Annotated in this window: 92 protein-coding genes and 1 tRNA gene (1 of these 93 running past the window's edge); 38 read left to right on the top strand and 55 right to left on the bottom strand. The window is 56.7% G+C overall.

The window, feature by feature from the left end; translation table 11 throughout:
- The 3 genes from ACGS9J_RS21665 to ACGS9J_RS21655 form a co-directional block, all read left to right on the top strand.
- On the top strand, positions 1-2441 hold a 2441-nt coding region (locus ACGS9J_RS21665), incomplete at its 5' end, for a hypothetical protein (RefSeq protein WP_442232812.1).
- Between the two features lie 12 nt (positions 2442-2453).
- Positions 2454-3200 carry a LamG-like jellyroll fold domain-containing protein gene (locus ACGS9J_RS21660; RefSeq protein WP_442232811.1) on the top strand — a complete coding sequence of 249 codons (747 nt, stop codon included), beginning with the start codon at positions 2454-2456 and terminating at the stop codon, positions 3198-3200.
- Positions 3201-3259: 59 nt separating this feature from the next.
- Positions 3260-3526 carry an ogr/Delta-like zinc finger family protein gene (locus ACGS9J_RS21655; RefSeq protein WP_442232817.1) on the top strand — a complete coding sequence of 89 codons (267 nt, stop codon included), beginning with the start codon at positions 3260-3262 and terminating at the stop codon, positions 3524-3526.
- Between the two features lie 24 nt (positions 3527-3550).
- Here the strand turns inward: ACGS9J_RS21655 and ACGS9J_RS21650 are convergent, their stop codons facing one another.
- From ACGS9J_RS21650 to ACGS9J_RS21605, 10 genes are all read right to left on the bottom strand, one after another.
- Entirely contained in the window at positions 3551-6130 is a 2580-nt protein-coding gene (locus tag ACGS9J_RS21650) for a replication endonuclease (protein ID WP_442232810.1), read from the bottom strand.
- Positions 6123-6476 carry a hypothetical protein gene (locus ACGS9J_RS21645; protein ID WP_442232809.1) on the bottom strand — a complete coding sequence of 118 codons (354 nt, stop codon included), beginning with the start codon at positions 6474-6476 and terminating at the stop codon, positions 6123-6125. The genes ACGS9J_RS21650 and ACGS9J_RS21645 overlap by 8 nt, the downstream gene beginning before the upstream one ends.
- The gene (locus ACGS9J_RS21640) at positions 6469-6792 is read right to left on the bottom strand and encodes a DUF5405 family protein (RefSeq protein WP_442232808.1); all 324 of its coding nucleotides are present in this window, start codon (positions 6790-6792) and stop codon (positions 6469-6471) included. Before ACGS9J_RS21640 ends, ACGS9J_RS21645 begins: the two co-directional genes overlap by 8 nt.
- Positions 6789-7418, bottom strand: a complete 630-nt coding sequence (locus ACGS9J_RS21635; protein WP_442232807.1) for a hypothetical protein — start codon at positions 7416-7418, stop codon at positions 6789-6791. Before ACGS9J_RS21635 ends, ACGS9J_RS21640 begins: the two co-directional genes overlap by 4 nt.
- On the bottom strand, positions 7415-7930 hold the full coding sequence (locus ACGS9J_RS21630; RefSeq protein ID WP_442232806.1) for a hypothetical protein: 516 nt from the start codon (positions 7928-7930) through the stop codon (positions 7415-7417). The genes ACGS9J_RS21635 and ACGS9J_RS21630 overlap by 4 nt, the downstream gene beginning before the upstream one ends.
- 188 nt (positions 7931-8118) lie before the next feature.
- Positions 8119-8475: a hypothetical protein gene (locus ACGS9J_RS21625; protein WP_442232805.1), complete on the bottom strand. Its 357-nt coding sequence runs from the start codon at positions 8473-8475 to the stop codon at positions 8119-8121.
- A 224-nt stretch (positions 8476-8699) separates the two neighbouring features.
- Positions 8700-8918 carry a phage filamentation protein Fil family protein gene (locus tag ACGS9J_RS21620; RefSeq protein WP_115184096.1) on the bottom strand — a complete coding sequence of 73 codons (219 nt, stop codon included), beginning with the start codon at positions 8916-8918 and terminating at the stop codon, positions 8700-8702.
- A 2-nt stretch (positions 8919-8920) separates the two neighbouring features.
- Positions 8921-9172 (bottom strand): hypothetical protein, encoded by a 252-nt coding sequence (locus ACGS9J_RS21615; protein ID WP_442232804.1) that lies wholly within the window; start codon positions 9170-9172, stop codon positions 8921-8923.
- Positions 9144-9554 carry a GPO family capsid scaffolding protein gene (locus ACGS9J_RS21610; RefSeq protein WP_442232803.1) on the bottom strand — a complete coding sequence of 137 codons (411 nt, stop codon included), beginning with the start codon at positions 9552-9554 and terminating at the stop codon, positions 9144-9146. The genes ACGS9J_RS21615 and ACGS9J_RS21610 overlap by 29 nt, the downstream gene beginning before the upstream one ends.
- A 2-nt stretch (positions 9555-9556) precedes the next feature.
- Complete coding sequence (locus ACGS9J_RS21605; protein WP_442232802.1) at positions 9557-9826, bottom strand: Cox family DNA-binding protein; 270 nt, start codon at positions 9824-9826, stop codon at positions 9557-9559.
- A gap of 136 nt (positions 9827-9962) precedes the next feature.
- Between ACGS9J_RS21605 and ACGS9J_RS21600 the strand changes: the two genes are divergently transcribed.
- Positions 9963-10256, top strand: a complete 294-nt coding sequence (locus ACGS9J_RS21600; protein WP_115184099.1) for a helix-turn-helix domain-containing protein — start codon at positions 9963-9965, stop codon at positions 10254-10256.
- A gap of 66 nt (positions 10257-10322) precedes the next feature.
- Positions 10323-11309 carry a phage integrase gene (locus tag ACGS9J_RS21595; protein ID WP_442232801.1) on the top strand — a complete coding sequence of 329 codons (987 nt, stop codon included), beginning with the start codon at positions 10323-10325 and terminating at the stop codon, positions 11307-11309.
- Positions 11310-11599: 290 nt separating this feature from the next.
- On the opposite strand, the gene ACGS9J_RS21590 is transcribed toward ACGS9J_RS21595, so the two are convergent.
- The 3 genes from ACGS9J_RS21590 to ACGS9J_RS21580 all read right to left on the bottom strand — a co-directional run bounded on the left by ACGS9J_RS21590 (position 11600) and on the right by ACGS9J_RS21580 (position 15904).
- Positions 11600-13003, bottom strand: a complete 1404-nt coding sequence (locus ACGS9J_RS21590) for a glycoside hydrolase family 1 protein (protein WP_442232800.1) — start codon at positions 13001-13003, stop codon at positions 11600-11602.
- 14 nt (positions 13004-13017) lie between these two features.
- A complete protein-coding gene (gene bglF / locus ACGS9J_RS21585; protein WP_442232799.1) occupies positions 13018-14883 on the bottom strand; it encodes a PTS beta-glucoside transporter subunit IIABC in 1866 nt (621 codons plus the stop codon).
- 262 nt (positions 14884-15145) lie between these two features.
- On the bottom strand, positions 15146-15904 hold the full coding sequence (locus tag ACGS9J_RS21580; protein WP_442232798.1) for an SDR family NAD(P)-dependent oxidoreductase: 759 nt from the start codon (positions 15902-15904) through the stop codon (positions 15146-15148).
- 114 nt (positions 15905-16018) lie between these two features.
- On the opposite strand from ACGS9J_RS21580, the gene ACGS9J_RS21575 reads away from it, so the two are divergent.
- Both ACGS9J_RS21575 and ACGS9J_RS21570 read left to right on the top strand, forming a co-directional pair.
- Positions 16019-16882, top strand: a complete 864-nt coding sequence (locus ACGS9J_RS21575; RefSeq protein ID WP_442232797.1) for a LysR family transcriptional regulator — start codon at positions 16019-16021, stop codon at positions 16880-16882.
- A 91-nt stretch (positions 16883-16973) separates the two neighbouring features.
- Positions 16974-17723 (top strand): NAD-dependent epimerase/dehydratase family protein, encoded by a 750-nt coding sequence (locus ACGS9J_RS21570; protein ID WP_442232796.1) that lies wholly within the window; start codon positions 16974-16976, stop codon positions 17721-17723.
- Here ACGS9J_RS21570 and ACGS9J_RS21565 read toward each other — a convergent pair.
- Together ACGS9J_RS21565 and ACGS9J_RS21560 are read right to left on the bottom strand one after the other, a co-directional pair.
- The gene (locus tag ACGS9J_RS21565; protein ID WP_442232795.1) at positions 17720-19168 is read right to left on the bottom strand and encodes an alpha/beta hydrolase; all 1449 of its coding nucleotides are present in this window, start codon (positions 19166-19168) and stop codon (positions 17720-17722) included. The genes ACGS9J_RS21570 and ACGS9J_RS21565 overlap by 4 nt on opposite strands.
- Positions 19169-19548: 380 nt before the next feature.
- A complete protein-coding gene (locus ACGS9J_RS21560; RefSeq protein WP_442232794.1) occupies positions 19549-19785 on the bottom strand; it encodes a DUF4282 domain-containing protein in 237 nt (78 codons plus the stop codon).
- Between the two features lie 145 nt (positions 19786-19930).
- Between ACGS9J_RS21560 and ACGS9J_RS21555 the strand changes: the two genes are divergently transcribed.
- Both ACGS9J_RS21555 and ACGS9J_RS21550 read left to right on the top strand, forming a co-directional pair.
- Positions 19931-20518, top strand: coding sequence for a histidine phosphatase family protein (locus ACGS9J_RS21555; RefSeq protein WP_442232793.1), 588 nt, complete (start codon positions 19931-19933; stop codon positions 20516-20518).
- A gap of 386 nt (positions 20519-20904) precedes the next feature.
- Positions 20905-21540, top strand: a complete 636-nt coding sequence (locus ACGS9J_RS21550; RefSeq protein WP_442232792.1) for an acyl-homoserine-lactone synthase — start codon at positions 20905-20907, stop codon at positions 21538-21540.
- Here ACGS9J_RS21550 and ACGS9J_RS21545 read toward each other — a convergent pair.
- From ACGS9J_RS21545 to ACGS9J_RS21535, 3 genes are all read right to left on the bottom strand, one after another.
- Positions 21509-22258 (bottom strand): LuxR family transcriptional regulator, encoded by a 750-nt coding sequence (locus ACGS9J_RS21545; RefSeq protein WP_442232791.1) that lies wholly within the window; start codon positions 22256-22258, stop codon positions 21509-21511. The genes ACGS9J_RS21550 and ACGS9J_RS21545 overlap by 32 nt on opposite strands.
- A 1034-nt stretch (positions 22259-23292) precedes the next feature.
- Positions 23293-23841, bottom strand: a complete 549-nt coding sequence (locus tag ACGS9J_RS21540; protein ID WP_442232790.1) for a GNAT family N-acetyltransferase — start codon at positions 23839-23841, stop codon at positions 23293-23295.
- Between the two features lie 113 nt (positions 23842-23954).
- Complete coding sequence (locus ACGS9J_RS21535; protein ID WP_442232789.1) at positions 23955-24866, bottom strand: EamA family transporter; 912 nt, start codon at positions 24864-24866, stop codon at positions 23955-23957.
- Positions 24867-25128: 262 nt separating this feature from the next.
- On the opposite strand from ACGS9J_RS21535, the gene ACGS9J_RS21530 reads away from it, so the two are divergent.
- Positions 25129-26583, top strand: a complete 1455-nt coding sequence (locus ACGS9J_RS21530) for an aminotransferase-like domain-containing protein (protein ID WP_442232788.1) — start codon at positions 25129-25131, stop codon at positions 26581-26583.
- A gap of 1 nt (position 26584) precedes the next feature.
- On the opposite strand, the gene ACGS9J_RS21525 is transcribed toward ACGS9J_RS21530, so the two are convergent.
- The 3 genes from ACGS9J_RS21525 to ACGS9J_RS21515 all read right to left on the bottom strand — a co-directional run bounded on the left by ACGS9J_RS21525 (position 26585) and on the right by ACGS9J_RS21515 (position 29373).
- Positions 26585-26679: transfer RNA gene (locus tag ACGS9J_RS21525), tRNA-Sec, on the bottom strand.
- A gap of 101 nt (positions 26680-26780) precedes the next feature.
- Positions 26781-28127 (bottom strand): esterase-like activity of phytase family protein, encoded by a 1347-nt coding sequence (locus ACGS9J_RS21520; protein WP_442232787.1) that lies wholly within the window; start codon positions 28125-28127, stop codon positions 26781-26783.
- Positions 28128-28203: 76 nt separating this feature from the next.
- Positions 28204-29373 carry a cyanate transporter gene (locus ACGS9J_RS21515; RefSeq protein WP_442232816.1) on the bottom strand — a complete coding sequence of 390 codons (1170 nt, stop codon included), beginning with the start codon at positions 29371-29373 and terminating at the stop codon, positions 28204-28206.
- A gap of 156 nt (positions 29374-29529) precedes the next feature.
- Here ACGS9J_RS21515 and ACGS9J_RS21510 point away from each other — a divergent pair, with 156 nt between their 5' ends.
- Entirely contained in the window at positions 29530-30384 is an 855-nt protein-coding gene (locus ACGS9J_RS21510; RefSeq protein ID WP_442232786.1) for a LysR family transcriptional regulator, read from the top strand.
- Between the two features lie 49 nt (positions 30385-30433).
- Here the strand turns inward: ACGS9J_RS21510 and xylR are convergent, their stop codons facing one another.
- The 4 genes from xylR to xylF form a co-directional block, all read right to left on the bottom strand.
- Positions 30434-31612, bottom strand: a complete 1179-nt coding sequence (gene xylR, locus ACGS9J_RS21505; RefSeq protein ID WP_442232785.1) for a D-xylose utilization transcriptional activator XylR — start codon at positions 31610-31612, stop codon at positions 30434-30436.
- Positions 31613-31805: 193 nt separating this feature from the next.
- A complete protein-coding gene (gene xylH, locus ACGS9J_RS21500; protein ID WP_442232784.1) occupies positions 31806-32990 on the bottom strand; it encodes a xylose ABC transporter permease XylH in 1185 nt (394 codons plus the stop codon).
- Entirely contained in the window at positions 32968-34509 is a 1542-nt protein-coding gene (locus ACGS9J_RS21495) for a xylose ABC transporter ATP-binding protein (RefSeq protein WP_442232783.1), read from the bottom strand. Before ACGS9J_RS21495 ends, xylH begins: the two co-directional genes overlap by 23 nt.
- Positions 34510-34538: 29 nt before the next feature.
- A complete protein-coding gene (gene xylF / locus ACGS9J_RS21490) occupies positions 34539-35534 on the bottom strand; it encodes a D-xylose ABC transporter substrate-binding protein (protein ID WP_442232782.1) in 996 nt (331 codons plus the stop codon).
- Positions 35535-35900: 366 nt separating this feature from the next.
- Here xylF and xylA point away from each other — a divergent pair, with 366 nt between their 5' ends.
- The 5 genes from xylA to ACGS9J_RS21465 all read left to right on the top strand — a co-directional run bounded on the left by xylA (position 35901) and on the right by ACGS9J_RS21465 (position 41837).
- Positions 35901-37220, top strand: coding sequence for a xylose isomerase (gene xylA, locus ACGS9J_RS21485; RefSeq protein WP_442232781.1), 1320 nt, complete (start codon positions 35901-35903; stop codon positions 37218-37220).
- A gap of 45 nt (positions 37221-37265) precedes the next feature.
- Entirely contained in the window at positions 37266-38717 is a 1452-nt protein-coding gene (gene xylB, locus ACGS9J_RS21480; RefSeq protein WP_442232780.1) for a xylulokinase, read from the top strand.
- A gap of 147 nt (positions 38718-38864) precedes the next feature.
- Positions 38865-40259 carry an amidohydrolase family protein gene (locus ACGS9J_RS21475; protein WP_442232779.1) on the top strand — a complete coding sequence of 465 codons (1395 nt, stop codon included), beginning with the start codon at positions 38865-38867 and terminating at the stop codon, positions 40257-40259.
- Positions 40260-40359: 100 nt separating this feature from the next.
- Positions 40360-40938 carry a cysteine hydrolase family protein gene (locus tag ACGS9J_RS21470; RefSeq protein ID WP_442232778.1) on the top strand — a complete coding sequence of 193 codons (579 nt, stop codon included), beginning with the start codon at positions 40360-40362 and terminating at the stop codon, positions 40936-40938.
- Entirely contained in the window at positions 40914-41837 is a 924-nt protein-coding gene (locus tag ACGS9J_RS21465; protein WP_442232777.1) for a GlxA family transcriptional regulator, read from the top strand. The genes ACGS9J_RS21470 and ACGS9J_RS21465 overlap by 25 nt, the downstream gene beginning before the upstream one ends.
- On the opposite strand, the gene ACGS9J_RS21460 is transcribed toward ACGS9J_RS21465, so the two are convergent.
- A complete protein-coding gene (locus tag ACGS9J_RS21460; protein WP_442232776.1) occupies positions 41832-42824 on the bottom strand; it encodes an acyltransferase in 993 nt (330 codons plus the stop codon). The two genes, ACGS9J_RS21465 and ACGS9J_RS21460, sit on opposite strands and share 6 nt — an antisense overlap.
- Positions 42825-43043: 219 nt before the next feature.
- On the opposite strand from ACGS9J_RS21460, the gene ACGS9J_RS21455 reads away from it, so the two are divergent.
- The gene (locus tag ACGS9J_RS21455) at positions 43044-44291 is read left to right on the top strand and encodes an MFS transporter (protein ID WP_442232775.1); all 1248 of its coding nucleotides are present in this window, start codon (positions 43044-43046) and stop codon (positions 44289-44291) included.
- 23 nt (positions 44292-44314) lie between these two features.
- On the opposite strand, the gene selB is transcribed toward ACGS9J_RS21455, so the two are convergent.
- The 8 genes from selB to fdnG all read right to left on the bottom strand — a co-directional run bounded on the left by selB (position 44315) and on the right by fdnG (position 54567).
- Entirely contained in the window at positions 44315-46156 is a 1842-nt protein-coding gene (gene selB, locus ACGS9J_RS21450; RefSeq protein ID WP_442232774.1) for a selenocysteine-specific translation elongation factor, read from the bottom strand.
- On the bottom strand, positions 46153-47544 hold the full coding sequence (selA, locus tag ACGS9J_RS21445) for an L-seryl-tRNA(Sec) selenium transferase (RefSeq protein WP_442232773.1): 1392 nt from the start codon (positions 47542-47544) through the stop codon (positions 46153-46155). Before selA ends, selB begins: the two co-directional genes overlap by 4 nt.
- A gap of 66 nt (positions 47545-47610) precedes the next feature.
- Complete coding sequence (locus ACGS9J_RS21440) at positions 47611-48216, bottom strand: glutathione S-transferase (protein ID WP_442232772.1); 606 nt, start codon at positions 48214-48216, stop codon at positions 47611-47613.
- A gap of 34 nt (positions 48217-48250) precedes the next feature.
- Positions 48251-48898 (bottom strand): DcrB-related protein, encoded by a 648-nt coding sequence (locus ACGS9J_RS21435; RefSeq protein ID WP_442232771.1) that lies wholly within the window; start codon positions 48896-48898, stop codon positions 48251-48253.
- 148 nt (positions 48899-49046) lie between these two features.
- Positions 49047-49976: a formate dehydrogenase accessory protein FdhE gene (gene fdhE / locus ACGS9J_RS21430; RefSeq protein ID WP_442232770.1), complete on the bottom strand. Its 930-nt coding sequence runs from the start codon at positions 49974-49976 to the stop codon at positions 49047-49049.
- The gene (fdoI, locus tag ACGS9J_RS21425; protein ID WP_442232769.1) at positions 49976-50611 is read right to left on the bottom strand and encodes a formate dehydrogenase cytochrome b556 subunit; all 636 of its coding nucleotides are present in this window, start codon (positions 50609-50611) and stop codon (positions 49976-49978) included. Before fdoI ends, fdhE begins: the two co-directional genes overlap by 1 nt.
- Entirely contained in the window at positions 50608-51507 is a 900-nt protein-coding gene (gene fdxH, locus ACGS9J_RS21420; RefSeq protein ID WP_442232768.1) for a formate dehydrogenase subunit beta, read from the bottom strand. The genes fdoI and fdxH overlap by 4 nt, the downstream gene beginning before the upstream one ends.
- Before the next feature lie 12 nt (positions 51508-51519).
- Positions 51520-54567: a formate dehydrogenase-N subunit alpha gene (fdnG, locus tag ACGS9J_RS21415; RefSeq protein WP_442232767.1), complete on the bottom strand. Its 3048-nt coding sequence runs from the start codon at positions 54565-54567 to the stop codon at positions 51520-51522.
- Positions 54568-54721: 154 nt separating this feature from the next.
- On the opposite strand from fdnG, the gene fdhD reads away from it, so the two are divergent.
- The 5 genes from fdhD (at position 54722) to ACGS9J_RS21390 (ending at position 59998) form a co-directional block, all read left to right on the top strand.
- On the top strand, positions 54722-55540 hold the full coding sequence (gene fdhD, locus ACGS9J_RS21410; protein WP_442232815.1) for a formate dehydrogenase accessory sulfurtransferase FdhD: 819 nt from the start codon (positions 54722-54724) through the stop codon (positions 55538-55540).
- A 126-nt stretch (positions 55541-55666) separates the two neighbouring features.
- Positions 55667-56287, top strand: coding sequence for a superoxide dismutase [Mn] (gene sodA, locus ACGS9J_RS21405; RefSeq protein ID WP_442232766.1), 621 nt, complete (start codon positions 55667-55669; stop codon positions 56285-56287).
- 125 nt (positions 56288-56412) lie between these two features.
- The gene (locus ACGS9J_RS21400) at positions 56413-58341 is read left to right on the top strand and encodes a methyl-accepting chemotaxis protein (protein ID WP_442232765.1); all 1929 of its coding nucleotides are present in this window, start codon (positions 56413-56415) and stop codon (positions 58339-58341) included.
- A 93-nt stretch (positions 58342-58434) separates the two neighbouring features.
- Positions 58435-59106, top strand: a complete 672-nt coding sequence (gene yiiM / locus ACGS9J_RS21395; RefSeq protein ID WP_442232764.1) for a 6-hydroxyaminopurine reductase — start codon at positions 58435-58437, stop codon at positions 59104-59106.
- Between the two features lie 112 nt (positions 59107-59218).
- Complete coding sequence (locus ACGS9J_RS21390) at positions 59219-59998, top strand: class I SAM-dependent methyltransferase (protein ID WP_442232763.1); 780 nt, start codon at positions 59219-59221, stop codon at positions 59996-59998.
- A 31-nt stretch (positions 59999-60029) separates the two neighbouring features.
- On the opposite strand, the gene ACGS9J_RS21385 is transcribed toward ACGS9J_RS21390, so the two are convergent.
- Together ACGS9J_RS21385 and ACGS9J_RS21380 are read right to left on the bottom strand one after the other, a co-directional pair.
- On the bottom strand, positions 60030-60392 hold the full coding sequence (locus ACGS9J_RS21385) for a YibL family ribosome-associated protein (RefSeq protein ID WP_442232762.1): 363 nt from the start codon (positions 60390-60392) through the stop codon (positions 60030-60032).
- A 71-nt stretch (positions 60393-60463) separates the two neighbouring features.
- On the bottom strand, positions 60464-61930 hold the full coding sequence (locus tag ACGS9J_RS21380; RefSeq protein WP_442232761.1) for an aminotransferase-like domain-containing protein: 1467 nt from the start codon (positions 61928-61930) through the stop codon (positions 60464-60466).
- 139 nt (positions 61931-62069) lie between these two features.
- Here ACGS9J_RS21380 and ACGS9J_RS21375 point away from each other — a divergent pair, with 139 nt between their 5' ends.
- Positions 62070-62678, top strand: coding sequence for a LysE family translocator (locus ACGS9J_RS21375; RefSeq protein WP_442232760.1), 609 nt, complete (start codon positions 62070-62072; stop codon positions 62676-62678).
- On the opposite strand, the gene ACGS9J_RS21370 is transcribed toward ACGS9J_RS21375, so the two are convergent.
- From ACGS9J_RS21370 to ACGS9J_RS21355, 4 genes are all read right to left on the bottom strand, one after another.
- Positions 62675-63226, bottom strand: a complete 552-nt coding sequence (locus ACGS9J_RS21370) for an MltR family transcriptional regulator (RefSeq protein WP_262241994.1) — start codon at positions 63224-63226, stop codon at positions 62675-62677. The two genes, ACGS9J_RS21375 and ACGS9J_RS21370, sit on opposite strands and share 4 nt — an antisense overlap.
- Positions 63227-63320: 94 nt before the next feature.
- Positions 63321-64472, bottom strand: coding sequence for a mannitol-1-phosphate 5-dehydrogenase (locus ACGS9J_RS21365; RefSeq protein WP_442232759.1), 1152 nt, complete (start codon positions 64470-64472; stop codon positions 63321-63323).
- A gap of 58 nt (positions 64473-64530) precedes the next feature.
- Positions 64531-66450: a PTS mannitol transporter subunit IICBA gene (locus ACGS9J_RS21360; protein WP_442232758.1), complete on the bottom strand. Its 1920-nt coding sequence runs from the start codon at positions 66448-66450 to the stop codon at positions 64531-64533.
- Positions 66451-66984: 534 nt separating this feature from the next.
- Positions 66985-67704, bottom strand: coding sequence for a DUF3053 domain-containing protein (locus ACGS9J_RS21355; RefSeq protein ID WP_442232757.1), 720 nt, complete (start codon positions 67702-67704; stop codon positions 66985-66987).
- Positions 67705-68037: 333 nt separating this feature from the next.
- On the opposite strand from ACGS9J_RS21355, the gene ACGS9J_RS21350 reads away from it, so the two are divergent.
- On the top strand, positions 68038-68328 hold the full coding sequence (locus ACGS9J_RS21350) for a Fic family protein (protein ID WP_442232756.1): 291 nt from the start codon (positions 68038-68040) through the stop codon (positions 68326-68328).
- 24 nt (positions 68329-68352) lie between these two features.
- Here the strand turns inward: ACGS9J_RS21350 and glyS are convergent, their stop codons facing one another.
- Entirely contained in the window at positions 68353-70422 is a 2070-nt protein-coding gene (gene glyS / locus ACGS9J_RS21345; RefSeq protein ID WP_442232755.1) for a glycine--tRNA ligase subunit beta, read from the bottom strand.
- 9 nt (positions 70423-70431) lie between these two features.
- Positions 70432-71346, bottom strand: coding sequence for a glycine--tRNA ligase subunit alpha (glyQ, locus tag ACGS9J_RS21340; RefSeq protein WP_442232754.1), 915 nt, complete (start codon positions 71344-71346; stop codon positions 70432-70434).
- Positions 71347-71608: 262 nt separating this feature from the next.
- On the opposite strand from glyQ, the gene ACGS9J_RS21335 reads away from it, so the two are divergent.
- The gene (locus ACGS9J_RS21335) at positions 71609-72949 is read left to right on the top strand and encodes an MFS transporter (protein ID WP_442232753.1); all 1341 of its coding nucleotides are present in this window, start codon (positions 71609-71611) and stop codon (positions 72947-72949) included.
- A gap of 19 nt (positions 72950-72968) precedes the next feature.
- Here the strand turns inward: ACGS9J_RS21335 and ACGS9J_RS21330 are convergent, their stop codons facing one another.
- A complete protein-coding gene (locus tag ACGS9J_RS21330) occupies positions 72969-74957 on the bottom strand; it encodes an autotransporter outer membrane beta-barrel domain-containing protein (RefSeq protein ID WP_442232752.1) in 1989 nt (662 codons plus the stop codon).
- 197 nt (positions 74958-75154) lie between these two features.
- Here ACGS9J_RS21330 and ACGS9J_RS21325 point away from each other — a divergent pair, with 197 nt between their 5' ends.
- The 8 genes from ACGS9J_RS21325 to ghrB all read left to right on the top strand — a co-directional run bounded on the left by ACGS9J_RS21325 (position 75155) and on the right by ghrB (position 82584).
- Entirely contained in the window at positions 75155-75721 is a 567-nt protein-coding gene (locus ACGS9J_RS21325) for a DNA-3-methyladenine glycosylase I (protein WP_442232751.1), read from the top strand.
- The gene (locus ACGS9J_RS21320) at positions 75718-76152 is read left to right on the top strand and encodes an N-acetyltransferase (protein WP_442232750.1); all 435 of its coding nucleotides are present in this window, start codon (positions 75718-75720) and stop codon (positions 76150-76152) included. The genes ACGS9J_RS21325 and ACGS9J_RS21320 overlap by 4 nt, the downstream gene beginning before the upstream one ends.
- A 264-nt stretch (positions 76153-76416) precedes the next feature.
- Positions 76417-77079, top strand: a complete 663-nt coding sequence (locus tag ACGS9J_RS21315; RefSeq protein ID WP_442232749.1) for an OmpA family lipoprotein — start codon at positions 76417-76419, stop codon at positions 77077-77079.
- Positions 77080-77217: 138 nt separating this feature from the next.
- Positions 77218-78234 (top strand): LacI family DNA-binding transcriptional regulator, encoded by a 1017-nt coding sequence (locus ACGS9J_RS21310; RefSeq protein ID WP_442232814.1) that lies wholly within the window; start codon positions 77218-77220, stop codon positions 78232-78234.
- 184 nt (positions 78235-78418) lie between these two features.
- Positions 78419-79171, top strand: coding sequence for a sugar phosphate isomerase/epimerase family protein (locus ACGS9J_RS21305; RefSeq protein WP_442232748.1), 753 nt, complete (start codon positions 78419-78421; stop codon positions 79169-79171).
- Between the two features lie 5 nt (positions 79172-79176).
- Complete coding sequence (locus ACGS9J_RS21300; RefSeq protein WP_442232747.1) at positions 79177-80136, top strand: sugar kinase; 960 nt, start codon at positions 79177-79179, stop codon at positions 80134-80136.
- Between the two features lie 97 nt (positions 80137-80233).
- Entirely contained in the window at positions 80234-81502 is a 1269-nt protein-coding gene (locus tag ACGS9J_RS21295; protein ID WP_442232746.1) for an MFS transporter, read from the top strand.
- A 104-nt stretch (positions 81503-81606) separates the two neighbouring features.
- Positions 81607-82584: a glyoxylate/hydroxypyruvate reductase GhrB gene (ghrB, locus tag ACGS9J_RS21290; protein WP_442232745.1), complete on the top strand. Its 978-nt coding sequence runs from the start codon at positions 81607-81609 to the stop codon at positions 82582-82584.
- 45 nt (positions 82585-82629) lie between these two features.
- Here the strand turns inward: ghrB and ACGS9J_RS21285 are convergent, their stop codons facing one another.
- Positions 82630-82917, bottom strand: coding sequence for a type II toxin-antitoxin system RelE/ParE family toxin (locus ACGS9J_RS21285; protein ID WP_442232744.1), 288 nt, complete (start codon positions 82915-82917; stop codon positions 82630-82632).
- A complete protein-coding gene (locus tag ACGS9J_RS21280; RefSeq protein ID WP_442232743.1) occupies positions 82907-83155 on the bottom strand; it encodes a CopG family ribbon-helix-helix protein in 249 nt (82 codons plus the stop codon). The genes ACGS9J_RS21285 and ACGS9J_RS21280 overlap by 11 nt, the downstream gene beginning before the upstream one ends.
- A gap of 188 nt (positions 83156-83343) precedes the next feature.
- Between ACGS9J_RS21280 and ACGS9J_RS21275 the strand changes: the two genes are divergently transcribed.
- Both ACGS9J_RS21275 and ACGS9J_RS21270 read left to right on the top strand, forming a co-directional pair.
- Positions 83344-85410: an alpha-amylase gene (locus tag ACGS9J_RS21275; protein ID WP_442232742.1), complete on the top strand. Its 2067-nt coding sequence runs from the start codon at positions 83344-83346 to the stop codon at positions 85408-85410.
- A gap of 137 nt (positions 85411-85547) precedes the next feature.
- A complete protein-coding gene (locus tag ACGS9J_RS21270) occupies positions 85548-86801 on the top strand; it encodes a valine--pyruvate transaminase (protein WP_442232741.1) in 1254 nt (417 codons plus the stop codon).
- Positions 86802-86837: 36 nt separating this feature from the next.
- On the opposite strand, the gene ACGS9J_RS21265 is transcribed toward ACGS9J_RS21270, so the two are convergent.
- The 3 genes from ACGS9J_RS21265 to ibpA all read right to left on the bottom strand — a co-directional run bounded on the left by ACGS9J_RS21265 (position 86838) and on the right by ibpA (position 89854).
- Positions 86838-88496, bottom strand: a complete 1659-nt coding sequence (locus ACGS9J_RS21265) for a putative transporter (protein ID WP_442232740.1) — start codon at positions 88494-88496, stop codon at positions 86838-86840.
- A 214-nt stretch (positions 88497-88710) separates the two neighbouring features.
- Entirely contained in the window at positions 88711-89139 is a 429-nt protein-coding gene (gene ibpB, locus ACGS9J_RS21260; RefSeq protein WP_269935222.1) for a small heat shock chaperone IbpB, read from the bottom strand.
- A 301-nt stretch (positions 89140-89440) separates the two neighbouring features.
- Complete coding sequence (ibpA, locus tag ACGS9J_RS21255; protein ID WP_044554303.1) at positions 89441-89854, bottom strand: small heat shock chaperone IbpA; 414 nt, start codon at positions 89852-89854, stop codon at positions 89441-89443.
- 305 nt (positions 89855-90159) lie between these two features.
- Between ibpA and ACGS9J_RS21250 the strand changes: the two genes are divergently transcribed.
- The gene (locus tag ACGS9J_RS21250; protein ID WP_442232739.1) at positions 90160-90504 is read left to right on the top strand and encodes a YceK/YidQ family lipoprotein; all 345 of its coding nucleotides are present in this window, start codon (positions 90160-90162) and stop codon (positions 90502-90504) included.
- Between the two features lie 35 nt (positions 90505-90539).
- Here ACGS9J_RS21250 and ACGS9J_RS21245 read toward each other — a convergent pair whose 3' ends face one another.
- From ACGS9J_RS21245 to dgoR, 7 genes are all read right to left on the bottom strand, one after another.
- Positions 90540-91820: a DUF3748 domain-containing protein gene (locus ACGS9J_RS21245; RefSeq protein WP_442232738.1), complete on the bottom strand. Its 1281-nt coding sequence runs from the start codon at positions 91818-91820 to the stop codon at positions 90540-90542.
- 46 nt (positions 91821-91866) lie between these two features.
- Positions 91867-93159, bottom strand: coding sequence for an MFS transporter (locus ACGS9J_RS21240; protein WP_442232737.1), 1293 nt, complete (start codon positions 93157-93159; stop codon positions 91867-91869).
- Between the two features lie 72 nt (positions 93160-93231).
- Positions 93232-94551: an MFS transporter gene (locus ACGS9J_RS21235; RefSeq protein WP_442232736.1), complete on the bottom strand. Its 1320-nt coding sequence runs from the start codon at positions 94549-94551 to the stop codon at positions 93232-93234.
- A 116-nt stretch (positions 94552-94667) separates the two neighbouring features.
- Positions 94668-95816, bottom strand: coding sequence for a galactonate dehydratase (dgoD, locus tag ACGS9J_RS21230; protein WP_442232735.1), 1149 nt, complete (start codon positions 95814-95816; stop codon positions 94668-94670).
- A complete protein-coding gene (locus ACGS9J_RS21225) occupies positions 95813-96430 on the bottom strand; it encodes a 2-dehydro-3-deoxy-6-phosphogalactonate aldolase (protein WP_442232734.1) in 618 nt (205 codons plus the stop codon). The genes dgoD and ACGS9J_RS21225 overlap by 4 nt, the downstream gene beginning before the upstream one ends.
- Positions 96414-97307, bottom strand: coding sequence for a 2-dehydro-3-deoxygalactonokinase (locus tag ACGS9J_RS21220; RefSeq protein WP_442232733.1), 894 nt, complete (start codon positions 97305-97307; stop codon positions 96414-96416). The genes ACGS9J_RS21225 and ACGS9J_RS21220 overlap by 17 nt, the downstream gene beginning before the upstream one ends.
- Entirely contained in the window at positions 97304-98002 is a 699-nt protein-coding gene (gene dgoR / locus ACGS9J_RS21215; protein ID WP_442232732.1) for a D-galactonate utilization transcriptional regulator DgoR, read from the bottom strand. The genes ACGS9J_RS21220 and dgoR overlap by 4 nt, the downstream gene beginning before the upstream one ends.
- Before the next feature lie 276 nt (positions 98003-98278).
- Between dgoR and ACGS9J_RS21210 the strand changes: the two genes are divergently transcribed.
- Together ACGS9J_RS21210 and ACGS9J_RS21205 are read left to right on the top strand one after the other, a co-directional pair.
- Complete coding sequence (locus ACGS9J_RS21210; RefSeq protein ID WP_442232731.1) at positions 98279-99247, top strand: threonine/serine dehydratase; 969 nt, start codon at positions 98279-98281, stop codon at positions 99245-99247.
- Positions 99234-99877, top strand: the 5' portion of a protein-coding gene (locus ACGS9J_RS21205; protein WP_442232730.1) for an ornithine cyclodeaminase family protein. The gene runs 298 nt beyond the window's last position; 644 of the gene's 942 nt are visible here — the first part of the coding sequence; it begins with the start codon at positions 99234-99236; its stop codon lies off the right edge, out of view. Before ACGS9J_RS21210 ends, ACGS9J_RS21205 begins: the two co-directional genes overlap by 14 nt.

Here is a 99877-nt window from a genome sequence, read left to right as displayed (position 1 = left end):
GGCTTAAGTTTGGCGATAGCTATATCGATAACAACGCCCCTCCAGGCTGGGTATGGTTAATTTACACGGCCAACGGTGCCGTGATCGCCGGGGCAAAAGAAGACGGCACGACGGTCGGCCTGGGCGTCGGCAGTGGACAGGCTGGCGCCATTACGCCAGGGGATACAGCAACAGGTTACGACGACATCCGAAATTATACTGGTGATGCCACGGTGCGAGACGTCGTCGGTGCCCAAATTGGCGGGCGATTTGTGTTTTTTCCTGGTGTAACGGATGAAGACGACGGCGGCGGTGTTTTGGTCGGTGCCGATGGTCGGCGCTGGGTTCGCCTGACGGACTCGGTCAGTTATGACATGTTCGGTGCCCCACGCATCCCCGACGCCATTTACCAGCAGTATGTGGCGCTGTCGAAAGAAGGCGAAGAGGCTGCCGCGCAGTCATTGCTGGCCAATATTCTGGCGGCGGATGAAGCGATCGCGCGCTGTCACGCCTTTGCTAACCGGTACGGTTTGCCTGTGGTACAGAATACCGGGGCTTTTTTGTGGGTTGGTTCTGAATGGATAGTCCGCACGTCGGGAAACCTGTCAGGTTGTACCATTGTCACATGCAACCGCAGTGGCACGGACGAAACCCGTTGGGGCAAAGTCGATGGGGTGGATGATGGTTCTCCAGAGCCGGTCTACATGTACCGCATCCAGGGCAAAAGCCGTATCGACTTTACTGCCGACGAGCTGGCTGATCTCAATGCCAATTACGCGCGGTACATCAAAAAAGGCAGTACATACCTGCCGATTCCGAAACTGTATGAGTATCGCGGCGGGCTGTTCGGCTACATTTCTTCCGCCGTAGAACTGTACCGAGACGGCAACAAGGTGAACCCGCGCACCCAGGTGAAGTATCGCGATTTTTCGCGTATCGGCCGCAATGGCGCACTGTCTGACCAGCTCGTTAAGAGCACGCCTGCCGGTACTATTTCAGAAGCCTGGATACAGCCGAAAGAAGACGCATGGCTGGCCTTCACGCCGCCGACGTTCTTCGAAGCGGGCAATGGGCGCAAATTCGTCAATATTGAAATTGAACGCTCAATGGTTGCCGTCAATGATCTAGTACTGAATAACTGGGCAACGGGCAATGTCGAATCTCGCGTCATGGTGGGGTCATACGGTGTGACCGATATTCGGCTGACCAATGCCACGGCGGAATGTATGCCTAACAAAGATGGCGGAGCTTACGCTATTTGTTTTCGTAACAGCATTGAAGCGCACATTACGGGTTATTACGGCCTTTACGGCTGGGGCTTTCAAGGGCACCACGGCGTCAAGCGCCTGTTTATCGATCGCTCCGTGATGAACCGCTTTGATTTCCATTCATTCGGCTACGACGTGAATATCAGCCGCACCCTGTTTAAAGGCAAACAGATTTTCCTGCAAGGCGGTGGCAAGTACACCTTTGAGGACAACATATTCGTTGTTACACAGCATTCAATTGAACAAGCAGGCGGCACGCTTGAGTATCGGCAGGGCTACATGATCGCCATGCGCGAAGACTATGCCGGAGACTGTGAGTCTAATCTTACCGTGCGTGACCAGGTGATCCGCTTCGATAGCAATATCGATAAAGCCTGGGCCAGTAACGTGTTGTCGTTTGACGTGGTGCTGATGAACTCCGGCGACGCAGTGAACTATGGCATTACGACGAAAACGCCGCACACGATTGTTGGCGAAAATATCGTGTTCGACCTGGAAGGCTCACCGGAATCGCTGCCCGATAACTTCGCGTTCACGTTCTGCCGCGCGTACCGTTCTCGGTACAGCCCACACAACCGCACCTATTTACCGTCGTTAGTCAGTGTTCGGGGAATGACTGCGGCAAACGTGGCGGAAAATAAAAACGCCTGCATGGCAGTATTTCGCATTGGTGCTGACATGGCGAGCAACCCCTACGCCAGTCGCCAGAAATTGCGACCTGATGGCACCAACGCGCGGATCATCGGCGAGAACGTGATCAGCGTCATCAACAACCCGGTTATTGCTGCGAACGCCTGCCCGATGGTGTACCTGCCAGGAAACACCACTGACTGGGACAAAACCGTCGATGGCACGACGTACCGGGAAAGCCCTTACGCGTGGGTGCCTAAGGTCACGCTGATTAACTGCGACCCGGTGATCATCAACGCCGCCGGGGCACGGGCAACATTCGATATTCATGGCGGCCTGTTGGCCCGTTTCACTGCTGGAGACACGGGGAACCGCTGCCGTGTTACAGGTGCCGACGTTCAGCTCTACCCCGATGCGGCTGGTGCATTGTACTTTGATGCTAATAACGTTCGGACGGCAAATTGTGACTGGTTAGACCCGGCAGGGGGCGCAACGTATACCGGCACGCTCATTGGTATCGGCAACGAGAACCATGGCACTCCAGAACATTCCCCAAATATTTAAAAGGATAAAATCATGACAGCCGCAGGCGTCCGCTTATTTGCTAATAAAATCATCAAGTATTCAGACTGGAATCGACAATATATCCCGATCATGTCGAAATTGCAGACTATGTCCCCACTGCCCACACTTGCCAGCTTCGACTTGTTGAACCCGCTGGATAACAGCGGCAACGGTTTCGAGGTGAAACCTGGCGGCGGTCAGATCCAATATTGGGGGCTGCATTATGACAAGGGGGTGAAACCGTCACCGACCACTTTGGTTAAGCCCGGTCAGGGGGCGGTCTCATTCTTGACGGCGTTCAGACTGTCGTCGCTTTCACGTTATATCAACATCCTGAATTGCCGTAACACGACTGAAAACAACGGCCACGGTTTCAGCTTTTACTACAGCGGTGAATTGCTGATGTCCTATGTTTATCCATCGGGTTCCTTGGGCACGATTTCCCTGGGTAATATTGCCCAGCCGGAGATCGACAAATGGTATGTAGCGGCAGGGGTGTTTAATCCGGCTGATGGAAGTGCCAGCGTTAGAGTAAGTGAGCTGGGGCTGCGTTATGGGGTGCTTGGCGATAATGTTGCACAAGGGCAAACTCTCGACACACCATTACATCTTGGGGGTGATCCCAACGGTAGCACTACATCTTCGATGCTGGGTGACGTTGCTTTTGCTGCTGTCTACGACGGCGCATTTACGATAGAACAACGTGACACAATGCCCGACGTTGGCCTAGAAGTTCTCGCAGATCGCGGCTTGTTGTAATTAGCTGATACCCCCCGAATCGGTTAAACTGTATGAACACAGTGGTTTCGGGGGAAGCTATGCGGGTAATGAAGGTTTACTGTCCGGAGTGTGGCGAAAATGCCATTATTCGGAAGACATGCAGGAAAGATAAAAAACTGTCTGATTTGTATTGTGCGTGCTCAGATGTTGAGTGCGGCCATACGTTCGTGCTGAATGTCACGTTCTCGCACACAATAAGCCCAAGCGCAAAAACAGGCAGCAGTCTGGTTAAGTCGTTGCTCAATTTGTTAAAGCCTGATGAACGGCAGATGGCTCTAGACCTGCTCCAGGGCCAAACGATTTAACAGGAACCCGCGAAAGCGGGTTTTTTATTGGCTGTTGCTCTTGCGAAGGGCTTGTCCGAAGCGGGCGATCAGTTCACCAGGTGAATTTTTTCCGCTGTCATGAACCCGATACAGTACACCTTCCATACCTGCCCGGTACCGTTCGCCGTCAATATTGACGGTTTGCCCCATGACCAGGCGCCGTAATGCTACCCGACTGATGTCGATCCCCAGGGTGAAGGCGTAATCATCCAGTTTTCCAATCAGTTCGCCCTGCTGTGATGATAATGCACGCTCTCCAGGCGTCGGCGGTTTGGCAAGTTGCCGTTCCTGTGCCGCCTTCGGTTCTTCCTCTCGCATTCTTTTTAGTAATGCCCGCCGCTCTTTATAGCTCAGTTGCTCAAAATGGATGCGTTCCGGCTTTTGGTGCGTGGCAATTTCGCCCCCTTCGCTGTTTGAATTTTGCTCTAGGGGACAGTTATTGCCACGAGTCCAAGGGGCGGCGGGGCCGCCCTGACGGTCAACGTCAAACCCAAAGCGATCGCCGCCGTTGGCGTCGGTCGCCGAATTCGGGGCGTTGTTGTCGGTCTTGCGTACCATTTTCCAGTCGCCGGTATGGGTACAGATGCGGGAGGTATCGCCCAGCCGTGGCGACCAGACGCCATAAATTTGCGTGCCGTGGTCGCCGTAATCGTTCGGCGTGTCTGATGAGGTGTAAGCGGTGCGGACAACGTGGTGCTTGCGCGGTATTAACACGCCGCCCTGTTTGCTGATGTAGGTAGCAAAACACCCGACATCGGCGGCGGCCAACACATCGTCCATCTGCTTGTCTCCCAGTTGCGGGGCGCCGCGTTTCTTTGGCTGGTGTGGGTCTTGCTTGCGGGCCAGTTGCCCAGCCAGCAACCGTAATTCGCGGTAAGCCTGACGGGAGGGAATGCCGAAGAAGCGGAATTGCTGCACGCGGTGCAGCGATGCCCAGGCGGTCACGTTCTCCACTGTGTCTTTGAGCGATTTTCCGGTCTCTTTGCTGATGGTGTCCTTTAGCCCGCGCCCGTCGATATTCTTGCTCACATACTTGGCGATGTAGCTGGTCGGGCTACCTTTGCTTTTGGTGATCAGCTCGGCATCAAAACGCGGTTTGATGTTTTTACCCAGGCCCGGCCCCAGTTCGGCCCGGTCGTCCCGAATAGCAAAATTACGCATGAGGGTGGTAATCGCCTTGCGGTCTTTCTTGCGCATGAAGCACAGCAAATGCCAGTGTACTGTGCCGTCGTGGTGCGGCTCGGCCACACGCAGGCCATACCAGCGCAATCCCTGGCGGTGCATTGCTTTGCGGATACCGGCAAACAGATTGACCAGGTAATCGCTGGTTTCGCGTGGGGTGGTGTGGTTCCACTTCGGATTCGGTTTACCGCTCGCCAGCGTCGCGTGATATTTGGACGGGGTGGTAATCGTATAGAAGACGGCACAGTCGCCGCGCATTTCGGCCAACAGTTCCAGCCCCTTGGCGCAGGCCATCATTTCATTGCGGCGGTGCTTCGGGTTGCTGTTGCTGGCTTCGATCACGTCTTCCATCGCCAGCGTGACGCCGTCTTCGTTGGTCAGCTCATGCGCTTTGAAAAATTCCATGGCCTTGCGGCGCTGTTCGCGCTTGTGTATCAGGGCGTCATGGCTGATATAAACGGACGCGTGCTTGTGCACCAGGCAGACGGCGCGGAGCTGGGCCTCGCGCCATTCGCAGCGCAGGCGCCACAGTTTGCGATACCACCAGTTGGCGCAGCGTAGGCGGGCTATTGCACCGGGGATCAGATGGTAGGGGATTTCCGCCCGGCGGGTGCCTTCGTGCAGCAGTGCATGGTAGCCCGGCGGCTGCACGGACAACCTTGCGGCCTCGTTGGCCACCAGGCGGTAAAGCTGCAACATGTCATCCAGTGGGATGTCCTCTGTGTCGGCGACGAGCATTTCGTACTGCTCAACGAACAACATGTCCATGTGTGTGGCCACTTTGACAGCCAGCCCTTTAACCTCGTCCTGGTACAGCTCCGGCAAAATCAGCAGGGCATCCAGACCTTCACGGCCTGCCATGTGGCGAAAGCCGATGGTTTGTTGGCGGTTGCGTACCACCTCCAATCGTGCCAATTCGCTTTTAACGATGTCGCATAAAAACGCATTGGCCCGATCGTCGCCTTCTTCCCGGCGCAGATAGTCGACCCGCTGTTGCAGCGGTTGGCGGATAAATTTTGGTTGGGCGTTCAAGTCAGCCTGGGCGGCTAACGAAGGGGTATGGCGGTACAATTCCCGCGCCAGTTTGACCTGGCTTAGGCGTCTTTCTTGGTTGAATTCGTGCAGCTCTGGATCGCGTTCCTCGCTGTTGAAGTATTTGCGCCATGCTGCCTCACTTAGGGCTTCCGCCTGTTCGGCCAAGTGCAGACGTTCAGTGGTGTAAAGCGCGATGATACCGGCCAGCGATTGCGGTGCTGGTGCAGTCGGAGTTTCTTCCTGGCGTGGGTTTATCGCATGGCGCGGCGCGTTCCAAGTGAAGGGAAGATCAGACACGACAGCGCCGCCGCCCGGATAGGGCAGCGGCGGAGTTGGGGGAATGCGACCGCGGGTTTCTTTAGACATCCAAGAACGGCCATTCGTCGATATTGAACATGCGACGATCGCCAGCCTTACGTTCCACAATATCCGCCGACATTAACGTCAATACGCCTGTGACTGGATCGCGGCGGAGCACACATTCAACGGCCTGTTCTTCCCCGTCGCCTGGGTCATAGCCGGTTATCCGTTGCATAGGCTGTTGCTGACATGCCTTTTGTTTTCGTGACGGTTTAACGTGTTGCCAAATGTTCGGGTAGTTGGCGCTGTACACCTGCCACCGCCGGTTGCTAATTTTGAAGCAGGCACCATACCCGGCAATCGGAACCCAAAGCGTTAACCGCGCCTGCCTGTTTGAGGTGCGTCTAGCCACGGTCAGCCCCCTTTCCCCTGTATTTCGCACTGTATTTTTCCTTCAGCTCTTCGTCTTTAAAGGCCGACTCACATCGCTGGCCGATGCGTGTGATTTTGGCGGCCAGCTCCGAAATGCTGCGAATGTCGGAGTCGCGGACATGTTGGTGAACGAGGACATTAACCAACTGGGTGATAGTGGGGCAGTAGGCCAAAGGAACCAGGCGTTCTTTGCCTGCGCTTTCGCCAGCCTTACCGACTACCCGCTGGTTGAGGATGAACTGATGCACGTCGCTGGTAATGACGAAGCGATCGTCAATCTTGATATGGATGCTCATTGCGTACCGCCTTTCAGGAATTCGTCGGCGATGGCATAGGCAGAAGCGGTAAGGTCGGTGTAGTCTTCCCAGGCGTCGGTATTCAGCCCCGCGATGATTAAGGCTTGCAGTGCCTGGGTGGCGATCACCTGGCGGAGACAGATTTCGGTGGTGTCCTTCTTCTGAATGAACAGAATGCGGCGACCATGTCCAGCATAGCGGCGTTTGAAATGCTCATTTTGTCCGCCGAGAATAGCGTCGCGGGCGTGGAAACCTACAGGGTCAGCGGCTACAGACTTGATTAAGTCAGCTACCCGCAGGAAATCGGCTTCAGATAATGGCGCCCAATGCGGGTAGGCTTCATTGCAAGCATTGATGATAGAAAGCCAGCCCGCTTTGTATTGCTCCAGGTGCTCAATGCGCTGGCGTTGCTTTTTAACTTCCTCCTTCAGTTCCGCAATGTACTGGTCTATACCGACAGATTTTTGTCGTGCCTCTAATTCGGCAATGGCATCATTTATCATGTCGGCAAAAACACCAACTTGCGCTTTTGCAAATGCATTGTTCTCAGATGGAATTAACGCACGCAGGAAGCTGATTATTACGCGCAGGTTTTCTGTATGTTTAGGTTTCACTGGGTAGCTCATTTTTTCACCTCGTTGATTTGGTTAAGTTTTGACTCGTCGCTTTCAAACTTTTTGCACCAATAAAAAACGGTGCCGGGAGATATCTCGAATTTTTTGGCTATTTCCTTGTGGCTCAATCCGTAATCTTTTCTAAGCTGATACATCAAAATGGCATCGTCGTTAGGAATGCGTAATTTAATGCCGTGATAGCTAGCATGTTTCCTGACGGCGTATTCTGGCCTTCCGATTATTTTGGCCATTTCAGCCACGCGCATTGTCCCAGCGTTATTTCTAATTAACGCTTGTTCCTCGTCAGAAAAATGCTCCCCCTTTTGAAAGGAAAGGCATATTTTGAGGTTGTCGGCCTTTGTCAACACAGCGCTGCGGCTGCGCGGTGGCGTCAGAAGTTTTCCGATTGCAGCCGCGCTTTTGCTGTCCTTGAATTCATTCAATATGCGGAGGTCTTCAGCAGTCCAGTCGGGTTTAGCTCGGTTTAGTCTGCCGGTGACGCTCGGGGAATATAACCTAGTCATAGTTGCGATCCTCTGGGCGTGATGCCAAGTTGCGACAACGGCGCCAGCAGTGGAGGGCCAGTGTTCCATTGACGAACAGGGCAATGGCAATAAGGATGTAAACGGCGTAATGCATGGCGGTACCTCCAATTTCAGGCAATACAAATCCCGGCACGGAATAAACGCGCCAGTGCTTTACAGGCTGTTAATTAAAGATTCAGTGTTCGGTCAGCGATGGAAATAAACTTCGGTAGGCAGCGGCCTAATCTACTTTCGGCATTCATCGCTAGAACTATTAATTCGCGCTCGGCTTCGGTGAATGTTTCGAAGCGGCGTTTTGCGTCCGTCGTGCGGAAAGGTTTTTTCTTTCCCTGCTTGTCAGCAATACGATTAGCCCGGAACAAGATAACCTCGCGGTCTTCGTCACCTTGTTCTTGGCTGTTATGGTTGGCATTAAAATGACGGCAGGCGACATTTTGATTTATTTTTGCGTTCTCTCGCCATTCGACGCAAAAATCGCGGAATGGCAATTTCCTTGTTTCCTGACTTTGTGTAATAGCGCCCATAAATCCCCCATTCATTATTAATTACCTATTTGAAAGAACACCGGGTCGGATGTGCTTACAGATAGGGCAGCGCCCCGAGGGGCGCGGCAGGTGTCACGCGGTGAAGAGTAGAACCAATAATTTTGTTAACGCCTGGCCAGCCTGATAAAGATCCCCTGCCATAAGCCAACCCCAATGACACACAAATGCGGGCCAGAAGAACCACGAAACGGATTTGGCCAACTTCACGCAAATATCCCCATCAAGCGAGCAAACCAACGTGGGCGCGGGCGGGACATGAACGGCTTACGCATACCAGGAATAAATTGTACGTCGGCAACCTTTGGCTGGAAGTGGCGACCGTTCGGCAGTTCCAGCCAGCCGCGGGTATGGCGGCGGTGGGTGATCTGCTGGCCGTGGGTCAACATGGCGGCAAGGGAGGGACAATTTGCTGCGATGGTCATGGTTAGTCCTCAATCTCTTCTGGGAAAAAGTCGGGAACCTTTTCATTGTTCCGCCAGTGATCTGCTGCATTGCGTAGCTGGATCGCTTCTTTGCTTGCTGCGTATCCAGCGGCGCCCGCCAGCGAATACAGCATTTCGCTTGCCCAATGGATTTCGGACGGAGAATGCGCGGGGCTGTTTCTGAATGCTTGCTCTTGACGCATTCCGTACATGCGGATCACGCGGTTAGCGGCTGCGTAAAATGGCGTTTGCATGGTTCCCCCTTTCAAACTGCAATTTATCTACGTCATATATTGTTGAATATTGAGTTACAGCTACTTCAATTAATGTTGCCCATGAGTTGCATCCGTTAATTGCCGGTGCTAGGTAGTGGCCGACCTTTCTTTCTGCAATTTCCCGCAACTCTTCAGTAGCATTAACTTCGACATAAAGACTTAATTTCCCGTATACATTTTCTGTACCGATGCCAACAACTTCACTAAGCATCGGACTCCATTTGAAGTAGTCATATGTCACAGGGATCACCCGGCCTTCGTAGTCGAAGTTTTTCGCCATCGCTGCGATTTCGACGGCGCTAATTGTTCGCCCGTCTTTGGTGCCGCCTTCAGTTGCAATAAGGAATCGCTGGGTTTTCATGATTAAAGCCCCAGCCACAACAGCCACGCGTCGCGCTGTTCCTTCGGGCGGTTCTCGAATGCGTCACGCATCGCACGGTTGAACTCCGGCAAGAACACCCAGTTTTCTCCCTTCTTAGAAATGCCACCTGGTACACGCCACTGGATGATCGGCAACTTGTTGTCATCAATCATCGTTTTTACTGCGGTGGCAGGCTTGCCGATCATCTCGGCGAATTTCACGTAATGCACCGCATCTACTGGGTGCTTGATTTCCTGAAAGCTCTCGATCATGTGTGCTAACCTCTCTGGATCAACTGCCTTTAGCTGCTTCTAACTGCCATATATGGCGGTTGATGTTTTGTTGTTCTGGGGTATCCATATGTGGATACCTTTGCGTGAATACTATATCCAGATATGGAACTCGTCAATGCAGATACATGAAAAAATGAAAGCAATGAGAATGGCTGAAGGTTTAAGCCAATCGAAATTTAGCGAAATGTTAGATATTTCAATTAGTACGGTGAAGAAGTACGACGGCGGTTTTGCAGAGCCAGGATCAGCTGTCTTAATGAAAATCCTGCAACACCCTCGCTTCATTAAATACACACTCTGGATGATGACCGGCCAGACAGCCCCTGAATCCGGTCAGATTGCACCGGCTCTCGCACACTCTGGGCAAGAAAGCGCGGAATCGTCCCAATCCGAAAAGAAAATTGGATAAGCCTTTACAAAGAATACATTTTCACAATCTGTTACCAAGATAAGCAATTCATCGGAGGGCTTCGTCATGTCGATTAAGAAGCTCGATGATGGTCAGTACCAAGTGGACATCCGCCCAGCCGGTCGCAATGGAAAGCGTATCCGCAAGCGGTTCAACAAGAAGATGGAAGCACAGGCGTTTGAACGTTACGTCCTGGCAAATGCTGATAAGAAAGAATGGCTGGGGGCAACCGTTGACCGTCGCCAACTGAGTGCATTACTGGATACATGGTGGCTATATCACGGCCAGAACCTTCGCTGTGGCCAAACCTACTTATGCCAGTTGAAAAAGACGGTGAATGATCTCGGCGACCCGGCTGTAAACCGATTCAATAAGCGCAGTGTTCTGGAGTACCGCGCCCGCCGGTTGTCACTCGGTATCACAGCCGCAACGATAAACCGTGACCTGGGGCGTTTGTCGGGGGTGTTTTCATTCTTGTGTAAAGCTGACTTATTTACCGCTGAGCATCCGCTGCGCGGCATTGGGAAGCTTGAAGAAAAACACCCTGAAATGACCTACCTCACATTACGAGAGGTCGCTCGGCTACTCAGTATGCTGGAAGGTGAGGAAAGGCGTTTTACGCTCTTTTGTTTGAGTACGGGCGCTCGGTTCGGTGAGGCCAATAATTTGACGGCGGAAAGGGTTAATCATGGGCGGGTCACGTTCATGGTAACGAAAAGCGGTAAGCCGCGAACGGTGCCAATTTCATCAGTGCTTCAGGATGAGATCAAAACGAGGGATTCAGGGCGGCTATTCAATGTTGATTACCCCAAGTTTCGATTAAAGCTGAAGGCTATAAAGCCCGATTTACCGAAAGGCCAGGCGGCCCATGTTTTGAGGCATACATTTGCCAGCCACTTCATTATGAAGGGCGGCAACATAATTGCCTTACAACGAATTCTCGGTCATGCAACGATTCAACAAACAATGGTATATGCGCATTTTTCACCGGAATATCTGCAAGATGCCGTTGCGTTGAACCCACTCAGTGGGGGGCTTGATGTAGTGGTTTAACGTCCACACCTTGTCCACGTACAGGCGGCCTTTAGCTGTGGTGAGCAGCTAACAGGTCGCCACAAGTGATTGATTTTTATATTCAACGCTTTATTGACCTAGCGCAATGAAACCCCCACTTTACCCCGCGAGGGTCATTGAATGAGGTAATAGATATTTCATTATTATATTTCTCCGCATATTACGCTGACTGCGGGCAACAGCATTCCCTGGGCGAGAATTCCCCAAACATTGGCAGCAGTAGATAAAGGTCACGACCCGGTGATTGCCACCGGGTTAATGGGTAAAACCTAGGCTTTGTCTTTCAGTGAGTTACCGTTGCTTTGGATCACATCGCGATACCAGTAAAAACTCTTTTTACGATGGCGTTCCAGGCTGCCGTTACCGGCATCGTCGCGGTCGACATAAATAAAGCCGTAGCGTTTGGACATTTCGGCTTTAGAAGCGCTGACCAGATCGATCGGCCCCCAACTGGTGTAGCCCATCACTTCTACGCCGTCGTCGATCGCTTCCGCCACCTGCACCAGATGATCGTTGAGATAATCGATGCGGTAGTCGTCATTGATACTGCCGTCGGCTTCAACGCGGTCCTTGGCCCCCAGCCCGTTCTCCACGATAAACAGCGGCTTGCGGTAACGGTCGTACAAGAGGTTCAGCAGATAACGCAGGCCAACCGGGTCAATCTGCCAGCCCCATTCCGAACTGGCTAAATGGGGGTTCGGCACCATATTGAGAATGTTGGCGCGGGCGGCGCTGTTTTGCTGTTCGTCGGTGGTGACGCAACCGCTCATGTAATAGCTAAAGGAGATGAAATCGACGGTCTCGCGCAGCGCCTGTCGGTCCTCGGCGGTGATGTCAATCTGAATGCCGTTCTCGCGGAAGTAACGTTGCATATAGGCCGGGTAGTCGCCGCGTGCCTGCACATCACCAAAGAACAACCAGTCGCGATTCTGGCGCTGAGTCTCCAGAACATCGTCCGGCCTGCAGCTCAGCGGATAGACAATACCGCCCAGCAGCATATTGCCGATTTTGCCGTCCGGCACAATTTCGTGGCAGACTTTTACCGCCCTGGCGCTGGCCACCAACTGATGATGAATGGCCTGGTAAATCTCGCTCTTGCTGCTGTCCTCCGCCAGACCGACACCGGTAAAGGGCGCATGCAGCGACATATTGATCTCGTTAAAGGTCAGCCAGTGCTTCACCTTGTGTTTATAGCGCTCGAACACCGTACGCGCATAATGCTCGAAAAAGCCGATAGTCTTGCGGTTGCCCCAACCGCCGTATCGTTTCACCAGCCCATACGGCATCTCGTAGTGCGACAGTGTGATCAAAGGTTGGATACCGTACTTCGCCATTTCGTCGAACAACCGGTCATAGAACGCCAGTCCTGCCTCGTTCGGCGTGTCCTCATCGCCCTGCGGGAAAATACGCGTCCAGGCGATGGACGTGCGCAGGCACTTAAAGCCCATTTCAGCGAACAACGCGATGTCCTGCGGATAACGGTGATAAAAATCGATCGCCACGTCCTTGATGCCGCTGTCGCCGTCACGCCGCGGTACTATCGCGCCGAAGATGCCCTGCGGCTGCAAATCAGAGGTCGACAGCCCTTTGCCGTCGGTCTGATACGCCCCCTCCACCTGATTGGCCGCTACCGCACCGCCCCACAAAAAATGGTCTGGAAATTTGCTGCTCATCGCTTTCTCCTCGGTTAACGTAACAAAGTCAGCAACGGTGCCTGTTCCTGCACCCTGCTCTCGCCGCTGGCCAGCACCTCGACATAGTCGTCGCTGTTGCTGATGATGATCGGCGTGGTGGTATCGAAGCCGGCGGCACGGATCGCCGCCTGATCAAACTCAATCAGCAGGTCGCCGGGCTTAACCCGATCCCCCTGTTGCACATGGGCGCTGAAATGCACCCCGTCGAGCTTGACGGTATCAATGCCGACATGAATGAGGATCTCCGCGCCGTCATCCGACTCAATGCCGATGGCGTGCCTGGTTTTAAACAATGACGCCACGCGCCCGGCGACCGGCGACACCACCCGCCCTTGCTGCGGGACGATCGCGACCCCTTTGCCCAACAAACCGCTGGCGAAAGTCGCGTCGTTAACCTGCCCGAGCGGTATCACGTCACCGGCCATCGGGCTGACGATGAGCAGCTTGCGGTTAAGTGGGGCTGCAGGCGTCTGCTGCTCCGCGAGCGTCTCAACCGGCACGACACCGAACAGATAACTGGCCACCGCCGCGAAACAGAACGACAGCAAGGTACCGGCAATCGCCCCCCACACCGTGGCATCGAAACCCCCGGCGGGAATAATCTGCGCAAAGGTAAAAATGTTCACCAGGCCAAAGGAGTAGGTGGCGGTGTGGAAGTAGCCGATCACCGCCCCGCCGAGCGCGCCGCCAATGCAGCCGAAAATAAACGGCCGCTTGTTCGGCAACGTCACGCCGTAAACGGCCGGCTCGGTGATCCCAAAAATCCCTGCGCCGATAGCGGAACCGGCCAGCGCCCGCAGCTTGGCGTCGCGGGTGCGCAACATCACGCCCAGCGTGGCACCTACCTGCCCCATCACGGCCGGCAGCAGCAGCGGTACCATGGTGTCGCGACCCAGCACACTCAGGTTATTGATCATCAACGGCACCAAGCCCCAGTGCAGGCCGAAGATCACGCACACTTGCCACATCGCGCCCATAAAGGCACCGGCAATAATGGGGTTGAAGGCGTAAATGCTCTGATAACCGTTGGCCAGCAGGTGGCTGAGCCAGGTAGCCGCCGGGCCGATCAGCAGGAAAGTCAGCGGCACGGTGATCACCAGACACAGCAACGGGGTAATAAAGTTACGCACCGCGCTGTGGATCACCCGGTTAAACAGCGGCTCCAACCGGCATGAAATCCAGGCGGCGAAAATAATCGGGATCACCGACGAGCTGTAATTGATAAAAGTCAGCGGGATGCCGAAGAAATATTCACGTGCCGCATCCGGCTGCTGTGCGGCTTCGAACGCCTCCATCATCAGCGGATGGGTCAAGGCACCGCCAATCGCCATGGTAATGAAGGGGTTACCGCCAAATTTTTTCCCGGCGGTGTAACCGAGCATGATCGGCAAAAAGTAGAACAGCGCGTCACTGGCGGCAAACAACATTTTGAAAGTGCCACTGCTCTCCAGCAGCCAGCCGCAGGCCAGACTCAACGCCAGGAACCCTTTCAAGATCCCGGAAGCGGCCATCACCCCCAGCAACGGGGTAAAAATGCCGGACACCACGTCAATAAAGCGGCTGAAAAGATTGTCTTTTTTGTCGCCATCATCCGCCAGCGCCGCACGATCGCTCAGCCCCCCGACCTGATTGACCGCGTTGTAGACTTCAGCCACGTGGTTGCCCACTACCACCTGAAACTGCCCGCCGCTTTCCACCACCATGATCACGCCAGGATTTTTTTTCAGTGCGGCGGCGTCGGCCCGCCGGTTGTCGCGCAGCTTAAAGCGCAGGCGAGTGGCGCAGTGCACCAGGCTTTTTACGTTGTCGCGGCCACCGACGTCGGCCAAAATCTCACTGGCTAATGCTTCATATTTCATGACGTTATCCTTAAATCCTGCGTTCTGCCAAACCCCGTTCAGCGGTGGCCCATCGCCGCAATGGAATTCAGCGCAAAAAAAAACCTAAACCTCATGGCCTCTGCGCCCACCAAGGGGACAGAAGCACGAGGTTTAGGTTTTGCCTGCCGGAGCAGTGACAACCCTAAATCGGCTGAGCTATGACGTTAACACCCGGCTTTTTGCCGAGGCAAGACCTTGCCGCGGCAAATTACCGAACTGTGATCCGCCGTACAAAACGGCGTCAGTGAGCGAAATAGTGCATGCCACCGTCTACCGGGATCACCGCGCCGGTGATATACCGCGCGAGCGGAGAACAAAGAAACGCCGCCAGATAAGCCATATCTTCCGGCTCGCCAAAATAGCCAATCGGGATGTTCTGTTCGATAAACGCCTGCCGTGCGGCCTCGGTCGGGTGCAGTTTTTCACGCACCTGTTCGCTGTTAATCCGCCCGGGTTGCAGCGTATTGACGGTAATGCCCTGCGCCGCCACCTCACCCGCCAGCCCTTTGGCCCACAGGTGCAATGCCCCCTTGGCGGCGGTAGCGGCGTTCAAACTACGTGGCTCCATCGAACCGCTGATGTTGATGATCCGCCCCCATCCCTGCGCTTGCATGCCGGGCAGCAGGGCGTGGGTCACCCGACGCGCCGGGGTAAAGTTCAGGGCAAACGCCTCTTCCCAACCCGCATCACCTTCGCTCAATGCGGTCGGGCGGGCACCGCCAACGGCATTAATCACAATGTCGATGGTGCCAAAGCGGTGTATTGCCTGCGCAAGCATGCCGTCAAGCGCTCCCGCCTCGGTGATATCCGCCGCAATCACCCAAGGCCGTACGCCACCGCTTCGCTCGACCTCATCCGCCAGGGTCAGCAGGCGATCTTCACGACGGGCGGTTGCCACCAGGGTAACGCCCTGCGCCGCCAGTACCCGGACCATGCCTGCCCCAATACCTTCACTCGCGCCGGTCACCAGCGCGACACGATCCTGCAGTTGCAAATCCATAAGTTTACCTTATTGAATAATTCAATCTGGTTGCAAAGATAACGGCATTGAATCACAGCTCACTCTGTGTGAATATTCCATAAATTCGCGGCGATACTGTGCAGGAATTCACTGATGTTCGATTGGCAGGATTTAAAACACTTTGTGGTGCTGGCACGCACCGGGTCATTGTCGGCGGCAGCACGGGAACTGGGCTGTGATCACGCCACGGTGGGCCGTCGGGTGGCGGCGCTGGAGAAAGCGCTCGGCCTGCGGCTGATCCTTCGCTTGCCGCGCAGCACGCCGCTGACACAGGATGGGCAAATGATTGCCGGGCTGGCTGCCGACATAGAAAATCAAAGCCATACCATTGTCCGTCATGCGCGCAGCGCCGGCGAAACACCACAAACCCAGGTCCGCATCAGTGCACCGCCGTCGGTTGCCGCACGGGTTATCGCACCGCAAATTGCGCAGTTTCATCAGGCTTTTCCGCATATTACGTTGATACTCTCCGGCGAGTCGGCCATCGCCGAGTTGGATCGGGGCGCTGCCGAAGTGGCGGTGCGCATGGTGCGCCCACAACAGCCGGATCTGCTGGTGCAGCGCATCGGCATGATGCGCTACGCGCTGTACGCTACGCCGCAGCACGCTGCTCTTCCAGAAGCCGCGCGGACCTTCATTGCCTACGATCACCACTACCAACACCAGCCCCATCAGCAGTGGTTGCAGCAGCTGTTGCAGGGCCGCCCGGTGGTGTTTGAGGCCAGCGATTTGTTCTCGCTGCAAGAAGCGGCACGTTCGGGGCTGGGGGCCGTGGTATTGCCGACGTTTGTCGCCGATAACGACCCAGTATTGATCGCATTACCCACGTCCATCACCGCGCCGACACGCGAGCTGTGGCTGGTGACCTACCCCGATCTGGCGCGGTCCGTTGCCGTGCGCGCGGTAATGACTTTTCTGGCGGAAATCATCGGGAAAAAATGCCCACTGGGCACATAAAACATCAGCAAGGCTAATTGATGCTGGACAAAAGTCACGCAGGGGATTATTACTGATTACCGCGTAATTGACTTTAGGGACAGCTGAGATCATGACTTTGCGTACTGAGTTTGGACGAATTCTGATTACCGGCGCGGGTGGCCGGGTCGCCACCGCATTCCGACAATCCGTCGGGAATCGCTATCAACTGCGGCTGGCGGAAAGAGACATCAGCCTGCTGAACGACCTGCAGCCGGATGACGAAATCATCAGTTTTGATATCGCCGATATTGAGGCCTGCCGCGCGGCCTGCGCCAATATCGATACGGTGCTGCATCTGGCCGCCGACCCTTCCCCTGACGCCGACTTCTGCAATTCACTGATGGATAACAATATCCTCGGCACCTTCAATATTTTCCGCGCGGCGAAAGACGCAGGCTGCAAACGCGTGGTGTTCGCCAGCAGCGCGCAGGCGGTGGAAGGCTATCCGCTGGATCACCAAATTCGGCCGCAGGATGCGCCCAAACCGAAAAATCTGTACGGGGTCAGCAAAGCGTTTGGCGAAGGCATCGCCGCCTACTTTGCCCATCAGGAGGGGCTTTCTTCGCTGTCGGTGCGCATCGCCAATTTCACCACGCTGGAACCCGGCGAACAGCTCAGCGCCCGTGATATGAGCGCCTTCCTCAGCCACCGCGACGCCGCCGACCTCCTGGAACGCTGCCTGCGCATTGAGGGCGTGCACCATGCGGTGGTGCACGGCGTTTCCAACAACCGCTATAAGCGGCTGTCGCTGGAGGAAACCAGCAACCTGCTCGGCTACTACCCGCAGGACGATGCCTTCAGCATCCTCGGTTTCGACTAAAGCTTGTTATCGATCCGCTGCAGCAGGTAAGGGAAAAACGGGTTTGAGGCAATCCGCATCAGTGAATCAAGATCAACCACCAGCACCGAGCGTTCGCCGCGAGCAGCCAGAGTGCCCAGGCTGATGCCGAATTCGCCGCGCTGTGCCGGGAAGCGGCCATAAAGCGAATCAGTCACCGGGAATGGCAGTGCAACATGCGACAACGAATAGATATCCGCCGGGTAGGTCATACCCAATGGCTGCTCGCTGGCCGTGATTTCGCCGGCTTGCATCACGCTGGCGATAGCCTCGCTGCTTTCCGGTGAGGCGTTGGCAATCACCGTCGTCTGGTAACGGCGTGGCGGCGCGGGCAGCAATTGGCTGACTGCCGCCGCCGCATTGGGCCGCAGCAACGGCCCGAAGTTTACCGTACGATTGACGTCAAACAGCACCAGTTCGCTGCCGTTAGCCGGCAATTCGTTATATAACGCGCGGATCACCGCTCGGGTGCTGACGGTCGAATCCATCACCGACTGGAAGGTCAGCACCGGCGCTAATTTATCCAGCTTGCCGTCACGCGCCGCCCGGGCGATTTGCTGCTGCAAATCATTACTGAGCAGATAGGACTGACGTGCGCCGTTCACCGGGAACGAATTGTATTTAAAAGGGTTAAACTCCGGCAGCACGCCAAGCCAGGCCGCTTTGGCAAACGCCGGGAACACCGCCGGCCAGCCGGCAATCCCGGCAAAGCGGGCAAAGCTGGTGACGCCAATCATCGGTGAGATCAGCACTAACCGCTGCGGCGCCGTCAACTGCGGATCATCCAGCGCGTCCAACGCATACTTCATCGCCAGCGCACCGCCGTTGGAAAAGCCCACGATATGCAGCGGCTTGTCACCCCCGGCTTTACTGCGTGCCTCGCGCACGGCTAAACGCGTTGCCGCCAGCCAGTCGCGCCATTCAATATCGGTCAGCGCCCCCGGCACCGTACCGTGTGCCGGCAGGCGAATGCCCACCGCCACATACCCGTGCTGCCGGTAGTTTTCGGCGACATGCCGCAGGCTGTAGGGGGAGTCGGTCAGTCCGTGTAACAGCACCACCGCACCGCGCGGCTCGCCTTCCGGCAGTAATTCGTAAGAGCGATTCCAGTCCCGGGAAAAATGCTCCGGATAGACGGGGCTGCCGTCAAAATAGCGGTTGAGCGGAATACGTTCGCTGGCGGAGAGCTTGTCCGTGACGTTGGCCTTCACTTCATCAAACACCCGGCTCTCTGCGGCCAGATAACCCTGCCAATTGGTGTTGTCCAACTCGGCGGCCGACAGCTCGTGCGGCACAAAGGTATGCCACGGCTCCAACGCAGGGCCGCTCTGAGTATCGTAAACCCGCACCGCAAACAACGTGAGCAAGACGGTGACCCCCACGATCGTCAGCCGTTTGGTCCATTTCATTATCGCCCTGGAAGGCATGCTCACTCCTGAATTCACGGTTATCCAGCAGCGATTATAGAAGCTAAATGGCCGCAGGGCAGCCAGATGACTCGCACTTCCCAAAGCCGGTCTGGAGCCAGGCGTCGGGGCGCCAACGTTAGCCTCGGCAGCCAATATCTCAGCGTTCAATCTGGGGGCTTCCGCCGGGGTTTGGTTGGGGGGTATGGCTATTGATGCAGGTTATGGTTTCGCCTCACCTAACTGGGTGGGCGCTATAACTACCGGCATCGGTCTGCTGATCGCTATCTATGCCATACGGCAAAAACATGAGAGGTTTTTAGCAAGCTGCGATTGAAGGGCTGGGAAATGGGGGGAACAAAACCCCCCATTTTTAATATCCGCTGAAGTTTATTACTGAATCACGGCTTTTCGGAGATTTTGCGCAGATATTCGTTATTTTTAAACGCAATGATGATCATTTCGAAGCAAACGCGAGTGAACACGCCGCCGATAATGATCGCAAACAGACCACGGAAAAACTCACCGTAGAACATCGACCCAATCCCGCCAACAATAATGCCCAGCAGGCACAGCCAGTAAACACCGGTGATGATTTTCGGTGTCAGCATCGCGTCAAAAAAGAAAATGTTTTTCATTGTAAATCCTTCCTTAGGCCAGTATTTAATTATCCCAGAGGCGCCACATCAGTGCGGCATGCCTTTTTTGTCACACCAGTAATGATAGCGAGTAACGCGATGAAAAGCGCATAGAAATCAGCAAGCCATGACATAAGGGTTGAGGATGTTTAACAAAACGAGCAACAACATACTGGGCGGCTTAACGGCACTGCTGCTGCTCAGCCAAAGCGCTCTGGCGCAGGAAACGCTGATCTTCGTGCGACACGGGGAGAAACCAGCCAACGACAGCGGGCAATTAACCTGTAAAGGGTTAAATCGCGCGCTGGCACTGCCGGAGGTGCTACTGAACCGCTACGGCAAGCCGGACTTTATCTTTGCCGCCGGGCCAAAAGAGAACAAGACCGGCAGCTCGCTGCGGGCATTGTCGACCATTATGCCCACCGCCGTGCGCGTCGGCCTGCCGATCGGCATTCAATTCCACGCCGATGATATCGCCGGGTTACAGCAGGAACTGCTCAGCGATAAATACCAAAACTCGCGCATCTTCATCGCCTGGGAACACAAGAATCTCGATAAGGCGGTAAAAAACATCGTTGCCGCTCGCGGTGGCGACGCCAGTCAGGTGCCCGCATGGCCAGGTAGCGACTTCGACAGCATTTTCGTGGTCACGCTGGATCAGGGCAAAGTCTCATTCAAGCAGGAAAGTGAGGGGTTGACTCAGTTGGCGGAGACCTGTCCCTCCGCAGGATAAGATAAGATGGTAAGCAGATGATCTGAGGGTTTGTTCACGGGCTTATTATAATTATTCCCATCTGGAAATAAGGATTTCTTGCTCCTTTAAAATCATTTGAAACAGCTTTGGGCGGATGATTTATTGATGTGGCATAGCCCAATAATTATTAGTCTGCTTTCCTCTCTTACCCAGATTCAGCCCATTGGCTCCGACAGTTAAGGAACAATGCCTTATCATCCAACCAAGAGAAAGTCATTGTGCAAAGCAGAAAATTCGGCACCAAATTACCTTTATCTCATCGGACATGATCTTGTTTTCATCGGCCAGCTTAAAATTTTTGTAGAATACTCGCAGGCTGTTTGAAATACGTAATATATATACACCAATAATAAAAGGGTCATGGAATGCTTGAATTATTTGATGTCAGCTACGAAGAGCTGAAAATGACACACTCGAACGAGCTTTACCGGCTGAGAAAAAAAACCTTCAGTGACCGACTAGGTTGGGACGTAGCATGTAACCTTGATATGGAGTTTGATGAGTTTGATAACTCCGGCACGCGTTATGTCCTCGGCTTGTGCAACGGACAATTGGTCTGCAGCGTGCGTTTCACTGCACTGAGCCAGCCCAACATGATAACCCGCACATTCCGCACCTGTTTTGACACCGTTAAGCTCCCTGTAGAAGGGGTCGAATCAAGCCGTTTTTTTGTCGACAAAGCCCGTGCTCGGCGGTTGCTTGGTGAGCGATACCCTATCAGTCAGGCCCTGTTCCTGGCCATGATCAATTGGGCCCAACACAATAAATGCAACACTATTCACACCATCGTAAGTCGGGCTATGCTGAGGATCCTCAAACGTTCAGGATGGCAAATCCGTGTACTCAAAGAAGCCTTCCTCAGCGAACGCGAGCGTATTTATCTAGTGGTTCTCCCAACAGGGCCAGTGGATCAGAACCAAATGGCAGCGGGGATCATCACCGGGCTTAGTTGTCCGGCATCATCCGTTATCACCTGGCCGCTGTCGCTGCCGGAGTTATAAGTTCCAGCTCAACGCCCAGCCGGATAGCCTGCCGGGCGTTACTGACACCTAACTTGACCACAATATTACCCATATGGAACTTCACCGTACTTACGGAAATACCAGCTATGGCTGCAATCTCTCCGTACGTTTTTCCCATGCTGGCCCAATACAGCACCTCATTCTCGCGTGGAGTAAAAATGGGTTTATCCGTATCTGCATGATGCTTATGGCTAGTGGATGAAGCGGAGCCGGCAAGACGATACATCTGTTCATTAATGTCGATCAGCAACATCTGCATGGCCCCGCGATCAGATGAGAGTCGCTTTTCCAGCTCCCCTTGTCCGTTGCTAGCAATAATGACAGACAACAACGCCAGGTTGCTCATATGGTCATGCAACACAAAGGTGAAACCGTTAACAATGTTGTACCGTTTGGAAAGGGAAAAAATTTTAGTGAACTTCAGATCTGACATGAGGGTGATATTTTCGTCCCATGCAAAGGGCGAAGTGCGTTTGAATGCTGTCAGTATCACCGGATCTGTGAGTTGGAAATTATTAGCGCGGTAAAGGTTTACCCACTCGTCAGGGTAGCTGGAAATAATAAGCACATCTGACGGATTTTTTTTCCTGACAACCGTATAAGCGTATTCCGGGCTACCGAGTGCAGACAGTTTTCTGTCGATATGGTCTCGAAGCGTTTCCGTTATTGTTTGATTTTCATTGAAGATAGAAAACATACAGGCTCCGTGGCGGTCCGACGTCCCTTTTAGTGAACGAACCTGAACTTAAGTATAGGCATGGATGGGACTTAAGTACAACTTACGGATTCGGAACCGTAACATATAATGAACCTCGTTAGGCACTGAAAAAAAAACCTGACCTGTACGGTCAGGTAGCCAACACAGCCAACACCAGGGAAAAATTTCCGGTCAGACAGGGTACAAAAAAACACTGCTGACCGGGACCTTTACTTTAACACCGCTAACTTATCCTTTCAAATTCATCTTCTTCAGGTCAGTCTGTCATCTCACGCTTGAGCTGGCTCATAGCATCAGGACAGGCTACTAAATTTGCCAAAAAAAACGCCCTGGCTCAGAGAATCCGCTACGATATTTTAACTTATTGTATCTTAGTCTATTTTATAAATAGACTCTCGAATTCATAATAATAAGCAATTAAGATTATTCACCAAAATATATATAAATAAGATATTTTAAAACAAGAAATATAAATTAATTATACATTGAAACAAATAATGGTTTCATATCTAAAAATTTAAAGAACAAACTCCTGCGCTCACTAATATCAAACTAATGTTTTGTATTTCATTTTGGGGATTGAATATATACGGGAACCTGTAAATATCTTTATTAGCGGTGCTAGGGTAGCGCCGCACTGATTAAGGAAAGATCATTATGACCCGATCACCCCTTGGTACTACCGCATCAACAGGGCAAAAATGCCCTGAAAGCGGCGTTTGGAAGGTTGTGGGTACGCCATCAACCACTGCGCCCATCGCTAAAGGCAATACCATGCCGCCTTATAATAATCAGGCAGCCACCTGGAAACTAACCCAGTACGCCTAAGCCGTAAGTGATTAAGCCGCTTCTTCGGGGGCGGCTTTTAACCTTTCAACGGATAATGACTTTAACAATAATAGATAACTTTATTGATTTAACGTAATTATACCACGTTGTATCTGAGTCGATTCTCTCAATGCTTTTGCAACAGGAAGCATTCGATTTTTTCAGGATATTCCGCTAGCTCAACCTCAGTGAGTAGCACAAACCATCCAGTAGTAATTATTTTTATTAAATGTAAATTCATTTAGAACTTTGAGACCCAACTTCCGGGTATGGGCAGCAAAAGAACGTGGATTAACTTTATTCACAAAAGTAACTAACACCTCAAAACGATGCGACATGCATTCGCGAGCAAATGCAAACAGAGCTTCAAGCACTCCGCTACCGCGAACGGACACGTCGATGCAAATAGGCCCATACTGGTAAGAATTCTCTACGCTTAGTACATGGCCGGCGAATTCATATTCCCCTAATCTGCCAATCATGTGTTGAAACAAAGGCCAGGGAGCCCAAAAATTCCAGGAAGCAGCCATGACAAATGCCACGACCTTACCTTCTTGCTTAGCAATAAACAGCCCATGCTCCTGTTCAATCAGCTCAACCATTTGGGCATAAGTCAGTTTCGTAGTAACAAAGCCCTCTTTCTTGTCTTCATCACTGATGGTTTCCACCTGATACCGCTTAAGCAATGCCATTACTTGTTCAATGTCCGATACATTAGCCATACTCAATTCCATGTATATATCCTCAACGCATTATTATTAATATTTCCGGAACCCCATATGCAATCATCACTGCCGCATAGCCCCCATCACAGTGTAAGCACATGTATTATCTGCGGATTCAATCGTCATCGTTGTTTGCAGGCTATCCGGCCAGGTATTAACCGACCGCCAAAAACATTCACTAATAAACCAGCAATGATCACCAGGGCACCGATAAGCTGTTGGGAAGACAACCTTTCCCCCAAGACTAATGCTGCACTTAAAATACCGACAACGGGCACAAGTAGCGACAGTGGTGCAATACGCCAAGTTTCATAACGGCTCAGCAAAGCACCCCAGATAGCGTAGCTGATGATAGTGGCAATAAATGCCAGATAAACCAATGCCAGAAGGGTCTCCCCCCGAAGATGTGTCAGGCTATAGACGATAGTGGCGCTACCTTCGAATAACCAAGAACAGGCGAAAAACGGTATTATTGGCACCAACGCACTCCAAACGACCAGTGACAGGATCGGTACCTGGTGATTACGCATGATCACTTTATTCGTAATATTGCCTAATCCCCACGAGAGTGCAGCAGCCAGCGTTAGCATCATTGCGGTTAGCGTGACACCTCCAGAAAACTGACCTTTCACACCTGCAGTAGCCAGCATAAACATGCCTATTGTTGCAATCAAAATCCCGATGATATGATTCCACGTCAACTTTTCACCAAGTATTAACGCACCTAACAAAATGGTGAAAAAAGCCTGCGCTTGTATCACCAATGATGCCAACCCTGCTGGCATACCAATCTTGATAGCCAGAAATAAAAATGCGAATTGGCCAAAGCTGATGCTCATGCCATAAGCAACTAACCACCGTACCGGTAATTTCGGTGGTTTGATAAAGAATATGGCTGGAAATGCCACCAGGACAAAACGCAATGCAGCCAATAAAAAAGGCGGCATCGAATGAAGACCCATTTTAATAACCACAAAATTAACTCCCCAGGCCACAATCACACAGAGAGCCAAGAACATATCTCTAGTTGACATGATATATCACCTCATCGTCACTTAATAAGTGCCATTAGTCTCTATTTATTCTTTTACATCTAAGATGAGCTAAATAGCGAATCAATTACCCCCCGGTTTATCAGTCATTATTTATGCAAAATTTCAGCCCTGAAATAACCTTTATTTATATGTCACCAATCTGGTGCGAGAGATCGTCTCAAGATGAATGCCTTGCTAGATAAACTACTCTCAAAGTAATCTGTTTTATACGCACAGATCAAAGCGATATGGAGTGGTACAGATGTCGATTGGGCCAACGAAACAGGTAAGACAAAACAGTCTGTACCGTCAGATAGCTGAACAAATCAAGCAGGCAATTCACGCAGGCCTGTTAGCACCCTATGCACGTCTACCTTCGGTTAGAACACTGGCCACCCAGTACAATACCAGTCTGACAACCGCGTTAAAAAGCTTGCGTACATTGGAAGATGAGCATTACGCAGTAGCTAAACCCAAATCAGGTTTTTTTGTTGCACCCCGTCATCATCTGCGACAAAAGAAGCCATCCGTTATTGAACAACCACGTGAGATTGCACCGCTGGATGAACAAACCGAACTGCACATGGCAATGGTGGGTGAGAATTGCCGCGTTCGCCTGGACTTGGCAAATGGTGATAGCTCCCTTTATCCAATAAAAAAGCTAAGTTTAATCATGCGCCAGCTTGGTTACAGTAAGCCATTTTTGCTCGGGGATACGGTAAAGGGTACCGGCTATGTACCTTTAAAAGCGGAAATAGCCCGACGGGCAATAGACTATGGCTGCAATATCAATCCGGATAACATTTTGGTTACTAATGGTTGTATTGAGGCACTTTCACTCTCACTTCGTGCCACAGTAAAACCGGGGGATGTGGTCGCCGTTGAATCGCCCTGCTATTTTGTTTTACTGCAAATGTTGCGTCATCTCAACCTGCGCGTGATTGAGGTTGAAGCGGGTAATGAAGGGTATGTAGATTGCGAAAAACTGGTGGCGCTGTTCCAAAGAAAAGCCGTTAAGGTATTTGTCACTCTTGCCAATGTTAATAACCCGCTGGGGAGAACCATACCAAGCGAGAAAAAGGCCTACATCACAAAGTTGGCAGATCAAAATGATGTGATCATTATTGAAGATGATACCTTTGGGGACATTGCCTTCGGTGAGCAGCGGCCGTTTCCAATGAGGGCCTTTAGTCCCAACGTCATTCTGTGCAGCGGTTTCTCTAAAACCGTAGCGCCCGGTGTGCGTGTCGGCTGGGTGCACAGTAACCATTACCTGCGTAAAATCACCTCGCTGAAATATACCTCGACTATGGGTTCTTCAATATTGCCGCAGGCTGCCATTGCCGAGTTGCTAAGAAACGGCGGATATGACGCCCACCTGCGCAAACTAAGGAGACAGTTAGCCAGCCTGGTGGCCAAGATCCGTCAAGTGGTATTGCGAGAATTCCCTTTAGGAACCAAAGTTACTGAGCCCGAAGGGGGGTATGTACTCTGGGTAGAAATGCCGGAAACCACCCTAAATGTACGTACTCTGTTTATCAAGGCTCGTAATGCCGGGATCGGCATTGCCCCCGGACATATTTTTGCCACGGATGATCGTTACGATCACTGTTTCCGGTTAAATGCTGGGTTTGGTTACAACGATGAAGTTGAACAAGCGATAACGCAGCTTGCGCAATGGTGTATTCAATCACTGACGGGTAGCGAAACGCATTAATTGGCGGAAGATCACAGGAGTCGAACCTGCCCAGGACCGCTGGCGGCCCCAACCGGATTTGAAGTCCGGCCGCCCCACCGGGGACGAGGATCTTCCTTCGGGAGTCAGAAGCAAGAGCCTGATTATAGCGCAGTTTATCCTTAGCGCTAAGAGGGAAATAGCCCGACCTCCGGCAATGGTACCGAAGGCCGGGAGAATTACGGCTTCAACAGATCTTTGACGTCCAGCAGGATAAATTCGTTGTCATCCGCCACGTTCGGCTGGCGGCTGGAGGAGAACGGGAAATTATTATCGTTGCCGACGATGATATGGCTGCCATCCACCACGTCGACGTTTTCAATGGTGAAGAACGGGAAGGTGAGCACGCCGTTGTTCAGCGGTTTGCGCGCTAATTTGTTCGGGTCCTGAATGTTCAGCAGGTCAATATAAGACAGTTTATCAACCGATTTGCCGACGTTAGCGTCAGAGAAAGCGATTTTGTACACTCGTTTGAATTTCGCCACTTGGCTGAAGCAGTTGTCGGTTGGCGCGCCCGCGGCGCAGGCTTTGTCCGGGGTGCCTTCGCCATTATCACGTTCAATCACCAGGCCATGGGTGGCGTCGATCATATTGAAATCACCGATGGCGTTCTGGTTGTCCTCCAGCACGTATTGCCAGCTGCGGCCAGTCCAGGCCTGCTGTTTCACGTCAAATTCCAGCACCCGCAGGTAACGTTTGCCGTCGAGGTTTTCAAACTTTTCGCCATCCCACAGCGCGCCCTCAAGCAACGGGTACAGCTTGCTGCCGTCCGGGGACGCCGCCATGCCCTCAAAGCCCTTGGAACGCGCCACCTGGAAGTTTTGTTTGCCGTCCGGCGCCCCCGGCAGGGTCAGCGTCGGGTTATCCGGCGACTTGACGACCTTGCCGTCCACCTTGGTGTCAAATACCGCCAGCACCTTGCCGTCCAGGTCAGCCTTGATCAGATAAGGGCCAAATTCGTCGCCGATCCACAAAGCATTGTCGGCGAACTGGAAGCTTTCCGGGTCGAAGTCACTGCCGGTCAAATAACGCTGGTCGGTGCTCTCATTAATGATATGGAACGGCACTTTCTGGTCGGGATCGTGCAGGAACACCGTTTTCAGCGGTGTCACCGTGCCATTGCCGAAGTCGATTTTATAGTGATTGAGGTACAGCATGGCGTCCGGCGAATTGGCTTTGCTGCCGAAGCCGTTGTCGGTCAGCACCCAGTAGGTGCCGTCGGGCATGTGCTTGATGCCGGAATGGCCCTGCAAGGGCTGGCCAGCGATCGGCAGGCCGATGCCGGTCATGCGATCGGCGGATTTTCCCGCCACGCTGCCCAGTTCAGTCACGCGCTTGCCGCTGGTGTATTTACCGCTTTGCTGCAAATCGCTGGGAGCGTCCTGTGGCGCAGCGACACTGGATTTCACGGCCAGTAACGCATGCCCGGCCAGCGTCGCAGGCACCGGCTGTGCTTCGGCCCACAGGTTACCGCTCAGTGCCATACAGCCGGCCAACAGTGCCAGACGAGTTTTGGTGATGTGCATGTTTTGGTTCCCTTTTTGTTGTTATCGCCCAGAAGTAAAAGCAACGTCACTATAGGGAGCCGCAATGACAGAAATATTATTCGGCGAACGCCCGTCGGTAGCTGTGCGGATGGAAGCGCCAAGTAATGGCGATAAGTACCACCACCAGCAACGCATGAATTTGCCAATCCAGCACAAAACTGCCGCTGTAATCGCGCAGCAGGCCGGAAATGTACGGCGTCGTCCCCGCCAGCAAGAAGCCGATGCCCTGCATAAACGCCACCAATCGCCCCGCCGCCGCCGGGTGTGGGATATGATCGAGCGCCAGTACCAGACACAGCGGGAAAGCCCCGCCCAGCCCCAGGCCGGAAAGCAATACCCACAGCCACGGCAGCGTCTGCGGCAGGTAGATCAGGCCGATAAAGCCGACCAATTGCATGACCAGCGCCAGCAACAACAACGGTCGCCGATCCACCGAGCGTGCCAGCGCCGGCAATAACAGCGCCCCCACAACCTGCCCGAAGGTCATCAACGCCAAGAGCGAGCCGCTGGCTTGCGGCTGCCAGCCGAGCTGCATGTAATACGGTGGCAACCAGGCGATCAGGCTGGTGTAGCCGCCATTAATCAAACCGAAATAGGCACCGAGCAACCAGGCGCGGCGGCTGAACCACAGGCTCGGCCCGCGAGCAGCACCGGACGGCGTCAGGCGCGCCAAACCCTGGCTGACCGGCCACCAGGCGATCACCGCCACCAGCGCCGGTGCAGCCCACCAGGCCAGTGCGCTATGCCAGTCATGACCGACACTCATCAGCCAAGGTGTGATCGCCGCCCCCAGCCCGCCGCCGCCCATCAACGCCGCCGACCACAACCCGGCCACCAACGCCATCTGCTTGAGGAAGTGATGTTTGATGATGCCGGGCATTACCGCCTGGATCACCCCAATTCCCAGTCCGCCCAGCACGGCGCTGAGCATCAACTGCGTGCTGTCGGGTGCCAGCTCACGCCAGGCGGCGCCCAGGCCAATCGCCAGCAAGCTCAGGACAACGCTGGTGCGTTCGCTGAACAAGCGGTTGATGGCACCGCCTGCCAGCGCCATCAACCCCATCATCAGAACCGGTAAGGTGGTCAGCAGGGCTGCACCACCAAAACTCAGCCCGGTGGCCTGGCGCAGCGTCGGCAGCAGCGGGCCAATTGACGTCAGCAACGGCCGCATATTCAGGCCAATCAGCACCAGCACCCACAGCAGGGGATTGAACCAGCGGCGCATGAAGGGGGGAGCAATAAAATGATTTAACACGGTGTATTCCTGAACTTCCGGGATGAAGAGTGCGGTGTCACAACCTGTACGCCGCAGCGTTGCGTTACTGTAGGTAACGCCGCTAGTATTGGGAAATTAAATAATAAAATAGCCAGCAGTGGGAAAATGAATCGTTACCCGATGTTCAATCCGCAGTTATTGCTCAGCTTTGTCGCCGTGTGCGACAGCGGCAGCTTCACTCGTGCCGCAGACCGGGTATTTTTATCGCAGTCCACCGTTAGCCAGCAGGTACGGCGACTGGAGGAAATGCTTGGCAAGCCGCTGTTTGAACGTTCGTCTCATCAGGTCTTGTTGACCGAGGAAGGCGTCAAGCTGTTGAGTTATGCGCGGCGGATCATCGCGCTGAATGAAGAGGCGCACGACGCCTTAACCGGTATCTGGCGCGACGGCGTACTGCGGTTGGGCATGCCGGAGGATTTCGCGGCACCCACCACTGAACTGCTGGCGGAGTTCAGCCGGGCGCACCCGCACCTGCGGCTGGACGTCACCAGTGGCCTGAGCGCCGATCTGCACAGCGCCTACGCGCGTGAAGAACTGGATCTGATCCTGGTGAAACAGCGCCGCAGCCAGCCGCCGCGTGCCGCCAGGCCGGAGCCGCTACTGTGGCTGGACAGCCTGGCTTTCCCGGCAATTGAACAATCCCCGGTGCCGTTGGCGGTGTTCCCGCTCAATGGCCTGTACCGCGAAGACTTGTGCCAGGCGCTGGATAATCTCGGCAAGCGTTGGCGCATCGGCTACAGCAGTGCCAGTCTGGCGGCCCTCACCGCCGCATCTGCCGCCGGATTAGGCGTTACGCTGTTGCCCGCTAGCTGCCGCTTGCCCAGCCACCGGGTGCTAGGCATCGCCGAAGGGCTACCGCCGATCGACAGCATTGAACTGGCGCTGTATTACCGCGATGGCGCTCCCGCCGCCACCCCGGCGCTGGCCGAACGGCTAAAGGCGTTTTGCGGGTTGATCTGAGAGGGTGTAGCCTTATTCGCTACGTATGTAGCCATTATGGCTACACCTCCTAATACCCGACCTCGCCGTAGCGCTCGCGATAATCCTTGGGCGTCATGTCATAGCCTTTCTTAAACACCGAGTAAAAATACTGCAGCGAGGGGTAACCGCACATCTGCGAAATCTCGTTGATGGTCAGCGAAGTCGCCGTTAGCAGGTTGCGGGCGCGATCCAGCTTCTCCTGATGGATCACATGGTGGATGGTTTCGCCGGTCTCATCCCTGAAGCGTTTCTCCAGGTTGGAGCGCGACAGGCCGACCGCATCCAGCACCTGTTCAACCTTGATGCCTTTGCAGGCGTGATGGCGAATATAATGCATGGCCTGGATCACCGCCGGGTCACGCAGCGAGCGGAAGTCGGTAGAACGACGTTCGATCACCTTCACCGGCGGCACCAAAATGCGCTGCAACGGCAGCTCACGGCGATCGAGCAGTTGGTGCAACAGCTTGGCGGCACGATAGCCCATCTGGCGAGTGCCCTGCGCCACTGAAGACAACGCCACGCGCGACAGGTAGCGTGTCAGCTCTTCATTGTCGATACCGATCACGCACAGCTTTTCCGGCACCGCGATGTCCAGATGCTCGCAAACCTGCAGCAGATGACGCGCCCGTGCGTCGGTCACGGCGATAATACCGGTCTGCTGCGGCAGGGTCTGCACCCAGTCCGCCAGCCGGTTCTGCGCGTATTGCCAATTCTCCGGTGCGGTGGCCATCCCTTGATAGACCACACCCTGATACTGCTCCAGCGCCACCCGCTGGCGGAAAGCATGTTCGCGTTCCTGCGCCCAGCGTTTGCCGCCTTCGCTCGGCAAGCCGTAGAAGGCAAAGCGATTAATACCCTTTTCTTTCAGGTGGCTGAACGCTGCCTCTACCAGCGCCTGGTTATCCGTGGCGATGTAGTGCACCGGCGGGTAATCCTCATCACGGTGGTATGAGCCGCCCACGCCGACGATCGGCACCCTGACGTTATGCAGCAAATGCTCGATTTCACGGTCGTCGAAATCGGCGATCACCCCATCGCCCAACCAGTCCTTGATGTTGTCGATACGGCAGCGAAAATCCTCTTCGATAAAGATGTCCCAATCGCACTGTGAAGCCTGTAAATACTCACCAACGCCCTCGACCACCTGGCGGTCATACACTTTATTGGCGTTGAACAGCAACGTAATGCGAAAGCGCTTTTCGAACATGCGGTATCCCCGGTAGCCCCCAGTGACTGTAGGGGGCGAATGAATTCGCCCGATTAAGGCGGGCGCAGCATGCAGCCCCCCGACATGTCTGGGGATGAGCGAGTGGGTCGCCTGGCTGCAACGTAAAAGCTACAGGGTATTCTCAGCGAGAGCAGCAAGCATCACCTCATAACTGTGACCGCGGGCGCGATTCTTATGCCCGACGCTTGGTGGCGGAGTCCATCCACACCGCCAGCAGTAAAATGGCGCCCTTGACGATGTACTGCCAGAACGTCGGCACGTCCAACATGCTCATGCCGTTGTCCAGCGAGGCCATAATAAACGCCCCCATCACCGCCCCGGCCACGCTACCTATGCCCCCGGCCAGGCTGGTGCCGCCGATCACGCAGGCGGCGATGGCGTCCAGCTCGGCGATATTGCCCGCCGAAGGTGAACCGGCACCCAACCGCGAACTGAGGATCAGACCGGCAATCGCCACCATCAGGCCGTTGATGGCAAACACCGCCAGTTTGGTGCGCTCGACGTTGACGCCCGACAGTCGCGCAGCGTCAATATTGCCGCCAATGGCGTAGATCCGACGGCCAAAGGCGGTACGGGTGGCCATAAATATCCCTGCCAGCATCAACGCGGTCAGGATCAGTACCGGCGTAGGCACCCCGCGGTAATCGTTGAGCAAATAGATAGCGCCGAGCACCAGCAGCGCCAAAATGCTTTGCCGCGTCACGTCTCCGGCCGGTGCCGCGACGGGCAACCCGAGCTGTGCGCGCCGGGTGCGCCGCCGCCATTGCCAGGCGACAAACAACATCAGCCCCACTGCACCGATACCGAAACCCAGCCCGCCCGGCAAATAGCTTTGGCCAATTTGCGACATGGCGCCGCTGGTCGGTGCCACGGTGGTGCCATTGGTGATACCGATCAGGATGCCGCGAAAGGCCAGCATCCCCGCCAGCGTCACGATAAATGAGGGCACTTTGCGATAGGCCACCCACCAGCCGTTCCAGGCACCCAACAACAGACCGGCCAGCAGCGTCACCACGATGGTCAGCGGCAGCGGCCAACCGAACCAGACGTCAAAAATCGCCGCCGCACCGCCCAATAACCCCATCATCGAACCGACCGACAGATCGATTTCCGCCGAAACGATCACGAACACCATGCCGACCGCCAAAATGCCGGTGATCGCCGTCTGACGCAGCAGGTTGGAGATATTGCGCGCGCTGAGATAGGCCCCTTCGGTAGTAAAGGTAAAGAACAGCATAATGACGACTATCGCCGCCAGCATCACAAACACCTGCAAATTGATGGATTTCAGCTTCACTGTCGGTTTTTTCTCCGCCATTACCGGCACGATCGCTTCAGACTGCGTGTTTTTCGACATCTGTTTCACTCCTCAATGCGGCTTCCATCACCTGTTCCTGGGTCAGACCGCGGTTGATCAACGAAGCCTTGATGCGCCCCTGGTGCATCACCAACACCCGATCGCTTAATCCCAGCACTTCCGGCAGTTCGGAAGACACCACGATCACCGCAATCCCCTGCTGCACCAGTTGATTGATTAATTTATAAATTTCCTGTTTTGCACCGATGTCGATACCCCGTGTTGGCTCGTCCAGAATCAGGATTTTCGGCTGCAACAGCAGGCACTTGGCCAGAATGGCCTTCTGCTGATTGCCGCCACTCAGCCGGGCGATGGCCAGCTCAGGCGAGGAGGTCTTCACTTTTAACTGCACCAGCGACTGGCGAATCGTCACCTGCTCCCGTGCGTCGTCGATCACCGTCAGCAGGCCGCTAAAATCGCTCAGCGCCGCCAGCGTCATATTGGCTCCCACGCCCATGACCGGCACGATGCCGTCGCGTTTGCGGTCTTCCGGCACCATGGCAATGCCGTACTGCATCGCCTGGCGGCAATTGTTGATGATGGCCGGCTGACCATTGAGGGTAATGCTGCCCTGCCAACGGCCGGGATAGATGCCGAACAGGCACTGCATGGTTTCGGTACGCCCGGAGCCGACCAGACCGGCAACGCCGAGTATCTCGCCGCGCCGCAGGCTGAAAGAGACATCGTCCACCCGGCGAACCTGGCGATTTACCGGGTGCCAGGCGGTCAGGTTGTCCACTTGCAGGATCACCTCGCCGACCTCATGCTGTTGCTGCGGATACAGCTCGGTTAACTCTCGCCCCACCATCATGGCGATAATATCGTCCTCGCTCATTGCCGCCGCCGGACGAGTGCCGATGTGCTTGCCATCGCGGATCACGCAGATCAGATCCGAGATCGCCTTCACCTCGTTCAGCTTGTGTGAAATGTAAATACAGGCGATGCCGTGATCGCGCAGATTCCCAATGATCGCCAGCAGCGTGGCGGTTTCACTTTCCGTCAGCGAGGCCGTAGGTTCATCCAGCACCAGCAGCCGCACCTGCTTGTTCAGCGCCTTGGCGATCTCCACCAGCTGCTGCTGCCCCAACCCCAGCTCGCCGATCGGGGTGTTGGGATCCACCTCCAGCTTGACCTGCGCCAACATGCGGCGACAGCGCAGGTACATGGCGTCATAATCCATCACGCCATAACGGCGCCATTCATTGCCGAGAAACATGTTCTCCAGCACCGTCATCTGCTTTACCAGCGCCAACTCCTGGTGAATGATGGCAATGCCTTTCTGCTCGGTGTCGCGAATGTTTTTTGCCGCTAATAAATCATCAGAGAAATAAATATCCCCCTGATAACTGCCATGCGGATATATTCCGCACAGCACTTTCATCAGAGTGGACTTTCCCGAACCGTTTTCACCACACAGCGATAATACCTGGCCGGCCTCTAATTTCAGGCTGACATTATCCACTGCCTTCACCGCACCGAACTGCATGGTGATATTTTTCATTTCTAACAGGCTGGGCATTATTTCCTCCGCATTAGCCGCTGTCGGAATTAATTAATGTCGGATTTTTTGTGGAAGCCGTCGGCAATAATAGTGCTGTCAATGTTCGATTTATCCACCGGGATCGGCGTTAATAACCAGGAAGGCACTTCTTTGCTGCCATTATTTAACGTGGCGTTGGTTTTCGGCTGTTCGCCCTTGCCCAGCTGCACGGCAATGCCCGCGGCCTCATCGGCCAGTTTGCTGATCGGTTTATAGACCGTCATGGTCTGGGTCCCGGCGACAATGCGCTTCACCGCCGCCAGATCGGCGTCCTGGCCGGAAATGGCCACTTTGCCCGCCAGGCCCTGTGCGGCAAGCGCCTGGATCGCACCGCCGGCGGTGGCATCGTTGGAAGCGACGACCGCGTCAATCTTGTTATTGTTGGCAGTCAGCGCATTTTCCATGATTTTTAACGCGTTTTCCGGCAGCCATCCGTCGACCCACTGATCGCCCACCAGCTTGATTTTTCCGCCGTCAATCAGCGGCTGCAGCACCTTCATCTGGCCCTGGCGGAACAGCTTGGCGTTGTTATCCACCGGCGAGCCGCCCATCAGGAAATAATTGCCTTGTGGCACCCGCTGCACCAGGCTTTGCGCCTGGAGTTCACCGACCTTTTCATTATCAAAGGAGATGTAGAAATCAATATCGGCGTTATTGATCATGCGATCGTAAGCCAGGACTTTAATGCCTTCCCGTTTGGCTTCGCTGATGACGTTACTCAACACCTGGCCGTTATAGGGAATAATCACCAGCACGTCGACGCCGCGGTTGATCATATTTTCGATCTGCGCCATCTGGGTTTCTTCATTACCGTTAGCGGATTGGACAAACACGTCTGCCCCCAGCGACTTGGCTTTGCTGACGAAGATGTCGCGGTCTTTTTGCCAGCGCTCCAGACGCAGGTCATCGATCGCCATGCCGATTTTGACTTCTTTGCTGAACGCCGGTTGGCTGGCCAGCGCCAGCAGCGCGCAGACCGAAAGGAACACAGGTTTGAATTTCATCTTATATACCTTTGTTATTTAAAGCATAAGGAAGGTAATTGAAATAGGCCGATTACACAGCTTCGAGCAGATTGTTATCGCTTATTTAATATTCAGCAATTACTGATTTTTACCGGCCAATTATGATTTTTGGTTTAATGTTATTTTTATGATGGCGGTCATGCTTTCACGCTGTAAAACAGCCTATCGACAAATAAAAATGAAAGAAGCCTTAAATAAAACGCGGTTAATATCCTATTATGCGATCTGCCGCACATTTAATAATTCTGTGAATTTAAGTGTGAAATAACGTAATTGAGCCGCCTGTCGCAAACTCCGAAGATAAAGCCATCCCGTAACTCGGGCATTGCTACCCAGGAGTCGATAATGCAACCTTATTTTGATCAGCTTGAGCAAGTGCGCTATGAAGGACCCAACAGTAATAATCCGCTGGCCTTTCATCATTACAACCCGGATGAGCTGGTGCTCGGCAAGCGCATGGCGGAACATCTGCGCTTCGCCGCCTGTTACTGGCATACCTTCTGCTGGAACGGCGCGGACATGTTCGGCGTCGGCGCTTTCGATCGCCCCTGGCAGCAGCCGGGCGACGCGCTGACGCTGGCCAAACGCAAAGCCGACGTGGCGTTCGAGTTCTTCCACAAGCTGAACGTCCCTTATTACTGCTTCCACGACGTCGACGTTTCGCCGGAAGGTGCGTCGCTGAAAGAGTATCTGCATAACTTTGCGGTAATGACCGACGTGCTGGAAGAAAAACAGCACAGCAGCGGCGTGAAACTGCTGTGGGGCACCGCCAACTGCTTTACCCATCCGCGTTACGGTGCCGGTGCTGCCACCAACCCGGATCCGGAAATTTTCAGTTGGGCGGCCACCCAGGTGTTCACCGCCATGAATGCCACCCAGCGGTTGGGCGGTGAAAACTACGTGCTGTGGGGCGGGCGTGAAGGCTACGAGACCCTGCTGAATACCGATCTGCGTCAGGAACGCGAACAAATCGGTCGCTTTATGCAGATGGTAGTGGAGCACAAGCACAAAAGTGGTTTCCAGGGCACTTTGCTGATCGAACCCAAACCGCAGGAACCCACCAAACATCAGTACGACTACGATGTCGCCACCGTCTACGGTTTCTTGAAACAGTTCGGCCTGGAAAAAGAGATCAAGGTGAATATCGAAGCCAACCACGCCACGCTGGCGGGCCACTCGTTCCACCACGAAATTGCCTCCGCCATTGCGCTGGGCATCTTCGGCTCCGTCGACGCCAACCGGGGCGATCCGCAGCTGGGCTGGGATACCGACCAATTCCCGATCAGCGTGGAAGAGAACGCGCTGGTGATGTTCGAAATCCTCAAGGCGGGCGGCTTCACCACCGGCGGGCTGAACTTCGATGCCAAAGTCCGCCGTCAAAGCACCGACAAATACGATCTGTTCTATGGCCATATCGGTGCCATGGATACGATGGCGCTGGCGCTGAAGGTCGCGGCGAAAATGGTGACCGACGGCCAACTGCATCAACAGGTAGCAAAACGCTATGCCGGCTGGAATGGTGAATTGGGCCAGCAAATTTTGCAGGGCAAGCTGTCGCTCGAAGCCCTGGCGAAGTACGCTGAAGGCCATGCACTGGCGCCGCAGCACGTCAGCGGCCGCCAGGAACAGCTTGAAAACCTGATGAACCGCTATCTGTTCGGCTAATTGACCCCGCGCGGCGTTCCGCCGCGCATTTAAGGATCCTTTACCATGTATATCGGCATCGATCTCGGCACTTCCGGCGTAAAAGTCATTTTGCTCAGCGAGCAGGGCCAATTGCTCGCCAGCCACGGTGAATCGCTGCCCATTTCCCGCCCCCATCCCCTATGGTCAGAGCAGGAGCCGCAGGACTGGTGGCATGCTACCGATCGCGCCATGCTGGCGCTGGGCAAGCAACACAGCCTGCAGCAGGTAAAAGCTATTGGGCTCAGCGGCCAGATGCACGGCGCCACGCTGTTGGACGCGCGCCAGCAGGTGTTACGCCCGGCTATCTTGTGGAACGACGGCAGAAGCGCCGCACAGTGCCTGGCGCTGGAGCAGGCGGTACCGCAATCACGGCAAATCACCGGCAACCTGATGATGCCGGGCTTTACTGCCCCTAAACTGCTCTGGGTGCAGCAGCATGAACCGCAGCTGTTCAGCCGAATCGATAAGGTGCTGTTGCCGAAAGATTACCTGCGCTGGTGCCTCACCGGCGAATTCGCCAGCGACATGTCAGACGCGGCGGGCACCGGCTGGCTGAACGTGGCGCAGCGTGACTGGAGCGAAGAAATGCTGGCCGCGTGTGGTCTGGCACGCAGCCAGATGCCAACGCTGTTTGAAGGCAATCAGATTACCGGCCAGACGCACACCGAGCTGGCCAAACGTTGGGGCATGCCGCCCGTGCCGGTGGTGGCCGGTGGCGGAGATAACGCCGCCGGGGCGATCGGCGTGGGCCTGTATCAGGCCGGACAGGCGATGTTGTCGCTCGGCACTTCCGGCGTGTATTTTGCCGTCAGCGACGGTTTTCTCAGCAACCCGGCCAGCGCGGTGCACAGTTTCTGTCACGCATTGCCCGACACCTGGCACCTGATGTCGGTCACGCTCAGCGCCGCCTCTTGCCTGGATTGGGTATGTAAGCTGACCAACGTCGACGACGTCGCCACCCTGCTGCGTAATGTTGAACAGGCGCCACCCGCCGCGGCTCCGCTGTGGTTTCTGCCCTATCTGTCCGGCGAACGCACGCCGCATAACAATCCGAACGCCAAAGGTGCATTTTGGGGCCTCACCCATCAGCACGGGCCGAACGATTTGGCTCGTGCGGTGCTGGAAGGCATTGGCTTTGCCCTGGCGGACGGCATGGACGTGCTGCATGCCAGCGGCCTGCAACCGTCCAGCATCACCTTGATTGGCGGCGGCGCACGCAGCCCGTTCTGGCGGCAAATGCTGGCGGACATCAGCGGTCAGCGTCTGGAATACCGTACCGGCGGCGACGTTGGCCCGGCGCTGGGGGCGGCCCGGTTGGCACAGATTGCCCTTAACCCACAGCGCCCGCTCGGCGAATTGCTGCCTGAGTTGCCGCTGGAGCAGGTACATACCCCAGATGCCGAACGTCACCAACAGTACGCCGCGCAGCGCAGCACCTTCCGCGAACTCTACACTCGCCTGCTGCCGTTGATGTAAACCGGGAGGGGGCGAAACACCGCCCTCCTTATCATTGCGAAATCGAATAGTCGCCAGTGGCAAATGTCGCTGCCAACCCACGTGCTCCTCTCCTAAATTGGTGGCTGTCTTTTTGACGCACCTCACCTCTGGATTAAGGAATTGAACGTGGAAAAAAACCAACAACAAAGCCGCAGAGCTTTCCTCAGCCACACCGGCAAGCTAACCACCGCCTGCGCGGTGATCGGGCTGACCGGTGGCGTGGCGCAGGCCGCTGCGCCAACCGGCGCCTCATGCGCCCCACAGAGTGAACCCATGACCCTGACCGACAGCCATTACTGGCTCAGCGACGTCCGACTTGAGGACGGCTTTGAGTATGACGGCGACACGGTGATCGGCACCCGCACCGCGCTGTATCAGCTTGAAATCAAAGACGGAAAAATTGCGGCCATTCACCCGAAGGAGGCGACGCCCCCTACAGGCGTAGCACGCTATCAGGCGCAGGGGCAGTTGCTGCTGCCGGCGTTTCGCGACATGCATATCCATCTGGATAAAACCTTCTACAGCGGCCCCTGGCAGGCACCGCGCCCGCGTCAGGGCAAAACCATCATGGACATGATTGCGCTCGAGCAGACGCTGATCCCCAAGCTGTTGCCCACCTCGCAACAACGCGCGGAAAACCTGATCGCCCTGCTGCAATCCAAGGGCAGCACCGTGGCGCGCAGCCACTGCAATATCGATCCGGTCAGCGGGCTGAAAAGTCTGGAGCACCTGCAACGCGCGCTGGAAAACCACCGAGCGGATTTCAGTTGTGAAATCGTCGCTTTCCCGCAGCACGGGCTGCTGCATTCCAAAGTCGACGGTTTGATGCGCGAAGCCATGCAAATGGGGGTGCAATACGTTGGCGGCCTGGATCCCACCAATGTTGACGGCGCCATGGAGCAATCGCTGGACGCGATGTTCCAGATTGCGCTCGACACCGGCAAAGGGGTCGATATCCACCTGCATGAAACCAGCCCCGCCGGGGTGGAGGCAATCAACTACATGATTGCCACCGTTGAAAAGAACCCATCGTTGCGCGGTAAAGTCACCATCAGCCATGCATTTGCGCTGACCGTGCTGAACCCGAATGAATTGGAAGAAACCGCCAGTCGGCTGGCGGCGCAGCAAATCACCATCGCCTCTACGGTGCCGATTGGCGGGCTGATGATGCCGCTGCCGCAGCTCAGTGAAAAGGGGGTCTTTGTGATGACCGGCACCGACAGCGTGATCGACCATTGGTCACCGTTCGGCAGCGGCGACATCCTGGAAAAGGCCAATCTTTACGCCCAACTGTACCGGGGTTCTGACGAGTTCCACCTCTCCCGCGCCATGGCCATTTCCACCGGCGGCGTGCTGCCGCTGAACGACAAAGGCCAACGGGTGTGGCCGAAGGCCGGTGATAGCGCAGAGTTCGTATTGGTCAACGCCAGCTGTTCCGCCGAGGCCGTAGCCCGCCTGCCGGCGCGCAGCGCGACTTTCCATCAGGGGCGACTGGTCGCCGGCCAGGTCGGCAAAGCCTGATGCTGGTCCGTTGATGCCACCATGATGGCCGTTTTTGGCCTTCTGTCATGCAGGGTAACGGCGCAGTATGGCGCCATACCCCATTGGCGGAGGGCCGAAAATGTCACAGAGCGCTTTATTGATCATCGATGTTCAACAATCATTCCAGCATCGTCCATTCTGGCAGGAAGAGGACCTTCCCGCTTTCCAACTGGCGCTGACGCGGCTGATCGAAGGCTGTCGCCAATTGGGCGTGCCGTTGGTCGATGTCTTCCACGTATCGCCAGAGGGGCCATTTTCCCTGGCCTCCGGCTGGGTAAAACGTCTGCCGTTTCTCGATCATCAAGCGGATGTCACGGTGCACAAACGGGTGCACAATGCGCTGACCGAATCCGGCCTGGACGCCTGGCTGCTCGAGCGGCATATCAAGCATTTGATTATCTCCGGTATCCGTACCGAACAGTGCTGCGAAACCACCACCCGGGTGGCGTCCGATCTCGGCTATCGGGTGACCTTCATCACCGAGGCCACGATGACTTTCCCGATGCAGCATCCCAACGGAGAAGTCTTTACCACCGAACAACTCAAGCGGCATACTGAGACGGTGCTGGTCGACCGCTTCGCCCAGCTCGCCAGCGTGGATGAGGTGCTGGCGCAACTCTCACAGGAGTCATCATGCCGCAGGCCGTCTATTTTCTGATGCTGCCCAACGTGCTGTCGCTGGACGTCAGCGGCCCGGCCGAGACGCTACGTTTAGCCGACGCATTCAGCCTGCACTACATCAGCCCACTGCCGCAGATCACCTGCTCGATCGGCATGACGCTGAGCCGGCTGCAGCCGTTGCCCGCGCAGCTGGAGGACGGGGCTATTTTGGTGGTGCCAGGTGTCAGCAATTCACGCGGCGACTTTGATCATCAGGCGGCTGAACAGGCCCGTCAGTGGCTGGCGGCGCTGCAACCCGATTTGCAACGACAGCGCATCACGCTGGTCTGCGTCTGTTCCGGCGCCCTGCTGGCCGCGCAGGCCGGTTTGCTCGACGGCTACCAGTGCACCACCCACCATGATGTGATCGAACGCATGCGCCAGCTGGCCCCGGCGGCGCAAGTGAAAGAGAACCGCATCTTTGTTGAAGACCGCAGCCTCTACACCAGCGCCGGTATTACCGCCGGTATCGATCTGGCGCTGCATCTGATTAACCGCCAGTGCGGCGCTATCCGCGCGATGGAGATCGCCCGTGAAATGGTGGTGTATTTCCGCCGTTCCGGCGATGACCCGCAGCTCTCGCCCTGGCTGCGTTACCGTAACCATCTGCACCCGGCGGTGCACCGGGCGCAAGACGTGATGACCGCCGAGCCGGAAGCCGAATGGTCGGTGCCGCAGGTGGCGGAAAAGGCCCATGTCAGCAGCCGCCATCTGGCGCGGCTGTTTCGCAGCCATGTCGGCATCAGCGTGCGTGAATACCATGAACAGCTAAGGCTGGCAGTGGCGCAGCAGCGGTTACAGCAAGGATACGGTCTGGAAAAAGCGGCGCTGGCGGCCGGGTTTTCCTCCGGCCGCCAACTGCGGCGCGCCCAGCAACGCGGCTCAACCGCGCTATGACACCAGCCGCCGAGAGTCTATTTTCTGCAACCCCATCGACAGCAGCAGGCTGAGCGCCAACGCCACACCGAATACCCAGAAAATATCCAGTAACGGGTGGCTGGTCAGCTCCAGATGACGGTTGCGCATAAAATTGACGATAATGGCGTGAAAACCGTAGATCGCCAGCGAATGGCGGGAAAAAATGCCTAACCAACCTATCGGCTCGGACAGGCAATTTTTAAACCATACCAACAAGGATACCGCCGCGATAAACACCAGTGGCCCGCAGTAGATGTAGTAGGTATCGGCAAAGTTGCCGTTGATGAACATCTGGCTTTTGGTGCCCTGAACGATCAACGCCACGCTGGACACAAACCCCAGCGCCGCCAACCAACTGACACCTCGCCCCTGAGTTTCCATCATGCCAATCGCCCGGCCGGCCAACGCGTACAGCAGGTAATAAAAGGTATCCCCGTAGATGTACAGATTGACCGGCAGCAGGTGAGCGTTACCCAGGGTCAGCGAGCGGGTATTGGGGTTGGCGATCACCGCCAGTATCACCAGTACGCCGGCCAGATAGCGGCGCGATACCGGCTTGACGTTGATCAGCGGCGACAGCAGATAAATCACCGCAATCGCATAGAAGAACCACAGATGGTAGAACACCGGCTTTAGCAATATGCCGCGCAGCGACGGCCAGAAACCGATTTTGGTGAACGCCGCGATATAAATCAGCGCGATCGCGCTGTAAAACGCAATACAGCAGCCAATACGGATGAAATGCTTTTTGCCTGCGCTTTTCTCACCGAAAAACAGGTAGCCGGAAATCATGAAAAACAGCGGCACACAAACGCGCGACAGGGAGTTCAGCACGTTGGCGATGTCCCAGTTATGTTCGCCCACCGCCACCCCGCTGGTAACGTAATAGGTGGTGGCGTGGATCATCACCACCATCATGCACGCCACCGCACGCAAGTTATCTATCCAGCCAATTTTATTACTCAAAACATCGCCCGCAATATTGTCATTTTCATTTGTTAAACAGAGGTTATATAGCGAAAGTGTGGGTGGCAACCTTGGCGGCTAATATCAGAATGTGCTGAAACAACACCTTGTGATTGCCAAGGTGAACAATTGGCGGCAAAATAGCCGCCACAACTCGCTCAGATTGCGCTCCCCGCCCTGACAGTTCCTTATTTCTTCTTTACTTTCAGTACGATAAATATGAAAACAACGTTACCACCTGCGGCTCGCTTGGGTCGACAGGCGCTTTTATTCCCGCTTTGTCTGGTGCTGTTCGAATTCGCCACCTATATCGCCAACGATATGATCCAGCCTGGCATGCTGGCGGTAGTGGCCGATTTCAACGCCGGTGAAGAGTGGGTGCCGACCTCAATGACCGCCTATTTGGCCGGCGGTATTTTTCTGCAATGGCTGCTGGGGCCATTGTCGGATCGCCGCGGCCGTCGTCCGGTGATGTTGGCCGGCGTGGCATTCTTTATCGTCGCCTGTCTGGCTATTTTGCTGGTGACCAGCATCGAACAATTTATCTTTATGCGTTTTCTGCAGGGGATTGGCCTGTGCTTTATCGGCGCGGTGGGCTACGCCACGATACAGGAGTCGTTTGAAGAGTCGGTGTGCATAAAAATCACCGCGCTGATGGCTAACGTGGCGTTGATCGCCCCGCTGCTCGGGCCGCTAGCCGGTGCAGCGCTGATCCACGTCGCGCCGTGGCAAAGCATGTTCGTGCTGTTCGCCGCGCTGGCGGCGTTTGCCTTTTACGGCCTGTGGAAAGCGATGCCGGAAACCGCTTCGCTGCAGGGTGAGAAATTCTCGGCCGCCAACCTGTGGCGTGACTATCGCCAGGTGCTGTCCAACCGCCGATTTATCTGCGGTGCGCTGGCTATCGGTTTCGCCAGCCTGCCGCTGCTGGCCTGGATTGCCCAATCGCCGGTGATCCTGATCAGCGGCGAGTCGCTGTCGACGCTGGACTACGGTCTGCTGCAAATTCCCGTGTTCGGCGCACTGATCCTCGGTAACCTGACGCTGGCTCGCCTGACCGGCAAGAACAGCGTAGCGCGCCTGATCAAGCTGGGCGCAGGACCGATGATGTTGGGCCTGCTTATTGCGGCGCTGGCCACGTTATTCTCCAGCCACGCCTACCTGTGGATGACCGCAGGTCTCAGCCTGTACGCCTACGGTATCGGGCTGGCCAACGCCGGGCTGTATCGCCTGACGCTGTTCTCAAGCAACGTCAGCAAAGGCACGGTCTCCGCCACCATGGGCATGCTGAGCATGATGGTGTTCACCGTCGGTATCGAGCTGGCAAAAGTGGCTTACGTGTGGGGCGGAAGCGGGCTGTTCAATCTGTTCAACCTGCTGAGTGGCCTGTGCTGGCTGACCCTGGTGGCGCTGTTCCTCAGCAAGCGCCGCAGCGGCGATGCAACGCCGACGCCTAACGCCGCGTTATAATTCAAGCGGGGCAAATGCCCCGCTTACCCTCCAAAAAGACCACTGTCGCGCAACAGGTGCTGGTTGCCCTTGCGCCGGGTAAATCCGCTGCGGTCGAAGAATTCGAGCACCTGAATGGCCAGTTTACGGCCCACGCCGAGCCGGTCGCGGAAATCGGCGGCGTTGGCGCTGCCCTGCGTCTCATCCAATTCACGGATCAACGCGGCGAACTGTTCAATGCGTTGGCTAAGATAGTAACGATCGACCACCACCGCCGTGACGTGCCCCAACTGAGCGGCTTTACGCAGCGTTGCCCGCACTCGAGCCTCGTCCTCGCCCAACTCGACAGCCAGATCGCGCACCCACCCGGCCTCGTCGCCAAACAGCGGCTCAATACGGGCCCACAGGATCTGTTCTTCAGCGCTGAACGCCAAACCGTGCTCCGGCAGGTGCAGCCAGCCACGCGTATTGCTGAGTAAACCGGCGGCCAGCAGCCGATCGATCATCATAAACACCAGCGACTCAGAAAGTTGTGGCAGAGCCATGCGCCGCAGGCGCGCCCGCCCCAGACCGAGCTGATCGGCATGCTGCTGGTGATATTCGGCCAAGACTTGCAACAGGCGCTGTTGGCCCTGCTGCACATTCTCCTGCGCCAACGCCATATCACCGGCCACCAGCAGTTCATGGTCCGCCAACAGCGCCGCCAGCGGGCTTTCGGGCAGCTGTCGCGCCCAGGCAAAGGCCGTCAGATCCAGTGCGCCCTTGGGCAAATGCAGTGCCAGCACCTGCCGGTCATCGTCGGCCTGCGCCAGCGCCGCCAGCCAGGCCAAATACTCCGGTTGGCGCTTGCCCCGCTTGGGCGTCGTCAGACTCAACACCCTGGCACCGCCAAGGGTTTGCCGCGCGCCAATATCGCGCAGCACCAGCCGGTCGTTTTCCGCCAGCCACAGCGGACGATCGAGGATTAATTCCGCCAGCCCTGCCCCCAGCAGCGATATTCTCCCGGTGATATGGCTGGCAGCATGATGCAAATGCAGCGGTTGCCAGTGGCGAATTGGCAGATCCGTCTCCAGGGCGACCAGAATTCGCTCGGCCGCCATCTGCGGCCTTTGCGCCAACAACCAATCGCCGCGCGCCACCTGCTCTTTGCTGACGTCGCCGCTGATATTCAGAGCAATGCGCTGCCCGGCCTGCGCTTGCTCGGCCGGCTGGTTTTGGGCGTGCAGGCCCCGTACCCGCACCGGGATATCGGCGCCGGTCAGCCACAGCGAGTCGCCCACCGCTACCTGCCCACCCAGCGCGGTACCGGTCACCACCAGACCGGCACCTTTCACACTGAACGCGCGGTCCACCGCCAGGCGGAAGCGGCGCGTTACCGCATGCTCATCGGGCTGCAACGCCAGCAGGTGGGCGCGCAACGCATCGATGCCCTGAGTCTGCAACGCGGCAGTGACGAACATCGGTACCTGCTGCCAGCCCTGCTGCGCCAGTTCGTCGACAAGCTGTTGCCGTACCTCATCGACCCGCGCCTCATCGACCCTATCGGCCTTGGTCAACGCCACCGTCAACGCCGGGTGACCACTCAACCGCAGGATCGCCAGATGTTCGCGAGTTTGCGCCATCACGCCGTCGTCGCAGGCCACCACCAGCAAGGCATGGTCGATACCGCCCACCCCCGCCAGCATATTGGCGAGGAATTTTTCATGACCAGGCACGTCGATAAAGCCCAGCACCCGGCCATCGGGCTGCGGCCAGTAGGCATAACCCAGATCTATGGTCATGCCACGGCGTTTCTCTTCCGGCAGGCGATCCGCGTTGATCCCGGAGATCGCTTGCAACAGGGTGGTTTTGCCATGATCGACATGACCGGCAGTAGCAATAATCATGCGACCAGTGCCTCAATCAGCGCGTCTTCCTGCTCCAGGCAACGCAGATCAAGCCACAGTCTGCCGTCATTAATCCGCCCAATCACCGGCTGCGGCAGACGGCGCCAGCGTTCCGCCAGTGCTTCCAACGTCGCGCCACGGCCATCAAGCGGAGTAAAGGTCAGTGCATAGCTGGGCAGTCGATCGACCGGCAACGAACCGCTGCCGATTTGCGACCAGCAGGGTTCGGCCCGCAGTTGGAAATGCCCGGAGAACTTCGGCGTCAGTGCCTGCAACAGGCGCTCGGCAGAATCCTGCATCGCCTGCTGTGGGCGGGTCAACAGCCGCAGCGTCGGCAGCTGCTGCGCCAACAGTTCGGGTTGCTGATAGAGCCGCAAGGTCGCCTCCAGTGCCGCTAACGTCAGTTTGCCGACGCGCAACGCCCGCTTTAAAGGATGCTGCTGCAGCCGGGCGATCAGCGCCTTTTTACCGACGATGATGCCGGCCTGCGGGCCACCGAGCAGCTTGTCACCGGAGAAAGTCACCAGATCTACCCCGGCGGCCAGCAACCGCTGCGGCATCGGTTCTGCCGGCAGACCGTACTGGGCCATATCAATCAACGAGCCGCTGCCCAGATCGGTGGCAGTCGGCAGGCCCTGCTCGGCACCAAGCTGCGCCAGGTCGGCTTCATCCACCGCAGCGGTAAAGCCCTGAATGCTGTAATTGCTGGTATGCACCTTCATCAGCAACCCGGTTTGTTCGTTAATCGCATTGCGGTAGTCTTTCAGATGGGTGCGGTTGGTCGTACCGACCTCGACTAACTGACAGCCCGCCTGGCGCATCACGTCAGGGATGCGGAACGCACCGCCAATTTCCACCAGTTCGCCACGCGACACCACCACCTGTTTGCCGGGGGCAATCGCCGCCAGCATCAGCAGCACCGCGGCCGCGTTGTTATTGACGATGCAGGCGTCTTCCGCGCCGGTCAGTTGACACAGTAAATCCGCCACCGCGCGATCACGGTGTCCTCGTCCCGCGCCATCCAGATCGTATTCCAGCGTCACCGCCGCGCCCATGGAGTGGGTCACTGCCTCTATCACCGGTTGTGCCAGCAGGGCGCGGCCGAGGTTGGTGTGCAACACGGTGCCGCTCAGGTTGAATACCGGCGCCAATGCCGGACGCTGCCATTGATCCAGCCCGGCGCGCAGCGCCTGCGCCCAGTCGCCGCACCAGTCGGGCAGCCGTTGATGGTGTTTAATGGTTTCACGCGCCTGCAACTGTAGCCGACGCAGCAATTCGCCAATCAGCGTCTGGCCGTGCTGCTCAACCAAGGGTTCGATAGCGGGATCGCGCAACAGGCGATCAATGGCGGGTAACTGGCTGTAAAGAAGCTGGGATTCAGTGCTCATGGTCGCTCGGTTTCAGTGTAGAGATCTCGCATCAAGTAAAACCCCGCCGCAGCGGGGTGAGGAGAATCAGGGGGGCAAGGTGCGGGCAAAACTTTCGCGGGCAAACAGCCGCTCGGCCAGTGTGATCAGCGCCGGTCGCTCGACGCACCAGTTGGGCATGATGCGGCGGAAATTCAGGTAGCCCAGCGCACAGCCGGTCGCGATATCTGCCAGCGTCAGCGCTTCGGCATTGAGCAAGGTTTTTTCCTGCGCCAGTTTTTCCAGCGCATCCAGTCCGTGCGTCAGCTTGTCGCGCTGGCGCAAGATCCAGGTTTCATCCTGTTTTTCCGGCGCCCGTTTGCTCTCGCGAAACAGCGTCGCCGCGGCCTCGGTCACGCCATCAGCCAAGGCTTCTACTTGCCGAATGCCCAGTGCGGCTGCGCGGTCGGTGGGCAAAAACGCCGGGGCCACGGACAGCAGTTCGAGGTATTCGGCTATCACCCGCGAGTCGTAAAACACGGCGCCGTCATCAGCCACCAGCACCGGCACCTTGGCCAGGGGGTTCAGCTCGACCACCCGGCTGCCCGGTTCATACGGCGGATCGTTAACGAATTCGAACGCAATCCCCTTTTCCAGCAGCATCACGGAAATCTTGCGGACAAAAGGGCTGGTGTAACTGCCAATAAGCTTCATCAGTCTTCCCCTCGGCTTGCAAACCACAGCGTTGTTATTTCACCGCCAGCGTGTCGATAACCTTCTGAACCAGTGCCTGATGCGCCTCCGGCGTTTTGGCCGGCGACAGCATTTGCAACGTCACCACCCGCTTATTGAACACCGTCAACATGAGGGTAGACACCACCTTCTGCCCGCTGACGCTCTGCTCGGTATCCAGCCGATGGAACTTCTGCTTGCCGACGGTGAAATTCTCTTCTTTGGTGGTCTGAATATTTTGATAACGATCAGCCAGTTCGGTGATCATGCTCTGCGTCAGATCTTTGAGCATTTTATCGCTGCCGTTGAGCTTCATGCCGTCAGGCGGGATCACTTCGGAAGACACAGTACTTTGGCGCGATTTCCCATCGAGAAAACGCTGAATGGTGGATTGGCTGTCGTTAACGATGCCGCTGTTCTCGGTCTGATCGCTAAAGCCCGGCGGCAGTTCAAAGGTAATCTTGCCCTTTTGCATCGAAACTTTCAGCCCCGGCGGCACTGCCGGCTGGGTTTCCACCACCGGCGGTGGCGGTGCAGGTTGTGTCACGGTCGGCTTGGTATCCGGCTTGGGTATCTCCGGCTTGGTATCGTCCTTGTTGTCACAGGCTGCCAGCCCGACGGCTAACACAGCAACCGCAGTGAATTTCGCAATGGTCTTCAACATCGTCTGTCCCTTTCCTTTCGCTTCGCGCGTCATTGCGTAAACGTAGCAACTCGCCCGTTCGAATGCCAGGATCCCAGTCTGAAATTAATCATCCGGTTAATCATATGGGCCGAATATATTCAGCCCATGAACTCAGTCTGCGGCGATCTTACGAACCCGGGAACAGGAACGGATTGATGCTGCTGCGGGCAAAGCCTTCGTCTTCCATTTTGGCGTCGAGCACCAGCGTGGCCAAATCGTCGGCGACCGCTTCAACCTGCGGGTCTTTTTCCTGATACAGAATCTTCAGGTAAGTGCCGCAGTCACCGCAGCTTTCGGCCTTCACCGACGCCAGTTCGCTGTCCAGCGACCAATAGTTGAGATCACGGGTCTGCTCGCAGTTGCTGCATTTGATCCGCACCACGTGCCACTCGCTTTCGCACAGGTTGCAGTGCAAATAACGCAGGCCGCTGACGGTGCCGATATGCACCACGCTGGAGACCGGGATGCTGCCGCACACCGGGCAGAATTGACGGTGTTCGCCATATTCGGCACGCGCCTTGCCGGGGATCTGGCTTGCCATTTGCGCCCAATAGAGCGACAGCGCAGCCCAGATGAACGGCGCTTTTTCACTGCCGATCTTGCCGAAATCCTGGTTGAGCAACGCGTCGGCCAGCAACTCCAGCTCGTGCGCCGAAGCCTTTTCCAGGTTATCCAGCACCGCCAGAATGTGCTCCGGCGCCTGCGGGCGCAGCTCGGCAATCAGCGATGTCAGCAACCGGTGCCAGTGTTGGCTACGCGGAAAAACGCTCAGATCCAGCGGCGGCTTGCCACTGTCTGCACCCTGCTGCAGGACTTCGGTAAGATCAAGCGTCAGCGGGTTGTCGTGCAACGCATGGTGCTGCGCTTCGGCCAGCTGAGCGGCGAAGTTCAGGTAGTCGCCCAGCGGGTTATCGGTCGCCAACTTGCGCAGGCGTTCGGCGCGGCGGCTGTACAGGCTTTTCAGATTAGCGAAAAGTAACGGCGGGATGGTTTCCGCCGTTGTGGACTTCTCGCGCTGTGCCCCTAACTGCTCTTTAGGAACGATGCGGATGCTCATCAGGGTTTGTCTTCCTGTTGTTTCTCGCGGACCTCTCGGTACCAACGCGGGTGATGTTTTTTAGCCCAGGCCGCCGGTACCCAGCCTTCCACCATCGCGGTAATGGTGCCTTTTACCCACAGAGCGGCGTAAATGTGCACCATAATCACGATGATCAGACCGACCGCAGCCAGCGAATGCACCAGCAGCGCGATGCGGATCAGCGGTATCGGGAACGACGGCGCAAAGTAAGGCCGCCAGATCACCACACCGCTGGCCAACAGCAGCACCAGGCTAATGATTGCCGCCCAGAATACGCACTTCTGACCGAAATTATAACGCCCGGTGTCACCCACTTCCTCGTTCATGGCGATTTTATGGATGTTTTTGGCCCAGACGATATCCTCGCGGTTGATCAGATTATGCTTCCAGTAGCGCAGGAACATCAGCAGGAAGGCCGCAAACATGATCACCCCGACAAAGGGGTGCAGAATGCGCGCCAGCTGCGGCGTACCGAAAATGTTCATCAACCAGTTGAAGGAGGGGAAGAAGAACCCCAGCCCGCTGATGGCGGCGAACACAAAGCAGAACGCCACAATCCAGTGGTTAATCCGCTCCGGCGCGCTGTAGCGCTGAATACGCTTTTCCTTCCTCATTTGCGCGTCTCCTCATCGTGCAGCTCGTCGTTGTCTTCCTCTTCGACGCGGTTTGGCCCGACGCCGACGTAGTGGAATACGCTCGCTGCAAAGGTGGCGGCAAAGCCGATGGCCGCCAGGGGTTTCCACACGCCTTTCCAGAACGTGATCGCCGGGCTGATGGTCGGGTTCTCCGGCAAACCGTGATACAGCTGCGGTTTGTCGGCGTGGTGCAACACGTACATGACGTGCGTGCCGCCTACGCCCGCCGGATCGTACAGACCGGCGTTCTGATAACCACGGGTATTCAGCTCGCTGACACGATCGGCGGCAACCTGCTTCATCGCTTCCTTGGTGCCGAAATGGATAGCGCCGGTCGGACAGGTTTTCACACAGGCCGGCTCCTGGCCGACATCAACGCGGTCGACGCACAGGGTGCACTTGTACACACGGTTGTCGTCCTTGTTCATGCGCGGCACATCGAACGGGCAACCGGCGATGCAGTAACCGCAGCCGATACAGTGCTCGGACTGGAAGTCGACGATACCGTTGGCGTACTGAATGATCGCACCTTCGGATGGGCAGGCCTTCAGGCAGCCCGGATCGGCGCAGTGCATGCAACCGTCCTTGCGGATCAGCCACTCCAGCTTGCCGTTTTCCTCCACTTCGGAGAAGCGCATCACCGTCCACGACTTGGCGGTCAGATCGGCGGGGTTATCGTACACCCCGACGTTGTGCCCGACTTCGTCGCGGATGTCGTTCCATTCGGAACAGGCCACCTGACAGGCCTTGCAGCCGATACAGGTGGTGACATCGATCAGCTTGGCCACTTCTTCCTGGTGGTCACGGGCGCGTGGCGCCGGCGTGAAACCATTGGTGGCGGATTTACGAATGATGTCCTGAGATTGCATTGCCATAATTCGTCTCCGTTACACCTTTTCCACGTTAACCAGGAACGCCTTGAACTCCGGCGTTTGCGTGTTGGCGTCGCCGACAAACGGCGTCAGCGTGTTGGCAATAAAGCCTTTCTTCGCCACCCCTTCGTAACCCCAGTGGATCGGGATGCCGATGGTGTCGACCTCTTGGCCGTGCACCTGCAGGGTACGGATACGCTTGGTCACCACCGCCTTGGCCTTGATGTAGCCGCGGTTGGAGCTGACCTTCACGGTATCGCCGTGCTGGATGCCTTTTTTCGCCGCCAGTTTCTCGCCAATTTCCACAAACTGTTCCGGCTGCGCGATCGCATTAAGCAACGCGTGTTTGGTCCAGTAGTGGAAATGCTCGGTCAGACGATAGGTGGTGCCGACGTAAGGGAACTTGTCGGATTTGCCCATCGCGGCCAGATCGTCCTTGAACACTCGCGCCGCCGGGTTGGACACCACATTCGGGTGCAGCGGGTTGGTGCCGAGCGGCGTTTCGAACGGCTCGTAGTGTTCCGGGAACGGCCCTTCCGCCATTTTATCGGTGGCGAACAGGCGACCCATGCCTTCCGGCTGCATGATGAACGGCCCGACGTCACTGCCGGGTGCCGCAGCGCTGTAGTCCGGGATATCCACCCCGCCCCACTTGGCTCCGTCCCACTCCAGCAACTGACGTTTTGGATCCCAAGGTTTACCCTGCGGATCCGCCGAAGCACGGTTGTACAGGATGCGGCGGTTAAGCGGCCAAGCCCAGGCCCAGCCCAGCGTATTGCCGAGACCGGACGGATCGGCGTTATCACGCCGCGCCATCTGGTTACCGGCCGGCGTCCAGCTACCGGCGAAGATCCAGCAACCGCTGGCGGTAGTGCCGTCGTCACGCAGGTGAGCAAAGGTGCTGAGTTGCTCACCTTTTTTCGCCAACACTTTGCCGTCGGCATCAAGAATGTCCGCCAGAGCCTTACCGTTACTTTCCATCGCCACTTCTTCGGCCGCAGGGTTGTCCGGCGTCAGGTAATCCCAGGTCATGTTCAGCACCTGTTCCGGCACCGCACCGCCGTCGCGCGCATACATCTCACGCAGACGAGTGAAGATGCCCGCCAGGATTTCCCCGTCGTTCAGCGCTTCGCCCGGGGCATCGGCGCCCTTCCAGTGCCACTGCAGCCAGCGGCCGGAGTTGACGATCGAACCGTTTTCTTCGGCAAAGCAGGTGGACGGCAGGCGGAACACTTCGGTCTGAATCTTCGACGGATCGACGTCGTTGAACTCGCCGTGGTTCTGCCAGAAGTTGGAGGTCTCGGTGTTCAGCGGATCTATGGTCACCAGGAACTTCAGTTTGGACAGTGAAGCCACCACCTTGTTCTTGTTCGGGAACGACGCTACCGGGTTAAAGCCCTGGCAGAAGTAACCATTGACCTTACCTTGCGACATCATCTCGAAGTACTGCAGCACGTCGTAGCCTTTGTCCCACTTCGGCAGCCAGTCAAAGCCCCAGCTGTTGTCCTTCTGCGCCTTGTCGCCGTAGAAGCTCTTCATCATGCTGACGAAGAATTTCGGGTAGTTGCCCCAGTAGTTCACCTGCCCCGGCAGCAGCGCCTTCGGCGTGTTGGCTTTCAGGTAAGTGTCGAGATCCGGCTGCTTATCCGACGGCAACGTCATGTAGCCCGGCAGGCTCTGCGACAGCAGGCCCAGATCGGTCAGACCCTGGATATTGGAGTGGCCGCGCAGCGCGTTGACGCCGCCGCCCGCCATGCCCATGTTGCCGAGCAGCAGTTGGATCATCGCCATGGTACGGATGTTCTGCGCACCGACCGAGTGCTGAGTCCAGCCCAGGGCGTACAGGAACGACGCGGTTTTATCCGCCACGCAGGTTTCGGCGATGTATTCGCACACCTGGAGGAAATCTTCCTTCGGCGTGCCGCAAATGTTGGTCACCACCTCTGGCGTATAACGGCTGACGTGCTCCTTGAGCAGATTCCACACACAGCGCGGATCCTGCAGCGTGACGTCGCGCTTGGCGAAGCCGTTCTCGTCAAACTGGTAGTTCCAGGTGGTTTTGTCGTATTTGCGGTTTTCCGCGTCATAGCCGCTGAACAGGCCGTCGTCGAAGGCAAAGTCTTCCCGCACCAGCAGGCTGGCGTTGGTGTAGGCCTCGACGTATTCGCGGTTAATTTTGTTGTTGGTCATCAGGTACAGCAACACGCCCGACAGGAAAGCGATGTCGGTCCCGGAACGGATTGGCGTGTAGAAATCCGCCACCGATGCAGTACGGGTAAAGCGCGGATCGATAACGATCAGCTTGGCTTTATTGTGAATTTTGGCTTCCATCGCCCAGCGGAACCCCACCGGATGCGCTTCCGCCGCATTACCGCCCATGACGATAATCAGATTCGCGTTCTTGATATCAACCCAGTGGTTGGTCATCGCACCGCGACCAAATGTTGGAGCAAGACTTGCTACCGTTGGTCCGTGTCAGACACGCGCCTGGTTGTCTACGGCAAGCATGCCGAGAGCGCGACTAAATTTTTGCGACAAATAACCGGTTTCGTTGCTGGCGGCAGAGGCGCACAGCATGCCGGTGCTCAGCCAACGGTTGACGGTAACGCCCTGGTCGTTGGTTTTGATGAAGTTGGCGTCACGGTCTTCTTTCATCAGCTTGGCGATGCGGGTGAAGGCGTCGTCCCAGCTGATGCGCTGCCATTTGTCCGATCCTGGCGCACGGTATTCCGGGTATTTGAGGCGGCTTTCACTGTGGATGAAGTCGACCAGGCCGGCGCCTTTCGGGCAAAGCGCACCGCGGTTGACCGGGTGATCCGGATCCCCTTCAATGTGGAAAATGCTTTCTTTGGCGTTTTTGGCGCCATCACCAAGGCTGTACATCAACAGCCCACAGCCGACGGAACAATACGTACAGGTATTACGGGTTTCGCGGGCGCGCAGCAGTTTGTACTGCCGGGTCTCCGCCAACGCCACTTCCGGGGCAAAGCCCAGCGCAGCTACCGTCGTTCCTGCCATACCGCCAGCGCAGATCTTAAAGAACTGCCTTCTGCTGACCTGCATGGGGGTCTCCTTTCACTCTCGATTGTCACATTGTTTCAAATGGCGCTTTCCCCCTCGAAGCGGGAAGCGCTAAAATTACTGTTGTTTTTACGGCGGCAATATTACCACAGCGTGTATGTGGTTGTTACAAACAGGTGCCAGTTAAGTGAACAATATAAACCCAGACCCACACATAAATGAGACCCAGCTCACAGGGGTGACCCAGGCTCAGGTTTATCAACGCGGGCAACTCTCCACTGCACAGCAGGACTGGCTGGCGGAAGAAGTCCCGGTCGCGCTGGTCTATAACGGCATCTCTCACGTGGTGATGATGTGCACCCCCAAGGATCTGGAGGCCTTCGCCCTGGGTTTTTCCCTGTCGGAAGGCATCATCGAATCGCCGCGCGATATCTACAGTATAGAGATTAACCAAACCTGTAACGGACTGGAGGTGCAAATAGAGCTCTCCAGCCGCCGCTTTTCCGGTTTGAAGGAGCGCCGTCGCGCCATGGCAGGCCGCACCGGCTGCGGCGTATGCGGTATCGAACAGCTGGCGGATATTTTCCGTCCGCTGCCCGCGCTGCCGTTCACCCAGAGCTTCTCCCTCGCCAATCTTGACGGTGCATTGAAACAACTGCGGGCAGTGCAGGAGGTTGGGCAATTGACCGGCTGTACCCATGCCGCCGCCTGGTTGTCGCCCCAGGGAGCCATGCTCGGCGGATGTGAGGACGTGGGCCGTCATGTCGCGTTGGACAAGTTGCTTGGCGTACGCGCCAAACAGGGCTGGCAGCAAGGCGCGGTATTAACCTCCAGCCGTGCCAGTTATGAAATGGTGCAGAAGGCCGCGATGTGTGGCGTGGAGATTTTGTTCGTGGTGTCTGCGGCAACCTCGCTGGCGGTGGAGATCGCCGAGCGCAGCAACCTGACGCTGGTCGGCTTCAGCAAACCCGGCCGCGCCACAGTGTTTACCCACCCGCAGCGCCTTGTCGATTAACAAAGACCTCACAGTAAGTAGGGCATTGATAATCATTTTCAATATCATTTAAATAACTATAATGATCCGACTGCTTACGCGGTGCTCACACATTGCGCCGCCCATACACCACTGGAGATGATGATTATGAGTTATTCACTGCCATCCCTGCCGTACGCCTACGACGCACTGGAACCGCATTTCGACAAGCAGACGATGGAAATCCATCACACCAAACATCACCAGACCTACGTGAACAACGCCAACACCGTACTGGAAGCCTACCCAGAGCTGGCTCAATACAACGTTGAAGACCTGATCCAGGATCTGGATAAAGTGCCTGCTGACAAGCGCACCTTTATGCGTAACAACGCCGGCGGCCACGCTAACCACAGCCTGTTCTGGAAAGGCCTGAAAACCGGCACCACGCTGGGTGGCGATCTGAAAGCCGCTATCGAACGTGATTTCGGCAGCGTTGAGAAATTCCAGGAAGAGTTCGAGAAAGCCGCAGCGACTCGCTTCGGTTCAGGTTGGGCCTGGCTGGTACTGAAAGGCGACAAACTGGCCGTGGTGTCTACCGCTAACCAGGACAGCCCGCTGATGGGCGAAGCCGTTGCCGGCGCTTCAGGCTTCCCAATCGTGGGCCTGGACGTGTGGGAACACGCTTACTACCTGAAATATCAGAACAAACGTCCAGACTACATCAAGGCATTCTGGAACGTGGTTAACTGGGATGAAGCCGCAGCACGCTTCGCAGCGAAGAAGTAATTCGCCCCCCGGTTGTGAATATGCCCGCGTGATGCGGGCATTTTTTTGCCAAAAATCCGCTAAAGTTTAACCGCCCTTTGCCGATGATTTGTTCAATTGACGTTCGCCCGGAAAGGAAAATCATTATGGCGGCATTGCAAACACTGGCAGGAAAGTTCGTTCATCTCACCGTGGGTAAAAAGCTCGGCCTCGGTTTTGGCCTGATGCTGTTGCTGACGGCAATCATCGCCGGGACCGGCGCACAGTATCTGCATATCATCGAATCCCGCGCCGATCGCATCGACTTCAGCAACCGGCTGAATGACGAGATCAATCAAGCCAAATACAACCGCGCGCTGTTCGGCCAAACCTATAAGCCGGAATACCTGAAAAATAACCGCACCAATATCGAAAATGCGGTGAAGATGATTAACCAGGGCCAGGATTTGGACTGGGATCCCCAAAGCCGCAAAGACCTGCAGCGTTTGGTGGCGCTGATCGGCCGCTACCAGCAGCAGCAAAACGCTTTCGAGAAGGCGGTGGCGGCAAAGGATGCCGTGCGCCAGAGCTGGAACATGTCGGAAGTGCAAGACAGCCTGAACCAGGTAGAACGCCAGCTTACTCATGGCGACCTGCAACTGGCCTTCATTCAGTTGAACCAAAAATTAACCCTGGTGCGCTACGGCGCTCGCGGCCTGTTGTTGAGCCTGAACAGCAAGTCCGAAGCGCCGCTGATGACGGCGATAGATGACGCACGCAGCGCGGCGAATGCGCTCAGCCAACGGCTCAACGACGCTCAGCGCCCCCTGCTGCAACCGCTGCTGATCGCGCTGGATGACTACAAAAACCGTATCGAAGCCTATCTGCCGGCCTATCAGCAGGAGCAAAAAATCAGCCAACAGTTGGGCAGCAGCGCGCAGGAAATCGGCACGTTGGTCAACGCCTTCATGCAGGACGAACTGACGCAAATCCATAACGATATCAACACCGCGCAGCTGCAAATGGGCATCACTACGCTGATCGCCATCATCGCCGGGTTGCTGATCGCCTGGCGCATCACGTTGCAAATTACCCGGCCGCTGCAAAGTACGCTGGCCCTGGCGGAACGCATCGCCAGTGGCGATCTGCGTCAGGCGCAGGCCAGCACCCGCCGCGATGAACTGGGGCAGTTGCTGAATGCCGTGGCGATCATGAGCCAGAACCTGCGCGATATGATTGAGAAAATCCAGATGGGCGTCAGCCAGGTGTCCACCGCCGCCGCCGAGATTGCCGCAGGCAACACCGATTTGTCCTCACGTACCGAGCAGCAGGCCGCTGCGGTGGAAGAAACCGCCGCCAGCATGGAACAACTGACGGCCACGGTGAAACAGAACGCCGAAAACGCCCATCATGCCAATCAGTTGGCCACTGACGCCTCACAGACTGCCCAGCAGGGGGGCAAACTGGTGGAAAACGTCGTCAGCACCATGCGCGACATTTCCAGCAGTTCGCAGCGAATCGCCGAAATTACTACCCTGATCAACGGTATTGCCTTCCAGACCAATATTCTGGCGCTCAACGCGGCGGTAGAAGCAGCGCGTGCCGGTGAACAGGGCCGTGGCTTCTCGGTGGTGGCCAGTGAGGTGCGCAACCTGGCGCAACGCAGTGCTCAGGCGGCAAAAGAGATCGAAGGGTTGATTACCGAATCGGTCAGTCGGGTACAAACCGGCACCACTCTGGTGGAAAACACCGGCAACACCATGGAGCAGATCGTTCTGTCGGTCACCCACGTGCGCGATATCATGGCTGAGATCGCCGCCGCCTCCGACGAGCAGACGCGCGGCATCGCCCAGATCGGTCAGGCTATTGTCGAAATGGATCACACCACTCAGCAGAACGCCGCCTTGGTGGAAGAGTCAGCCGCGGCTGCCGACTCGCTGGAAGAACAGGCAGAAATGCTGCTGCAGAGCGTCTCGGTGTTCCGTCTGGCGGAGCATCCGGCCCCTGTTGCCGCGAAAGGGACAGCGGCCAGGGCGCCCCAGGTGAAGAAACCCGCCGCCGGCACGCCAGAGGAAGATAACTGGACCACCTTCTGACGCTCACCCGCCCGAAACCTCTCGGGCGGGTTATTGTTCCCCGCGACCAACTCAGGCTATGCTGATCCTTCGACGCGAGACAAGGAGGCGCATATGCATCACCCCGAGGTTTACATCGGCCCTGTCCAACCCTACGAGGGCGGGCGGCCCAGCGGCATCGCCAAACGTTTGGTGGACGGTGCAATCAAGCTGTCGCCACTCGGCCTGGAAGGCGATGAGCAGGCGGAGAAAAGCTACCACGGCGGGCCTGACCGCGCGCTGTGCCACTACCCCCGTGAGTATTACCAACACTGGCGCGAGCAGTTCCCGGAGCAGGCGGAACAATTCTGTGCACCGGCTTTTGGTGAAAATATTTCCACCCAGGGACTGACCGAACATAACGTATTTATGGGCGATATCTTCCGCTGGGGCGAAGCCCTGATCCAGGTCACCCAACCGCGCTCTCCCTGCTTCAAGCTCAACTACCATTTTGATATCGACGACATCTCGGTGCTGATGCAACAAAGCGGCCGTTGCGGCTGGCTGTACCGTGTGGTGTCTGCCGGCATGGTCAGCGGCGATCGTCCGCTGGAACTGGTGACGCGCAACAGCGATGTCTCCGTCGCCGAGGCAATTGGCATCGCCTGGCATATGCCGTTTGATGAAGAGCAATATCGCCGTCTGCTGGCGGTGGCCGGGCTGTCCGCCAGTTGGAGCAAAACCATGGTGACGCGCATTAGCGAAGGTCGTATCGAAGATTTTAATCGCCGTTTGCTGGGCCGCTGAGAGGAACCGGCCGGCAATGAAAAACGTGGTTCAGAAGCCGCGTTAAGCTTTTTCACCGGCCTATACTGTGGTGCAACCCAACCGGTAACCTCTTTCAGGCAGGAGCAACGTTATGAACACGCCATCTCATTCGATCCACCCCGCCGCCGCCGTGGGCTATCAGGCCAATGCCGACAGCTACGTTAAAGGGCGGCCGGATTATCCACCGGAGATCGCTCTCTGGCTGCGCGATACCATTGGCCTGCACGCCGGGATGACGGTGATCGATCTCGGTGCCGGTACCGGCAAATTCACCCCGCGCCTGCTGGAAACCGGTGCGCAGGTGATCGCCGTTGAACCGGTAGCGCAGATGCTGGAAAAACTGGCGGCCGCGCTGCCGCAGGTGAAAACCTTGGCAGGCACCGCAGAGTCGATCCCGCTGCCGGATGAGTCGGTCGATGCGGTGGTCTGCGCGCAGTCCTTCCACTGGTTCGCCACACCGCAGGCATTGGCCGAGATCCAACGTATCCTCAAGCCCGGCGGCAAACTTGGCCTGGTGTGGAACATGCGCGATGCGCGCGTGGGCTGGGTGCGTAAACTGAATCAGATTGTCGACCGTCACGAAGGCGACGCACCGCGTTTTTACACCGGTGAATGGCGTAAATTTTTCCCGTTCAAAGGGTTAGATGCGCTGCAGGAGCAGGTGTTTATGCTCGGCCACCAGGGCGCGGTAGAAGATGTGATTTATAACCGGGTGCGCTCGACCAGCTTTATCGCCGCCTTGCCGCCACAGCAGCAGGAACAGGTGATCGATCAGATTAGACAGTTAGTGGCAGAGGAAGGGGAATTGCAGGGCAAAGAAACCGTCACCGTGCCCTATCAGACCAAGGCGTATTTCACCACCAAGCGATGAAAGCCGGGCGCCACAGACGGCGCCCTGGCAATCAGAAGGCTTTTCTGGCGTAGCCGGTGACCACTTTCAGGCCCATTTCACGGCCCAGAGCGGTCATTGGGTGCACCACGATCAGGCCGCGCACGTTTTTCTTCAACGTGCCCATATCCGCCTGTTCTTTCTTGGTGATTTCACGGCTGAACGGCAGTTGGCTCAGCTTTTGTGCTTCTGCGCTCAGCTTTTCAACACGCACGCCTTTCAGGCGTTCGATTTCCGCCGCCAACTTCTCTTTTTCTTTGATGTGTTGGGCAATCAGATCGGTATTGCCCTGTTGGATCACCAGGGTATCTTTGTGATTCAGTGCGTCCAGCAGGTCGCTAAGGCGCTTGATCTCTGCCTTTTCTATCTCTTTCATGGTTTCTGGCCTGTTGTGCCTGTCGGCACGCTAATCAATGATGCCCACATTGTAGCAAAATGCGCGCGGCGTTACCCGTCTTGCGCAATGCCCGGCGGCAAGCCGCACATCTCGCAGGCTTTGGCACCGACACGCGCCAGCGCCTGGCTGTAACGTGCGTTAAACGGATAGCAGCAAGACAGCCGCAGTGCGTTGCGATAGCGGCCGCTGGGTGAATACAGCGTGCCCGGCGTCAGGCAGATCTGCTCCTCCAGCAACTGGTGGAACAGCGCTACGCTGTCGACTCCGTCCGGAAACTCCACCCAGAACACAAATCCCCCCGCCGGCTGCGTGGCGCGGGTGCCCCGAGGAAAGTGACGCGCAATCAGCGCTCGCGCCTCATCCACCTGAGCGGCATAGCGCTTGCGCAGGTTACGCAGGTGATGATCGTAGCCGCCGGTTTCCAGGAACATCGCCAGGGTTTCCGACAGCAATTGCGACTCGGACATCGACGACACCGCCTTCAGCTTGCGCAACGCGTCGTTGAAACGGCCGCCGCTGATCCAGCCGATGCGAAAATCCGGCGCCAGCGTCTTGGTAAAACTGGAGCAAAACAGCACCCAACCGTCACGATCGAAGGACTTCACCGCCGGGGAGAGCGCGCCGCCGAACTGGATCTCCGCGTACAGTCCGTCCTCAATTAACGGCACCTGATGATCGTTCATCAGCCGGGCCAGGCGTTTTTTCGCCGCCAGTGGCATGGTGCAGCCCAGCGGGTTCTGCACCGTCGGCATGGCGATCACCGCGTTCAGCCGCTTCTCATTCAGCAACAGCTCCAGCGCGTCCAGCGACAGGCCGTGTTGCGGATCGGTAGGGATTTCCAGCGCCTTCAGCCCCAGACTGGCCAGCAGCGGCAACAGGTAAAAATAGGTCGGCGACTCCAGCCCAACGCAGTCGCCCGGTTTGGTAGTCACCCGCAGCGCCAGTTGCAACGCTTCCATGCAGCCATGCGTCAGCGTGATGTCGCCCGGCTCCAGCAGCATGCCCAACGTCATCGAACGACGCGTGATCTGCTGACGCAATCGCAGGCTGCCTGGCGGCAGCGCGTACTGGCCGATCAGGTTCGGCTGGCGGCGTAGTTGCGACGACAGCATCCGTCCCAACTTGCCACCGGGATAGAAATCAGAGGTCTGCGGACAGGCCAGCGAAAGGTTGGTGAATGCCGGATTCTGCTGGGCAGCGAACACGGTGTCGATCAACGCCAGTACATCGTCCGCCGGTGGCTCTATTCGGCTGCTGGTCGGCGACGCGGCCTTGAGTGCTGGTAAGGTGTTACACACATAAAAACCCGACTGTGGCCGGGCCTCTATCAATCCGCGATCTTCCAGCGTGCGGTAGGCCGCCACCACGGTATTGATGCTGACGCTATGGGTTTGCGCGCAACGGCGCACCGAAGGCAAACGGCTGCCGGGCAGCAGCGTGCCGCGGCGAATGGCTTCCGCCAGCGTATCCGCCAGTTGCTGGTAACGCGTTTCCGGCATTTCATCGAGCAGGGTCACAGTTTGTCTCCAGGTGATGGGTACAGTTTAATATTGATGCAACTGTATCCATGACAATAGCTTGTTTCTGGTTCTGTCACCATCGCTCGGCAGGTTTTATGCTGGTTCCCTTGCTCCCAAGTCTTTTAAGGAACCCGCTATGCTGGACTCTGCCTTTATCAGTTATGTCACCGTAATGTCGATCACTCCTGGCCCCAACAACCTGCTGCTGGCGTCATCCGGGGTGAACTTTGGCCTGCGCCGCACCCTGCCGATGGTATTCGGCATCAGCGTCGGTTGTGCGGTGCAACTGGCTCTGACCACCACCCTGCTGGCGCTGATCCTGAGTTGGGCCGGAATGATCCGCTTTCCGTTGGCGGTGATCGGCTGTACCTATCTGCTGTGGCTGTCCTGGAAACTGTTCAGGGCCGCGTCGCCGGACAGTAAACAGCAGGCGCAACCCATGCGCCTAATCAACGGTGCACTGTTCCAGGCCGTGAATCCCAAAGCCTGGCTGATGGCGATTAACGTCGCCATCCTGTTCACCCCACGGGAAGGTGCCAGCCTCGGTCATACGTTGATGATCATTGCTGCCTTTACCGCGTTGAACATCCCTTGCGTATTGGTCTGGGCGATGTTGGGCGATCGCCTGCGTGATGCACTGCGAGTGACCTGGAAACTGCGGTTGTTCAACGGTGTGATGGCGGGATTGATGGCAGCCACGGCGCTGTGGCTGTTGTTCGATGAGTGGCGTGCGGCCTTTGCTTAACTGCGGCCGAGAGGAGAAAGCCGGGAGGGTTGTTTAGCGCCAATGCCGGCAATCAGGTCGGTGACAGAAAGCACCATGGTGGAACGCAACACCTGCTGGTATCGCTGACGCTGCATGGCGATCAGCGATTCTTCCGCTTCGCCGGGCTGCAGGAAGGTTGGCACCGGCGGCAGCGCGGCCACGCAGTGCAACTCGCCGAACGGCCCGAGGATTTCATCATCGACAAAGCGGTATTCCGTCCCGTCATGGTTCAGCTCTTCACGCATCGCCATCAGCAGTTCGGCGTCTTCATATTCGTGACGGGAGATCACCCCCAGTCCGTACATCAGCTTCAGGCGCACCGACAGCTCACCCAGCGGACCGGCACCGGACAATAGCGGTTCGACGGCATACTTCACCGCATAATCGTCCTTGCGAAACACCTGCACCACCAGCACGTTGAGCGCTTCCGCCAGCAGCTCTACCGCTGCTATCAGGAAACTGCGCACCGTCTTGCCTGCGTTCAGCCTTTCCAGAACCTTATTTTCAAATGCCTGTGCTTCTTCCATCGTCGCTTTTCGAATGGCCTGGGTGGCGCCGTCAATGCCGAGGTCGGGTTGTAGGGGCGCAACTTGCTGCGCCCGTGAATTCATCATGCTGGATCTACTTTTGCATGGCGTTATACACAGCAACCGCCTGTTCTACAACCTCACTTTCCGCCGGCAGGCCGGAAATTTGCGCCAGCGCCGCTTTTGGCCCCAGTTTGGCCAGCAACTCCACCAGCTCTTTGGCCTGCGGATCCTGTTCGCTGCGATAGCTCATGGCGGCGGCGATGCCCTGGATCAGGTTCGCATGCGGCAGGCCGTATTCCAGCGTGCCCAACAGAGGCTTGATCAGACGGTCACCGGCGCTCAGTTTACGCAGCGGCTGACGGCCCACGCGCTCCACGTCGTCGTGCAGATACGGGTTTTCGAAACGGCTGAGGATTTTGTCGATGTAAGCGGCATGCTTGGCGGCGTCAAAGCCGTAACGTTTGATCAGTACCGCACCGCTCTCCTCCATCGCGCCTTTCACCACGCGGCGGATCGCCGGGTCGAGGATGGCATCGCGGATAGTCAGCAAACCGGCCTGTTGGCCCAGGTAAGCGGTGATCGCATGGCCGGTATTGAGCGTGAAGAGCTTGCGCTCAACAAATGCCATCAGGTTATCGGTCAACTCCATACCGGCGATCGCCGGGGGTTGGCCCTTGAACTGGGTCTGGTCGACAATCCACTCGCTGAAGGTTTCTACCGTCACTTCCAGCGGATCGCTGCTGCCCGCTGCCGCCGGCGGCACAATGCGGTCAACCGCCGAGTCGACAAAGCCGACATGCTGCTCGACCCACGGCTGCTCATCCTGCGGCAATGCATCGAACACGTGCTGTTTTAACTGGCTGGTACCGCGCACCATGTTCTCGCAGGCGATGATGTTCAGCGGTTGGCTGTTGCCCTGCTGGTGACGCTTGATCAAGCCTTTGGCGATAGTGCCGGCAATTTTACCCAGGATCTGCGGGCCCACGGCGGTAGTCACGATATCCGCTTCGGCGATCAGCGCCACCGCCTCTTCACTGCCGCTGTTCACTGCGCTGACGTTGTTGACCGGCTCGACCCGAGCCTGCTCGCCGACCACGTGAACCTGGTAGCTTTTACGGCTGTTCAACAGATCCAACACCGTCTGGTTAACGTCGGCAAAAGTCAGTTCGGCCTGTGCGTCCGCCAGCAGTTTGCCGATAAAACCGCGCCCAATATTTCCCGCACCGAAATGTAATGCTTTCATATTTCTACCTTTCTAATGTCGAAGGGTGCAGCAAGCTGCACCCCTTAAAATGATTCTGTTATCCGGCTTTTTTGCCACTAAGCAGGTCCAGCACTTCCTGCACACTGGTGGTATTCGCCAGCCGCTCGATGACGCCGTCGTCGTCCAGGGCATTGGTCAGGCTGGTGATTACCTGGATATGTTCGTTGTTGCGTGCGGCGATACCGATAACCAGCCGTGCCACCTCGTCCTCTTCATCGCCAAAACGCACGCCCTGCGGGTACTGGCAGAACACCACGCCGGTGCGCAGCACCCGGTCTTTGGCTTCGATGGTGCCGTGCGGCACGGCGATCGACTCGCCCAGGTAGGTTGAGGTGAGTTTTTCACGCTCCAGCATCGCCGGGACGTATTCCGGCTCAACATAACCGCCTTTGACCAGTTGTTCACCGGCAAAGCGGATCGCCTGCTCTTTGTCGCTGGCTTGCAGGTTGAGGAACACGTTGCTTTCGCTCAGTTTGAACAGGTTTTGCTCGCTGGCTTCAAAGCTGTCGTCCAGGGTGCTGATGACTTTCTGCTGGTGATCGGTGGTTTTGTTCGCCGCCACCAGACGCTCGGTCAAGTCGCTGTACAGCTTGCTGTCGAGGAAATTGGTCAGCGAGATATGCTGAGCCTGCGGCGCATGGCGCATCGCACGCTCGGTCAGGTCACGGTGAGTGATCACCAGATCCACATCATCCGGCAGGCTGTTGATGGCGCTGTTGGTCACGGAGATATTTTTCAGCCCGGCATCCGCCACTTTTTTGCGCAGCACGCCGGCCCCCATCGCGCTGGAGCCCATGCCCGCATCGCAGGCGACGATGATTTTACGCACCGTGGTCAGGTCACCGTCCGCCGCAGCCTGTGCCGCTGCACCGCCTTTAGACTGCGATTTCATCGCCTGTACGCGGCGAGTGGCCTCTTCCAGATCGTCTTCTTCTTTCACTTTCGAGGTTTTCAGCAGGAACCCGGCCACCACGAAGGACACCACGAATGCCGCGGCGATCGCCGCCAGGTTGGCGAAGTAAGCGCCCTTAGGGGTCATCGCCAATACCGCCAGAATCGAACCCGGAGACGCCGGAGACACCAGGCCACCGTTCAGCAGGGTCAGCGTGAACACACCGGTCATACCGCCCAGGATCACCGCCAACAGCAGGCGCGGATTCATCAGGACATACGGGAAGTAGATTTCGTGGATCCCCCCGAAGAAGTGGATGATGGCGGCACCGCCGGCAGACTGCTTGGCGCTGCCACGGCCAAAGAACATGTAGGCCATCAGCACGCCCATGCCCGGACCCGGGTTGGCTTCAATCAGGAAGAAGATGGATTTACCGGTTTCGGTCGCTTGCTGAATACCCAGCGGCGAGAAGATACCGTGGTTGATGGCGTTGTTCAGGAACAGGATTTTCGCCGGTTCCACGAAGATTGACGCCAGCGGCAGCAGGTTGTTGGTCACCATGATGTTCACACCGGCAGCCAGGATATGTGACAACCCTTCGACCAGCGGACCAATAGCCATAAATGCCAGGATCGCCAACAGCATCCCGATAATGCCGGCGGAGAAGTTGTTCACCAACATCTCAAAACCGCTTTTGATTTTGCCGTCTACCCAACGGTCAAAGTGCTTGATCGCCCAGCCGCCCAACGGACCGGCAATCATGGCACCGAGGAACATCGGCATGTCTGCACCGACAATCACGCCCATGGTAGTGATAGCGCCCACCACCCCACCGCGATCGCCTCCCACCAAACGGCCACCGGTGAAACCGATCAGCAGTGGCAGCAGGTAGGTGATCATTGGGCCAACCAGTTTGGCTAAGGTTTCGTTCGGCAGCCAACCGGTAGGAATGAATAACGCGGTGATGATACCCCAGGCGATAAATGCGCCAATGTTGGGCATCACCATGTTGCTTAAGAAGCGGCCAAAGTTTTGAACTTTGACTTTGATGTCTGGTGAAAACATAAAACACACCCCTATTGTTACGCGCTGACAATAAGAGCGCGTGATTATTGTTGTTACGATCCAGCCGTGTTGCTGCTGTAGGCGAAGTGGACTCTATCACGCTGTTTTTACCGTGCGAACTTCACGGATTTTTTGTGACAAACATCACATCAATACCCCCACCAATGGGGCACTTATCGTGATCTAACTCACATTTACCCGGTGTAAAAAAGCCACAACGAGAACGAAATTCGCTTAAACCCTAATTAAATGTGAGTTGCATCACATTTAATTGATGCGTGTTTGTTTTTAAATTGTGACATTGATCACAATCTATTTTTCGGTGACGACCGAATCCTGGCCTGGGGGTGGTCTTCCCTGTGAGCATTCATCCCGCCGGGAAAGAGCAGTGCGATGAATGAAAGAAAACTACATGTCGGAAATCGATGATTAATTGAAGTGTAGTACAGAAGCGTCGGGCAAGAAGTGAGCAAGCTGTTGGAAACGCTGGAAGGGAATGGCAGAAGCCGGGATGCCGGCTTCTGCATTAAGGTCTTACTGGGTCACGCCAGAAACGGTTTTCTGTGCGTTGAGTAAATCCTGTTGCTTGGCCACCAGATTCGACATCATGGTGTTGTATTGCGTTGCCTGCTGGGAAGTACGGAACTGCACGCCGTTATTGTTAAAGGCCACTTGATTGCCCTGAGTACGCAGGAAATCCCCCACCTGAACCAGATCCTGAACGAAGCTGGCCGTGGTAGGAATAACCGGCATCAGCGCATTGGCCGGCCCGGTGACAATCTTGTCGTACGCCTGGTTATACACGGCTTTCAGATCGTCAGGTTGCTTCAGCGCGGCCCGGGCGGTATCCGCCTGCGACTTGGCTGACTGGATTTGCTGCCCCAGCAGGTTCAGCGCCCCCACGGACTGCTGCAGCGTATCACGCTTGTTCATGTAGTCCTGCGCGGTGCGGATCTGGTTAATCTGATCCAACGCCGGCGTCAGGCTGGCATCCAGTGATTTGGACAACTGCTGAGAAAAACCGACCAGGATGGCGTAATCACCGGCATAGTTGCCGAACTTCTGTTTCTGATCTTCGCTCAGCGTCGGGATTTTCGCGCCGCTGCGCATCACCGTATTCTGTAAGTAATCAATAAACGCCTTGCGTTGTTCCGGCTCTTTATCGCCGCAGGCAGTCAATTGCATGACCACCAACAATGCCAATACCGGGGCCAACCAACGCGCGAAAATTCTGCTCTGGATCCCTACCGCCATGTGACATAACTCCTGTTATAAACCTGCTTTTTCATCGGACTCCGTCCCTTTTGCTGCACTCCTTGCGCCTATAAGAATAGATCAACTGAATGGGATCCGATACGCGATTCACCTTTTGGTGATTATTCTTCGGCGAAAGCGCGCTACACAAGACTATATCCGCGTCGGCAAGAGGCTACTGCACCGGCTCCGGGGCATGGTACAATTTTGCATCATTTATCACCGGGCCTAACTGCGGATGTCATCCTATAAGCCACCGTTGACCATCAGCTCACGCATTCTGCATCTGGTAACCGATGTCGGCACAGCGATTGCGCCCCCTTTGTCGAGTTTATGCTGGACATGATCCTGCGAGCGTTGGAACAAAGCCTCACCCCCCAAGTCACCCCCCAAGTCACCCCCCAAGTCGGCGAGTTATTGGCGGTACTGAAAGGAGAAATGTCGCGCGAAGAAATTCAGCATGCACTGCAGCTACAGGACAGGAAATCTTTTCGGGAGCGCTATTTACGCCCGGCTCTGAGCGCACAACTGATTGAAATGACGCTGCCCGAGAAACCTAACAGCCGCCTGCAGAAATACCGGCTCACTGCCCAGGCTGCCCTATTAATTAAAAAGGCGCCCTAAGGCGCCTTTTCACGGTAGAGCCGCTTACTGCAGTACGGAGATATCCGCGACCTGCAGGAACAGCTCACGCAGTTTGCTCAGCAGCGTCAGACGGTTTACACGCACCGCCTCGTCATCTGCCATCACCATCACGTTGTCGAAGAACGCATCGACCGGCTCACGCAGTTCCGCCAGTTCCACCAGCGCATCCTGATAGCGGCCTTCAGCAAAGAAAGGCTCCAGCTTGTCGCGCAGTACCACCAGGTGGGTCGCCAGTTGGATCTCGGCCGCTTCCTTCAACACCGAAGCGTGAACGCGATCGTTTAGCGTATCAGTAGACTTGGCCAGGATGTTGGATACGCGCTTGTTGGCCGCAGCCAGCGTCGTGGCCGCTTCCAGCGTACGGAAGTGAGTCACCGCCTTGACGCGGGCGTCGAAGTCCGCAGGCTTGGTCGGACGACGTGCCAGCACCGCTTGAATGGTGTCGACGGCGTGGCCTTCTTCCTGATACCAGGCGCGGAAACGGCCCAGCATGAATTCGACCACTTCGTCGACCACCTTGGCGTTGGTCAGCTTGCTGCCGTACAGGCGCACGGCCTCTTCGGTCAGGGTCTGCAGATCCAGCGGCAGGTTTTTCTCAACGATGATACGCAGCACGCCCAGCGCAGCACGGCGCAGAGCGAACGGGTCCTTATCGCCTTTAGGATGTTGCCCAATGCCGAAGATGCCGGCCAGGGTGTCCATCTTGTCGGCGATCGCCAGCGAACAGGCCACCAGCGATTCCGGCAAGGCATCGCCGGCAAAACGCGGCTGATACTGTTCGTTCAGCGCAACGGCAACGTCTTCCGCTTCGCCGTCATGACGCGCATAGTGCATGCCCATCACACCCTGGGTGTCGGTGAATTCGAAGACCATGTTGGTCATCAGATCACACTTCGACAGCAGGCCCGCGCGGGTGGCGTGGTTAACGTCGGCGCCAATTTGGCCGGCAACCCAGCCCGCCAGCGCCTGGATACGATCGGTCTTGTCACGCAGGGTTCCCAGTTGCTGTTGGAACAGCACGGTTTCCAGACGCGGCAGATTGTCTTCCAGGCGTTTTTTACGGTCGGTATTGAAGAAGAACTCGGCATCGGCCAGACGCGGGCGCACCACCTTCTCGTTACCGGAGATGATTTGCTGCGGATCTTTGGATTCGATATTGGCCACGAAGATAAAGTTCGGCATCAGGTTGCCCGCGACGTCATACACCGGGAAATACTTCTGGTCGCCCTTCATGGTGTAGACCAGCGCTTCCGCCGGCACCGCCAAGAATTTCTCTTCGAATTTGGCCGTCAGCACCACCGGCCATTCCACCAGTGAGGCCACTTCTTCCAGCAGGCTTTCGCTCAGATCGGCTTTGCCGCCAAGCTGCTGCGCGGCCAACTCCGCATCGCGCTTGATCAGCGCCTTGCGGGTTTCATAATCGGCAACCACTTTACCTCGCTCCAGCAGGATCTGCGGATATTGGTCAGCATTGTCGATGGTGAACTCGGCTTCACCCATAAAACGGTGGCCGCGAACAGTGCGGGCGGAGTCGATACCCAGAACGGTACCCGGGATCAGTTCTGCACCCAGCAGCATCGTCACGGTGTGTACCGGACGCACGAACTGCACCTCGGAATCGCCCCAACGCATCAGTTTCGGGATCGGCAGCCTGGCCAATGAATGGCTGACCATGCCCGCCAGCAGTGCTTGCGCGGACTGGCCTTTAACATGGGCGCGATACAGCAGCCATTCACCTTTGTCGGTCACCAGACGCTCGGCCTGATCCACGGTGATACCACAACCGCGTGCCCAACCTTCGGCCGCCTTGCTTGGCTTGCCTTCTGCGTCAAACGCCTGGGCAATCGCCGGACCGCGTTTTTCGACTTCACGATCGGCCTGCGCCGCGCTCAAATTGGCCACTTTCAGCGCCAGACGGCGCGGAGCGGCAAACCAGCTCACTTCGCCGTGTTCGAGGTTGGCGTTATCGAGCTCGGCGGTAAAATTCGCGGCAAAAGATTCTGCCAGTGAACGAAGAGCCTTCGGCGGCAGCTCTTCCGTGCCGATTTCCACCAGGAAAGTCTGTTGAGTCATGGCTGCCTCTTAGTTCTCGTTCTTTTTGCACATTGGGAAGCCCAGCGCTTCGCGGGAAGCGTAATAGGCTTCGGCAACGGCTTTGGTCAGCGTGCGGATACGCAGAATATAACGTTGACGCTCGGTCACCGAGATCGCCTTGCGCGCATCCAGCAAGTTGAAGGTGTGGCCGGCCTTCAGAATACGTTCGTAAGCCGGCAGCGGCAGCGGTTTTTCCAATGCCAGCAGCGACTGGGCTTCTTTCTCGTACTGCTCGAAGCAGGAGAACAGGAAGTCCACGTCGGCGTATTCGAAGTTGTAAGTGGACTGCTCCACTTCGTTCTGGTGGAACACGTCGCCATAGGTGGTCACACCCAGCGGGCCGTTGCTCCACACCAGATCGTATACGCTGTCCACGCCCTGGATGTACATCGCCAGACGTTCCAGACCGTAGGTGATCTCGCCGGTAACCGGTTTACACTCCATGCCGCCAACCTGCTGGAAGTAAGTGAACTGCGTCACTTCCATGCCGTTCAGCCACACTTCCCAGCCCAGGCCCCAGGCGCCGAGCGTCGGGTTTTCCCAGTTATCTTCTACGAAGCGGATGTCGTGAATGGTCGGATCCAGACCCAGCTCTTTCAACGAGCCCAGGTACAGTTCCTGAATGTTGTCCGGTGACGGCTTAATCACCACCTGGAACTGATAGTAATGTTGCAGGCGGTTCGGGTTTTCGCCGTAGCGGCCGTCGGTCGGACGGCGGGACGGCTGCACATAGGCGGTGGCCATCGGCTCCGGGCCCAGTGCGCGCAGGCACGTCATCGGGTGAGAGGTTCCCGCGCCGACTTCCATGTCCAATGGTTGAACAATGGTGCAGCCCTGGCGCGCCCAATAGTCCTGCAGTGTCAGGATCAGGCCCTGAAAGGTCTTGGTATCAAACTTTTGCATGTTGAATTCGCACGCGATACAAGTGGATTTAAATGGGATGCGCCAGTATACCCGTTGACCGTAAGATATACAGCCAGAATCCGGCAACAAGTGTGAATCATCAAAGAAGCGCGCTCTTTTCACGCACTAAAACAGGGCAAATGCCCCTCCGTAGCACCGGTTCTGCGTCTAAACCCACCCCCTTCCCCCGGCTGACGGCACCGCGCAGGCTGGCACCAACCTTGCTAGCGTCCTGATATCAAACATTTCAGGAGGTTCGCCGATGACTACCGCCTTAACCGACAGCCGCTATCGCTACCGTATTTTCGCCATGGTGTTCTTCATTGCGCTGATCAACTACGTCGATCGCGGTGCGCTGTCCTTCGCCGCCAACGATATCTCTCGTGAATTCAACTTCAACAAGGCACAACTGGGTGCCGTGCTGGGCTATTTTGGCTTTGGCTATTTGTTCGGTTCGCTGTGCGGTGGTTTTCTGGCCGACCGCATCGGCACCAAGAAAGTCTGGCTGATCGCCGGGGCGCTGTGGTCGCTGTTGGAGATTGCCACCGCCTGGGCCGGTGAACTGGGCGTGGCACTGTTCGGCGGCTCGGCCATCATGGGCTTTGCCGCGCTGCGGATCATGTTCGGCTTTGCCGAAGGCCCGGCTTACGCGCTGATGAACAAAACCATCGCCCACTGGGCACCGCGCAAAGAGCGTGGATTTTCGCTGGGCATCGGGCTGCTGAGCACTCAGGTGGGGTCGTTGTTGACCGCGCCGCTGGCCGTGGGGCTGCTGCTGCTGACCGATGACTGGCGCAGCATGTTTATCCTGCTGGGCCTGTTTTCACTGATCGCCATTCTGCTGTTTGCCCGTTTCTTCACCGACACGCCGCAGGAGCATCCTGCTGTTAACGCCGCCGAACTGGCCACCATCAGTGCCGATCAGGAAGCCGACAGCGTGCAACCACCTCTGCCGTGGTGGGCCTTTTTCACCAACCGCACGCTGGTATTTAACGCCCTGGGTTATTTCTCGTTCCTCTACGTCACCTTTGTGTTGGTGACCTGGGGCCCCAAATACCTGCAGGATACTTTTAACTACGATCTGCATTCGCTGTGGTATGTCGCGATGATCCCGTGGAGCGGCGCCTGCTTTACCGTGCTGCTCGGCGGTCGCATCGCCGATGCGCTGTTAAGACGCTTTGGCAACCTGCGGCTGGCGCGCAACCTGTTCGCGGCAGTCACCTTGCTGCTGACCGCCACCTGCTTTTTGCTGATCCCCTTTATGAGCACGCCGACCGAAATCATTCTGCTGATGACGCTGGGCAATGCGCTGAATGCGCTGGTCAATAACGTGTATTGGTCGGTGGTGATCGACGTGACGCCCAAGGCTTCCGTCGGTGCCTACAGCGGCATGACGCTGGCGATCGCCAATATTGCCTCGATCACCGCGCCGATGCTGAGTGGCTGGCTGGCGCAACATCACGGCTATGGCGCCATGTTCTTCGCCACCGCCGTGGTGTCTTTCTGCAGCATGCTGTGCATGACCCTGCTGCAACCGGAAAGAAAGCTAGTGGCCGAGGGTACGCTCCCCACTCACGGTGGCGTACCGCAAAGGGTCCGCTAAACGATCGGCTCCCTGACAGTCAAAAACGCGCGCTGACACCGACGTTATACATGAACTGTTCGCCACTGCTCAGGCCGCCGGTCTGAGAAACGGTGGCGAAGGCGGCCACCTGATCGGTCAGCGGCATATTTGCCCCCAGCGTCACATCCACCCAGTTTTTATCCTGGTTGGCACTGTCGCGGGTGAAAGAGGTTTGTGTGGATTTCAACCCACCGCCGGCACGGTAAACATCGTCACCAAACTGATGTTGATAACTCACCTCGGCGTACGGATTAAACAGGCCAAACTTGCTGTCCAGCCGCCAGCCCAGCGCGCCAATTTGCGAATGGTAGGTCTGATCGTTAAACCGCATGGCGGTGCTGTCGTTGCCGTCTTCGCTGTAACCGGAGACGTTGCTGTAATCCCAGGCGAACTGCGCCATCGGCCCGGTGGTCAGGTAAGAGGTAACGGGGAAGTCGTAACCGGCGGTGACCCGCGCGCCCCATTGCTTGCCGTCGGTGCTGCCGGTTTCGGTGCGGGTTAACGCGCCAAGCTGCATGCTGCGGCGAATATCATCGTAATCCATCGTTGCATAGTGCAGATCGGCATTCACCCAGCCGTGCTCGAACAGCTCAAGGGCAGTAAAGGCCGAAAATAGCAGGCCGCGCGCCTTGTAGTCATAGCGGCTGGAGGGCTGCTGGTCATCATTGGAACCGGAAATCAGTGCGCCGATCAGCCAGCCGTCGGTCAACTGGTAATCCACCCCCACCGTCAGATTATGGGTGGTGGCATTACCCTCTCCCGCCGCCAGATTGGAGGAATAATCATAGTGCTGCCCGGCATAGCCGCCGAACACCCCCAGCGCGCCTTGCGGGTTGTCGCCGTTGCGCAGCTGCTGGAAACGGCTGTCGAGGGTCGCGCGGCTGTCGCGCGCCATGGCCGCCGTCGCCTGATTCAACGCCACCACCTGCGCCGGACCGTCCAGCACCGCCTGAATGTAATCGGCAATCAGCAGATGCGCCTGCGGGCTGGGGTGAAAATGGTCGGCGAACAAATAGGCCTGGCTGCTATCAAAGCCCGGCATGGCGGAGCTGCATACCGCAGAGGAGACGCCCGGCGGACAAGCCATGCCGGCGGTGTTGGTGAAACCAAACTGCGCCGGGTTGGCAATCGCCTCGCTAAACAGTTTGTTTACGTCGACCCGGACGATATTACCGCTCCCCTGTGCCAGCAGGCGGTCTTCGCTCTGGTTGTAGAAATCGGTCAATTGCGCCGCCTGAGCGCTGAGGCTGTCATAAGCGGCAATCAGCTGGGTGGCAATCGCCTGCTGTACCTGCGGGATCGCGCTGCCCTGCTGCGCCGCCGCCGTCAGGGCTTGATGAATGGCCTGGGTACGCTGGTCGTTATCCGGCGTAACCAATGAATTAAGGGTCGCATAGGCCGCCTGTACCGCCGCGTTTTGCACCGGCGTCAATGCCTGCTGGATAATCAGCTCCATCAGTTGCGGCGTAGAGCCAATATTCGGCACCGTTGGGACGATCACCGTACCGGCACCGGCATTCAGCAAAGAGTGAACCTGCGCGGCCGCCGCCGCGGCGCTGTTGTAGGCCACACCCGGTGCGGTTGTCGGGTTTAACGCCGCCGCCGCCAGATCGTTGCCGCCAATCCAGTGAATATACAGTCCGTCACCGTCAGCCCGGCCATTGACCTGACCGAGGTAGCTCTGCACCTGATCCTGGGTATTGTCCGCCGGATTGAGCGCCGGCACTGCCACACCCCCACCGGCAGCGTAGTTATTCCCGCCGTCGTCCGATGCCAACAACGCAGCCCCGATGCGCTGCGCCAGCACTTCGTCATATAACAGGTGTTTATTGCTGTCGTAGGTAAAGCGGCCATTGTTGCCGGTGTCGCTCAGACTGTCGCCGAAGACGTAGAGTGAGTCATAGGCCAGCACCGGGGTCGTCATACTGCATAATATCGCCACTGCAAGCACCGCCGGGCGGGGCATACGAGTTATTTTTAGAGGCATGAATAGACTCCTGAGAGCCAGCAAATGAAAGAAAATACGTTTTTATCATTGGCCTTTTTGAGTGTCGGCCATCTAGTAAATATTGCTGGCTTTTTCGCCACGTCAAGCCGACTGATGATAAAACAATCAGGGGCTTGCCAAGTTCACCACTTCGGGCGATGATTACTGTAAATAAACACAGCACAAGGACAGTCAGTATGGCCAACGAACGTTGCGGTTGGGTGACGGCGGATCCGTTATACCTCGAGTATCACGACAAGGAATGGGGCGCGCCGACGACCGATGCGCGCGAGCTGTTTGAAATGTTGTGCCTGGAAGGGCAGCAGGCCGGGCTGTCCTGGATCACCGTGCTGAAAAAGCGTGAAAATTACCGTCGCGCCTTCCACAATTTCGATCCACAGCGGGTCGCCACCCTCGGTGAGCAAGAGATAGCAGCGTTACTGCAAGACAGCGGCATCATCCGCCACCGGGGCAAAATTGAAGCCATCATCGCCAACGCCAAAGCCTATCTGGCGATGGAAGCGGCCGGGGAAGATTTTGTCACTTTTATATGGTCATTTGTCGACGGCGAACCACAGCTCAACCATTGGCAGGAACTGAGCCAGATACCGGCAAAAACCGAGCGCTCGGACGCCTTGTCCAAGGCGCTGAAAAAACGCGGCTTCAAATTTATCGGATCCACCACCTGTTACGCCTTTATGCAGGCCAGCGGGCTGGTGAACGATCATCTGACAGGCTGCCTCTGCTACCCAAAGCCGCAGTGATCCACCCCTGCCACCCGGCAGATATGGCGCGGCTGATGGCCTTGTGGTTACCCAGCACCATCGCCGCTCACCCGTTCGTCAAGGAGAGCTACTGGCAGGAAAGTGCAACGTTGGTGCGGGAAAACTACCTGCCACGCGCGCAGAGCTGGGCCTATTGGCATCAAGGGGAAATCGTCGGGTTTATCAGCGTGTTGGACCAACGCTTTATTGGCGCGCTGTTCGTTGAACAGGCCTTTCACGGCCGTGGCGTTGGCCAGGCTCTGATGGCGCACGTGCAACAGCATTATCCCCGGCTGAGCCTGGAGGTGTATCAGCAAAACCTGCGCGCCTGCGCCTTTTATCACAAACAGGGTTTTCAGGTGACGCAGCGTCTGTTTAATGAAGAAACTCGGGCCTATACCTTGATCATGAACTGGCCGTCTGCGGTTTAAATCTTGTCACTTCCGGCTAAAAAAAGCGCATCTCGTCCCGGGGTGCGTTCAATTCAGAATCCGCTGCATGGTATTCCCTCGCGTTTTGCCGGATAACAGGCTCGGCCCGTTATCCACTTATATTTTGTCACGTTTTTTCCGGAACTGCCGGAAGGGATACGCGTCATAGTAGCGCTTCGGCACGTCTTGGCATGCCGACAACGGTTTTTAGCGTCCCCAGATTGGATTGGCGCACCCAGATTCTGATGCCACAAAGGAAAAAAGATGAAAAAACGCATTGCGATTATTGCCGGCGCGGTGAGCATAGCGCTCACGCTGTCAGCCTGTACCACCAACCCGTACACCGGGGAATCTGAAGCCGGGAAATCCGGTATTGGCGCCGGTATTGGCGCCGCGCTGGGTGCCGGCGTAGGCATGCTGTCCTCGTCGAAAAAAGACCGCGGCAAAGGCGCGCTGATTGGCGCTGCGGCCGGTGCAGCATTGGGCGGCGGTGCCGGTTATTACATGGACGTGCAGGAAGCCAAGCTGCGCGACAAAATGAAAGGCACCGGCGTCAGCGTGACCCGTCAGGGCGACAATATCGTGCTGAACATGCCAAATAACGTCACCTTCGACAGCAGCAGCGCCACCCTGAAACCGGCGGGTGCCAACACCCTGACCGGCGTTGCCATGGTACTGAAGGAATACCCGAAAACGGCGGTTAACGTGGTCGGTTACACCGACAGCACCGGCTCCCGTTCTCTGAACATGACCCTGTCGCAGCAACGTGCCGACGGCGTTGGCAGTGCGTTAATCACTCAGGGTGTGGCGGCTAACCGCATTCGTACCACTGGAGCCGGCCCGGATAATCCGATCGCCTCCAACAGCACGGCAGAAGGCAAGGCGCAAAACCGTCGCGTCGAAATCACCCTCAGCCCGCTGCAGTAATCCCGAGCGGGGCGCCACGCCCCGCCGTTTCTGATCCCCCGCCCGTCTCCCATTCAGCATTCCCGGCTACGCATTGGGTGTGTTAGTCTCCTTGGCAATTAACCACAGGGGAGATCGGTTGTGAGCAGTGTTAAGGCAATACGCGCCTCGGGGCGGGCCACCATCAGCGATGTGGCGAAAACCGCCAAGACCGGTAAAACCAGCGTGTCGCGCTATTTGAATGGTGAGCAGCACCTGCTTTCTGACGATCTCAAACAGCGCATCGAGCAGGCGATCCTGCACCTCGACTACCGCCCAAGCCAGATGGCACGCAGCCTGAAAGGCGGGCGGACGCGGCTGATTGGCCTGATCATCGCCGATATTACCAACCCCTACTCGGTGGACGTGATGCGCGGTATCGAAGCCGCCTGCCGTCAGCACGGCTTTACCCTGCTGGTGTGTAACACCAATAACGAGGTCAATCAGGAACAGCACTACCTGCAACTGCTCAGCAGTTACCGCGTCGAGGGCATTGTGGTCAACGCCGTCGGCATGCGCGAAGAGGCGTTGTCGACGCTGCAACAATCCATGCTGCCCATGGTGCTGATCGACCGCAAAATTCATGATTTCGCCTGCGATGTGGTGGGCCTCAACAACCACGAAGCCGCGACGACCGCTACGGAACACCTGTTGCAGCAGGGTTTCGAAGCTATTTTGTTTCTCAGCGAACCGATTGGCACGGTCAATACCCGGCTGGAACGGCTGCATGCCTTTAACCAAACCATGGCGCAACATGCCGGGCTGTTGGCCGAACAGGCCGAAGTCCCGCTGAACGACGTCAAACAACTGGAAGAGGTGCTCGGCGACTTCAACAGCCGCCATCGCGGCATGCGCAAGGCGGTGATTTCCGCCAACGGCGCCCTGACGCTGCAGGTCGCGCGCGCCATGCGTCGGCTGGGCATCCAGTGGGGCAGCGATATCGGCCTGTTGGGCTTTGACGAACTGGAATGGGCCGAACTGGCCGGGGTCGGCATCACCACGCTGAAGCAGCCGACCTATCAAATGGGCCACGCCGCCCTGGAGCAACTGGTGCAGCGCATCCAGGGCCTGGATACTCCCATCAGCGAGCAGATGTTCCCCGGTGAACTGATCGTCCGCGGCTCCACCACCCGATAACTCTCTTTCTCTCCGATCAGGGCGCGGCTTGTGTCGCCCCTGCCTCGCCTCGTCAGACTGTTTTTTGCTCAGGTTCGTGATTGCGATCATATTTTTACACTCTGTCGCTTTCGCCTGGAACCGGTACCATTTAACTTGTGGTTAACAGCAGCGGAGGGAATAACTCCCCCCTCAGGAGCAAAAAATGACAAGAGAAATTATCGTGGTGACCGGCGCCTATGGCACCGATACCGTTCAGCAGCTCGGTGGCCAGGCCGCACTCCTGCCGATCATTGCCGGTGCAGGCGCCGATGGCGTAGAGATCCGCCGCGAACTGTTTTCTGCCCAAGAGCTGGATAGCCTGCCGGCGCTGGCTCAGGCGATCAAACAGCAGCCGCTGTTTGCCGTTTACTCTGCACCTGAGGCACTGTTTACCCCACAACATACGCTCAACCCGAATCTGCCGGCGCTGCTGGCGGAAGCCCAGACGCTGAACGCACGCCAATTGAAACTCTCTTTGGGCCACTATCAGCCGGGCTTCGACTTTACCGAACTGAAAGTGGCGCTGGAGCAACACCCGGTCAGCCTGGTGGTCGAGAACGACCAGACGCCTGACTGCGGCATTCTTTCCCTGCTCAACGCCTTTTTCCACGCCGCAGAAGATAACCACCTGCCGGTCAGCATGACGTTCGATATGGCCAACTGGCACTGGGTCGGGCAAGACGCCTTCGCCGCCGCCGAACGCCTGGCTCGCCACGTCAGCTATGTTCACGTTAAAGCCGCAACCCATGGTCTGAAAGGCTGGCGCGCCGTGGCGCTGGACGACAGCGACGGCAAATGGCGCAATCTGCTGACCCATCTGCCGCTGGAGGCACCACGCGGTATTGAATTCCCGCTACAGGGTGACAGTCTGGAAGACGTAACCCGCTACTACGTAAACCTGCTGCGCGCGGAGTAAATATCATGACAATGCTGACCACCGCGCATCGCGCGCAACTGGACGTCGTCACGCTGGGTGAAGCCATGGCGATGTTTGTGGCAACCCAAACCGGCGACCTGGCGGAAGTGGACAACTTCACCAAACGCATTGCCGGCGCCGAGCTGAACGTGGCGATCGGCCTGGCTCGCCTGGGGCTGAACGTCGGCTGGGTCAGCCGCGTCGGCAACGACACTTTCGGCCGCTTTACCCTGCAACAGTTGAAAAAAGAAGGCATCAACGCCCAGCAGGTGGCGGTGGACGCTAATTATCCGACCGGTTTTCAGATCAAATCCAAAACCACCGATGGTACCGATCCCAGCGTGGAATATTTCCGCAAAGGCTCGGCGGCCAGCCATCTGTCGGTCGATGACTTCACCCGCGATTACTTCGGTTCTGCACGCCATCTGCACCTGAGCGGCGTAGCGGCGGCCCTGTCAGGTCAATCGCTGGCGCTGTGCCACCATGCTGCTCGCGAAATGCGGGCGATGGGCAAAACCATTTCGTTTGACCCCAATCTGCGTCCGGTGCTGTGGTCCAGCCAACAGGTGATGATCGAGCAGTTGAACAAGCTGGCGTTTGCCGCCGACTGGGTGCTGCCGGGGCTGAAAGAAGGGCAAACTCTTACCGGGCAGTCGACACCGGAAGGCATTGCCGATTTTTATCTGGAACGCGGCGTGCAGGCGGTGATCATCAAAACCGGCCCGGACGGCGCCTGGTTTAAAACCGCAGCGGGCGATCAGGCGGCAGTTGCCGCAATCAAAGTCAGCAATGTGGTCGATACCGTGGGGGCAGGAGACGGCTTCGCCGTCGGGACCATCAGCGCCCTGCTGGAAGGCAAAACGCTGAAACAGGCGGTGCAACGCGGCAATAAAATCGGCTCGCTGGCCATTCAGGCCATCGGCGACAGTGAAGGGTTACCGACCCGCGCGGCACTGGCTGAATAAATATAACAAACATAATCGGTTAACCGACTTCTCCACATGACGTGTCCCTCTGGCCCTACAACCAGGACGCGTTGAGAGAACACTGAGGAATCTGAACATGAACAAAGCGACTATCGCGGCTAAACGCTGGTGGTACATCATGCCCATCGTGTTTATCACCTACAGCCTGGCCTATCTCGACCGAGCCAACTTCAGCTTTGCTTCGGCAGCCGGCATCAATGACGATCTGGGCATCACCAAAGGCATGTCATCGCTGCTGGGCGCGCTGTTTTTTCTCGGCTATTTCTTTTTCCAAATTCCCGGCGCGATCTATGCCGAACGCCGCAGCGTAAAAAAACTGATTTTCTGGTGTCTGATCCTGTGGGGCGCCTGTGCGTCGCTGACCGGCATGGTCAGCAATATCCCGATGCTGGCGGCCATCCGCTTCATCCTCGGCGTGGTGGAAGCCGCGGTGATGCCGGCGATGCTGATTTACATCAGCAACTGGTTCACCAAATCAGAACGCTCGCGCGCCAATACCTTCCTGATCCTCGGTAACCCGGTCACGGTGTTGTGGATGTCGGTGGTTTCCGGCTACCTGATCCATGCCTACGGCTGGCGTGAAATGTTTATCTTTGAAGGCATTCCGGCGGTGATCTGGGCCTTCTGCTGGTGGGTGCTGGTCAAAGACAAACCGGCGCAGGCCAAATGGCTGAGCGATGAAGAAAAACTGGCGTTGCAGCAGCAGTTGGAAGAAGAACAGAAAGGCATTAAAGCGGTTCGCAACTACGGTGAAGCCTTCCGTTCACGTAACGTGATCCTGCTGTGCGTACAGTATTTCGCCTGGAGTATTGGCGTGTACGGCTTCGTGCTGTGGTTGCCTTCCATCCTGCGCAGCGGCATGGAAATGGGTATGGTGGAAGCCGGCTGGCTGTCGGCGGTGCCTTACCTGGCGGCCACCATCGCCATGATTGTGGTGTCCTGGGCTTCGGACAAAATGCAAAACCGTAAGCTGTTCGTCTGGCCTCTGCTGTTGGTTGGTGCGCTGGCATTCTTCGGCTCCTATGCCGTCGGCGCCAACCACTTCTGGATCTCTTACGCCCTGTTGGTGATTGCCGGTGCGGCAATGTATGCCCCTTACGGGCCGTTCTTCGCCATCATCCCCGAGATGCTGCCGAAAAACGTCGCCGGCGGCGCCATGGCGCTGATCAACAGTATGGGTGCGCTGGGTTCCTTCTTCGGTTCCTGGTTCGTCGGCTACCTCAACGGCGCGACCGGCAGCCCGGCGGCATCTTATATGTTTATGGCCATTGCGCTACTGGTGGCCGTGGTGGTGACGCTGATCGTCAAGCCCGCTCGCAACGAGGCTCACCCACAACTGGCCTGATCGACCTGAATGACCGGGGTGACGGGCGCTGCGCCCTTCACCCTTTTTGCTTTATGTTATGTTGGATCCCCAACGTCCTAATCGTTAGCTTGCTGGAGTTCTTGATGAAGCCTTCTATTGTTTTATACAAAAGCATTCCCACCGATCTGCGTGAACGACTGGAACAGCACTTCACCGTGCACGCCTTCGACGGGCTGAACCCGGAAAACCGCGATGAACTGCGCCAGGCGCTGCAACAGGCAGAAGGGATCATCGGTTCCGGCGGCAAAATTGATGAGGCTTTCCTGCAGCAGGCTCCCAATCTGCGCGCGGCCTCAACCATTTCCGTCGGCTACGACAATTTCGACGTTGACGCGCTGAATGCCCATAACGTGCTGCTGATGCATACCCCCACCGTGCTGACCGAAACCGTCGCCGATACCATCATGAGCCTGGTGCTGGCGACGGCACGCCGGGTGGTGGAAGTGGCCGAACGAGTGAAAGCCGGCGAATGGCAGGGCAGCATCGGGGCGGACTGGTTTGGCGTCGATGTGCACCATAAAACCATCGGTATCCTCGGCATGGGCCGTATTGGCCTGGCGCTGGCGCAACGTGCGCATTTCGGCTTCGGTATGCCGGTGCTGTATAACGCCCGTCGCACGCATGAAGAAGCTGAGCAGCGTTTTAACGCCCGCCGCTGCGATTTGGATACCCTGCTGGCCGAATCCGATTTTATCTGCATTACGCTGCCGCTGACCGAGGAAACCTTCCATATGATCAGCCGCGACCAACTGGCGAAGATGAAAAAGAGCGGCATTCTGATCAACGCCGGTCGTGGTCCGGTGGTAGATGAAGCAGCACTGGTTGAGGCGCTGCAGAACGGCACTATTCATGCCGCCGGGCTGGACGTGTTCGAGCAAGAACCACTGCCGGTATCTTCACCGTTGTTGACGTTGCCAAACGTAGTCGCGCTGCCGCACATCGGCTCTGCCACTCACGAGACCCGTTATGGTATGGCCGCCTGCGCGGTGGACAACCTGATTGCTGCCCTGACCGGCACGGTCACAGAGAACTGCGTTAACCCACAATTGCTGAAGAAGTAACTTTCATGGATGCCAGTGGGCTAAAAAACTGGCATCCATGCAAAATCACCAACACTTTCTCGGCGGACGCCGCCGCATATGGAATATCCTAAGGATATGTATTTCATTGTTTTTAACTCTGTACGGGATCAGGTACGGAAAGGTTTTCATCACAATTTCCCGGGTACCCATCACCCTGCCAGCCCTGCCCAGGGCTGGATTTGAAACCAGCAAGTTCACTAAACGAAGGACCTCCCTGGCAAACTCTGTCGCAACCTGAGGACTCTCTTGATAAAACCAATCGTATTCGTCATCAAAATTGCTTGCGGCTTTCCTTAGCCATTTAATTTTCATCGTTATCAATCACTCCCATTTTCTTGAAACGGGCTGCCATTTCATCGTCGGAAGCAAAATCGCCCCGATCCGCCTCAATGATTGCCTGTTGAGTTTCAGCAATTTGCCAGGCTTCGCGGTTGATGAAATCCCGGATGGCTTGCCCGGCCAGAAACGACTTTGTTCTGCCGGTGGCTTTGGCCAAAGCTTCGAGCTGCTCACTGAGATCTTCCGATAGCCGAACGGACATTACGCTCATAGGTCACCTCACACTACAATGTATACATTGTAATATAGATTAAAAAAACACCGGACAACAGCCTTGGTTCTCCCCCTGCCTTCTCCTCCCTGAAAATCTTCCGTCGGGATGAGGCTATTTTTTCATCATTTGTCACACTGGCCGTTACCCTACAATAAAAACGCTTCCTGCCACGCGTAAGGAGAGCCATGAAACGTCTTACCCTGCCCCTGCTAATGCTGCTGTCGCCCGCGGCAATGGCAAGCTGGACGCTGCAAAGCTTCCCGGCCTTTGACGGATCCTCCGGTGACGGCCTGTTCACCAGCCATGCCACGCTGCCCAAAGGCGAACTGCCGCTGAAGATTTATCAGGACCAGCAGTGCTGGCAGCCCAGCGCGCCGGTCAAACTGAATCAAACCCTATCGCTGCAACCCTGCGGCGATAACCCGCCGGTCAACTGGCGGTTATTCCGCGCCGGGGAATACCAAGTGCGGGTCGATACCCGCAGCGGCACACCGACGCTGCAACTCAGTCTGAAAACCGCCCCTGAAACCGCTACCGCCTCGGTCACACGTAGCTGCCAACGCTGGGACGGCAAGCCAGTCACCCTTGACGTAGCGGCAACCTTTGCCGAAGGCGAATCGGTACGCGATTTCTATTCAGGCCAAACGGCGAAGGTCAGTCAGGGCAAAGTCACTCTGCAACCCGCCGCGGGTAGCGGTGGATTGCTGCTGCTGGAGTCTGCCGGCAGTAACAAACCGGCCCCTTTCAACTGGCACAATGCCACGGTTTATTTCGTCCTCACCGATCGCTTTGAAAACGGCAACCCGGCCAACGACCACAGCTACGGCCGCCGCAGCGACGGCATGCAGGAGATCGGCACCTTCCATGGCGGCGATCTGGCAGGCCTGACGAAAAAACTAGACTATCTGCAGCAGCTTGGCGTCAACGCGCTGTGGATCAGTTCACCGCTGGAGCAGATCCACGGGTGGGTCGGCGGTGGCACCAAGGGCGACTTCCCGCATTACGCCTATCACGGCTACTACGCGCTGGACTGGACCCGACTCGATGCCAATATGGGCAGCGAGCAAGATCTGCGTACGCTGGTCGATCAGGCGCACCAACGCGGTATCCGCATCCTGTTTGACGTGGTGGTGAATCATGTCGGTTATGCCACGCTGGCGGATATGCAGACCTTCCAGTTCGGTTCGCTGTATCTGAAAGGCGATGAAATCGAAAAAACGCTGGGTAAACATTGGGGTGACTGGCGACCGGGTGCAGGCCAAAACTGGCACAGCTTCAACGATGTCATCAACTTCAGTGATAAAGCCGGCTGGGACGCGTGGTGGGGCAAAAACTGGATCCGTACCGATATTGGCGACTATGATTCGCCGGGCTACAACGATCTCACCATGTCGTTGGCCTTCCTCCCGGACATCAAAACTGAGGCCCCCGGGGCCAGTGGTCTGCCGCTGTTTTATCGGCATAAACCCGATACCGCCGCGCAGGATATTCCCGGGGCCACCACCCGCGACTACCTGACCACCTGGCTCAGCCAGTGGGTACGCGACTATGGCATTGACGGTTTTCGGGTCGATACCGCCAAGCACGTAGAAAAACCCACGCTGGCGCTGTTGAAACAACGCGCCACGGCGGCGCTGGCAGAGTGGAAAGCCGCCCATCCGCAACAGGCGCTGGATGATGCCCCTTTCTGGATGACCGGCGAAGCCTGGGGCCATGGGGTGATGAAAAGCGACTATTACCAGAATGGCTTCGACGCGATGATCAATTTTGATTTCCAGGATCAGGCTTCGCAGGCACTAGGTTGCTTTTCCAACATCGATGCCACCTACCAGCAGATGGCCGACAAACTGCAAGATTTCAATGTGTTGAGCTATATCTCCTCGCACGATACCCGGCTGTTCTTCGCCAACGATGCCAAAGGGTCGTTGCCCCTGCAGCAGCGCGCCGCCGATTTGTTGTTGTTGGCCCCCGGCGCAGTGCAGATTTACTACGGCGATGAAAGCGGCCGTCAACTGGGCCCAACCGGATCGGATCCGCTGCAGGGTACCCGTTCCGACATGAACTGGAGCGAGTTGCAGAGTGCCAAAGCCCCTCTGCTGGCGCACTGGCAGCGGCTTGGTCAGTTCCGTGCCCGCCATCCGGCGATCGGTGCCGGCACGCAACAGTCGCAGCAAACGGCCCACTACTATGCCTTCAGCCGCCGGCTCGGCGCCGATAAAGCGATGGTAGTGTGGGTCGGCGATCGGTCATAATAATTCAGAGATATATGCTGAAAAATAACCATCTGGCGAAATTTACTCCCGATGGTTATTTTGTGAACCGCATTGCACCGGAAATTGTCTGGCGGTATGGTGGGGGATTACCTGCTAAAAACACTACAGCTGCACCTATGACTTTTTCACTTTTCGGCGACAAATTTACCCGTTACGCGGGCATTACCCGTTTAATGGATGACCTGAACGAAGGCCTGCGCACCCCCGGTGCCATCATGCTCGGCGGCGGTAATCCGGCGCAAATTCCAGAGATGGAAAGCTACTTCAAACAGCTGTGCCAGGATATGCTCGATCAGGGCAAACTGACCGAGGCATTGTGTAACTATGACGGCCCGCAAGGCAAAGACGCCCTGCTGAAAGCGCTGGCTAAATTGCTGCGCGATGAGTTGGGCTGGCAGATCTCGCCACAGAATATTGCACTGACAAATGGCAGTCAGAGCGCGTTTTTCTACTTGTTTAACCTGTTTGCCGGTCGCTATGCCGACGGCAGCCGTCGCCGCGTGCTGTTCCCGCTGGCGCCGGAATATATCGGCTATGCCGATGCCGGATTGGACGAAGGGTTGTTTGTTTCGGCCAAGCCGAATATCGAACTGCTGCCGGAAGGCCAGTTCAAGTATCACGTTGACTTCGAACATCTGAATATCGGCGACGATATCGGCATGATCTGCGTGTCACGCCCCACTAACCCGACCGGCAACGTGATCACCGACGAAGAGCTGATGAAACTCGATCGGCTGGCGCAGCAGCGCAATATCCCACTGGTGATCGATAACGCTTATGGCGTGCCGTTCCCCGGCATTATCTTCAGCGAGGCCACGCCGCTGTGGAACCCTAACATCATCCTGTGCATGAGCCTGTCGAAACTCGGTCTGCCCGGCTCACGCTGTGGCATCGTGATCGCCGATGAGAAAACCATCAGCGCCCTGACCAACATGAACGGCATTATCAGCTTGTCGCCGGGCAGCATGGGGCCGGCGATGGCAACGGAAATGATTGAACGCGGCGACCTGCTGCGACTGTCGAACGAGGTGATCCGTCCGTTCTACAAGCAGCGTGTCGAACAGACCATCGGCATAATCCGCCGCTATCTGTCGCCGGAACGATGCCTGATCCATAAGCCGGAAGGGGCGATTTTCCTTTGGCTGTGGTTCAAGGATCTGCCGATCACCACCGAGCTGCTGTATCAGCGCCTGAAGAAACGCGGCGTGCTGATGGTACCGGGCCACTACTTCTTCCCGGGGCTGGAGCACGAATGGCCGCATACCCATCAGTGCATGCGAATGAACTACGTGCCCGATCCGGAGAAAATTGAGCGCGGCGTGGCGATACTGGCAGAAGAGATTGAGCGCGCTCACCAGGAAGCGAGCTGATCGTCAAAGGGGGCGCACAAGCGGCGCCCCGTCGTTTTACATGGCCCAAAAAAGCACTGCCAGCAACTGTGGCGACATGATGCGCAGGAACATCGCCAACGGATAAACCGTGGCGTAGGACAGTGCGGCAGCGCCGCTGGTTGGGTGCAGGCCGTTAGCGAAGGCCAGCGCCGGCGGATCGGTCATCGACCCTGCCAGCATGCCGGACAGCGTCAGGTAATTCATCTTGCCCACCACCCGCGCCAACACGCCTACGCTGAGCAATGGGATCGCGGTAATCAGTGCGCCGTAGCCAATCCACGCCAGCCCTTCGCCATTGATCAGGGTATCGACAAAGTTGCCGCCCGACTTCAGCCCCACCACCGCCAGAAACAGCACGATGCCCAGTTCGCGCAACGCCAGGTTAGCGCTGGGTGGCATAAACCAGTACAGCTTGCCGATGCTGCCGATACGCCCGAGGATCAGGGCCGCGACCAACGGCCCACCGGCCAGCCCCAGACGCAACGCCGCCGGGAAGCCCGGCACAAACAGCGGTATGGACCCCAACAGCACGCCCAGACCGATACCGATAAACACCGGCAGCATTTGCACCTGTTGCAGCTTCTGTTGGGCATTGCCGACAATGGCCGCCACCGCCTCGATGGACTCCGGCCGGCCAACCAGGTTGAGAATGTCGCCAAATTGCAGCGTGACATTGCTGCCGGCCACCAGTTCGACCCCGGAACGGTTGAGGCGCGAAATCACCACGTCGTATTTTTGCTTCAGGTTCAGATCGCGGATTTTGCTGCCCAAGACCTTCTCATTGGTCACCACCGCCCTCACCACCTGCAGCTCCGTCCCCCGAGTTGACAGCGAGACGTCGACCTCTTCGCCAATCACCAGCCGGGCATTTTCCAGACTTTCACGTTTGCCCACCAGATGCAGATAGTCGCCCAGCTCCAGCCTCTCGAGCGGTGCCGGTACCATCAGCAGTTCGCCGCGTTTCAGGCGTGAACAGATGATGTCCTGACCGTTCAACAGCGGCACACTCTTGATCGCCATGCCCTGCAAGTTCGGGTTACGCACTGCGACGTTCATGGTGTGCAGCAGCTCGCGCTGGTTGCCCAGGCTGCTTTCAAAGGCCTGCGCTTCCCGTTCGATATTGATGCGGAAAAACAGGCGTATCAGCCACATCACCAACAAAATGCCGCAGATACCGAACGGATAAGCCATGGCATAGCCCATCCCCATGCGATCGACCAGTGCCGGATCCGATCCCAAATCGGTAAGAATTTGCTGCCCGGCGCCCAGCGCAGGGGTATTGGTGACCGCCCCGGAGAACACGCCGAGAATGATCGGCAGTGGTACGTCGAACAGTTTGTGAACCACCGCGGCAACCACCCCGCCGACCAGCACCAGTAAAATGGCGAAGCCGTTGAGCCGCAACCCGGAGACCCGCAAGGAGGAGAAGAAGCCGGGCCCGACCTGAATGCCAATGGTGTAAACGAACAGGATCAGGCCGAATTCCTGGATGAAGTGCAGCATGTCGCCATTAAGACTGAGCTGCCAACTCTGGGCGAAATGCCCCACGATGATGCCGCCAAACAGCACCCCACCAATCCCCAATCCAACCCCATACAGCTTCCAGTTACCCATCCACAGCCCGAGAACGGCCACCAACGCCAACATACTGACGGTCAGGGCGATTTCGCTCATAGGTCACATCCTTGCCAGAAGTTTAACAACCGGTTTGCGGTTAAAGTCACACAGTTAGGAGGGATTTTGGCATAGGTGGAAAAACGCGACTGTGGGTTAAGCCACAGAATGCAACGGGGGAAGCCCGTCAGGACTTCCCCCGTTGATACCCGTCGTCTTTCAAGCGCAGCCTGAGGCCTGCGAGGTGAAATCTATAGGGTGATTTTTCGAAGCCTTATTTGGCTTCCAGCCCCGGCGTGGTGCCGATGGCGATACGCTGTGGCTGCAGAGCTTCCGGTACCTGACGTACCAGATCGATATGCAGCAGGCCGTTTTCAAACTGGGCCTCGGAAACCTGCAGATGTTCAGCCAGCGTGAAGGTCAACGTGAACTCTTTGCACACCAACCCCTGGTGCAGGTATTCCACCTGTTTTTCCGGCGGCGTCGGTTTGCCACGCACGGTCAGGCGTGGGCCTTCGACTTCAATATCCAGCTCACTTTGTTTGAACCCGGCCAACGCCAGAGAAATGCGGTAGTGGTTGTCGTCGCTTTTCTCAATGTTGTATGGCGGGAACCCCTGTGGCTCCTGGCCGCCCATTGAACTGGCCAATTTATCGAAACCAATCCACTGACGCAGTAAAGGTGAAAGATCGTAATTACGCATAGTGTAAAACTCCTTCTATGAAGCGAGATTTTACCCGTCGCCTTTCAAGCTACGGCGTTGTTACCTGCACTCGGCTATGTGGCCCATCCATGGGCCACACCCCTTCGGGGCCGCTGCGAGCAGCGTTCAAATCTGCTCCCGGCAGATTTGTAACCCCAGTTACTTACTAAAGTAAGCTCTTGGGGATGAATGAGCTGGTCGCCTAGCCGTAACTTAAAATTCATAGGGTAAATTAAGGTATGCCCCCTGTCGGCAGGCATTAACATTGCACCAGCGAGACGTTTCGCCGATGAAATATGAATTATTTAATTTCGATACGACGCGGTTTTAATGTTTCCGGTACCAGGCGTTCCATATCGATATACAGCAACCCGTTTTCCAGTTTTGCGCCTTTAATTTGGATATGCTCGGCCAACTGGAATTTACGTTCAAAGTTACGTTCGGCAATGCCTTGATATAAGTAGGTTCTTTCCGCCGGCTCACTATTATGGGCGCCACGCACAATCAGCAGGTTATCCTGGGTAGTGATTTCCAGTTCCTGCTCGGCGAACCCGGCCACCGCGATCGCAATGCGGTAATGGTTTTCATCGACCAGTTCAACGTTATAAGGTGGATAACCGCCATTCCCCTGGCTCTGGCCCGCTTCCAGGGCGTTAAACAAACGGTCAAACCCAATCGCGGAACGGTAAAGTGGTGACAGATCAAAATTACGCATAAAACAGCCTCCTAAGGCACTTCAGCGAGGTTGAATAATTAAGCCTTCCAATGATGGACAGACTAAATAGCCAGAATTCCCTTACGGCAAATTCTTAATTTGGCCCTGATAAGAAAATGGGGGTTGCTTTCACCATTTCAACCGACCGCGATCAAAAAAATGACAATCAGTTCGGCGAAAGTTTTTTTATCCCTTACAATAAAGTGAGACAACCGCCACAGAGCGGGTCCTTGCTTCTTTTAAAACATCCAAAGGATGTTATAGATCAGCGAATTTTGGGGAACAGCACCCTGCAGGATGGAATAATGAAAACGATAAAAGTCATAGCAACCAGTTGCATGCTGTTAGCGACCACCGGCTGCTCCAGCGTAATGAGCCACACCGGCCCCAATCAGGGTTACTATCCGGGCACCCGGGCCAGCGTGGATATGCTGAAGGACGACAATACCAGTTGGGCCATGATGCCCCTGGTCGCATTGGACCTGCCCTTCTCGGCGGTGATGGATACCGTACTGCTGCCTTACGACTATATGCGTTCCGGCAGCGACAGCACGGCAGACTCGCCTAAAGCGCGTATCTTGCGCGGCGAAGAGCAAAACCTGGCCGCCAGTGGCAATCCTGCTCATACCGCCACGACAACCCCGCAGTAAAATAGTCTGAGGCGGGCTCCGCGCCCGCAGTTAAGTCAGGCGTCGACCACAAAAATTTGGCTGAACCCGTCGACCTCGCGCATAAACGCCACTTTTTTCCCGTCCGGTGAAAACACGATGGCATCCCCCGACGGCGGTAACGTCGTGCGCTGCGTCAGACGCTGCATGCGGCCACTCGCCACTTCGCACAGCATCAGGCTGTTGTCACACACCAGCGCAATCCGGCCTCCCTGCGGATGCCAACTGAATGCCGATTGGATCCCGTGTTCGCCACGCGTCACCTGACGCGGTTCACCGCCGTTGGGCGAAACCGTCCACAACTGCACCACACCCGCGTCATCTTTCATCAGGCAAGCAATCATGCTGCCGTCGGGCGAACTGCGCAGCCAGTGGCGTGGGACCGTGACTATACCGGGATAACGACGCTCGCCGGTAAAGGTCAGCCGTCGTTGACGCACGCCTAACGGCGGCGCAGGCAAACTGTTTTCGGTCCCCTGTAGCGGCCGGGAACCAGCCCTGGCGTAATCGGCGTCATCCCGCGGCAAATCAACAATAAACACTTCCGGCAGCTTTTCACCCTCGTGGGAAAGGGTATCGCCGATAAATGCCAGCGCCCAGCGCTGGTGACCCCCATCGGGCCGGGCGTAGCCGTTTTGGCCGACCCAGCCCTCTTCATAAGCCCGGTTAATCTGGTCACTGCCGGGCTGCGGCTGCGGCGTGGTCTCACTGACCAGCACGCAGTAATGGCTGCCGTCGTATTCACGCGGATGCTGCTTCGGCGGGTTCACCCCTTGCAACGGCACGGCGACGCCAACGTTGCGCAGATCCTGCGCCAGATCCAGCTCGTGCATCACATGGTCGTTATAGGTAAAGCTCAGGCGGCTGCCATCCGGGCTGAACACATGTACGTGAGTGCCGCCACGCAGCGCGCCCGGCGTATAGGGAGAGGTGATGTCCATCGCATCGAGGGTAATGGCCAACTCGCGATCCGGTTCGCTGACGATCACCCCACGACGATGATGAAAATCGTAATGCCAGACGCTGTCCGGGTGTTCCGGGCCGTGAATAAAAGCGTAACGGGCCGGGGTATCCGGACTGACGGTCACGACGCCAACGTGAGCCCCCTGCTGGGCACGATACACCACCTCGACCACTCCGCTATCGACATTCACCCGCTCGATACTCAGACCGGTGAAAGAAGCGCCATTCGGGCGTACGTCGTAGGCCAGCCACCGGCTGTCCGGCGTCCAGACATTGATATTGGTTAACTGATGCCCACGTGGGTCAAAAGTCAGCTGTTTTTCCCGATGGCTCATGGCGGCTCCCCTGCGCATGCTGGCACTGAGCCGCCATCTTACCGGATCACCCGACGCGTTTCACATCACCCACCAACAGCAGGTATGACAACGCACCGATCAACGCCACGACGGAGATATAAATCAGCGACGGTGCAAAGCCGTAATCCTGCGCCAAATACCCCACAACCAACGGAACGGTAATGCCCCCCAACCCACCGACAAAGTTGAACACCCCGCCAGTCAGGCCAATCAACCGGGTCGGCGCCAGCGAAGACACCAATGACCAGGTGATGGAAGCGAAACCATTGCCAAAGAACGCCAGCGCCATCAGCACCATAATCCACAGCGGATCGTCGGTGTAGTTAGCCCCCATGATGCAGGTGGAAAGCAGCAATCCGCAGATGATCGGCGTTTTTCGCGCAAAACCGATCGAACGGCCGCTGCGCAGCAAACGATCGGCGACAAAACCGGACAGCAAGACGCCGCAAAACGCCGCCAGAAACGGCACCGTAGTCATAAAGCCCGCGGTCAGTGCGGCGATATGCTTTTCCTGCGTCAGGTAGTTCGGGAACCAGGTGAGGAAAAACCACAGCGTCGAGGTAATGGCGAACTGGCCGATATAGACCCCCAGCAGTTTGCGGTGGAACACCAGTTTCCAATCGGCGGCAGTGAGCGCCACGCGGCTTTTCTTTTCCGATGCAACGTCACCGTCGACCATGCCGCCACCAGCCTGGATATATTGCAACTCGGCAGCGTTCACCCCTTTGCTGTTACGCGGCGACTGATACACCCGTTGCCATATCAGCGCCCAAAGGATGCCGATACCGCCTGTGATAATGAACACCCAGTGCCAGCTCAGGATTTCCTGTACCCAGATCAGCAGCGGCGTCAGAAACGCCAACCCGACAAACTGGCCGGAGGTATAGAACCCTACCGCCGATGCGCGTTCCTGCTCGGGGAACCAACTGGTGACGATCCGGTTGTTGGTGGGAAACGCGGGCGCTTCAAACAGCCCCGTCAACGCTCGCAGACCGATCAGCGATGCGAGACCGCCGGCGAAACCCTGCAACAGCGTGGCGACAGACCACCCCATAATGGCGATAAAATAGGTCAGCTTCGAACCGACGCGATCCAGGAACCAGCCGCCGGGGATCTGGCACAGGGTATAGGTCCAGGCAAAGGCCGAGAAGATATAGCCCATTTGCGCCTTGCTGATGCCGAACTCCTGTTGAATATGTGCCGAAGCCACCGCCAGGTTGGCGCGGTCGACATAACAAATCACTACGGTGACGAATATCATGAATAAAGTCAGGTAGCGCCGCTTACTTCTTGGTGTTGAGGTCAAGGTTATGTCCATTCTTTTTATTCCGTTATTTTTCGGATTTTAATTAGGGTAGGGAGAGCGTGTAGGGCATCCCACCGGTTAAACTTACGAATGATGATTAATGGTGTTTATATTTTCAGGCGAAGTCGTATTTTTTCTTTGCCTGCCCAGTTTGATTCCCATCACACCGCCAATCATTAACGCCATGGCGACAATGATCAGCGCGGCGGTATAACTGTCGGTAACATCTTTAATACGCCCCATCACCGGCGGGAAAATAAGCCCGGCAATATTGGCCACGGCGTTGATCAAGGCAATCGACGCCGCTCCGGCTACGCCAGCCACCGTTTCCGTCGTCACCGCCCAAAATATCGGGGTGATAGCCCAGTTCAATCCCACGGTCAGCACCAGAAGTCCGTAGGCCAATATCAGGTTATGACTGTAAAGCGCCAACAGCAGCAGCACCCCGGCGACCATCAGCGGAAGGCCGAGATGCCAGGAACGTTCCTTGGTAAGATCGGAATGTCTGCCGTTTAGATACATAAAGAGACAGGCGAACAGGAAGGGTACGGCGGAGAGCAGGCTAACCATAAAATTGCTTTGCTCGGCCACCACGCCTTTGACGATCAGCGGTAAAAACAACGTGATGCCAATGGTGCCGAATGCCTGCAGCAACCACAGCAAACTCAGGGCCCACACGCGTCGGTTTTTCAGCGCCGCTTTCCAGCCATGCTGATGACCGAGCGTCGCCCGCCCGGACTCCTTCGCCAGGGTTTCGGCCAGCCACGCACGCTGCTGTGGCGTCAGCCAACGCGCTTTCTCCGGTGCATCATCAAGGTAGAAATACACGACGACGCCCAGAACCATTGCCGGAATACCCTCCAGCAGGAACAACCAACGCCAGCCCTCGACACCGAAAAAACCGTGCATGGAGAGGATAGAACCGGATATCGGCAGCCCGATCACCGAAGCCAATGCGGCTCCGATATAAAACAATGACATGGCTCGTGCGCGATCGCTTCGTGGATACCAACAGGAAAGATAGTAGATGATCCCGGGGGTAAAACCGGCTTCCGCAATGCCCAATAAAAAACGCATTACATACAGTTGATTCGCGGTTTGCACCAGGCTCATGCCGGCGGCGACAATCCCCCAGGTCACCATAATGCGCGCAATCCACAGCTTGGCACCCACGCGGGTTAATATGACGTTGCTGGGCACCTCGAAAATAATATAAGAAATATAAAATATACCGGCGGCGATCCCATACATTTCCGCCGTCATGGCCAGATCGGCATTCATCTGCAATGCCGCCACGGAGATATTTGAGCGATCTATATAAGCAACAAGATAAAGAACCATAATAAAAGGTATGATTCTGACGTTCATTTTTTTAATTATTGAGGAGTACAGATCGTTATTCATCGCTTACCCTCATATTCTATTTTTGCAGGTGTGCGTCCCGCCTGACGGCAACGACAGACGGGACCAGATAGAGGTCTTTTTTAGCGTTAATTTACGGATTGTTATTTAATAAGGCATTACCATTCGGCAACGGCACCGTCCGGGTGACGCCATACCGGATTACGCCAGTCCGGCGCCTGCTTACTGCGCTCGATCACCAGTTCTTCGTTGATCTCTACGCCAAGGCCCGGTTTGGTCAGCGGATAAAAATGACCGTCGGTCATTTTGAAATCGTCTTTATTCACCACATAATCCAGCAACTCGGCGCCCTGGTTATAGTGAATGCCCATGCTTTGCTCCTGGAACACCGCATTGCGCGCCACAAAATCCACATGCAGGCAAGAGGCCAGCGCAATCGGGCCCAGTGGGCAGTGCGGTGCCAACGCCACGTCATAAGACTCCGCCATGGCGGCAATCTTAAAACATTCGGTAATGCCGCCGGCGTGGGACAAATCGGGCTGAATGATCGCCAGGCCGCCGTCCGCCAATACCCGTTTAAAATCGAAGCGCGAATACATGCGTTCACCGGCGGCAATCGGGATATGGGTCTGCGCGGCCAGCCGAGGGTAGTATTCCGCCTGCTCCGCCAGCACCGGCTCCTCAATAAACAGCGGGCGATAGGGCTCCAGTTCTTTGATCAGGATTTTCGCCATCGGCGCGTCCACTCGTCCATGGAAGTCCAGACCAAACTCGATACGGTTACCAAAGGCTTCGCGGATCTGCGCCACCACCGCCACCGCCGCATCTACCTTGCGCGCGCTGTCGATAATGCCCATTTCTTCACAGCCGTTCAGCTTAAAGGTATCGAAGCCAATTTCCGTCAGCTTGTTGATTCCCGCGATCACATCGGAAGGACGGTCGCCGCCCACCCAGCTATACGCCTTGATTTTGTCACGAACCAGACCGCCCAGCAGTTGATAGACCGGCACGCCCAGCGCCTTGCCCTTGATATCCCACAGCGCCTGATCGATACCGGCTATCGCGCTCATCAGGATCGGGCCGCCACGGTAGAAACCGCCGCGATACAGCGTTTGCCAGATATCGTTAATTCGCGCCGGATCCTGACCGACCACATATTCCGACAGCTCATGAACCGCCGCCTCGACGCTGCGCGCGCGCCCTTCAATCACCGGTTCGCCCCAACCGACAATGCCCTCGTCGGTTTCAATTTTCAGGAACATCCAGCGCGGCGGCAAGCGGTAGGTAGTCAGTTTGGTGATTTTCATTGGGTAGCTTCCTTATAGGCTCGAACGAATGCGGCAGCCTGCTGCGCGGTGCGCTCAACCGGCTGGCCGGCGCGGTAGAGATCGCCCCCCAACCCGGCACCCACACAGCCGGCGGTCAGATACAAAGGCAGGTTCTCCGGCGTAATGCCACCGACGGCAAACACCGGCACTTGCGGTGGCAATACCGCCTTCAGCGCCTTGATATAATCCGGGCCAAAGGAGACCGACGGGAAAATTTTCAGCGCCTGAGCGCCGGCTTCCAGTGCATTGAACGCTTCCGAGGCCGTGGCACACCCGGCGCAGACCGTCATGCCCAGCTCAACCGCCCGACGGATCACCGTCGGTTGGGTATTGGGCGTCACCACCAGCTTGCCCCCCAGCCTGCCCAGTTCATCGACCTGGGTGGGTTGCAGCACGGTTCCGGCGCCAATCAGTGCGCGATCGCCGTATTTTTTCACCATCTCGCCAATGCTTTGCTGCCAGTCCGGCGAGTTCATCGGAATTTCGATCGCGTCGAACCCTTCACGCAATAACGCCTGCACGTGTTCATCCACTTCCTGCGGTGTAATACCGCGCAAAATGGCGATCAACGGCAACTCAGTATTCCAACTCATGCACAATGCTCCTTATCCCCGATTGAAAGGCCCGATCGCCATCCAGTCTCTGGTGGCGTATCCCGGCCATATTCAGCGCCTGGGCATAACGCTCGCCCAGCTGCGGATTGCCGATCACCGTGAGCGCCGCTCCCGGCGGCAGTGGATATTCACGCTGCATCTGCGCGACCTCGTTGCCAATCAACAGCCCGGAAAGCCAGTCGCTGACTGCGCTTTTCTCCAGTTTGCCAAGCAGGTGAGCGGCACGGGTTTCAAACAGGCTGCGCACGATGTGATTTTCATGCAGGCCGGTCTCCAACCCACGGGTAAACGCCTGTGGATCGGGCTGTTGTATGCCCAGTCCTGCGCCAACCAGCGAATGGTTAAGCAGCAGATGATGCAGCTCACCGGTCATCACCGTGCGAAAATCGGCCAGGGTGTCGCCCTCCATGCGCACCCATTTGCTGTGGGTGCCGGGCATCACATACACCGCCGCCGGCTGTTCGGCATAAGCGCCGATCAATTGGGTTTCCTCGCCGCGCATTACGTTGCAATTACCTGCACGTTCGACGCACATTCCCGGAATGATCCACGCGGAATAAGGTAAAGCCGGCTCTACCACGGTTAACTGATGCGCCACTTCGCTCAAACGGGTTGGGCACGGCAGATAAGGTGCCTGCAGCCAGCCGGCATTGCTGCCGATCATCCCCGCCATCACCACCGGCAGCGGTTCCGCCCAGCGCGCCATCAGCTCGCTGAAAACCTGCTGCGGTGAGCGTCCGCCAAGGCGGGTGACACCGGCCTGCGATTGCAGGCTGTCGACACAGACACCCTGTTCGTAGCGCCAGGCGCGCAGGTTGGTGGAACCCCAGTCAATCGCGATAAAGCTGTCACTCATGTAATGTCCTTTAACCTTTTGGTCGAGCTGGCAATCATGGCCAGCGCCGCCTGCTCGGCGGCATCCGGGTCCTGATGACGGATAGCGTCATACAACTCCCGGTGCTCACGCAGGGTGCGCGGCATATTGCCCTCGTCCGGCATGTAGGTGCGCTCAAACACCGCGCGCTGCAGCGAACTGATCGCTACGCTGAGCTGCTGCAATACCGGGTTATGTACCGCCGCCAGCACCGCTTCGTGGTAGCGAATATCGGCTTCATTAAAGCGTTCGCGCTCCTGGTGGTGAGTCATCATGTCGTTCAGAGCCGCCTCGATCACCGCCAGTTCACTGGAGGTCGCTCGCTCCGCCGCCCAGCGGGCAATTGAAGGCTCCACCAGGTTTCGCACCTCACTCATTGCAGCGATCAGCCGCGGGTCGTAATCCTGCGCCAGCACCCAGTTCAATACGTCGGTATCCAGGTAGTTCCATTGGTTGCGCAGGGTGACGAAGGCGCCGCGATAGCGTTTGACCTCAACCAGGCGCTTCGCCATCAATGCACGGAGCACTTCGCGGATAATGTTGCGCGAGGTCTGAAACTCTTCGCACAGCTCGGCCTCCGCCGGCAACGGCGAACCCGGCATGTACTTCCCGCCGACGATCTGTCGGCCAATCTCAATAATGATTCGGTCTGTTTTTCCGATCTGCTGCTTATTCATCATTTCTCCGTGGCGTTCGCCATGCTGTGGTGACGGATTTACTTTACCCGTACCTCCTGCCGACGTCCTGCGGTTGCAGCACAATCTTCACAACCCACTCATCAACCTCGCCATGATTGTAGTGCCATTTTATTATTTGGTACTACAATCCAGATCACAAAACAGACAACACACCAACCCTCCTCTTTTTGCCGCCCAATATCGGGGTTTACAATAAAGACTAAAAAGTACAAACTGGATTTTAAAGTCTATAACATCCCTTTTACTGGAGCCGCCATGAGCCACTTATTCGATGCCATTGTTTCCGCCCACCAGCAATTGCGCCCGCAGGTTCGCGTGACCCCGCTGGAGCGCAGCGTGCTGCTCTCACAACAGTTGGGTTGTGAGCTGTACCTGAAATGCGATCACCTGCAGCCGACTGGCTCTTTTAAGTTTCGCGGTGCCAGCAACAAACTGCGGCTACTGAATGACGAGCAACGTCAACGCGGAGTGATCGCCGCCTCCAGCGGTAATCATGGCCAGGCGATGGCGCTGGCGGGAAAGTTGATGGGCGTTGAGGTCAAGGTTTATGCGCCGGAAACGGCAGCGGCGATAAAACTCGACACCATTCGCGCTCTGGGCGCCCAGGTAGAGCTGGTGGCGGGCGATGCGCTGAATGCCGAGCAGGCAGGGGAAAAGGCGGCGCAGGAACAAGGGAAGGTTTACGTCTCTCCCTATAATGACGAGCAGGTCATCGCCGGTCAGGGGACCTGCGGCATGGAGCTGGTCGAACAACAGCCGGATTTGGATGCGGTGTTTGTCGCGGTCGGCGGCGGCGGCTATATTTCGGGCATTGGCAGCGTTTTGCAGCAACTATCGCCGAAAACGCAGCTAATTGCCTGTTGGCCGGAAAACGCCACCAGCATGTACAGCGCATTGGAAGCCGGCCATATCTTCCCGGTGGAAGAGCGAGATACGCTGTCAGACGGCACCGCCGGTGGCGTGGAGCCGGGTGCCATTACCTTCCCTCTGTGTCAGCAGCTGATCGACCGCAAAGTCTTGGTCAGTGAAACTGAAATCAAGCAGGCTATGCGCCAAATTGCCGTCAGCGATCGCTGGATTATCGAAGGGGCTGCCGGGGTGGCCTTAGCCGCCGCCATTAAGCTGGCACCGGAATTTCAGGGGAAAAAAGTGGCCGTCGTGCTGTGCGGAAAAAACATCGTGCTGGAGAAATACCTCAAGGCGATCGTCGATGAAAATCCTTAACAAAAGGCAGATACTTGAAGCTTTCGACGCAAATGCCACCACGTTACTGCTAAAAGAAGGGTTTATTGCCTATTCAAAACGGCAGGTACAGCAACCGCCGGTACAACATTTTCTGTTTGAGCAGGCGGCTGGCGACTGCTGTATTAAATCGGCGTGGCTGGAAGGCGACGATCAGTTTGTCCTCAAGGTTTCCTCCGGTTTTTACCGTAATCCAGCGCAGGGGTTAGCCAGCAATCAAGGGCTGATGATGGCTTTCTCAGCACAAACCGGTGAACCACAGGCGTTGTTGCTGGACGAAGGCTGGCTAACCGCGTTGCGTACCGCACTGGCCGGGCGGATTGTCGCCGAACTGTGCGCACCGGCGCAGATCCCGGCCATAGGTATCGTCGGCTGCGGCATGCAGGCCCTGCTGCAGTTGCAACAGCTAAAACCTCTGACCGCCTGCCGTGAAGTCTGGGTATGGGGCCGCAGCGAGCCGGGGTTGCAAGCCTACCGGCGCAGTGCCGAAGCCGAGGGCTTCCGGGTGCATATTACCCAGGATGCGGCAGAGCTGGCGGCACACTGCCGGTTGATTGTCACCACCACGCCCAGCCGTGAGCCGATTCTACGGGCGGCGGATATTCAGCCCGG

This window comes from Serratia quinivorans, assembly GCF_052113645.1.
GTDB lineage: Bacteria > Pseudomonadota > Gammaproteobacteria > Enterobacterales > Enterobacteriaceae > Serratia > Serratia quinivorans_B.
Note: the sequence above shows the minus strand (reverse complement) of the source record. Positions and strands in the feature narration are given on the sequence as shown.

Bases quoted from the DNA above. Each gene is read 5' to 3' on its own strand.
- ACGS9J_RS21660 (WP_442232811.1), top strand. From the start codon at position 2,454: ATGACAGCCGCAGGCGTCCGCTTATTTGCTAATAAAATCATCAAGTAT.
- ACGS9J_RS21655 (WP_442232817.1), top strand. From the start codon at position 3,260: ATGCGGGTAATGAAGGTTTACTGTCCGGAGTGTGGCGAAAATGCCATT.
- ACGS9J_RS21650 (WP_442232810.1), bottom strand. From the start codon at position 6,130: ATGTCTAAAGAAACCCGCGGTCGCATTCCCCCAACTCCGCCGCTGCCC.
- ACGS9J_RS21640 (WP_442232808.1), bottom strand. From the start codon at position 6,792: ATGAGCATCCATATCAAGATTGACGATCGCTTCGTCATTACCAGCGAC.
- ACGS9J_RS21635 (WP_442232807.1), bottom strand. From the start codon at position 7,418: ATGAGCTACCCAGTGAAACCTAAACATACAGAAAACCTGCGCGTAATA.
- ACGS9J_RS21630 (WP_442232806.1), bottom strand. From the start codon at position 7,930: ATGACTAGGTTATATTCCCCGAGCGTCACCGGCAGACTAAACCGAGCT.
- ACGS9J_RS21625 (WP_442232805.1), bottom strand. From the start codon at position 8,475: ATGGGCGCTATTACACAAAGTCAGGAAACAAGGAAATTGCCATTCCGC.
- ACGS9J_RS21620 (WP_115184096.1), bottom strand. From the start codon at position 8,918: ATGACCATCGCAGCAAATTGTCCCTCCCTTGCCGCCATGTTGACCCAC.
- ACGS9J_RS21615 (WP_442232804.1), bottom strand. From the start codon at position 9,172: ATGCAAACGCCATTTTACGCAGCCGCTAACCGCGTGATCCGCATGTAC.
- ACGS9J_RS21610 (WP_442232803.1), bottom strand. From the start codon at position 9,554: ATGAAAACCCAGCGATTCCTTATTGCAACTGAAGGCGGCACCAAAGAC.
- ACGS9J_RS21605 (WP_442232802.1), bottom strand. From the start codon at position 9,826: ATGATCGAGAGCTTTCAGGAAATCAAGCACCCAGTAGATGCGGTGCAT.
- ACGS9J_RS21600 (WP_115184099.1), top strand. From the start codon at position 9,963: ATGCAGATACATGAAAAAATGAAAGCAATGAGAATGGCTGAAGGTTTA.
- ACGS9J_RS21595 (WP_442232801.1), top strand. From the start codon at position 10,323: ATGTCGATTAAGAAGCTCGATGATGGTCAGTACCAAGTGGACATCCGC.
- ACGS9J_RS21590 (WP_442232800.1), bottom strand. From the start codon at position 13,003: ATGAGCAGCAAATTTCCAGACCATTTTTTGTGGGGCGGTGCGGTAGCG.
- bglF (WP_442232799.1), bottom strand. From the start codon at position 14,883: ATGAAATATGAAGCATTAGCCAGTGAGATTTTGGCCGACGTCGGTGGC.
- ACGS9J_RS21580 (WP_442232798.1), bottom strand. From the start codon at position 15,904: ATGGATTTGCAACTGCAGGATCGTGTCGCGCTGGTGACCGGCGCGAGT.
- ACGS9J_RS21575 (WP_442232797.1), top strand. From the start codon at position 16,019: ATGTTCGATTGGCAGGATTTAAAACACTTTGTGGTGCTGGCACGCACC.
- ACGS9J_RS21570 (WP_442232796.1), top strand. From the start codon at position 16,974: ATGACTTTGCGTACTGAGTTTGGACGAATTCTGATTACCGGCGCGGGT.
- ACGS9J_RS21565 (WP_442232795.1), bottom strand. From the start codon at position 19,168: ATGCCTTCCAGGGCGATAATGAAATGGACCAAACGGCTGACGATCGTG.
- ACGS9J_RS21560 (WP_442232794.1), bottom strand. From the start codon at position 19,785: ATGAAAAACATTTTCTTTTTTGACGCGATGCTGACACCGAAAATCATC.
- ACGS9J_RS21555 (WP_442232793.1), top strand. From the start codon at position 19,931: ATGTTTAACAAAACGAGCAACAACATACTGGGCGGCTTAACGGCACTG.
- ACGS9J_RS21550 (WP_442232792.1), top strand. From the start codon at position 20,905: ATGCTTGAATTATTTGATGTCAGCTACGAAGAGCTGAAAATGACACAC.
- ACGS9J_RS21545 (WP_442232791.1), bottom strand. From the start codon at position 22,258: ATGTTTTCTATCTTCAATGAAAATCAAACAATAACGGAAACGCTTCGA.
- ACGS9J_RS21540 (WP_442232790.1), bottom strand. From the start codon at position 23,841: ATGGAATTGAGTATGGCTAATGTATCGGACATTGAACAAGTAATGGCA.
- ACGS9J_RS21535 (WP_442232789.1), bottom strand. From the start codon at position 24,866: ATGTCAACTAGAGATATGTTCTTGGCTCTCTGTGTGATTGTGGCCTGG.
- ACGS9J_RS21530 (WP_442232788.1), top strand. From the start codon at position 25,129: ATGTCGATTGGGCCAACGAAACAGGTAAGACAAAACAGTCTGTACCGT.
- ACGS9J_RS21520 (WP_442232787.1), bottom strand. From the start codon at position 28,127: ATGCACATCACCAAAACTCGTCTGGCACTGTTGGCCGGCTGTATGGCA.
- ACGS9J_RS21515 (WP_442232816.1), bottom strand. From the start codon at position 29,373: ATGCGCCGCTGGTTCAATCCCCTGCTGTGGGTGCTGGTGCTGATTGGC.
- ACGS9J_RS21510 (WP_442232786.1), top strand. From the start codon at position 29,530: ATGAATCGTTACCCGATGTTCAATCCGCAGTTATTGCTCAGCTTTGTC.
- xylR (WP_442232785.1), bottom strand. From the start codon at position 31,612: ATGTTCGAAAAGCGCTTTCGCATTACGTTGCTGTTCAACGCCAATAAA.
- xylH (WP_442232784.1), bottom strand. From the start codon at position 32,990: ATGTCGAAAAACACGCAGTCTGAAGCGATCGTGCCGGTAATGGCGGAG.
- ACGS9J_RS21495 (WP_442232783.1), bottom strand. From the start codon at position 34,509: ATGCCCAGCCTGTTAGAAATGAAAAATATCACCATGCAGTTCGGTGCG.
- xylF (WP_442232782.1), bottom strand. From the start codon at position 35,534: ATGAAATTCAAACCTGTGTTCCTTTCGGTCTGCGCGCTGCTGGCGCTG.
- xylA (WP_442232781.1), top strand. From the start codon at position 35,901: ATGCAACCTTATTTTGATCAGCTTGAGCAAGTGCGCTATGAAGGACCC.
- xylB (WP_442232780.1), top strand. From the start codon at position 37,266: ATGTATATCGGCATCGATCTCGGCACTTCCGGCGTAAAAGTCATTTTG.
- ACGS9J_RS21470 (WP_442232778.1), top strand. From the start codon at position 40,360: ATGTCACAGAGCGCTTTATTGATCATCGATGTTCAACAATCATTCCAG.
- ACGS9J_RS21465 (WP_442232777.1), top strand. From the start codon at position 40,914: ATGCCGCAGGCCGTCTATTTTCTGATGCTGCCCAACGTGCTGTCGCTG.
- ACGS9J_RS21455 (WP_442232775.1), top strand. From the start codon at position 43,044: ATGAAAACAACGTTACCACCTGCGGCTCGCTTGGGTCGACAGGCGCTT.
- selB (WP_442232774.1), bottom strand. From the start codon at position 46,156: ATGATTATTGCTACTGCCGGTCATGTCGATCATGGCAAAACCACCCTG.
- selA (WP_442232773.1), bottom strand. From the start codon at position 47,544: ATGAGCACTGAATCCCAGCTTCTTTACAGCCAGTTACCCGCCATTGAT.
- ACGS9J_RS21440 (WP_442232772.1), bottom strand. From the start codon at position 48,216: ATGAAGCTTATTGGCAGTTACACCAGCCCTTTTGTCCGCAAGATTTCC.
- ACGS9J_RS21435 (WP_442232771.1), bottom strand. From the start codon at position 48,898: ATGTTGAAGACCATTGCGAAATTCACTGCGGTTGCTGTGTTAGCCGTC.
- fdhE (WP_442232770.1), bottom strand. From the start codon at position 49,976: ATGAGCATCCGCATCGTTCCTAAAGAGCAGTTAGGGGCACAGCGCGAG.
- fdoI (WP_442232769.1), bottom strand. From the start codon at position 50,611: ATGAGGAAGGAAAAGCGTATTCAGCGCTACAGCGCGCCGGAGCGGATT.
- fdxH (WP_442232768.1), bottom strand. From the start codon at position 51,507: ATGGCAATGCAATCTCAGGACATCATTCGTAAATCCGCCACCAATGGT.
- sodA (WP_442232766.1), top strand. From the start codon at position 55,667: ATGAGTTATTCACTGCCATCCCTGCCGTACGCCTACGACGCACTGGAA.
- ACGS9J_RS21400 (WP_442232765.1), top strand. From the start codon at position 56,413: ATGGCGGCATTGCAAACACTGGCAGGAAAGTTCGTTCATCTCACCGTG.
- yiiM (WP_442232764.1), top strand. From the start codon at position 58,435: ATGCATCACCCCGAGGTTTACATCGGCCCTGTCCAACCCTACGAGGGC.
- ACGS9J_RS21390 (WP_442232763.1), top strand. From the start codon at position 59,219: ATGAACACGCCATCTCATTCGATCCACCCCGCCGCCGCCGTGGGCTAT.
- ACGS9J_RS21385 (WP_442232762.1), bottom strand. From the start codon at position 60,392: ATGAAAGAGATAGAAAAGGCAGAGATCAAGCGCCTTAGCGACCTGCTG.
- ACGS9J_RS21375 (WP_442232760.1), top strand. From the start codon at position 62,070: ATGCTGGACTCTGCCTTTATCAGTTATGTCACCGTAATGTCGATCACT.
- ACGS9J_RS21370 (WP_262241994.1), bottom strand. From the start codon at position 63,226: ATGGAAGAAGCACAGGCATTTGAAAATAAGGTTCTGGAAAGGCTGAAC.
- ACGS9J_RS21365 (WP_442232759.1), bottom strand. From the start codon at position 64,472: ATGAAAGCATTACATTTCGGTGCGGGAAATATTGGGCGCGGTTTTATC.
- ACGS9J_RS21360 (WP_442232758.1), bottom strand. From the start codon at position 66,450: ATGTTTTCACCAGACATCAAAGTCAAAGTTCAAAACTTTGGCCGCTTC.
- ACGS9J_RS21355 (WP_442232757.1), bottom strand. From the start codon at position 67,704: ATGGCGGTAGGGATCCAGAGCAGAATTTTCGCGCGTTGGTTGGCCCCG.
- ACGS9J_RS21350 (WP_442232756.1), top strand. From the start codon at position 68,038: ATGCTGGACATGATCCTGCGAGCGTTGGAACAAAGCCTCACCCCCCAA.
- glyS (WP_442232755.1), bottom strand. From the start codon at position 70,422: ATGACTCAACAGACTTTCCTGGTGGAAATCGGCACGGAAGAGCTGCCG.
- glyQ (WP_442232754.1), bottom strand. From the start codon at position 71,346: ATGCAAAAGTTTGATACCAAGACCTTTCAGGGCCTGATCCTGACACTG.
- ACGS9J_RS21335 (WP_442232753.1), top strand. From the start codon at position 71,609: ATGACTACCGCCTTAACCGACAGCCGCTATCGCTACCGTATTTTCGCC.
- ACGS9J_RS21330 (WP_442232752.1), bottom strand. From the start codon at position 74,957: ATGCCTCTAAAAATAACTCGTATGCCCCGCCCGGCGGTGCTTGCAGTG.
- ACGS9J_RS21325 (WP_442232751.1), top strand. From the start codon at position 75,155: ATGGCCAACGAACGTTGCGGTTGGGTGACGGCGGATCCGTTATACCTC.
- ACGS9J_RS21315 (WP_442232749.1), top strand. From the start codon at position 76,417: ATGAAAAAACGCATTGCGATTATTGCCGGCGCGGTGAGCATAGCGCTC.
- ACGS9J_RS21305 (WP_442232748.1), top strand. From the start codon at position 78,419: ATGACAAGAGAAATTATCGTGGTGACCGGCGCCTATGGCACCGATACC.
- ACGS9J_RS21300 (WP_442232747.1), top strand. From the start codon at position 79,177: ATGACAATGCTGACCACCGCGCATCGCGCGCAACTGGACGTCGTCACG.
- ACGS9J_RS21295 (WP_442232746.1), top strand. From the start codon at position 80,234: ATGAACAAAGCGACTATCGCGGCTAAACGCTGGTGGTACATCATGCCC.
- ghrB (WP_442232745.1), top strand. From the start codon at position 81,607: ATGAAGCCTTCTATTGTTTTATACAAAAGCATTCCCACCGATCTGCGT.
- ACGS9J_RS21285 (WP_442232744.1), bottom strand. From the start codon at position 82,917: ATGAAAATTAAATGGCTAAGGAAAGCCGCAAGCAATTTTGATGACGAA.
- ACGS9J_RS21280 (WP_442232743.1), bottom strand. From the start codon at position 83,155: ATGAGCGTAATGTCCGTTCGGCTATCGGAAGATCTCAGTGAGCAGCTC.
- ACGS9J_RS21275 (WP_442232742.1), top strand. From the start codon at position 83,344: ATGAAACGTCTTACCCTGCCCCTGCTAATGCTGCTGTCGCCCGCGGCA.
- ACGS9J_RS21270 (WP_442232741.1), top strand. From the start codon at position 85,548: ATGACTTTTTCACTTTTCGGCGACAAATTTACCCGTTACGCGGGCATT.
- ACGS9J_RS21265 (WP_442232740.1), bottom strand. From the start codon at position 88,496: ATGAGCGAAATCGCCCTGACCGTCAGTATGTTGGCGTTGGTGGCCGTT.
- ibpB (WP_269935222.1), bottom strand. From the start codon at position 89,139: ATGCGTAATTACGATCTTTCACCTTTACTGCGTCAGTGGATTGGTTTC.
- ibpA (WP_044554303.1), bottom strand. From the start codon at position 89,854: ATGCGTAATTTTGATCTGTCACCACTTTACCGTTCCGCGATTGGGTTT.
- ACGS9J_RS21250 (WP_442232739.1), top strand. From the start codon at position 90,160: ATGAAAACGATAAAAGTCATAGCAACCAGTTGCATGCTGTTAGCGACC.
- ACGS9J_RS21245 (WP_442232738.1), bottom strand. From the start codon at position 91,820: ATGAGCCATCGGGAAAAACAGCTGACTTTTGACCCACGTGGGCATCAG.
- ACGS9J_RS21240 (WP_442232737.1), bottom strand. From the start codon at position 93,159: ATGGACATAACCTTGACCTCAACACCAAGAAGTAAGCGGCGCTACCTG.
- ACGS9J_RS21235 (WP_442232736.1), bottom strand. From the start codon at position 94,551: ATGAATAACGATCTGTACTCCTCAATAATTAAAAAAATGAACGTCAGA.
- dgoD (WP_442232735.1), bottom strand. From the start codon at position 95,816: ATGAAAATCACCAAACTGACTACCTACCGCTTGCCGCCGCGCTGGATG.
- ACGS9J_RS21225 (WP_442232734.1), bottom strand. From the start codon at position 96,430: ATGAGTTGGAATACTGAGTTGCCGTTGATCGCCATTTTGCGCGGTATT.
- ACGS9J_RS21220 (WP_442232733.1), bottom strand. From the start codon at position 97,307: ATGAGTGACAGCTTTATCGCGATTGACTGGGGTTCCACCAACCTGCGC.
- dgoR (WP_442232732.1), bottom strand. From the start codon at position 98,002: ATGAATAAGCAGCAGATCGGAAAAACAGACCGAATCATTATTGAGATT.
- ACGS9J_RS21210 (WP_442232731.1), top strand. From the start codon at position 98,279: ATGAGCCACTTATTCGATGCCATTGTTTCCGCCCACCAGCAATTGCGC.